101 protein-coding genes and 1 pseudogene (2 of these 102 running past the window's edge) are annotated in these 115,343 nt (G+C 54.8%); 46 read left to right on the forward strand and 56 right to left on the reverse strand.

Features of this window, described 5'->3' with window-relative positions; genetic code table 11:
- Both Q334_RS0104850 and rmuC read right to left on the reverse strand, forming a co-directional pair.
- Positions 1-749, reverse strand: partial view of an NnrS family protein gene (locus Q334_RS0104850; protein WP_051527527.1) — the 5' portion only. 445 nt of this gene lie to the left of the window's left edge; only the first 749 of its 1,194 coding nucleotides appear in the window; the start codon lies at positions 747-749; its stop codon lies beyond the left edge, outside the window.
- 101 nt (positions 750-850) lie between these two features.
- Positions 851-2,353 carry a DNA recombination protein RmuC gene (gene rmuC / locus Q334_RS0104855; protein ID WP_035460817.1) on the reverse strand — a complete coding sequence of 501 codons (1,503 nt, stop codon included), beginning with the start codon at positions 2,351-2,353 and terminating at the stop codon, positions 851-853.
- Positions 2,354-2,571: 218 nt separating this feature from the next.
- On the opposite strand from rmuC, the gene Q334_RS0104860 reads away from it, so the two are divergent.
- The 5 genes from Q334_RS0104860 (at position 2,572) to Q334_RS0104880 (ending at position 8,291) form a co-directional block, all read left to right on the forward strand.
- On the forward strand, positions 2,572-4,161 hold the full coding sequence (locus Q334_RS0104860; protein ID WP_027312222.1) for an ABC transporter substrate-binding protein: 1,590 nt from the start codon (positions 2,572-2,574) through the stop codon (positions 4,159-4,161).
- Positions 4,162-4,352: 191 nt separating this feature from the next.
- The gene (locus Q334_RS0104865) at positions 4,353-5,363 is read left to right on the forward strand and encodes an ABC transporter permease subunit (protein WP_027312223.1); all 1,011 of its coding nucleotides are present in this window, start codon (positions 4,353-4,355) and stop codon (positions 5,361-5,363) included.
- Between the two features lie 58 nt (positions 5,364-5,421).
- Entirely contained in the window at positions 5,422-6,327 is a 906-nt protein-coding gene (gene dppC, locus Q334_RS0104870; RefSeq protein WP_027312224.1) for a dipeptide ABC transporter permease DppC, read from the forward strand.
- Between the two features lie 9 nt (positions 6,328-6,336).
- Positions 6,337-7,317, forward strand: coding sequence for a dipeptide ABC transporter ATP-binding protein (gene dppD, locus Q334_RS0104875; RefSeq protein ID WP_027312225.1), 981 nt, complete (start codon positions 6,337-6,339; stop codon positions 7,315-7,317).
- A complete protein-coding gene (locus Q334_RS0104880; RefSeq protein WP_027312226.1) occupies positions 7,314-8,291 on the forward strand; it encodes a peptide ABC transporter ATP-binding protein in 978 nt (325 codons plus the stop codon). The genes dppD and Q334_RS0104880 overlap by 4 nt, the downstream gene beginning before the upstream one ends.
- Before the next feature lie 95 nt (positions 8,292-8,386).
- Here Q334_RS0104880 and Q334_RS0104885 read toward each other — a convergent pair whose 3' ends face one another.
- Positions 8,387-9,223 carry an alpha/beta fold hydrolase gene (locus tag Q334_RS0104885; protein WP_027312227.1) on the reverse strand — a complete coding sequence of 279 codons (837 nt, stop codon included), beginning with the start codon at positions 9,221-9,223 and terminating at the stop codon, positions 8,387-8,389.
- A 364-nt stretch (positions 9,224-9,587) separates the two neighbouring features.
- Between Q334_RS0104885 and Q334_RS0104895 the strand changes: the two genes are divergently transcribed.
- The 10 genes from Q334_RS0104895 (at position 9,588) to Q334_RS19850 (ending at position 23,920) form a co-directional block, all read left to right on the forward strand.
- Positions 9,588-10,193 carry an FMN-dependent NADH-azoreductase gene (locus tag Q334_RS0104895; RefSeq protein ID WP_027312228.1) on the forward strand — a complete coding sequence of 202 codons (606 nt, stop codon included), beginning with the start codon at positions 9,588-9,590 and terminating at the stop codon, positions 10,191-10,193.
- A 159-nt stretch (positions 10,194-10,352) separates the two neighbouring features.
- On the forward strand, positions 10,353-11,285 hold the full coding sequence (locus Q334_RS0104900) for an AEC family transporter (protein WP_027312229.1): 933 nt from the start codon (positions 10,353-10,355) through the stop codon (positions 11,283-11,285).
- 170 nt (positions 11,286-11,455) lie between these two features.
- Positions 11,456-14,416, forward strand: coding sequence for an EAL domain-containing protein (locus Q334_RS19845; RefSeq protein ID WP_051527528.1), 2,961 nt, complete (start codon positions 11,456-11,458; stop codon positions 14,414-14,416).
- A 73-nt stretch (positions 14,417-14,489) separates the two neighbouring features.
- A complete protein-coding gene (locus tag Q334_RS0104910; protein ID WP_027312230.1) occupies positions 14,490-16,397 on the forward strand; it encodes a methyl-accepting chemotaxis protein in 1,908 nt (635 codons plus the stop codon).
- A gap of 198 nt (positions 16,398-16,595) precedes the next feature.
- Positions 16,596-17,552: an ABC transporter substrate-binding protein gene (locus Q334_RS0104915; protein ID WP_027312231.1), complete on the forward strand. Its 957-nt coding sequence runs from the start codon at positions 16,596-16,598 to the stop codon at positions 17,550-17,552.
- Positions 17,553-17,641: 89 nt separating this feature from the next.
- On the forward strand, positions 17,642-18,535 hold the full coding sequence (locus Q334_RS0104920; protein WP_027312232.1) for an ABC transporter permease: 894 nt from the start codon (positions 17,642-17,644) through the stop codon (positions 18,533-18,535).
- Positions 18,532-19,326: an ABC transporter ATP-binding protein gene (locus tag Q334_RS0104925; RefSeq protein WP_027312233.1), complete on the forward strand. Its 795-nt coding sequence runs from the start codon at positions 18,532-18,534 to the stop codon at positions 19,324-19,326. Before Q334_RS0104920 ends, Q334_RS0104925 begins: the two co-directional genes overlap by 4 nt.
- 445 nt (positions 19,327-19,771) lie before the next feature.
- Complete coding sequence (locus Q334_RS0104935; RefSeq protein ID WP_155888955.1) at positions 19,772-20,017, forward strand: hypothetical protein; 246 nt, start codon at positions 19,772-19,774, stop codon at positions 20,015-20,017.
- A 328-nt stretch (positions 20,018-20,345) separates the two neighbouring features.
- The gene (locus Q334_RS0104940; RefSeq protein WP_027312235.1) at positions 20,346-22,076 is read left to right on the forward strand and encodes a hypothetical protein; all 1,731 of its coding nucleotides are present in this window, start codon (positions 20,346-20,348) and stop codon (positions 22,074-22,076) included.
- Positions 22,025-23,920, forward strand: coding sequence for a response regulator (locus Q334_RS19850; RefSeq protein ID WP_051527529.1), 1,896 nt, complete (start codon positions 22,025-22,027; stop codon positions 23,918-23,920). The genes Q334_RS0104940 and Q334_RS19850 overlap by 52 nt, the downstream gene beginning before the upstream one ends.
- On the opposite strand, the gene Q334_RS18055 is transcribed toward Q334_RS19850, so the two are convergent.
- From Q334_RS18055 to Q334_RS0104985, 8 genes are all read right to left on the reverse strand, one after another.
- Entirely contained in the window at positions 23,888-26,491 is a 2,604-nt protein-coding gene (locus Q334_RS18055; RefSeq protein ID WP_342667437.1) for an AMP-binding protein, read from the reverse strand. The two genes, Q334_RS19850 and Q334_RS18055, sit on opposite strands and share 33 nt — an antisense overlap.
- Positions 26,492-26,724: 233 nt before the next feature.
- Complete coding sequence (gene etfB / locus Q334_RS0104955; protein ID WP_342667438.1) at positions 26,725-27,507, reverse strand: electron transfer flavoprotein subunit beta; 783 nt, start codon at positions 27,505-27,507, stop codon at positions 26,725-26,727.
- Complete coding sequence (gene etfA, locus Q334_RS0104960; RefSeq protein WP_027312238.1) at positions 27,494-28,729, reverse strand: electron transfer flavoprotein subunit alpha; 1,236 nt, start codon at positions 28,727-28,729, stop codon at positions 27,494-27,496. Before etfA ends, etfB begins: the two co-directional genes overlap by 14 nt.
- 1 nt (position 28,730) lies before the next feature.
- Positions 28,731-30,671 carry a (Fe-S)-binding protein gene (locus Q334_RS0104965; protein ID WP_027312239.1) on the reverse strand — a complete coding sequence of 647 codons (1,941 nt, stop codon included), beginning with the start codon at positions 30,669-30,671 and terminating at the stop codon, positions 28,731-28,733.
- A gap of 64 nt (positions 30,672-30,735) precedes the next feature.
- Entirely contained in the window at positions 30,736-32,799 is a 2,064-nt protein-coding gene (gene dgcA, locus Q334_RS0104970; protein WP_027312240.1) for a dimethylglycine demethylation protein DgcA, read from the reverse strand.
- Between the two features lie 14 nt (positions 32,800-32,813).
- Positions 32,814-33,347 carry a DUF5943 domain-containing protein gene (locus Q334_RS0104975; RefSeq protein WP_027312241.1) on the reverse strand — a complete coding sequence of 178 codons (534 nt, stop codon included), beginning with the start codon at positions 33,345-33,347 and terminating at the stop codon, positions 32,814-32,816.
- Positions 33,348-33,423: 76 nt separating this feature from the next.
- Entirely contained in the window at positions 33,424-34,401 is a 978-nt protein-coding gene (locus Q334_RS0104980; protein WP_027312242.1) for a dipeptidase, read from the reverse strand.
- A 301-nt stretch (positions 34,402-34,702) separates the two neighbouring features.
- On the reverse strand, positions 34,703-36,139 hold the full coding sequence (locus tag Q334_RS0104985) for an aminotransferase-like domain-containing protein (protein WP_027312243.1): 1,437 nt from the start codon (positions 36,137-36,139) through the stop codon (positions 34,703-34,705).
- A gap of 148 nt (positions 36,140-36,287) precedes the next feature.
- Between Q334_RS0104985 and Q334_RS0104990 the strand changes: the two genes are divergently transcribed.
- From Q334_RS0104990 to Q334_RS0105000, 3 genes are all read left to right on the forward strand, one after another.
- Positions 36,288-37,190 (forward strand): DMT family transporter, encoded by a 903-nt coding sequence (locus tag Q334_RS0104990; protein WP_035460819.1) that lies wholly within the window; start codon positions 36,288-36,290, stop codon positions 37,188-37,190.
- Between the two features lie 72 nt (positions 37,191-37,262).
- Positions 37,263-37,622: a MerR family transcriptional regulator gene (locus tag Q334_RS0104995; protein ID WP_027312245.1), complete on the forward strand. Its 360-nt coding sequence runs from the start codon at positions 37,263-37,265 to the stop codon at positions 37,620-37,622.
- Positions 37,623-37,789: 167 nt separating this feature from the next.
- Complete coding sequence (locus Q334_RS0105000; RefSeq protein WP_027312246.1) at positions 37,790-38,362, forward strand: NAD(P)H-dependent oxidoreductase; 573 nt, start codon at positions 37,790-37,792, stop codon at positions 38,360-38,362.
- A 69-nt stretch (positions 38,363-38,431) separates the two neighbouring features.
- On the opposite strand, the gene Q334_RS0105005 is transcribed toward Q334_RS0105000, so the two are convergent.
- The 13 genes from Q334_RS0105005 to Q334_RS0105065 all read right to left on the reverse strand — a co-directional run bounded on the left by Q334_RS0105005 (position 38,432) and on the right by Q334_RS0105065 (position 49,627).
- The gene (locus tag Q334_RS0105005) at positions 38,432-38,938 is read right to left on the reverse strand and encodes a DUF2867 domain-containing protein (protein ID WP_027312247.1); all 507 of its coding nucleotides are present in this window, start codon (positions 38,936-38,938) and stop codon (positions 38,432-38,434) included.
- Positions 38,939-39,106: 168 nt separating this feature from the next.
- Complete coding sequence (locus tag Q334_RS0105010) at positions 39,107-39,436, reverse strand: 50S ribosome-binding protein YggL (RefSeq protein WP_027312248.1); 330 nt, start codon at positions 39,434-39,436, stop codon at positions 39,107-39,109.
- A 409-nt stretch (positions 39,437-39,845) separates the two neighbouring features.
- Positions 39,846-40,496, reverse strand: coding sequence for a hypothetical protein (locus tag Q334_RS0105015; protein ID WP_155888956.1), 651 nt, complete (start codon positions 40,494-40,496; stop codon positions 39,846-39,848).
- A complete protein-coding gene (locus tag Q334_RS0105020) occupies positions 40,417-41,073 on the reverse strand; it encodes a DUF2971 domain-containing protein (protein WP_027312250.1) in 657 nt (218 codons plus the stop codon). Before Q334_RS0105020 ends, Q334_RS0105015 begins: the two co-directional genes overlap by 80 nt.
- An 89-nt stretch (positions 41,074-41,162) precedes the next feature.
- Positions 41,163-41,639, reverse strand: coding sequence for a GNAT family N-acetyltransferase (locus Q334_RS0105025; protein WP_027312251.1), 477 nt, complete (start codon positions 41,637-41,639; stop codon positions 41,163-41,165).
- Positions 41,640-41,697: 58 nt separating this feature from the next.
- Positions 41,698-41,976, reverse strand: a complete 279-nt coding sequence (locus Q334_RS0105030; protein ID WP_027312252.1) for a hypothetical protein — start codon at positions 41,974-41,976, stop codon at positions 41,698-41,700.
- Positions 41,977-42,294: 318 nt separating this feature from the next.
- The gene (locus Q334_RS0105035; protein ID WP_027312253.1) at positions 42,295-42,696 is read right to left on the reverse strand and encodes a hypothetical protein; all 402 of its coding nucleotides are present in this window, start codon (positions 42,694-42,696) and stop codon (positions 42,295-42,297) included.
- Positions 42,697-42,803: 107 nt separating this feature from the next.
- Positions 42,804-43,196, reverse strand: a complete 393-nt coding sequence (locus Q334_RS0105040; protein WP_027312254.1) for a VOC family protein — start codon at positions 43,194-43,196, stop codon at positions 42,804-42,806.
- 99 nt (positions 43,197-43,295) lie between these two features.
- Positions 43,296-43,793 (reverse strand): DUF2867 domain-containing protein, encoded by a 498-nt coding sequence (locus Q334_RS0105045; RefSeq protein WP_027312255.1) that lies wholly within the window; start codon positions 43,791-43,793, stop codon positions 43,296-43,298.
- Between the two features lie 109 nt (positions 43,794-43,902).
- Entirely contained in the window at positions 43,903-44,751 is an 849-nt protein-coding gene (locus Q334_RS0105050; RefSeq protein WP_027312256.1) for a hypothetical protein, read from the reverse strand.
- Positions 44,752-46,103: 1,352 nt separating this feature from the next.
- Positions 46,104-47,483, reverse strand: coding sequence for a YjiH family protein (locus Q334_RS0105055; RefSeq protein WP_027312257.1), 1,380 nt, complete (start codon positions 47,481-47,483; stop codon positions 46,104-46,106).
- Positions 47,484-47,634: 151 nt separating this feature from the next.
- The gene (locus Q334_RS0105060; RefSeq protein WP_027312258.1) at positions 47,635-48,453 is read right to left on the reverse strand and encodes a carbon-nitrogen hydrolase family protein; all 819 of its coding nucleotides are present in this window, start codon (positions 48,451-48,453) and stop codon (positions 47,635-47,637) included.
- 10 nt (positions 48,454-48,463) lie between these two features.
- Positions 48,464-49,627, reverse strand: a complete 1,164-nt coding sequence (locus tag Q334_RS0105065; protein WP_027312259.1) for a methionine aminotransferase — start codon at positions 49,625-49,627, stop codon at positions 48,464-48,466.
- A gap of 130 nt (positions 49,628-49,757) precedes the next feature.
- Between Q334_RS0105065 and Q334_RS0105070 the strand changes: the two genes are divergently transcribed.
- Positions 49,758-50,630 (forward strand): LysR substrate-binding domain-containing protein, encoded by an 873-nt coding sequence (locus Q334_RS0105070; protein ID WP_027312260.1) that lies wholly within the window; start codon positions 49,758-49,760, stop codon positions 50,628-50,630.
- A 225-nt stretch (positions 50,631-50,855) separates the two neighbouring features.
- Here the strand turns inward: Q334_RS0105070 and Q334_RS0105075 are convergent, their stop codons facing one another.
- Together Q334_RS0105075 and Q334_RS0105080 are read right to left on the reverse strand one after the other, a co-directional pair.
- Positions 50,856-51,452, reverse strand: a complete 597-nt coding sequence (locus Q334_RS0105075; protein WP_027312261.1) for a GNAT family N-acetyltransferase — start codon at positions 51,450-51,452, stop codon at positions 50,856-50,858.
- A gap of 149 nt (positions 51,453-51,601) precedes the next feature.
- The gene (locus Q334_RS0105080) at positions 51,602-52,000 is read right to left on the reverse strand and encodes a VOC family protein (protein ID WP_027312262.1); all 399 of its coding nucleotides are present in this window, start codon (positions 51,998-52,000) and stop codon (positions 51,602-51,604) included.
- A gap of 261 nt (positions 52,001-52,261) precedes the next feature.
- On the opposite strand from Q334_RS0105080, the gene Q334_RS18060 reads away from it, so the two are divergent.
- Positions 52,262-52,564, forward strand: a complete 303-nt coding sequence (locus tag Q334_RS18060; RefSeq protein ID WP_155888957.1) for a type II toxin-antitoxin system PemK/MazF family toxin — start codon at positions 52,262-52,264, stop codon at positions 52,562-52,564.
- 208 nt (positions 52,565-52,772) lie between these two features.
- Here the strand turns inward: Q334_RS18060 and Q334_RS0105090 are convergent, their stop codons facing one another.
- The 3 genes and pseudogenes from Q334_RS0105090 to Q334_RS18065 all read right to left on the reverse strand — a co-directional run bounded on the left by Q334_RS0105090 (position 52,773) and on the right by Q334_RS18065 (position 54,417).
- Positions 52,773-53,366, reverse strand: a complete 594-nt coding sequence (locus Q334_RS0105090) for a hypothetical protein (RefSeq protein ID WP_027312263.1) — start codon at positions 53,364-53,366, stop codon at positions 52,773-52,775.
- A gap of 154 nt (positions 53,367-53,520) precedes the next feature.
- A complete protein-coding gene (locus tag Q334_RS0105095) occupies positions 53,521-53,817 on the reverse strand; it encodes a hypothetical protein (RefSeq protein WP_027312264.1) in 297 nt (98 codons plus the stop codon).
- A gap of 117 nt (positions 53,818-53,934) precedes the next feature.
- Positions 53,935-54,417 (reverse strand): annotated as a pseudogene (locus Q334_RS18065) (HEPN family nuclease).
- Positions 54,418-55,536: 1,119 nt separating this feature from the next.
- Between Q334_RS18065 and Q334_RS0105105 the strand changes: the two are divergent.
- Positions 55,537-57,024 (forward strand): AMP nucleosidase, encoded by a 1,488-nt coding sequence (locus Q334_RS0105105; RefSeq protein WP_027312265.1) that lies wholly within the window; start codon positions 55,537-55,539, stop codon positions 57,022-57,024.
- 99 nt (positions 57,025-57,123) lie between these two features.
- On the opposite strand, the gene Q334_RS0105110 is transcribed toward Q334_RS0105105, so the two are convergent.
- The 8 genes from Q334_RS0105110 to ilvC form a co-directional block, all read right to left on the reverse strand.
- On the reverse strand, positions 57,124-57,501 hold the full coding sequence (locus Q334_RS0105110) for a hypothetical protein (protein ID WP_027312266.1): 378 nt from the start codon (positions 57,499-57,501) through the stop codon (positions 57,124-57,126).
- Positions 57,501-57,977 carry a DUF2489 domain-containing protein gene (locus Q334_RS18070; protein ID WP_051527531.1) on the reverse strand — a complete coding sequence of 159 codons (477 nt, stop codon included), beginning with the start codon at positions 57,975-57,977 and terminating at the stop codon, positions 57,501-57,503. The genes Q334_RS0105110 and Q334_RS18070 overlap by 1 nt, the downstream gene beginning before the upstream one ends.
- Positions 57,977-58,726 (reverse strand): tRNA-uridine aminocarboxypropyltransferase, encoded by a 750-nt coding sequence (locus tag Q334_RS18075; protein ID WP_051527532.1) that lies wholly within the window; start codon positions 58,724-58,726, stop codon positions 57,977-57,979. Before Q334_RS18075 ends, Q334_RS18070 begins: the two co-directional genes overlap by 1 nt.
- Positions 58,723-60,351 (reverse strand): NAD+ synthase, encoded by a 1,629-nt coding sequence (locus Q334_RS0105125; RefSeq protein ID WP_027312267.1) that lies wholly within the window; start codon positions 60,349-60,351, stop codon positions 58,723-58,725. Before Q334_RS0105125 ends, Q334_RS18075 begins: the two co-directional genes overlap by 4 nt.
- 36 nt (positions 60,352-60,387) lie before the next feature.
- Positions 60,388-61,011: a protein-methionine-sulfoxide reductase heme-binding subunit MsrQ gene (locus tag Q334_RS0105130; protein WP_035460825.1), complete on the reverse strand. Its 624-nt coding sequence runs from the start codon at positions 61,009-61,011 to the stop codon at positions 60,388-60,390.
- Positions 61,002-61,997 carry a protein-methionine-sulfoxide reductase catalytic subunit MsrP gene (gene msrP, locus Q334_RS0105135; RefSeq protein ID WP_027312269.1) on the reverse strand — a complete coding sequence of 332 codons (996 nt, stop codon included), beginning with the start codon at positions 61,995-61,997 and terminating at the stop codon, positions 61,002-61,004. Before msrP ends, Q334_RS0105130 begins: the two co-directional genes overlap by 10 nt.
- 144 nt (positions 61,998-62,141) lie before the next feature.
- Positions 62,142-62,966 (reverse strand): CDP-diacylglycerol--serine O-phosphatidyltransferase, encoded by an 825-nt coding sequence (gene pssA / locus Q334_RS0105140; RefSeq protein ID WP_027312270.1) that lies wholly within the window; start codon positions 62,964-62,966, stop codon positions 62,142-62,144.
- 126 nt (positions 62,967-63,092) lie between these two features.
- Positions 63,093-64,109, reverse strand: a complete 1,017-nt coding sequence (gene ilvC / locus Q334_RS0105145) for a ketol-acid reductoisomerase (protein WP_027312271.1) — start codon at positions 64,107-64,109, stop codon at positions 63,093-63,095.
- A 228-nt stretch (positions 64,110-64,337) separates the two neighbouring features.
- Here ilvC and ilvY point away from each other — a divergent pair, with 228 nt between their 5' ends.
- Together ilvY and Q334_RS0105160 are read left to right on the forward strand one after the other, a co-directional pair.
- Positions 64,338-65,234 carry an HTH-type transcriptional activator IlvY gene (gene ilvY, locus Q334_RS0105155; protein ID WP_027312272.1) on the forward strand — a complete coding sequence of 299 codons (897 nt, stop codon included), beginning with the start codon at positions 64,338-64,340 and terminating at the stop codon, positions 65,232-65,234.
- 85 nt (positions 65,235-65,319) lie between these two features.
- Positions 65,320-66,966, forward strand: a complete 1,647-nt coding sequence (locus tag Q334_RS0105160; RefSeq protein WP_027312273.1) for a DEAD/DEAH box helicase — start codon at positions 65,320-65,322, stop codon at positions 66,964-66,966.
- Here the strand turns inward: Q334_RS0105160 and Q334_RS0105165 are convergent.
- From Q334_RS0105165 to Q334_RS0105175, 3 genes are all read right to left on the reverse strand, one after another.
- Positions 66,941-67,480 (reverse strand): cupin domain-containing protein, encoded by a 540-nt coding sequence (locus Q334_RS0105165; protein WP_027312274.1) that lies wholly within the window; start codon positions 67,478-67,480, stop codon positions 66,941-66,943. The genes Q334_RS0105160 and Q334_RS0105165 overlap by 26 nt on opposite strands.
- Positions 67,481-67,565: 85 nt before the next feature.
- Entirely contained in the window at positions 67,566-68,843 is a 1,278-nt protein-coding gene (gabT, locus tag Q334_RS0105170; protein WP_027312275.1) for a 4-aminobutyrate--2-oxoglutarate transaminase, read from the reverse strand.
- Positions 68,844-68,903: 60 nt separating this feature from the next.
- Positions 68,904-70,352 carry an NAD-dependent succinate-semialdehyde dehydrogenase gene (locus Q334_RS0105175; RefSeq protein ID WP_027312276.1) on the reverse strand — a complete coding sequence of 483 codons (1,449 nt, stop codon included), beginning with the start codon at positions 70,350-70,352 and terminating at the stop codon, positions 68,904-68,906.
- A 356-nt stretch (positions 70,353-70,708) separates the two neighbouring features.
- Here Q334_RS0105175 and Q334_RS0105180 point away from each other — a divergent pair, with 356 nt between their 5' ends.
- From Q334_RS0105180 to Q334_RS0105195, 4 genes are all read left to right on the forward strand, one after another.
- Positions 70,709-71,812, forward strand: a complete 1,104-nt coding sequence (locus tag Q334_RS0105180; RefSeq protein WP_027312277.1) for an ABC transporter ATP-binding protein — start codon at positions 70,709-70,711, stop codon at positions 71,810-71,812.
- A 182-nt stretch (positions 71,813-71,994) separates the two neighbouring features.
- Positions 71,995-73,026 carry an ABC transporter substrate-binding protein gene (locus Q334_RS0105185; RefSeq protein ID WP_027312278.1) on the forward strand — a complete coding sequence of 344 codons (1,032 nt, stop codon included), beginning with the start codon at positions 71,995-71,997 and terminating at the stop codon, positions 73,024-73,026.
- Positions 73,027-73,079: 53 nt separating this feature from the next.
- Positions 73,080-74,354 carry an ABC transporter permease gene (locus Q334_RS0105190; RefSeq protein ID WP_027312279.1) on the forward strand — a complete coding sequence of 425 codons (1,275 nt, stop codon included), beginning with the start codon at positions 73,080-73,082 and terminating at the stop codon, positions 74,352-74,354.
- Between the two features lie 10 nt (positions 74,355-74,364).
- Positions 74,365-75,192 (forward strand): ABC transporter permease, encoded by an 828-nt coding sequence (locus tag Q334_RS0105195; protein ID WP_027312280.1) that lies wholly within the window; start codon positions 74,365-74,367, stop codon positions 75,190-75,192.
- A 146-nt stretch (positions 75,193-75,338) separates the two neighbouring features.
- Here Q334_RS0105195 and Q334_RS0105200 read toward each other — a convergent pair whose 3' ends face one another.
- Positions 75,339-76,226, reverse strand: coding sequence for a DUF6216 family protein (locus Q334_RS0105200; protein WP_027312281.1), 888 nt, complete (start codon positions 76,224-76,226; stop codon positions 75,339-75,341).
- Positions 76,227-76,372: 146 nt separating this feature from the next.
- On the opposite strand from Q334_RS0105200, the gene Q334_RS0105205 reads away from it, so the two are divergent.
- From Q334_RS0105205 to arsJ, 3 genes are read left to right on the forward strand one after another with little or no spacing between them, the layout of a single operon-like run.
- The gene (locus Q334_RS0105205; protein WP_027312282.1) at positions 76,373-76,717 is read left to right on the forward strand and encodes a metalloregulator ArsR/SmtB family transcription factor; all 345 of its coding nucleotides are present in this window, start codon (positions 76,373-76,375) and stop codon (positions 76,715-76,717) included.
- Positions 76,718-76,726: 9 nt separating this feature from the next.
- On the forward strand, positions 76,727-77,737 hold the full coding sequence (locus tag Q334_RS0105210; RefSeq protein ID WP_027312283.1) for an ArsJ-associated glyceraldehyde-3-phosphate dehydrogenase: 1,011 nt from the start codon (positions 76,727-76,729) through the stop codon (positions 77,735-77,737).
- A gap of 5 nt (positions 77,738-77,742) precedes the next feature.
- Positions 77,743-78,951: an organoarsenical effux MFS transporter ArsJ gene (arsJ, locus tag Q334_RS0105215; RefSeq protein ID WP_035460830.1), complete on the forward strand. Its 1,209-nt coding sequence runs from the start codon at positions 77,743-77,745 to the stop codon at positions 78,949-78,951.
- Positions 78,952-79,049: 98 nt separating this feature from the next.
- Here arsJ and Q334_RS0105220 read toward each other — a convergent pair whose 3' ends face one another.
- A complete protein-coding gene (locus Q334_RS0105220) occupies positions 79,050-79,406 on the reverse strand; it encodes a VOC family protein (RefSeq protein WP_027312285.1) in 357 nt (118 codons plus the stop codon).
- A 221-nt stretch (positions 79,407-79,627) separates the two neighbouring features.
- On the opposite strand from Q334_RS0105220, the gene Q334_RS0105225 reads away from it, so the two are divergent.
- From Q334_RS0105225 to Q334_RS18085, 7 genes are all read left to right on the forward strand, one after another.
- Positions 79,628-80,938, forward strand: a complete 1,311-nt coding sequence (locus tag Q334_RS0105225) for an ABC transporter substrate-binding protein (RefSeq protein WP_051527533.1) — start codon at positions 79,628-79,630, stop codon at positions 80,936-80,938.
- Positions 80,935-82,917 carry an ATP-binding protein gene (locus tag Q334_RS0105230; RefSeq protein ID WP_027312287.1) on the forward strand — a complete coding sequence of 661 codons (1,983 nt, stop codon included), beginning with the start codon at positions 80,935-80,937 and terminating at the stop codon, positions 82,915-82,917. The genes Q334_RS0105225 and Q334_RS0105230 overlap by 4 nt, the downstream gene beginning before the upstream one ends.
- Positions 82,914-84,251, forward strand: a complete 1,338-nt coding sequence (locus tag Q334_RS0105235) for a sigma-54-dependent transcriptional regulator (protein WP_027312288.1) — start codon at positions 82,914-82,916, stop codon at positions 84,249-84,251. The genes Q334_RS0105230 and Q334_RS0105235 overlap by 4 nt, the downstream gene beginning before the upstream one ends.
- Positions 84,252-84,472: 221 nt before the next feature.
- Positions 84,473-85,825, forward strand: coding sequence for an ABC transporter substrate-binding protein (locus Q334_RS0105240; RefSeq protein ID WP_027312289.1), 1,353 nt, complete (start codon positions 84,473-84,475; stop codon positions 85,823-85,825).
- Between the two features lie 85 nt (positions 85,826-85,910).
- On the forward strand, positions 85,911-87,638 hold the full coding sequence (locus Q334_RS18080) for an ABC transporter permease (protein WP_035460834.1): 1,728 nt from the start codon (positions 85,911-85,913) through the stop codon (positions 87,636-87,638).
- A complete protein-coding gene (locus Q334_RS0105250; RefSeq protein WP_081414344.1) occupies positions 87,638-88,765 on the forward strand; it encodes an ABC transporter ATP-binding protein in 1,128 nt (375 codons plus the stop codon). The genes Q334_RS18080 and Q334_RS0105250 overlap by 1 nt, the downstream gene beginning before the upstream one ends.
- A 93-nt stretch (positions 88,766-88,858) precedes the next feature.
- Positions 88,859-89,524 (forward strand): histidine phosphatase family protein, encoded by a 666-nt coding sequence (locus Q334_RS18085; protein WP_035460836.1) that lies wholly within the window; start codon positions 88,859-88,861, stop codon positions 89,522-89,524.
- Positions 89,525-89,593: 69 nt separating this feature from the next.
- Here Q334_RS18085 and ilvN read toward each other — a convergent pair whose 3' ends face one another.
- Positions 89,594-90,085: an acetolactate synthase small subunit gene (gene ilvN, locus Q334_RS0105260; protein WP_027312291.1), complete on the reverse strand. Its 492-nt coding sequence runs from the start codon at positions 90,083-90,085 to the stop codon at positions 89,594-89,596.
- 2 nt (positions 90,086-90,087) lie between these two features.
- On the reverse strand, positions 90,088-91,809 hold the full coding sequence (locus Q334_RS0105265) for an acetolactate synthase 3 large subunit (protein ID WP_027312292.1): 1,722 nt from the start codon (positions 91,807-91,809) through the stop codon (positions 90,088-90,090).
- Positions 91,810-92,240: 431 nt separating this feature from the next.
- On the opposite strand from Q334_RS0105265, the gene Q334_RS0105270 reads away from it, so the two are divergent.
- On the forward strand, positions 92,241-92,510 hold the full coding sequence (locus Q334_RS0105270) for a hypothetical protein (protein WP_027312293.1): 270 nt from the start codon (positions 92,241-92,243) through the stop codon (positions 92,508-92,510).
- 63 nt (positions 92,511-92,573) lie between these two features.
- On the opposite strand, the gene Q334_RS0105275 is transcribed toward Q334_RS0105270, so the two are convergent.
- Positions 92,574-92,906, reverse strand: coding sequence for a winged helix-turn-helix transcriptional regulator (locus Q334_RS0105275; protein WP_027312294.1), 333 nt, complete (start codon positions 92,904-92,906; stop codon positions 92,574-92,576).
- A gap of 128 nt (positions 92,907-93,034) precedes the next feature.
- Between Q334_RS0105275 and Q334_RS0105280 the strand changes: the two genes are divergently transcribed.
- Positions 93,035-93,271: a thioredoxin family protein gene (locus Q334_RS0105280; RefSeq protein ID WP_027312295.1), complete on the forward strand. Its 237-nt coding sequence runs from the start codon at positions 93,035-93,037 to the stop codon at positions 93,269-93,271.
- A 33-nt stretch (positions 93,272-93,304) separates the two neighbouring features.
- Here the strand turns inward: Q334_RS0105280 and Q334_RS0105285 are convergent, their stop codons facing one another.
- A complete protein-coding gene (locus Q334_RS0105285; protein ID WP_035460838.1) occupies positions 93,305-94,291 on the reverse strand; it encodes a Gfo/Idh/MocA family protein in 987 nt (328 codons plus the stop codon).
- 60 nt (positions 94,292-94,351) lie between these two features.
- The gene (locus Q334_RS0105290; RefSeq protein WP_027312297.1) at positions 94,352-95,638 is read right to left on the reverse strand and encodes a flavohemoglobin expression-modulating QEGLA motif protein; all 1,287 of its coding nucleotides are present in this window, start codon (positions 95,636-95,638) and stop codon (positions 94,352-94,354) included.
- Positions 95,639-95,749: 111 nt separating this feature from the next.
- Between Q334_RS0105290 and Q334_RS0105295 the strand changes: the two genes are divergently transcribed.
- Positions 95,750-96,736, forward strand: a complete 987-nt coding sequence (locus Q334_RS0105295) for an aldose epimerase family protein (RefSeq protein WP_027312298.1) — start codon at positions 95,750-95,752, stop codon at positions 96,734-96,736.
- A gap of 79 nt (positions 96,737-96,815) precedes the next feature.
- Here Q334_RS0105295 and Q334_RS0105300 read toward each other — a convergent pair whose 3' ends face one another.
- Entirely contained in the window at positions 96,816-97,886 is a 1,071-nt protein-coding gene (locus Q334_RS0105300) for an ABC transporter substrate-binding protein (RefSeq protein ID WP_027312299.1), read from the reverse strand.
- Between the two features lie 122 nt (positions 97,887-98,008).
- Positions 98,009-99,277, reverse strand: coding sequence for an NAD(P)/FAD-dependent oxidoreductase (locus Q334_RS0105305; protein ID WP_051527534.1), 1,269 nt, complete (start codon positions 99,275-99,277; stop codon positions 98,009-98,011).
- A 288-nt stretch (positions 99,278-99,565) separates the two neighbouring features.
- Between Q334_RS0105305 and Q334_RS0105310 the strand changes: the two genes are divergently transcribed.
- The 5 genes from Q334_RS0105310 (at position 99,566) to Q334_RS19855 (ending at position 107,849) form a co-directional block, all read left to right on the forward strand.
- Positions 99,566-100,567 carry a 4-hydroxyproline epimerase gene (locus Q334_RS0105310; RefSeq protein ID WP_027312301.1) on the forward strand — a complete coding sequence of 334 codons (1,002 nt, stop codon included), beginning with the start codon at positions 99,566-99,568 and terminating at the stop codon, positions 100,565-100,567.
- 9 nt (positions 100,568-100,576) lie between these two features.
- The gene (locus tag Q334_RS0105315) at positions 100,577-102,199 is read left to right on the forward strand and encodes an aldehyde dehydrogenase (NADP(+)) (RefSeq protein WP_051527535.1); all 1,623 of its coding nucleotides are present in this window, start codon (positions 100,577-100,579) and stop codon (positions 102,197-102,199) included.
- A gap of 210 nt (positions 102,200-102,409) precedes the next feature.
- Entirely contained in the window at positions 102,410-103,081 is a 672-nt protein-coding gene (locus Q334_RS0105320; protein ID WP_027312303.1) for a GntR family transcriptional regulator, read from the forward strand.
- A 174-nt stretch (positions 103,082-103,255) separates the two neighbouring features.
- Complete coding sequence (locus Q334_RS0105325; protein WP_027312304.1) at positions 103,256-106,072, forward strand: CheR family methyltransferase; 2,817 nt, start codon at positions 103,256-103,258, stop codon at positions 106,070-106,072.
- Positions 106,073-106,085: 13 nt separating this feature from the next.
- Positions 106,086-107,849 carry a putative bifunctional diguanylate cyclase/phosphodiesterase gene (locus Q334_RS19855; protein ID WP_027312305.1) on the forward strand — a complete coding sequence of 588 codons (1,764 nt, stop codon included), beginning with the start codon at positions 106,086-106,088 and terminating at the stop codon, positions 107,847-107,849.
- Here Q334_RS19855 and Q334_RS0105335 read toward each other — a convergent pair.
- From Q334_RS0105335 to Q334_RS0105355, 5 genes are all read right to left on the reverse strand, one after another.
- A complete protein-coding gene (locus Q334_RS0105335) occupies positions 107,846-109,177 on the reverse strand; it encodes a sensor domain-containing diguanylate cyclase (RefSeq protein ID WP_027312306.1) in 1,332 nt (443 codons plus the stop codon). The genes Q334_RS19855 and Q334_RS0105335 overlap by 4 nt on opposite strands.
- A gap of 108 nt (positions 109,178-109,285) precedes the next feature.
- Entirely contained in the window at positions 109,286-110,137 is an 852-nt protein-coding gene (locus Q334_RS0105340; RefSeq protein ID WP_027312307.1) for an ABC transporter permease, read from the reverse strand.
- A 4-nt stretch (positions 110,138-110,141) separates the two neighbouring features.
- Entirely contained in the window at positions 110,142-111,416 is a 1,275-nt protein-coding gene (locus tag Q334_RS0105345; RefSeq protein ID WP_027312308.1) for an ABC transporter permease, read from the reverse strand.
- The gene (locus Q334_RS0105350; protein ID WP_027312309.1) at positions 111,413-112,507 is read right to left on the reverse strand and encodes an ABC transporter ATP-binding protein; all 1,095 of its coding nucleotides are present in this window, start codon (positions 112,505-112,507) and stop codon (positions 111,413-111,415) included. The genes Q334_RS0105345 and Q334_RS0105350 overlap by 4 nt, the downstream gene beginning before the upstream one ends.
- 67 nt (positions 112,508-112,574) lie before the next feature.
- Complete coding sequence (locus Q334_RS0105355) at positions 112,575-113,489, reverse strand: dihydrodipicolinate synthase family protein (protein ID WP_027312310.1); 915 nt, start codon at positions 113,487-113,489, stop codon at positions 112,575-112,577.
- Positions 113,490-113,801: 312 nt separating this feature from the next.
- On the opposite strand from Q334_RS0105355, the gene Q334_RS0105360 reads away from it, so the two are divergent.
- Entirely contained in the window at positions 113,802-114,587 is a 786-nt protein-coding gene (locus tag Q334_RS0105360; RefSeq protein ID WP_027312311.1) for a substrate-binding periplasmic protein, read from the forward strand.
- Positions 114,588-114,628: 41 nt separating this feature from the next.
- Here the strand turns inward: Q334_RS0105360 and Q334_RS0105365 are convergent, their stop codons facing one another.
- Both Q334_RS0105365 and Q334_RS20410 read right to left on the reverse strand, forming a co-directional pair.
- The gene (locus Q334_RS0105365; RefSeq protein WP_027312312.1) at positions 114,629-115,198 is read right to left on the reverse strand and encodes a hypothetical protein; all 570 of its coding nucleotides are present in this window, start codon (positions 115,196-115,198) and stop codon (positions 114,629-114,631) included.
- A 117-nt stretch (positions 115,199-115,315) separates the two neighbouring features.
- On the reverse strand, positions 115,316-115,343 hold the end of the coding sequence (locus Q334_RS20410; RefSeq protein ID WP_155888958.1) for a hypothetical protein. The gene runs 164 nt beyond the window's last position; only the last 28 of its 192 coding nucleotides appear in the window; the start codon falls outside the window, past its right edge — the gene reads right to left on this strand; the stop codon is at positions 115,316-115,318.

A 115,343-nucleotide genomic window follows, 5' to 3' on the forward strand; every position in this document is an offset into this window, starting at 1 on the left:
ACCAGTAATCCCAGTCCCGCCAGTGTCACCAGCGCTGCGGTGATCGCCGCATAGGGGAACCAGGCCCATGCCAGGGTAGCGAGCATCATCAGCACCACAACACTCAGGTCAAAGCGATTGAAAGCGGGCGGATAGGGGCCATCCTGACGATTAAATTTCAACCAGTTTTGGGTAAACGCCGGAATGATGCGTCCACCAATCAGACTGATCATCAACACCACCAGGAAAGTAGCCATGCGGATGCTCTGCTCGGCAAAACCGAGCACAAATAACAGCTCCCCCATGCCAAATACAGCGAGTAGCAATACCACTTTAATATTGCGCTTATTATTGGCGGCCAGTAGCTCACGCCCCATGAGAAAGGCTAAACCCAGCCAAAAACTCACTAGCCCCAGTAGTAATAGCCAGGTCGGCACACTGGCGCTAAACGCCATCAGCAAGCGCCCTGCCAACCAGCTCAACACCAACAACTGCAAGGCCAGACCTTGCACCGGCTCGCGATTGGTCCATTTCGCCACCGCTGTCAGCAAAAAGCCGGCAATCGCAGCACCCGCCAGGCCGTACAGCATTTCATGGGCATGCCAATGGGTTGCAGGCATCGCCAATCCAGAGGATTGCACACCAGTGAAATACAGATGCAGCCAGCGCAACACTAAAATAATCGCCGCCAGGGTCATCAGGGCGAATAAAGGTCGAAATGCGTAACTGAATAGACGCTGAAACCAGCTTTCCGCCACAGGCTCAGTCATGGCTCCCTCTCCTCACGATCAAGACGGAGACAAAAACTAGCATTTTAAATACATATTTAAAATGCCCCCTTGGGGGTAGGCCGCGCGGGAGTCGCCATTGCCTATGATGACTGACTATCTACCTCTTCCTGTTCCAGCTGCCACTCCGATTCCGCTAGCAACTCGGCGGGTAGAGGCTTAGTGGGTCGCGCCCCCAACTCGACAAAGCGCTGAGCTCTCGCCACCAGATTGCCTCGTCCCCGACTAAAGCGATTCATCGCCCGTTCATAACTCTGCTGGCTTTGCTCCAGCTGCTGCCCCAAACGCTGCATATCCTCAGCAAAACCACGCAACTTGTCGTATAAGGCTGCGGCCTGCTGCGCAATCAATTGCGCATTCTGATTTTGCCGCTCGTATTGCCAGATATGGTTGATGGTCCTCAGCACCACCAGCAAATTGGCAGGGCTGACCAACAGAATGTTGTGCTCTAAGCCAAACTGAAACAGGCTGGGATCTTCCTCCATGGCCACCATAAAAGCCGCCTCTATCGGCACGAACATCAACACATAATCCAGGGTACGCAGCCCCTGTAACTGCTGATAGTCCTTTCCCCCCAAGGCACGAATATGGTTACGTAGCGCCTGCACATGCCGGCGTAATGCACTCTGACGCTCACTTTCATCATCACTGGAGTGATAACGTTCGTAATCCACCAGCGAGACTTTTGAGTCAATCACGATGTCTTTCTGATCAGGCAGATGCACCACAACATCGGGCTGATAATCCTTGCCCTCCGCATTCTTCAGCGCCACCTGAGTGTGATACTCATGACCTTGGCGCAATCCTGACTCTGCCAGCACCCGGGCCAAGACCATTTCCCCCCAGTTGCCCTGCAGTTTTTTATCCCCTTTCAGTGCTCGGGTGAGGTTGAGCGCTTCCTCGCTCATACGCTGGTTGAGGCTTTGCAGGGTCTGAATTTCCTGCTTCAGACTACGCCGCTCAAAGGCTTCTTTTTCATAACTGTTCTGCACCTGCTGACGAAAATCACCCAGCTGCTCCTTTAGCGGCTGCAGCAAGCTATCAAGCTGATCACGGTTTTGCTGGCTGAAACGCTCGGCCTTTTCCTGAAAAATGCGATTGGCCAGATTTTCAAAACGTTCGCTGAGTTGGCTTTCCGCCTGTTGTAGCAGCTGTAATTTCTCCTGAGCCTGGCGTTGCACCTCCTGATAGCGTACTTCCAATGCCGCATACTGACGCTGACTTTGATGCCAGTTTTTTTCCACTTCCTGCAGGCGTAGCTGCTCTTCCTGCCATTGCTGTTGCAACAATTCTAACTGGCGCTGTAATCCCTCTTTTTCCGCCATCAACGAGGCCATGCGTTCAGACTTGAGTAAGTATTCCGCGCGCAAATCTTCCAGCTGTTCTTGTAAGTGCTCACTCCGCCCAGAAAGCTGATTATAGTTAGCCTCAAGTTGCAGATAGCGCTCCTGTTCACGACTCTGCAACTGCTCAAATTGACTCAATAAACGCTGCCGCTCTGCCCGCTGTACCAGGCTTAACACTAGCCACATCACGGCAGCTGCCAGCAGGGCGGCCCACCACCAATCTATCACCCCAACTTGCATCTTCTTGCGTTCCCTTCTAAACCCCTTTGGGCCTAATGGTGTTTTGAGAAAATGTCATACCCCCCTCAAAAGCCGCACAAATACTCATGGCATTGAGGATTTACAGTTTCTCCTATGGCTGTCTAGTATCTTTCCAGCTGTTCTGCTAGGCCCCGGCCGCACCATACATCAATGGATTAACTGAAACAGCAGCGTTTCTAAACTTAGGAGCAATAATAATGAAAAAAGGTCTCGCCGTATTTGCTGCCACCGCTCTGGCAGCAGCCATGGCCTCCGCTGTGCAAGCAAAGACGCTAGTGTACTGCTCTGAAGGCAGCCCCGAAGGTTTCAACCCCTCCCTTTACACCGCTGGTACCACTTTTGACGCCAGCTCCCGTGCCGTGTTCAACCGTCTGGTTGAGTTTGAGCGTGGTACCACCAAGATTGCTCCCGCGTTGGCAGAAAAGTGGGAAGTCTCCGAAGACGGCCTGACTTACACCTTCTTCCTGCGTAAAGGGGTTAAGTTCCACGAGTCCAAAACCTTCAAACCCAGCCGTGACTTCAACGCCGATGACGTGATTTTTTCCTTTGAGCGTCAAGGCAAAAAAGATCACCCCTATCACGGCGTCTCCGGTGGCTCTTATGAGTACTTCACCGCAATGGAAATGGATTCCCTGATCGAATCCATTGAGAAGGTAGACGACTACACCGTTCGTTTTAAGCTGACCCGTCCTGAGGCCCCCTTTATCGCTAACGTTGCGATGGACTTCGCCTCCATCATGTCTGCCGAGTATGCAGAGCAGATGATGAAAGCAGGCAGCCCCGAGAAGTTTGACCTGGAACCCATTGGTACCGGCCCCTTCCAACTGGTGCAGTACCAAAAAGACTCCGTTATCCGTTACCTGGGTAACAAAGATTACTGGGCTGGCGCACCTGAAGTAGAAAAACTGGTGTTCTCCATCACCCCTGACGCTTCTGTACGCTACGCCAAACTGAAAGCGGGCGAGTGCCATGTGATGGCCTACCCCAACCCTGCTGATCTGGCGGAAATGGCCAAGGATGAAAACATCAAGCTGCTGGAGCAGGAAGGTCTGAACGTAGGTTATCTGGGCTATAACACCCAGAAAGAACCCTACACCAAGACTGAAGTACGTAAAGCGCTGAACATGGCCATCAACAAAGATGCCATTCTGGAAGCGGTATTCCAGGGCGCCGGTAAGGTCGCTAAAAACCCCATCCCCCCCACCATTTGGTCTTACAACGACGCTATTCAGGATGACCCCTATGATCCTGAAGCAGCCAAGAAGATGCTGGCAGAAGCTGGCTATGCCGATGGCTTCAAGACCAACATCTGGGCGATGCCAGTACAACGTCCCTACAACCCCAATGCTCGCCGTATGGCAGAGATGATCCAGGCTGACTGGGCCAAGGTCGGTGTTCAGGCTGAAATCGTCAGCTTCGAGTGGGGTGAGTATCTGAAGCGCTCCAAAGAAGGTGAGCATGATACCGTGCTGCTGGGCTGGACCGGTGACAATGGTGACCCCGATAACTTCCTCAACGTACTGCTGGGCTGTGCCGGGGTGAAAGGCTCCAACCGTGCCCAATGGTGTAACGAAGAGTTCGATGCACTGATCAAGGAAGCTAAGCAGGTAGCAGATGTTGAAAAACGTACTGCCCTTTACCAGCAGGCTCAGGAAGTATTCAAGCGTGAAGCGCCCTGGGCAACCATCGCTCACTCTGTTGTCTTCCAGCCTGTGCGCAAGGAAGTGAAGGACTATAAGATTGATCCCTTTGGTGGCCACATCTTCTACGGTGTAGGCCTGGAATAATCCGGGGATCCGGCAAAAAGGCATAGCCGGTGGCTATGCCTTTTTTCTTCTGGGTTCACCCCTCTCCCCGGTGATGCCGGTCGATGTTCCGCTCAGCCTAAACATCCCTATGTCGGACTGATGCAGATAACCGCACGCACGACCTGTCGCATCGAGCGGAGGGGACACCTCCTGATCAGGTAATACATTCTATGTTGCAATTCATTTTCCGGCGCCTGGCGCTGGTTATTCCCACCTTTATCGGCATTACCCTGCTGACTTTTGCTTTGATTCGCATGATTCCCGGTGACCCGGTCGAAATCATGGCCGGTGAGCGCGGTGTCGACCCTGAGCGTCACGCCAAAATCATGGCGGAAATGGGCTGGGATCAGCCATTACTGGTTCAGTACTACAACTATATTGGCGATGTACTCCAGGGCGACCTGGGTAAATCTTTGATTTCTAAAGAACCCGTCCTGCACGAGTTTCTGACGCTATTCCCGGCGACCGTTGAGCTCTCTCTGTGCGCGACCCTGTTTGCCATCTTCTTCGGTTTACCGGCGGGTATTATCGCAGCAGTGAAGCGCGGCTCGATTTTCGACCACAGTGTGATGACCGTCTCCCTCACCGGTTATTCCATGCCGATTTTCTGGTGGGCGCTGCTGTTGATGTTGGTGTTCTCCGTCAACCTGGGCTGGACACCGGTCTCAGGACGCCTGGATGTCACCTACTGGGTCGATGATGTCACCGGCTTTATGCTGATTGATGCCTGGCTGTCGGATGAACAGGGTGCCTTTACCTCGGCTCTCTCTCACCTGATTTTGCCCAGTATCGTCCTTGGCACCATTCCCCTGGCGGTGATTGCCCGTATGACCCGTTCGTCCATGCTCGAAGTACTGGGGGAAGACTATATCCGTACCGCCCGGGCCAAGGGTCTGGCACCGTTACGAGTGATAATGGTGCATGCCCTGCGTAATGCGCTGATTCCGGTGATTACCGTGATAGGTCTACAAGTCGGCACCCTGCTGGCGGGAGCCATTTTGACGGAAACGATCTTTGCCTGGCCTGGCATTGGCAAGTGGTTGATCGAATCGATCCACCGTCGCGATTACCCGGTGGTCCAGGGCGGTATTTTGATCGTCGCCACCCTGATTATCATTGTTAACCTGATTGTCGATATTTTGTACGGTGTGGTTAATCCGCGCATTCGCCATACCAAATAAGGCCTGCTCGCAGCGCCCATAACAACAACGACTATAAATACGCGGACTAAAAAGCATTATGAGTGACGCAACCCTGAATTCAGCGGCCCCCGGCTATACCCAGCCGCCCTCGCCGCTTAAAGAATTCTGGCTCTACTTCAGCAGCAACAAAGGTGCGCTGATAGGGCTGGCATACATCCTGTTTATTCTGTTTGTGGCGGTTTTTGCCGACTTTATCGCTCCCCATTCGCCAATCGAACAGTTCCGTGACGCCCTGCTACTGCCTCCAGCCTGGCAAGAAGGCGGACGCCTGACCTACCTACTCGGCACCGATGATGTGGGCCGCGACATTCTTTCCCGCCTGATTTACGGCGCCCGTCTGTCGCTGCTGATCGGCTGCATGGTGGTCACCCTTTCCCTCAGCATTGGTATTTTGCTGGGTCTGATTGCCGCCTACTGCCGTGGCGTGGTGGAAACCACCATCATGCGCCTAGTCGATATCATGCTGGCTCTACCCAGCCTACTGCTGGCGATTGCCATCGTCGCCATTTTGGGGCCAAGCATCTTTAACGCCTCCATTGCCATTGCCATCGTCTCCTTACCTCACTATGTCCGCCTGACCCGTGCTGCCGCCCTGGCGGAACTGGGTCGTGACTATGTCACCTCTGCACGGGTGGTGGGGGCTGGCCCACTGCGGATTATGTTTATCACCCTGCTGCCCAACTGCATGGCCCCGTTGATTGTGCAGGCCACCCTGGGCTTTTCCAGTGCAGTGTTAGACATGGCCGCGCTTGGCTTCCTCGGTCTGGGTGCCCAGCCACCGACTCCGGAATGGGGTTCAATGTTGGCGGACGCTTTGCAATTCGTGCAGCGGGCCTGGTGGGTGGTGACCTTCCCTGGTCTGATGATTCTGCTCACGGTATTGGCCTTTAACCTGATGGGTGATGGCCTGCGTGACGCCCTGGATCCCAAGCTGAAGCAGTAAGGAGCGGTCATGCCACTACTCGAAATTAAAAACCTGACCGTTACCTTCGGCCAGGGCGATGCGCCCTTCCGTGCCGTTGACCGGATCAGCTATAGCATTGAAGAAGGTGAAGTCTTAGGCATTGTCGGTGAGTCCGGCTCCGGCAAGAGCGTCAGCTCTCTGGCGGTGATGGGGCTGATCGACTTTCCCGGCAAGGTCAGTGCCGACACCCTCAACTTCGGCGGCAAGGACATGCTGGCGATGAGCGATAAGGCCCGCCGCAAGATCACCGGTGATGAAATTGCCATGATCTTCCAGGACCCGATGACCAGCCTCAATCCCTGCTTTACCGTGGGCGACCAAATCACCGAGGCGCTGAAGGTGCATGAGGGCGGCTCGAAAAAAGCACTCAAGGCACGGGCCATTGAGCTGCTGCGCCAAGTGGGGATTCCCGCAGCGGAAACCCGTTTTGATGCCTTTCCCCATCAGCTATCCGGCGGCATGAGCCAGCGGGTAATGATTGCCATGGCCATTGCCTGCAACCCGCGCCTGCTGATCGCCGATGAGCCCACCACCGCCCTGGATGTAACCATTCAGGCGCAGATTATTGACCTGCTGATTGACCTGCAGAAGCAGCGGGGCATGAGTCTGGTGCTGATCACCCATGATCTGGCCCTGGTGGCGGAAGTGGCTGATCGCATCGCGGTCATGTATGCCGGTCAGATTGTCGAAATCGCCAAAGCCGATGAGCTCTTTGCCAAGCCGCGTCATCCTTACACCCAAGCCTTGCTGCGTTCCCTACCCGAGCACGCCCAGGGCAAAGCACGTCTGCAAGCCCTGCCAGGGGTGGTGCCAGGTAAGCACGACCGCCCGCAAGGCTGCCTGCTTAATCCACGCTGCCCCTATGCGAGCGATGAATGTCGTCAGCAAGAGCCGACACTGCGCGCCCACGGTGAGCGCTTGGTGAAATGTTTTACCCCCCTGGATGATGAAGGGAGGCCCGCCGCATGAGCGCAGAAATTCTATTAGAAGCCAAAGAGCTGAAACGCCACTATCAGGTGAGCCGCGGCCTATTCCAACCCGAAGCCACGGTAAAAGCCCTGGATGGGGTGTCTTTCCAGGTTGTTCGAGGCAAAACCCTGGCGGTAGTGGGGGAGTCTGGCTGTGGTAAGTCCACCCTGGCCAAACTCCTGACCCTGATCGAACGCCCCAGTGCCGGCCAGCTACTGGTAAAGGGCAAGGATGTAAACCAGGCCCAGGGAGAGGAGCTGAAAAAACTGCGCCAGCAGATTCAAATCATCTTCCAGAACCCCTACGGCTCCCTTAACCCACGGCAGAAGATTGGCGCCATTCTGGAAGAGCCTTTGGTGATCAACACCAAGCTGAGCAAGAGTGAACGCAAAGACAAAGCCCTGGCGATCATGAAAAAGGTGGGGCTGAAGGAAGAGCACTACAACCGCTATCCGCACATGTTCTCAGGCGGCCAGCGTCAGCGTATCGCCATTGCCCGCGGCCTGATGCTCAACCCAAGCGTGGTGGTCGCGGATGAGCCGGTTTCGGCCCTGGATGTTTCCGTGCAGGCACAAGTGCTCAACCTGATGATGGATCTGCAGGACGAGTTGGGCTTGAGCTACATCTTTATCTCCCACGACCTGTCCGTGGTAGAGCACATTGCCGATGAGGTGATGGTGATGTACTTGGGCAAAGTGGTGGAACGGGGGAGCACCGAGCAAATCTTCAGCGACCCGCGTCACCCGTACACCCGCGCCCTGCTGTCGTCTACCCCGCGTCTCGACCCCAGCAAACGGATCGAGAAGGTACGTTTGAGCGGTGAGCTGCCCTCTCCCTTAAACCCACCGAGCGGCTGCGCCTTCCATGGTCGCTGCCAGTTTGCGCAAGAGCGCTGCAAACAGGATACCCCCCTGTTAGCCGAGCAACATCAGCGCCTGATTGCCTGCCATGAGGTGGAGGCTGGTCGGATCTAACGTGACTGGCGAGGCGATGAACAACGGGCTATCACCTGTTTCCTGGTGGTAGCCCGTTTTTTATGGCACTGGCTTGTTATGGCACTGAATGCTGCCTAATGCACCTCAGCCAGAAAGGCCTGTAGATCCTCCAAGAAGGCATCTGTCGCGGTCAATTGCGGGGAGTGATCTGCTTCGGGATAAATCACTAGTTCTGCCTGGGGAATTTGCTCCATCAGCCACTCTGTCACCCCTAACGGATAAAACTGACTGCGAGCACCGTACTGCAATAACACCGGGACCTGAATCTGACTTTGAATATCGCGGAAGTCCGAGCTGACCACATCCTGCCATAGCCGAATCAGCCCCGGCGCGTAAAGCTGACGCAAATATTTGCGCAAATCCTGGATGCGGCTGCTGTTATGCTCGTAGGCCTGCCGAATTTTGCTGTTCAGCCCCCGTGCGGCCAAACGCAGCACCGCCTCCGGGAAGTCCTCCTGCAACTCGTGCAAAAAACTGTCGCTACGTGCCTTAGGAAAGTCGCCATAGATGCCATAGGGCCAATACAAATCCGTAATCAACTTGGGAGACTGGTCCACAATCACCAGCGCCCTCAAATCCGCATCACCATAGGTTTGAATGTACCGCCACGCCAATAACGCCCCCATGGAATGCCCCACCAGCACGGGCCGGGCCAACCCCAGGGTATGGATTAAAAAATGCAGATCCTTCACCAACTGCCCCAGGCTGACAGGGGTTTCCGTATGCAATGGGCGATGATGATGCCCCCGCGCCGTCCAGCACACACAGAGGTGATCATCACTGATAGGTTCCAGAAAGGGTTTCCAGATGTGCGGACCTGACGTCCAGCCATGGAGGAAAATCACTGGCCGTCCCTGCCCCAGCACCTGCAAATCGAGGGGTTCACCATCGGGCATAATCAGTTGTGACATCGCGCGAGTCCTTACGGCTGAACCTTGAGTTCACATGCGAGTTCGTTGCAGCACCACCGTCAGCGGATCAGCCGGGAGCCAACTTGTGCACCGCAACATAAAAAACACAACCTATATCAAACGCTTATCCTTCACAACTTCTTAACTATGGCCTGTATCGGATTCAAGTAAGCTTGCTGCCAAGCCCTCACCCTATCCTTCCAAGTATCTTTAGCGGTGACCTCCTCCCCCTTCTGCTCCAAACATCTTCAAAAAAATCGAACTTTTAATGCAAATAATGTCGCTTTTTTCGACCCTGTAGATTCCTACAATGGACTCATCCGCTTCCACCTCGTCAGCAGCGGCCATAATCGAGGAGATCAACATGAGCAACAATGTATTAGCCATCTACAACAGCCTGATGGGCGAAAATGGCAACTCCACCGCCCTGGTGAAGCAGTTCGTACAGGACTGGCAGCACAAGCACCCCAACAGCGAAGTCACCAGCCGTGACCTGGTACAAAATGCCCTGCCTCACCTTAGCCTAGCGGAAATGGGGGCCTGGATGACTCCCGCCGAGCAACGCAATGAAGAGCAGCAACAGCTGGCAGCCTTATCAGACAATCTGATTAAAGAATTGCTGGCCCATGATGTCATCGTCATCGGTATGCCACTGTACAACTTTGGCATCTCCTCCCAGTTCAAAGCCTGGCTGGATCGCATTGCCCGCGCCGGTGTCACTTTCAAGTACACAGAAACCGGCCCCGTTGGCTTGGTGAGCGGCAAAAAAGTCTATGTATTGGCTGCCCGCGGTGGCCTCTATCAGGGCACTGACAAGGATACCCAAACCAAGTACCTGCAGGACTTCTTCAACTTTATCGGCATTAGCGAGATTGAATTTGTCTATGCCGAAGCCCTGGCCATGGGCGATGACAGCAAACAACAGGCGCTGGCCGCCGCCAAACAGCAGATTCAACAGAAGATTGCCTGAGGCTAACCCCTCTCTCCCCTCGGTTAAGGAACCCCAGTCTCCCGTTTATTGCTTGTCAATTAAGGTGGCGGAGCTGGGGTTCCTCCTCCGACCCTGGCCAAGTTGACCCAAGGGTCAAACAATGGAACACTGCCTCGGTTTTCCTGTCCGAGCACCCGCATGAGCCTGTTCCACACCCTACTTAACTCGCTGTTACCCATTTTTGCCTTGATTGGTCTGGGCTGGTGGGCCAGGCGCAGCCAATTGCTATCTGAACAGGCACTGGCCAGCTTTAACCCCTTTATTCTCTACATCTGCTTACCCGCTTTGATGTTCTGGTCTACCGCTCGGGTACCTGTTAGCGATTTTGCCCAACCCGCCTTTGTCGCCGCCTTTATGTTGGCATCCTTAGGAGTGGGCGCCCTGGCCGCATGGTTAGGTTGGCGTTACTGGCAACTCAAGGGAGCCGACGGCTTATTAGCCAGCTTGAATGCCCTGTTTGGCAATAGCGTCTATATGGGCATTCCCCTTTACACCCTGAGCTATGGCCTAGAAGGGGTAAACCTGATCATTATTGCCACCCTGCTCGCCAATGTGGTGTTCATGGGGATTGCCATTTCCTGGCTTAGCTGGCTGTGTCAGCCAGGCAAACTCAATTGGCGCGCCCTATTCAGCCGACTGCTGCTGAAAAACCCACTGCTATTGCCGCCCTTGCTGGGCATGCTCTGCTCCTGGCAAAACATCAGTCTGCCGGATGCACTGATCAGTCTGTTTGAGCTACTCAGCCAAGCCACCGCGCCTGTGGCACTGTTTGCCATGGGGCTCAGTCTCTATGGGCAACGCTTGAGAGGCAGCCTGAGCGCCATTGCCAGCCTGAGTGCACTCAAATTACTGCTCCACCCTGCTTTAGCCTGGGGATTGGGGATCGCCTTTGGCCTGAGCGGCCTGGATTTAACCGCGTTGGTGCTGATGTGCGCCCTGCCAACAGGCGCCCTCGTCAGCCTGTTAGCCATTCAATATCAACGCCTTATTCCGATTAGTAGCTCAGTGATGGTGTTCTCCACCCTGCTCTCTTTACTCAGCCTGCCGCTGTGGATGGCGCTCCTGCCTTAACTTGAACTTTGCGCAAAACAACACTACAAAACCTAGGTGATTTTCAGATTAAGGCGTCTTAGTGTTAGTGGCTCCTTAATGATGTATTTGTCTGATAGGCATGAGGCTTGAGGTGACACTCTCAGCATCTGGCAAGACACGGATCTGACCAAAAAGGGGTAACAACACGCATGCGCCGACTGCTATGCCTGGGTTTGCTGTGGTTATGGACCGGCCCGCCCCATGCGGTAGCCGATATTATCGTGGGTGGCGATCGTGACTTTCCCCCTTTTGAGTATCTGAATGAGCAAGGCCAACCTGAAGGTTTCAATATTGACCTGATTCAAGCGATTGCAGAGCTGAGTCAGCAGCCCATGCGCACCCAGCTAGGCCGTTGGGACGATATTTTTCAGGCGTTTGAGCGGGGCGAAATTCAGATTGCAGGGGTGTATTACAACCAAGAACGGGCACAGAAATTTCTGTTATCAGACCCCATCACCATCACCTCCTATAGTTTCTTCAAACACAAAGACGCCCCCTCCATTCAATCGCCAACCGACCTCGTTGACAGTCGCATTCTGGTGCAAACCAATACCTATGGGGAAAAACACATTCAGGCCCTATTGCCCAATGCCGAGCTGGTTCGTGTTGATTCTGAACTGGAAGCACTGAAACAACTTAATACCGGCAGCTATCAATATGCCTACGTTACCTTTCAGACGGCGCGCTACATGATTAACCGAGCCGATCTGCGTAACGTACTCCCCACCGGGGCGGAAACCAGCGCCCACCATTATGTATTTGCCGTCCACAAGGACTACCCCGAATTACTGCAAGTCATCAATCAAGGGATGAGCAGCCTCAAAGGCTCTGGAGAGTTTGAGCGGCTCTATAACAAATGGATGGGCACGACCCGCGCCGAGGTCTTAGAAAAGTTTCGCTGGGGGTTGATCGCCCTGGGTCTCGGCTCCTTTTTGCTCCTGAGCTGGGTCGGCATGCTGCGGATTCAGGTCAAACGCGCCAAAATCAAACTGGCAGCAGAGCTCAATGCCCGAGGCCGCGCCGAACAAGACATTATGCAGCTGGCCAAAACCCAGCAATGGGTATCTGAAACCAGCCAACTTGGCATCTGGACCTATAACTTCGAAGAGCGCACTTTCGCCCCTAATACTTGGTTTTGCACCCTGTTTGACCTGACAGGGCCCATGCTGAAGGTCAGCCTCGGTAGCGTCATGCAACCACTCGCGGCCGAGGATCGTAATGCCCTCGACCACTTCATTCTGCTGCTTAAACAACAACCGCAACAACCACAGCAGGTACAACTGCACCTAGGTGAGCGCGTACTACGCCTGCAGGGTCAATACGCCCAGGAAAATGGTGGAAAAGCACGGGGCATTGTCCAAGACATCACCCAGGAATACAGCATCAGCCATGAACTAAACCGTCAGCAACGCTCGATGGAAGCCTTGGTCGCTAATATTCCTGGGGCGGTATACCGTGCCAGCCTGGAACCTGAGCTGCCACTGATTTTTTTATCGGAAGGCATTGAGCATATCCTTGGCCAGGGGGCACAGCCTGAGAGTGTTCCCTCCCTTAAATCCCTGGTCTTAACCGAAGACTGGAGCACCTTTAATCAGAGCCTGCTACGCGCCTTACCTGAGCAAGCGCACTTTTCCTTGTCCCATCGGGTGCTGGATAACCAAGGCAAGGTCCGCTGGGTACTCAACCAGGGCCAACCCTGCGAAGATGATGAAGGCAATATTTGGATTGAAGGCGTGTGCTTCGATGAAACCGAGCAAATACTGCATGCCCAGCATTTAGACTACCTTGCCCATCGCGATGTGCTGACCGGATTAGGTAATCGCTACTCCTTTCATGAGTACACCCAAACCGCCCTGCAACTATCAAAAAACCAAGATCGTATGCTGGCGCTGATCTTGCTTGATCTGGATAACTTTAAAACCATTAACGACACCCAAGGCCACGACTTTGGCGATCGTGTATTGCAAGAGCTGGCTCTGCGCCTGCAACAGGGGCTCACTAATCAAGAGAGCTTGTTCCGCCTGGGGGGGGACGAGTTTGTTGTGGTACTCGCCAATCTGCACAGCATAGAAGAACTAACCCAGGAACTGCGCCACCTGCGGCAAAACCTCCATGCGCCATTACAGGTCGATGGACAAACACTGGTACTGACCGCCAGCCTCGGCATTAGTCTGTTTCCAGACGATGGCGACAGCGTCAAAAGCCTGATGGGCAATGCCGATACTGCACTTTATAAAGCCAAAGCTCAGGGTAAAAACACCTTTGCTTTCTATACCGCCAGCATGGGGGAAAACGCCAGACGGCGTTATTGGCTAGAGCAGGAATTACGCCAGGCCCTGCAAGACAAAAAAATTCAGGTGTTCTACCAACCCCAGTTCCGTGTCAGTGATCAACATACCGTGTTGGTAGGGGCAGAAGCATTAGCCCGTTGGCAACACCCGCAGCAGGGAGCTATCACCCCAGCGGAGTTTATTCCTGTGGCAGAGCTGGCGGGGCTCATCGGCCCTCTCGGCCAACAGGTGCTGGAGCAAAGTTGCCAGCAACTCGCATTATGGCGCGAACAGGGCTTCCATGACTTTGTCATGTCCGTGAATGCCTCGGCACAGGAGCTTCTTGATCCTGGCTATCTGCTTCGTTTACAGCGCCTACTTGCCGAGTACCGCTTACCGGCCAGCAGCCTGATGCTGGAGATTACCGAAAGCACCTTCATTGAAGACACTCCTCAACTGCGCGAGCAATTGGATGCGTTGAACCTTTTAGGCATACAGCTGTCCATTGATGACTTCGGGGTGGGTTACTCGTCGCTTTCTTACCTACAGCGTTTTCGCGTCAATACCTTGAAGATCGATCGCAGCTTTATTCAAAATATTGAGCAGCCCGAAACCCAAACACTGGTCGGCGCCATCATGGCGCTAGGGCGTGGACTCAATATTGAAGTCATTGCCGAAGGTTGCGAGCAACAACAACAATTACAGCTACTTTGCCAGCAGGGCCCGGTGCTGGTGCAGGGCTATTTGCTCGGACGCCCGGTGCCAGCCCAGCAGTTTGCCCAACAGCACCTGCTCAGCGCCGAGGCGCAACCCAAGCGCAATGGTGTAAAAAAGCCATGAAGTTGTGAAGCAGCCCTGTTATCTTGACTGCTTGGTAAGAAAACTGTTCCAGACGTAGTAGGAACCCATTGCAATGATGCGAAACCTCAGTATCCAAGGCCGGTTGCGACTGGCCTTCATCATTTTGGTGCTCGCCACCCTCTGCTTAGGCGGTTTTTCCTGGTGGAGCCTGCAGACCCTCCAGCACAATCTCAGCAGTGACCGTGCTGCCGATATGATTAATAGCGATATTCTGCATATTCGCTCGCTAGAGCGGCAGCTATTCGAACAGCCCCAGGAAGATACCGAGCAACGCCTAACCGAGCAGTTGGCGCAATTGGAACAGCGCCTGCAGCAAGACACTAACCTACTGCCGTTGGTCGGCGAATATCGCAGTGCGCTGGATACACTCAATAGCTCCATTAATATCCAAAGCCGTAACGAAACCTTGATGGTTAGCGCTGCGCAGGAGGTCAAACAAAATGGCCTGGATCTGATTATCGAGCTTCAGATGGAGTATCAATTCCTGCAGTCCTCGAATGCCAATCGGCAGGAGCTGGCGGATATTCTCAAGTTGATCGAAGACACCAACACCCTGATCACGCTGATTCATGAAGCACGTATTGCTGAAAAAGACTACTTACTAGGTCACGCAGAAGCACGTCAGCTGGTTGAGGCTAATACCGCCCATATGATGGAACTGGGCAACAAGCTCAAACGCGATATCAGTGATGGCGACACCCAAAAAATTGCCACAGCCATTGTCGAAAGCGTGCAGCTATATCGCGACGCTTTTCAGTCCTTTACCGAAGCCTTAGCCCAGCGCCAACAGGCTAAACAGGGGTTGGAGGGAGCCGCCACAACACTGGTCAACAGCACCAATGAGGCGAAGCTGAACCGGCAAATGGCCACCGAAAAAATGCTCAGCACTAGCCAAACCACGACCATTACCCTGCTCTTGGCACTGGTTATTTTCAGCATTATTTTTAGCAACCTGATTTCCCGCTCCATCGTGCTACCGCTCAAGGCGATTTCCAGCCTACTGGCTAATATTGCCGAAGGTGATGGCGACCTGCGTCAACGCCTCCCGGTAGAAGGCAAAGACGAACTGACCGAGCTGTCATCCTCCTTCAATCGTTTCGTCGAGAAGTTACAGCAGAGTATTCAGCGCCTTGCGAAGGTTGCCGATAGTCTCTCACATGCCTCTGCGCGTCTGACCTCTACCACTGACCACACCCGTAGTCAGGTCGAGTCGCAACGTCGGGAAACTGAGCAAATTGCCACAGCCGTGGAGGAAATGGCGCAAACCATCCAAAACGTTGCCGCCAATGCCGAGCAAGCCTCCACGCAAACCCACGAAGCCAATGGCCGCAGCAGCCAAGGCCGCAAGAGCATGCGCAGTATGCGGGAACAACTGCAAGCGCTGAACCAGGATATCAATCAGACCAGCGCTTCGGTGCAACAGCTGGAGCAACAAAGCCAAGCGATTGGCTCTATCGTGGACGTTATCAAGGGTATTTCCGAGCAAACCAACCTACTTGCCCTCAACGCAGCGATAGAAGCCGCACGAGCTGGTGAGCAAGGCCGTGGCTTTGCCGTAGTGGCCGATGAGGTACGTGCCCTGGCCCAACGCACCAAAGTTTCTACTGATGAAATTCAGCAGATGATTGCCAACCTGCAAAATGTCTCTAACCAGACCCGCACGGTGATGGCCACCAGCCTACAACGTCTGGAGGCCAGCCTGAGCACCTCCGACACCACTAACCAACACTTGCATGACATTGCCGAAAACATGGAGCAAATCAGCTCCATGAATACCCAAATCGCCAGCGCCGCCGAGCAGCAAGCCGTGGTGGCGGGCCAGGTAGCCGGCAGCATCCAACGAGTGGCGCAATTGGCTGAACAAAGTGCCGATGCCTCATCCCAATCTGCCGCTGCCAGCCATGAGGTCAATCAACAAGCCCAGGCGATTGCCAGCGAAGTCGGTCAGTTCAAATACTGAGCCCCACTGACCGGGCGCCTCCACAGGTGCTCGGTCACCACCCCCTCGGTCCCCCGTAGCGGCAACACTCTGCAGGTGGCAAATCACAAGGAAGCTTGCGCTTGTTTGTCGATCTGCTAACGTCTTGATCGATAACAAAAAGGCAGTCAGGAATATTCGACTGCCCCTGTGAAGCAACCGTCTTGCAAGGACCCCGCTATGAAACTGATTAAAACCCTGGGATTAGCAGCCCTGGCTACCTTCTCCCTGTCTGCTGTGGCGAAAGATGTTCATGTCGCCATCACCCAGATCGTTGAACATCCGGCCCTCGACTCTGTGCGCCAGGGCGTGCAGGACGAGCTAGCCGAGCGAGGCTACAAAGAAGGGGAAAACTTAAAGTGGAGCTACGAAAGCGCCCAGGGTGCCCCAGCCACCGCCGCCCAGATCGCCAAAAAGTTTGCCGGTGACCGTCCTGATGTCATCGTGGCCATTACCACTCCTTCCGCACAAACCATGGTGGCCTCTGCCCGTGATATCCCCGTGGTCTTCTCTGCAGTAACCGATCCGGTGGGCGCCAAGCTGGTCGAAGCTCTGGATAAACCCAGCGCCTACGTGACCGGCACCACCGATATGTCACCGATTGATAAGCACATGGAGCTGATCAAACAGATCGCCCCGAATGCCACCAACCTCGGCATTATCTATAACCCGGGTGAGGCCAATGCAGCCTCCTTAGCCGCCATCATCAAGCAGGAGGCTCCCAAGCAAGGCCTGACCGTGGTTGAAGCGGCCGCCCCCAAGTCTGCCGATGTGCAAACCGCTGCCCGCTCGCTGGTTGGTAAAGTCGATGTGATTTACGTACCCACCGACAATACCGTTGTTTCCGCTCTGGAAGGGGTGATCAAGGTCGCTGAACAAGCCGACATTCCGCTGATCAGTGGCGATACTGACTCGGTCAAACGCGGTACTGCGGCCTCCCTGGGCTTTAACTACTACGACCTGGGTCGTCAGACCGGCGTGATGGTAGCCCGCATTCTTGAAGGTGCCAAAGCCAGCGATCTGCCGGTTGAAACCGCCAGCAAAACAGAACTGGTGGTGAACCCTGCCGCCGCCGAGCGGATGGGCTTTACCCTGCCCCAGGCATTGATTGATTCGGCAAAAGAAGTGGTGCAATAAACACCGAGCTGAGTAGCACCTGCTAGGCGCAACCCCGGCAGGTGCTAAGTTTTTCGCTGCATAACGCACGCGTCTAGTGGAGTCTCGCTTTGAGTCTGATTGCTTTTATGGGAGCGCTGGAATCCGGCCTCCTTTATGCTTTGGTCGCCTTTGGCGTGCTGATTTCGTTCCGGGTACTGGAGTTTCCCGACCTGACTGTCGATGGTAGTTTTCCCCTTGGTGCTGCGGTGGCCGCTACCCTGATCGTCAGTGGCTTTAATCCCTGGTTTGCCACCCTGAGTGCTATCTTCGCCGGTGCAGTAGCAGGCCTGGTAACGGCCTGGATGTATGTTCGCCTGGGAATCCTTAATCTGCTCGCCAGTATCCTCAGCATGATTGCGCTCTACTCGGTCAACCTGAGAATTATGGGCAAACCTAATGTCGCCTTACTCGGTGAATCGACCCTGCTCACTCCCCTCGACTCTTTGCCCATTCCTTACTACATCAGCTACCCCATTGCCTTTGCCCTCGTGGTATTGGTGCTGATGAGTCTGTTTATTTGGTTCCTCAAATCCGAAATCGGCCTGGCCATGCGTGCCACCGGAGCTAATCCCCGTATGGCCCGCGCCAATGGCATTAACACCAGCCGCCTGATTCTAGTCGGCATGGCCTTATCCAACGCCTTTGTCGCGCTGGCCGGTGCCCTCTTTGCGCAAAGCCAGGGCAGTGCCGATGTCACCATGGGGGTCGGCGTGATTGTCATTGGTTTGGCGGCAGTGATTGGCGGTGAGGCCGTTATCACCCCGAAAACCATCGTCCGCGCTGTTCTCGCCTGCCTGGTCGGGGCGCTGCTCTATCGCCTGGCGGTCGCTGCTGCGCTCAATGCTGACTTCCTCGGCCTACAGGCACAGGATCTTAATCTGATCACCGCTGTTCTGGTTGCCTTTGCCATTGTGCTGCCCAAATTGCGCCAGCGCGCCAAACTCAAAGGGGGCAAAGCATGATCGAAGTAAAGGATCTGCAGGTTATTTTTAACCCAGGCACCGTGCTTGAAAACCACGCCATGAAAGGCCTCTCCCTGAACATCAAGCAGGGTGAGTTCGTGACCGTGATTGGCAGTAATGGCGCCGGAAAATCCACCCTGCTGAACGCCCTGTCCGGTGAAATCCAAGCCAGCTCAGGCCAGATTCTGATTGATAATCAGGATGTCACAGCACTCCCCACCCATGCCCGCAGCCACTGGGTAGCGCGGGTGTTTCAAGACCCTCTGGCCGGTACCTGTGGCGACCTCACCGTCGAAGAAAACCTGGCCCTGGCCGCGCGACGGGGCGAAGGACGACGCCTGGGGCTGGCCTTACGCCCAGGGGACAAAGCCCGCTTCCAGCAACAGCTGGCACGTCTTGGTCTGGGGCTGGAAAAACGCCTACAAGACAAAATGGGATTGCTATCCGGTGGCCAGCGTCAAGCAGTCAGCCTGTTAATGGCAGCACTGCAGCCGATGAAAATTCTGTTGTTGGATGAGCACACTGCGGCGCTGGATCCGAAAACCGCCGACTTTGTCCTGCAACTCACCCAGGACATTATTCGCGAACATCAGCTCACCGCCCTGATGGTCACCCACAGTATGCGTCAGGCCCTTTCCGTAGGTACCCGCACAATCATGCTGCACGGTGGCAAGCTGGCACTGGATGTCCATGGCGAGCAACGCCAAGGCATGACGGTGAATGACCTACTGGCCCAGTTCTCACGCCAGCAGGGTGAAGAAATCAGCGATGATAGCCTGCTGCTAGGCTAACACTTTCGCCTCTTCGACTTTTCTCTCTGCCCATGGCAAATGCTATGGGCGCCTTCTCCCCTACCTGCACATGCGATGTGATTGTCTCGATATAACTCATCGAACTAAAAAAAATGCAGAGAATGTCCGTTCAATACTTTTTTCGAATAAGGCAATTATTTTTAAATCTAAGCATTGACTTAAAAAGCGAATACGCCTTCAATAACCGGGCACTTTAATGCAATTAATCCTTTTAAGGGGTGCAATAAATGGTAATTAACTCAACCGCCAATAAACCTAATATGCAGACCAGCTGCCGACATGGCCTGGACCTGCATCCGCGCGCCTTGAGTTAATTTACTAATCTCACTGCCGCGGTCTTTCTCGCGGCATCTTTGAATTCTTTCTTTCCCTGAATTCTCCAGCTAGCGCAGAAAGCCCCGGCTCCGAAATATTTTGGAGACTAATGATGACTTTCATGGGCTTTGTTTACACCGCATTCAAAAAACTGCAAAAGAAAGCTGATCAGGACTTACTGGAAAACCAGGTCAGTCACTTAAACACTCACTTGCTTAAGGATATTGGCCTGTACAAGGATGGCAGCCGTATCCGCAGCCTGAACGAGCAACACAACACTCATCAGGCCGAAGCACAGCCCAAGCGCGCTGGCGATATTCCGGCCCATATGAGACTGCAAGTACACAGAAGATAAGCATGCCGCGGTAGCATGGAGGTTACCGCGGCAACCTCGTCAGGCGATGCAGGAGCAAAGCCCAAACGAGACTGGGGGGTGCTCTCACCCCCTTCGCTCACTTTTTGTTACATTGCTGCTTTACATAGATATGCAATTTTATTCAGGCACTTTTGTCCATCATCGCCTATAAAGAAATAATGCAGTCGTCTTATTTTTGATCTCATTCATCTCGATTAAGCAGGAGCATGAATTAATCGGTTGTTAGCAACCACCACATAAACCGTAACGCCAAAAATCGCCAATAATCAAAGCCTACAGCCCTGAAACACGAGGGGTGACGTGCATCATGACGATACCCTCTGGCAACTCTAAACTTGCCAGTCTGCACTGGCTGCAGTCCTGGCCACGCAAACAACTCTTTTTAGTCACACTCGGCTGGCTACTATGCTGGAGTGGCGCCGTTATCTTAGAGCAGTGGATTGCTCCCCACACCTTTCCGGTAAGTGTTCCGCTCCTGAGTTTGCTTGCCATTGTACAATCCCGGCTACTTTCGCCCTGGCTAGGATTATCAGGCTTTGCCATCAGCGCTACTGCCCTGTTCGCTTTTGACTGGCTGCCACTGCACTGGCTCAGTCTCGCACTGACCCTCACTGCCATTTACCTGATTACGCTGAGTGGCCAAAGTCGAGTATCACCACTCCAACGCCTTGCCCTCTTTAGTAATGCGCTGCTACTGCAGTGGCTGGTCAGTGCCTCCTTCGCCCTGCCTACCTTGCTGATGCTCAGCCTGTTTAATCTGGCCTGCCTCAGCCTGGCGCTGGTCTGTCAGCAGGCAGGGTTCATTAACCGCCCTATGCCATTGCAGCAACCTTCAATGTTATGGCCTGGTATGGTCGCTGCCCTGAGCTGGACAGTGATTGGCATACAACAGGATGCGCCTACCTGGTTGCTGAGCCTTGGCTGGTTGACGACACTGGCACTTTGGCTCCCCCATCCGTCCATTGCTCCCCCTCAAGTCAGCGCCATTAATGAACAACAACTCCTGCTGAGTAACAGAAGTCTTTACACCCCTCTTGGTGCCCTCCTAGGGTTAATCCGCCTGACTCTGAATACCCCGCTAACCCGCCAGCAGCGGGCCTATCTTGATAAAGCTAGAGAAACCAACGAGCACCTGCTCTATCAGCTTGGTCAGGTACAGGACAATCTGCTGCTGGCGCGCGGGCAGTTTAGCCTTCAACTACAAGCCTTTTGTCTGGATGAGCTACTGGAGCGCCTGCTCCACAAGCTCTCCCATAGCGCCAGTGAAAAAGACTTGGAGCTGTTACTGGACATCCAACCGGGGGCAGGACATCAACTTGAGGCCGACAGCAACCGACTGGAGCAATTGGTGTTTAGCCTACTCCATCTGTCGATTTGTCACTGTGAACAAGGGGCATTGACCCTGCGGGTATACCAGACTCCCAATCTGGGTGCCCCTGGTCTCGCTCCTGTCAGTGAACCCTTGCCCTGCCAGCTGCATATTCATATCCAGGGGCCTGAACATACGCCACTATTGGTTGCCGACCCGCTCCAAGGCAATGATGATCAGCACCAATTGGAACGTTGTTTTAGCCTGGCGGCGGCAATGCAGGGAGACCTCAGCATCCAGCCAAGCCAAGCGGGCCAACTGCACTTACACCTGCGCTTACCGGTCACCTTATTGCCTCTTGCCCCCAGCCAACAGCAGCGGGAACCGCCCCAATTGATTGGGAAGCATGTGCTGATTCTGCATGCCAAGAGTGATGTACAAAAAGTACTCAGTCAGATGCTGCATCGTTTCTCGATCAACAGTGAAAGCTACGATGATTTCGATGCCATGTTGCAACGCTTGCTGTCTCCCTCAGCACAACCGATAGATGCGGTATTAGTCGATGCGCATGTATACGAGCATTCCGGTCTGGATGTGCTCAATACCCTCAGCCAGACTCCTCAACTGCAGCATATTGGCCGCATCTTGATTGTCAGTGAGCATGAAAAGAACAGTGGATGCTGGAAGCGCTGCGCATTGGGGTACAGAGTCTGGTCGTTAAACCCTTAAACGCCTCCGCATTACTGGATGCCTTATTGGATGCCTGCGGCCAGCGTATGGGGATTCGTAGCCTCCCGGGTCTTCCACTGCCCATCCAGCCTCTCAGTGGGGCCCATATCCTGTTAGTAGAAGATCATCCGATTAACCGCCAAATTGCCTTGGACTTATTAGAAGATGCCGGTGCCAAGGTCTCGACGGCAGTAAATGGGCAGGATGCCGTGCAGAAAGCACTTGAGCACGTTTTTGACCTGATCTTGATGGATATCCATATGCCGGTGCTGGATGGGCTCAGCGCTACCCGCATTCTGCGTGAACATGCCAAGCTCGCCAAAACCCCCATTATTGCCATGACTGCCCAGGGTCTAGAGAGTGATCAACAGCGCTGCCTGGATGCAGGCATGAATGCTTATTTAAGTAAGCCCCTTGATCCTGACACCCTATTTAAACACCTGAGCCAGTGGTTCCAACTGGATGAACAAGCCTGGCGCCAACGTCGCTACCAGCAACAACAGCAGAACCTCGCCGCCTTACAGGCAGAACTGCCCCACTTACGCGATCTGGATTTAGCGCTCGGCCTCAAACGCGTCGGTTACAAGCCTGCACTCTATCTCCTGGTGCTGCGCAGTTTGGTGCAGGATTGCCAAAGCCTGCCCAAAGACTTACCTGTCTGGCTGCAACAGCAACAAATCCCGACCTTACAGCAACACCTGCACAGTTTAAAAAATCAACTGCGTTACCTCGGTGCGGATGACCTCGCCCAACAGTGCCAACACCTGGAGCAAAAGTTACTCATTGAACACCCGGATACCCTCGCCAGCTTACTGCAAGGTTTTTGCCAGCAACTGCAACAGCTATTTGATCAACTACAGCAACTGCCACAGGTTAGTGATAGCCCAATACAGCAAACACGCTACCTGGATGAAAAACCCAAAATTCTGGTAGTGGATGATGAGCGCATTCATCGCCAGGTATTACTCAATCTACTTGAAGAGCACTACCAGGTTTACCAAGCGGCCAGCGGCAAAGAGGCACTTGAGCTCTTAGCCAGCCTGCAACCTACCCTGATTCTGCTGGATGTGATGATGGAGGACATGGATGGCTTCCAGCTACTGCAGGAAATTCGTCAGCAGGGCCTGGCCATTAATGCTGAAATTGTGTTCGTTAGCGGTCAGGATGATGAAGAGTCAGAAGAACGTGGCCTACTGCTAGGCGCCTGTGACTTTATTATCAAACCCTTCAACCCCGCCATTGTCGAAGCCCGTATTCGCACCCTGGTACGGATGGTGCAACAGCGTCATATTCTGGAAAACCTTGCCCATATCGACAGCCTCACCGAGCTGCATAACCGCCGCAAACTGGAAGAAGTACTCAAACAGGAATTTCAGCGCTGCGCCCGCCAGGGCCAACCTCTGTCGGTGGCCATTATTGATGTTGACCACTTCAAGGCATACAACGACCGCTATGGCCACGCCTGTGGAGACGAAGTGCTGCGCCAGGTCGCTCGTGTGTTAAAAGAGAATCTGCATCGCCCTGGTGACTTTGTCGCCCGCTATGGCGGCGAAGAGTTTATGTTAGTGCTCTCCGCCACCGACAGTCAGGGGGCGCGCCAGCTGGCCGAACGCCTTCGTGAGCAGATCAGCCATGCCAGCCTGAAGCTGCCACAGGCTAACCAGGGCATCACCGTCAGTATTGGCGGTTGCTCCCTGGTACCTTCGTTGCTCATTACCACCGATGAAATGGTGGAGTATGCCGATCGCATGCTCTACCAAGCCAAGCACCTGGGGCGCAACTGTGTGCACTGGTATGAGCCGGAAGACAGCCTAAATCTGCTTACTCAACCGCGTAGTGAATAAGCCTGAAGGGGCTGACTGACGATACTCAGCCCAATAGTGCAGCACAGAGCGCTGCACGCTGGCGGCGCATAAGCCCAGGCCAATTCCCCCCACAATCGCCAGGGTATCCAGCCAGGGGCCACGCCCTTCCCAGCCCAGCAGGGGCATAATCCCCTCCGGCACTAGCCGATGCAGCAAATAAATCGGGAAGGCCGCCTGCGCCAGCCGCATCAAAGGACGCACAGACCAGCCTGGCACCCGTAGCTGCGGCCGCCAGCACAGCAACATCACCAGTGCCAACAAGCTCATATACTTGATCCACCCCCCATACCAGTTACCCCCCAAATAAGCGGCTAAGGGCATCATCACGCAGGCTAACGCCACCACCCAGCCGCGCTGGCGCGCTGTCTGGGCCGCACTGATCAGCCAGCCCAAGGCAAACAGATAGAACACCCAAGGCAGGGTAAAGAGTGCCAAGCCTTTCAAGGGCCAGATCAGCGGCAAGGTCAGACGTAGCAGTACCGCCAGCGCAAACAGCCAAAGCCCATACTGAAAGCAACGGTTAATCTGTTCACGGCGGCTATTCAGCCAACGCCGCAGCGGCGCCCAGCAAAAAGGTAAGGCCACCAGCAAAGTCATCTGTACATAGGCTTCAATAAACCAATACAGATAAGGCAGCATCAGCTGGGTATCCGGCACGGTTAGGGCAAAGTTGCCCAGCAGCGCCACCGACACCCAGGGCACCTTGCCCCATACCAGGGCAAAGCCTGCTAATACCAAATAATAGGGAACCAGTACCCCCAACAGCGGCCGCAAGTAACTGCGCCAGTTCCCCTCCAGCAACGCCTCCCAACGAAAGGCCGCCACACTCATCCCCATCAGAATAACCATTGCCGCCGCACCGCCATAAACCGGCCAAAAAGTCTGGTGCGCTACCACCACAGCAATGATTGCCACCACCCTGGCTAACAGTTCGGTGGGCAGGTGATGGCCGCTGGGTATTTCAGCCTTTTCCAACTCGGCAATACTCAGGCGCTCCCAACCCACTGGCAGTCCACCCAAACGCTCCTCCAGGGCCAGAGTTAACTCCACATGGCTTAGGGAATCTCCCCTCAGGCTGGCGAAGCTGTCACTCGGCTTCACCTCTCGCCCGGCAAAGGTGGCACGAAATGCCGCCAACACGCTTTGCCCAACAGGGCGCGCCGGGGCCACAGCCTTTAACGCCGGATAATCGATCTTGCCATTGGCGCGGCGCGGTAAACTCGGCAACCGCTGCACACGGAAGTGCTGACGCCCCACCTTACTCAAGCGTGCCGCCTGCTCCAGCAGCGCCTGCTCACTCTGCTGTAAACCCACCATCACCAGGGTGATCTGGCGATCATCGCCCCATACGGCTACCTCCTCGGCCCAGGTAGCCAGGGCGCGTTCCAGCGCATCGTGACCTATCCTCACACCGGCAATTTTCGACATCCGCGATAAACGCCCTGTGATGCGATAAATCCCCGCCTTATCCCGATAGGCCAGATCCCCCGTCGCCAATTCCTGCAGCTCCGCCCCCCGGCTTAAATCCTGGGCGGACTCGGCATAGCCCATCATCACATTGGCGCCACGGTACACCAGCTCCCCTTCTACCTCATTGCCCTGTAAAACCTGGCCCTGTTCATCACGTAGCAGCAGTTCACCACCGGGAATGGCTATCCCCACCGCCTGCGGCTGCTGTTGCGCCAGCTCCGGCGGTAACCAGGCAATACGGGCAGTGGCTTCGGTTTGCCCATACATAACAAAGAACTGGCCAGCATGAGCCTCCAACCGCTCGGCCCACTGGCGCACCTTGGCAGCCTCCATCGCCCCGCCCGCCACCGTCATAAAGCGCAGACTGGCAGGCCAATGTTGGATCAGGCCAGTGCCCTCTAACAAATTAAAGTGATGGGGCACCCCAGCCAGATTAGTGGCACCACTGGCCGCCAGCTCGGTGGCAAATTGGGGATGTAACAGCGACTGGGGATGCAGCCACAGGCTGGCGCCAACCTGCAGATGGGAGTGCAGTACCGATAAGCCATAGGAGTAATGCAAGGGCAGCACCAAGGCAGCACGATCCGCCTCGGTTAACCCTAAGTACTGCACAATCGACTCGGCATTGGCTTGCAATGCCTGATAGCTCAAGCGCACGCCTCGCCCCTGGCCGGTGCTGCCAGAGGTTTGTAACAGCAGGGCCAAATCTGCATGAGGGGTAGCATGAGGAGTAGCATGCGGCCAATCATGCTGCAGCCATTGCCACTGCCCTTGTAAGCGAACAAAACTGGCGCTAGCCGCAAAACGTTGCGCTAAGGAGGCGGCAGCCTGAGGATCAGCCGCAGGCAGGGGCATCACCGCCTGCCCTGCCGCCAGCGCGGCTAAGTAGACGCTGATCGACTCTGGATCACTGCAAGCCTCCACCGCCACTAACGACCTGGGCTGACCAGCAAAGCGGGCCATCTGCCTTTCAACCCTCTGGGCCAGCTCGGCATAACGGATTACCTGACCTTCCCTGGTCAACAAACAGGGGCGTGATCCCCATGCCCTTAAGGAAGCCAAATCAAAAAACATTCGCATTTCCACTCTTAGAGCGAGAATTATTCACAACAAGTAAACAAAGCGGGCTATTGTAATGCGCTTATCGGCAAGCTTCAGCTCTCTTTTGGGGGTATAAACTCAAACAGGCGCCACTCGCTGCCCTTCGGCAGCCGGGTCACCCTGATAACGAAAAAACGGCTGCCTCCCAACGGAAGACAGCCGCAAAATAAGAGGGGATAAGTTTTGTCAGAAGGCGAAATCTCCAGACAGGCTTAGCGCAATACCCCCTCCTCCCTTAACAGTTTCAGGATCGCCGCGGCACCTTCTTCCGCGGTTTTCGGTACCAGCACCTGACCACCTTCACTGGCGGCTTTGGCGGTGGCAGCCTTAAAGCGCTCGGCGGCGGTTTTGGCCTTCACCATCTTCAGGCGCTTGGGCCGCTTACGGGCGGGCTGTACCTGCCAGTCCTGCTGCGCGACTGGTGTGGCACTGTCGGGCACCAACACCTGAATCTGGCCACGTTGAGCCGGGCCAAAGGCACTCTGGCGCGGAGTGGGGGCAGCACTATCAATGCTCAGTACACAGGGCAAGGTGACCTGTACTGCACGGCGTTGGCCGCGGGGCAGGGCCTGCAATACCTTGAGCTTGCCTGAACTGCAGGACTCAATCGCCGCCACCCTGGGTACAAACGCCCAACCCAGCTGCTCTGCCAATAAATAGGGGGTCAGTCCTGAGCTTTCACCGCTTTCTGCCTGTACCCCGGTCAAGACCAGGTCAGCACCGCTTTGTTTCAGTTCCCGTACCAGCGCTGGCACCACATCGGCCCCCTCAGGCAAGGCCAACACATCCAGACAGGCCAAGCCCATCCCCAGGTATTGACGCAGGGCAGGCTCATCGGCCTGACCGGCATGGAGTACCTGCAATTGGCTTTGCTCCAGTTGCAGCGCCATTTCCACCGCCCTGGCATCCTGGTCAGCACGACGGCTACGACCGGTTTTGGGGTGACTGCCTACCGACACCAGCACACTGATATTAAGTTGCTCAGGCCGCATCATCGTTCACCTCCTCCGTCGCCGGTTGTTGCGCCAGCTGATGCAGCGCACGCAGGATCGCTGTAGACTCCCCAATCACCGACAGGTCAGCACGCTTGATCATGTCGCAACCCGGATCGGTATTGATCGCCACCACCTTGTCACACTGACCAATCCCCTGCAGATGCTGGATCGCCCCGGAAATCCCCACGGCGATATAGACCCGTGCGGTGACCCAGGTACCGGTTGCCCCCACCTGACGGTGGCGCGGCATATGGCCATTATCCACCGCCACCCGGGAGGCGCCCTCAGTGGCCCCCAGGATGCGCGCGGTGTCATGGAACAGCGTCCAGTCGGTAATGCCGTTACCCGCCGAGAGAATAAACTCTGCCTCGGCCAGGGGAATGGCGCTGGGGTCTACCGCTACCTGGCCCAGATCTTCCAGGCGGGTAATGGCACTGGCGGACTTCACCTCGGCATCAAAGGGCAGAGCCTCACAGCGGTATTCACTCACCGGCTCGGCACACTCTTCCGCTAGCAACAATACCGGCACCAGTGGACGGCTGATGTCGTGACGGCCACCGCCGCCGCGACAGGTAATCTGTTGTTCCTGGCATTGCCATACCTGGGTTGCCACCGGCAACTGCAGACGCGCCGCCAGACGGCGACCTAGCTCACCGCCACCATTGACCGAATCCGGCAGCAGCCAGTGATGCACCTGGATGCTCGCTGCCAGCCCCTGTAACAGCGCCAGACGCTGTTCCGGTGCATAACCCTGATAACGTGGTGCCTCGGCCACCAGCAGACGATCCACCCCTGCCTCGGCAAAGCCAGACTCTTTATGCTCACCAAATACCAGGGCCAACACCGCGGTATCGGCATGGCGGCGGGCCAGCTGCTGGGCCAGCCCCAACACATCTTTGTCATGGGAGGACAAGCGCCCTCCCACCAGATCCGGCACCACCACAATGTAGGCTTGTGGGTTCTGTACCTGATGCAGCGGCAACTGCACCTGTGTCTGCTGCCCTTTGGCCTTCTGCCCACTGCCCTGGCTGGCACCGCTGCGGTCAATCCGCTTGATGCCATTGGGGCCGATAAAACCCAGGCCATGGGGATTACGCCGCCACAGGCCATTGGGGCCTAACCACTTCGGCGACTGGGCCGCGGTAATACTGGCATGCAGAGGATGCAGGCGATTACGGGCAATCCATTCTGCGCGGGGGTCACGACGTGGAATATCACTCATCTCACACCTCCGCCATCTGTACAGCGGCTTGCGCCGCCGGCTTGTCGGCCTGGGGCTCTTGCAGCGCATCCGCCAACAGCTCCACCAGGTCCTTCACCGCCGGGCGAGGTTCGACTACCCCTTCCAGCATCGCCGTACACTGGGGACAACCGACCGCCACGATCGCCGCACCGCTGCCACGGGCATCGTCCATGCGCATATCGGGAATCCGCTGTTTACCGGGAATATCGGTGATGGGAGCACCGCCACCGCCACCGCAGCAACGGGAGCGGAAACCAGAGCGTTCCATCTCCTGCACTTCAATCCCCAACGCTTTCAGCAACTGGCGCGGCGCTTCGTATTCACCGTTATAACGGCCCAGGTAGCAGGGGTCGTGATAGGTCACGCTACCGCCCTTGTGCTGCCCCAGCGCCAAGCGGCCTTGCTGCACCAACTCATTCAAGTAGGTGGAGTGATGCTGCACCTGATAACGCCCACCCAAGGCCGGGTACTCGTTTTTCAGCACATGGAAGCTGTGCGGATCACAGGTCAGGATCAGTTTGAACTGATACTGATTCAGGGTGGCGATATTGAGCTTGGCCAGATGCTGGAAGGTTGCCTCATCCCCCAGACGACGTGCCACGTCACCGGAGTCACGCTCCTCCTGGGCCAGCACAGCAAAGTCGACCTTGGCCGCTTTCAGTACCTTCACCAGTGAGCGCAGGGTGCGCTGGTTGCGCATATCAAAGCCGCCATCACCGATCCACAGCAATACATCAGCCTTCTTCACCTCGGCCATCACTTGCAGGTTCTGATCCGCCGCCCAGTGCATACGGGCGCCAGGCTCAAAGCCGCCGGGATTATCCGTGGCAATCAGATTTTCCAGCACCTCGGCACCCTTGTTGGGGGTGGCGCCCTTTTCCAGGGTGAGGAAGCGGCGCATATCGACGATGGCATCGACGTGCTCAATCATCATCGGGCACTCTTCCACACAGGCACGGCAGGTGGTGCAGGACCACAGGGTTTCCGCTTCCACCAATCCCTTAACGATGGGCTGATGTGCCGAACCCCCATGTTGACCGACTTCAATCCCAGGATAGGGGCTACCGGCATACTGGGCATCGGTGCCACCAGCCAGACCTACCACCATATCCTGAATCAGCTTTTTCGGGTTCAGCGGCTGGCCGGCGGCAAAGGCCGGGCACACCGCCTCACAGCGACCACACTGCACACAGGCATCAAAGCCAAGCAGCTGGTTCCATTTAAAATCCGCCGGTTTTTCCACCCCCAGACGGGCGGCGCTTAAATCCAGCGGCAGCAGGCCAGTGGAGCGGCCACCGCCAAAACGCTCAGGACGACGGTGAAAAGCCAGGTGCAGGGCACCGGCAAAGGCGTGCTTCATCGGCCCGCCCCAGGTCATGCCGAAGAACAACTCCCCCATGCCCCAGATCACCCCGGCCAACAACACAATGGCCAACACCCAGCCACCAAAGTCTTGTGGCAACACCCCCGCCACCGGCAGGGTCAGCAGGAAGAAGCTGCCAGCAAAGCTGAGCAGACTCTTGGGCAGACGCATCCAGGGGCCTTTAGACAGGCGCGCCGGTGGTTGCTTGCGGCGTTTATACACAAAGCAGGCACCAACAAACATCAGCGCCAAAGAAGCCAGCAGGGCAGCCGCCAGAATGCGACTCTCCAAGCCAAACAGATGAACCAGAATGATCAGCAGCGCCGAGGCAACAAAACCCCCAGCGGTAGCCACGTGGGTGTGGGACATGTATTTATCCCGCTCCACCACATGGTGCAGATCTTTCAGATAGCGTGTAGGCATCGCCTTCAAGCCGCCCCAGAAATCCACCGGAGCCGCCTGACCCTGACGCCACAGGCTAATGCGCCGGGCCGCGCCAATCAGCGCCAGGCCCAGAGCCATTGCAATTAATACGGGAAGTAACCAATCAAGGAGCATAGCGCACCCCCACAACAAGACTTGGCTGACCGGATGCACCGGTCAGCACAGGCTGGAGCCGACGTTAGAAATCCTTACAGAGGCGCAGGGCATCGTAGATGGCAGCATGGGTGTTACGCTGGGACACGCAATCCCCCAGGCGGAACAACAGGTAGCCATCGCCCTTGTCGCTCAGGCAAGGCTGAGGCTGACCGGCAAAGAGGGCATCAATGTCGATCTGGCCACGGTTACGGGAGGCATCCTTGAGCTGGTAATACAGCTCCTCATTGGGACGAATGCCGTTTTCCACGATGACCTGGTCCACTACCCGCTCTTCCTGCTGGCCGGTGTACTCGTTCTCCAGTACCGCCACCAGCTTGCTGCCCTCACGGTAGACCTTATGCAGGGCCATATCCGAGGTCATGATCACTTCTTTCTCGTACAGGGTACGGTAGTAAGTGGGGAAGGTCGTACCGCCCACCGCTGCACCGGGCTTGATATCGTCAGTCACCAGCTCCACCAGGCTGCCTTTCTCAGCCAGGTAGTCCGCCACCGACATACCGGAGAACTCGCAGATGGTGTCATAGATCAGCGCATTCTTGCCGGGCTCCACCTTGCCGCTGAGCACATCCCAACTGCTGACGACCAGACCTTCCGCCGCACCCCACTCCGGATGTTGCTCCAGGAAGGGACGGCCACCGGTAGCGAGGATCACCACATCGGGCTTGAACTCGGCAATCAGTTCGGCATCCGCCGCGGTACCCAGGCGTAAATCCACCCCCAGGCGCGCCAGCTCCAACTGGAACCAACGGGTAATACCGGCAATCTGGTCACGGCGCGGGGCCTTGGCGGCAATGGTAATTTGCCCGCCCAGCTCCTCGGCCTTTTCAATCAGCACCACCTGATGGCCACGCTCGGCGCAGACCCGCGCCGCTTCCATGCCACCGGGGCCACCGCCAACCACCACCACCTTACGCTGGGGGCCGCTGGTTTTTTCGATGATATGGGGCATGCCCATATGCTCGCGGGAGGTCGCCGCGTTCTGGATGCAAAGTACATCCAAGCCCTGATACTGACGGTCGATGCAGTAGTTTGCCCCTACGCACTGACGAATCTGATCGATCTGCCCCATCTTGATCTTGGCGATCAGGTGCGGATCGGCGATATGGGCACGGGTCATCCCCACCAGGTCGACATAACCGGCTTCCAGAATACGCTGGGCCTGGTTCGGGTCCTTGATGTTCTGGGCATGGATCACCGGCACGCTGACCACTTCTTTAATCCCCGCCGCCAGGTGCAGGAAAGGCTCCGGCGGATAGGACATATTGGGAATCACGTTAGCCAGGGTGTTGTGGGTGTCGCAGCCGGAGCCAACCACACCAAAAAAGTCCACCATGCCGGTATCGTTGTAATACTTGGCGATCTGCTTCATATCATCGTGGGAGAGACCATCGGGGTGGAACTCATCGCCACAAATACGCATCCCCACCACAAAGTCCGGGCCGACTTCTGCCCGTACCGCCTTCAAGACTTCCAGACCAAAACGCATGCGATTCTCGAAGCTGCCGCCCCATTCATCGGTACGCTTGTTTACCCGTGGTGACCAGAACTGGTCGATCAGGTGCTGGTGCACCGCCGACAGCTCCACCCCATCCAGGCCACCCTCTTTGGCACGGCGTGCCGCCTGGGCGTAATCCTTGATGATGCGCTCGATCTCTTCGATCTCGATGGTCTTACAGGTGGCGCGGTGTACCGGTTCACGAATCCCAGAGGGACTGACCAGATTGGGCCAGTGGCCACCGTCCCAACGGGAGCGACGCCCCATGTGGGTAATCTGGATCATGATGCGGCCACCGTGCTTGTGCACGGCATCGGCCAAATTCTGGAAGTGCGGAATAATCCGGTCGGTTGACAGGTTGACCGAACTCCACCAGTGCTGGGGGCTGTCGATCGAAACGATGGAAGAACCACCGCAGATACAGAGACCTACCCCGCCTTTGGATTTCTCTTCGTAGTACTTCACGTAGCGGTCAGTGGTCATACCGCCGTCTGTGGCATACACCTCGGCGTGGGCCGTACTGACCACCCGGTTGCGGATGGTCAGCTTACCGATTTGAATCGGCTGAAAAATGGCGTCGTACTGGCTCATGGCAACACCTCAACTCAAGACAGCGGACGGGTGATAAAGAGGCCGACCTCGCAGCCTTCTTCAGCGCCACTCTGGATTTGTTCGGCCTGGGTGCGCAGGCTGGAGCCACTGGCCGCCAGAATCTGATCCATCGCGCCGGCAAACCAACCGGTGAACATATACTCAATCTTGCGACCGACCTTGCCATACTCGTAGACAAAGGCGGAGTGCTCTAAACGCACGCGGCAGGTACCGGCGGCCACATCGATCTCTTCAATCTTGAACAGCCCCCAGCCACGCTGGGACAGACGGTTCATGTAGTGCTCAAACACCGCCACGCCGGATAAACCATGGCACTCGGCCTCTTTTTCACACCAGTGCCAGGCGGACTTGTAACCGGCCTTGTAGAGGATCTCGGCGTAGGCATCGGCCCCCAGGGCTTCTTCAATCGCCTTGTGGTTGTTAATAAAAAAGTGACGTGGGACGTACAGCATCGGCAGGGCGTCGGTGGTCCATACGCCGGTTTCGCTATCCACTTGAATCGGCAGGGCTGGGGCTTGTGCGCTCATCGAACTAACCTCGGTATCGACCGGGGGCAACCCCCGGTATCTCATTATTGTTGGCGGACTGTTGGCGAATGCGGGCTTATTCGCCCCAGACATCAGCAAGGATGCGAACCCAGTTCTCACCCATAATCTTGCGTACCTGACGCTCGGAGAAACCGCGCTTCAGCAGGGCTTCGGTCAGGTTGGGGAATTCACCCAGGGTGCGAATACCCAGGGGGTTAACGATCTTGCCAAAGCGGGTCAGGCGGCGGGCATAGCCCTTGTCGTGGGTCAGCCACTCGAAGAAATCCTGGCCGTGGCCCTGGGTAAAGTCGGTGCCGATACCAACCGCATCTTCCCCGGCGATATTGACCACATACTCGATCGCTTCGACGTAATCCTCGATGGTGGAATCAATGCCATTCTTGAGGAAGGGGGCAAACATGGTGACGCCGATAAAGCCGCCGTGATCGGCGATAAACTTCAGCTCTTCATCGGACTTGTTACGGGGGTGCTCCTTCAGCCCGGAAGGCAGGCAGTGGGAATAGCACACCGGTTTTTTCGACTCCAGAATCACCTCTTCCGAGGTTTTGGAACCGACGTGGGACAGGTCACACATCACCCCTACCCGGTTCATCTCGGCCACGATCTCACGGCCAAAGCCGGACAGGCCACCATCGCGCTCATAGCAGCCGGTACCCACCAGGTTCTGGGTGTTGTAGCACATCTGCACAATGCCCACCCCCAACTGCTTGAAGATCTCCACATAACCGATCTGGTCTTCAAAAGCATGGGCATTCTGGAAACCGAAGATAATGCCGGTTTTGCCTTCTTCCTTGGCACGACGAATATCACTGGTATGACGCACCGGGCGCACTAAATCGGCGTTTTCAGTCATCAACTGATTGAAGGCGGCGATATTATTGACCGTCGCCTGGAAGCCCTCCCACACCGACACGGTGCAGTTGGCCGCGGTGAGGCCGCCACGGCGCATATCCTCGAACAATTCCCGGTTCCACTTAGCGATAACCAGGCCATCGATGACGATGGAATCTTGATGTAATTCGGCAGCGTTCATGGCTCCCACCTTCAACGTCGGGTGTCAGTTCAGGACCCTGGCATGCAGGTATCCTCTGTCTTGATGTTGGCAGTCTATCCCTGCCACCTGGGCCCAGAGTCGTCGAAAACGACAGCAGAGTTGCCAATTACGTCATGGCTACGACGTGCAGAGATGCAAAAACACCAGAGACGACCTGATCCTGCCTTAAGCGGGCCCAAACGAGGTCAAATAAGAAACACTGAGGGAGGACGATGGGGACGACAGTGGCTAAAAAGCACCCCGCCGCCCCAGCCAATGACGGCGGCAAAATAGCCAGGGCTCAGCGCGCTTTGAGCTGCTGCGCAAGCCAACGGAAAAACTCGGGACGCTGACAATAGCTGGCATTCAAACGTAAATACTCCTCACTACCAGGCTGCTGGCTGAACACCTCCCCGCTGGCCAGGAAGATGCTATCCCGCTGCGCCTGCTCAATCAGCCCAGGCACGGATACCCCAGCAGGCACCCGCGCCCAGATAAACAAGCCCTCTCGCTGATCCTGCTCGAAGCGGAAGCCTAAGCGCTGCAAGCCAGTCATGCTCTTGCTGCGGGCCTCCATGACCCGCTCCTGCAGACGCTCCACATGGCGCTGGAAGCGTCCGGCCTCCAACACGTACTGCACCAGGGTTTCATCCATTAACGAACAGGCCATCACACTGGCGACCTTGTGTTCAAGCAGCGGTTGCATCCAGCGCGCAGGGGTCAGAATCAAGCCGATCCGCAATGCCGGGCTCAGCACCTTGCTAAAACTGCTGAGGTAGAACACCCGCTCATTCATCCCCCCAGTAGCCGGATTATGCTGCTGCGGCTGGGCCAGCTGGGCCAAATAAAAGCGCTCGCTACTGGCCAAATCGCCAAAGATGTCGTCCTCCGCCACATAGAAACCATACTGCTCCGCCAGCATCAGCAAACGGTGCGCCACCGCCATCGAGGTATGGCCACCAATCGGATTATGGGCCAGGGTTTGGGTCAATAACAGCTTGGGCCGGTATTGCTGACACAGCTGAGCCAACACCTGCAAATCCGGGCCATCCGCCCGCCGCGGCACCCGTAACACCCGCCCCGCCAGGGGGCTGTTGCTCTGCTTGAGCTGCAGCAGAAAATAGCTGGGGTCTTCCACCACCACATAGTCATCCGGCGCCAGCAACGCCTGACAGAGTAAAAAGAAACCGTGGGTCACCCCATTGGTCAGCAGGATGCGTCCGGCATCGGCCCCCAGGCCTTTTTCCCGCAAGCGAAAAGCCAGGCGCTCACGCAGGCCATCACTCCCCGCAATCGGCGCGGGGGCTCCCTGTAACAGCGCGGTGCGCATCAGCCGTCCGGTGACACTGGGGCTCACCGCATCCTCCAGCCAGGCGGGGGGCAAAAAGCCGCAACTCACCGGCAAGCGATAATGCTGGGTGTTGAGGGAGCGGCGCAAAAACGCCACCCCAGGATGACTGGCAGGCAGGGGAGCCAACTCCACCGGTTGTGCCGGTACCGTCTGCGGTGGTGCCACAAAGTAACCACTGCCACGGCGCGCCTGGACTACCCCCAACCCCGTCAGACGATCATAGGCGCTGGCCACGGTGAAGCTGCTCACCCCCAAGCGCTCTGCCAGCTGGCGCACTGAAGGCAAGCGACTGCCCGGCTGCCATTGCTGGAGCTCAATCAGCCCCACCACCCCATCACAGATTTGGTTGACCAGTGGCGTACTGGCCTGACGATCCAGGTTAAACATGCACTCTCCGGCAACTGTATTGGCCCAAGGTCATAACAGTTTGCTACCAAGCCCGCCAACTGTCTAGGTACTTTGACCTAACACTTTTCTAGCATGGCAAACAGCTATCCCCTTAACCACGACATGAGCCTGCCATGTGGAGTTACCTATGAGCCTTGCCACTCCCGCCCTTCATCCCGGCCTGCAGCAACCCAGCCAAAGCGCCGCCTATATGCTCGCCTTGCTGGCGGTTGCCGGCTTTGCCATGACCCTCCCGGCCACCAAAGTACTCACTGAGATGCTGTCGGCGCAGCAGATTGGCCTATACCGCGCGGTCATTGCCGCAGCCGCCGCCTTGCCATTACTGTGGCTGGCGCGCGCCCCCTGGCCCAAGCGCCAGCAACTGACGGGCTTAGCCGTGGTGGCCGCCGGCAATATCTTTGGCTTTCCGCTGCTCACCTCCGTCGGCATGCAATACGTGCCCGTCAGCCACGGCGCCGTCATTATTGCCGCCATGCCCCTTGCCACCGCACTAGCCTCTGCCCTGCTCAGTGGCATCCGCCCGGCACCGCGCTTCTGGCTCTATGCCAGTAGCGGAGCCGTTTTAGTGCTGGGATATAGCATCTGGCAAAGCGGGGCCAGCGGCCTGTATTGGGGGGATCTAGCCCTGGTAGGAGCCGTACTGCTCGGTGCCATCGGCTATGCCAAGGGGGCCGAACTCTCCCAGCAAATGCCCGGCTGGCAGGTGATTTGCTGGGTCGTGGTGCTGAGCCTACCTCTCAGCCTGCCCTGGTCACTGCTGGTCTATACCCCAGGCAGCTTAAGCCAACTGCCCGAGCTGGGCTGGGCCGCGCTGTTATATATCGGTCTGGTTAGCTCGTTGTTTGGTTTTTTCGCCTGGAACAAGGCCCTGGCCACAGGCGGAGTGGCCCGCATCAGTCAGGTGCAGTTACTCCAACCCTTTCTGACCTATGCCTACTCCATCGTGCTGCTGGGAGAAAGCTGGAACAGCCTGACCGCCGGGGTCTGCGCCCTGGTGATCGGACTGGTGTGGTTATCTAAACGCCACTGATACCCTACTAGGCTTGTTTCGCTGGGCTGGATGGGGTTAGCTGGCAACCCTGTCCCGCTTGCTGGAGTCTTTATGTATATCGGTGAAGTCGCCAAACGTACCGGCCTATCCATTAAAGCCATCCGCTTCTATGAGGCCAAAGGGCTGATCCCACCGCCCTTACGCCAGGGCAATTACCGTCTCTACCGTGACAGCGACCTGGAACTACTCAGCCTGCTGGCGGAAGCCAGACAACTGGGCATTCCCCTGGCACGGCTACAGGGGGCGATTCGTTACCGCGACGGCCAGGTTGACTGGCAACGTATTCAGCAGTTTCTGCTGGAGGTCAAACAGCAATTCATCACCGAGCAACAGCGTCTGGCGGAGCAAATCAGCCGCCTCGAACGTTGCCTGTCCGCCCTGGATGGCTGTCCGCTTAATCACACCAGCTAATCTCACTTACGATAACAGCCTTGACTCTCCCCTTAAGGGGAGGGCTTAGGCTGGCGCTGTTTCGACGGCATGTCGCTGCGACCTATGGCTATGACTATCCCTACGGCCTATGCCACGACCTATAGCTACGACCTGCCCCATCAATCAGCCTTATAGCGAGTGACCAGATGAAGAAAATCCTCCTTCTAAACGGCAACCCGAAAAGCGCCAGCTTCGCCAGCCTGCTTAGTGATACCTACCATATTGAGGCCAGAGAACAGGCCGAGGTACGCCGCTTTAATCTAACCGAGATGGACTTTAACCCCAGCCTGGAGCAAGGCTATGACGCCATCCAACCGCTGGAACCCTGTCTGCTGCAATGGCAGCAAGCCCTGCAATGGGCCGACCACCTGGTCATCATCACCCCGATTTGGTGGGGCGGCCTGCCCGCTAAGCTCAAAGGCCTGCTGGATCGCACCTTACTGCCCGGCTTTGCCTTTCAATACGATGGCAACAGCGCCGTGCCTACCCCGCTCCTAGTTGGCAAGAGTGCCCGCCTGCTACTGACCATGGACGCCCCCGCCGACTATGCCGCCGAACAAGCCGCCCCGGTACTGGCGCAATTAGATCGCTTTAGTTTGCAGTTTTGTGGCATTGGCCCCGCCGAGGTCAACCTGTTTGGCTCCGTGATCCTCTCCGATGAAACCCAGCGGCAACAATGGCTGGCGGAAGTACAGGCACTGGGACGCGCCGGGGCTTAAAGATGGCGGATGGCGGCTAACCACTGCGATCAGCCGATCACAAACACAGCAGCCATCCGTTTTGATCACTCAGCCGCGTGCAGGCTTGCGCAACTGTTTTAATGAACTCGGCACAATCAGCTTATGTACCGGCCCAACAAAGAACATATAAAGCTTGCCGAAACCGTTATGCACATGCACCACCGTGGTGGCATGCAGGCGCTGCACCCCCGCCTCGTTTTGCAGATAAAACGAGACTTTCACATCCAGATGCTTATCCCGATCCTCCAGAATCACCTCCTCCGGACGATTAAGCACCACCTTAAAAATACCCAGGGAGTCTCCGGGCTGATACGCCTCACTCGGCTTCGCCGCATCATAATCCGCCATCCGGCCAAGATGCTTCAGCCCCAACTTACTCACAATCCAATTACGCAACGCCATCAACTGATTAACCCAACGGGGCATGCGCTCCACCAGAGTTAAATACACATCCAGCGCACTTTGCTGCTCCGCCTGCACCTCGGTGACAAAGTGATCGTGAAAATACGCCCCTTCAACAAAATCCTGAATTTTGCCATATGACTGGGTGGTCATTTTATCTCCCTATAAAGTTTGTTATGCGGTTAGGTATGATAATCCAGCTAACACTTTAAAAGCGGCAATATCTTTAAAACAAAAGTCTATGATATTGCATCCTTACTGCATTTTTCGGATAAGTGACACCGCTTTTTATATTCCCTATTGGTTGTCTGTCATAGGTTGTTATACACCATAATTTGCATCAACCAACTCACCAATGTGCACATTCGTTATTCCCGCCTGGGCTTCCAGCCATGCTTTCACTGTCACCCGGTCTTCATTTGTCGGCGAACCGTAACGAAACTCGCTGCACAAAAAGCCAGAAAATGTGTCAGGCGAAAAGCCAACTGCACAAATAAGATGTAGGGAGTCAGTAAACTCAAGAAACACATCTAAAAAGCTATCGTCTTCGTCACGACTCACAGTGGATTGACAAGTAAACTCAAATCCAAAGATTGCAAACTCCTCTAAATAGAGCTTCTTTCTCAATCTTCTTTTTCGTTTCGTTGGCATAAGCCTCTCCAAACATAACGCCCCACAAGAGGCAAACAAATAAGCGCGCGTTTTGGCTGCCCCAGCACCAACGGGAGCAATTGCTGCGACTTGATAGGCGTTTTTCTACTTACTTTCGAGTTTTTCGTTGATTGCATTGAACAACAATACTCCAAAAAGAACTACACAAGCTGTAGCCACAGTTTTCCACGCCACATCAGGATCAATATACTCCCAAATAGCTAACACGCAAATTAGTACAGATATTGATATACATGCAGTACTTATAGTGAAAATAATCTTTTTCACAATCCATCTCTCCCTAGTTTGCCATCCACCCAGGAGTCGGGCACATAACGTTTGGTTAAGAAGCAGCCCAAAGTGCAGTTTTTGGACGTCCCAGCGAGCGATTTGAACCAATTATTATGTTTTACCAGCGCATCCCGGCACCAATAATGTGGCACTCATCTGGTTTTTTGTCATTGATCGACTTTATGTACTCGTTCCACTGCTCTTTGTTCATATCCTTATCGTTTTGATCGACTTCGCTCTGTAGTTTGGCGCAGGCTTTTTTGCTGCTTTCGATGGCTGCTAGGCGTTCGGAAAGATAATTAGCATCAACCCTTGATCCATTTATTGGACCAAAATAAAGAGTATTTCCGTCCTCCGATAACTTCAGCGGCATGTTGTTGTAGGATAAGCCGTCAGCTGTCTCTGTTAGGGCGATAGCATTACTTTTGCGAATAGCATCCTCGACAAAGAGATATGCATCACCATCTTTTTTGATTTCTGAAATTTTCTCAGTACCTGATAGGTTATGCTTGTATTTATAAAATCCGATAGCCTTTTCATTGCTGTCGCCACAGGCCGTGATGAAAAATGTGAGTGCAATTGTGATTAGTGGCTTGGTTTTCATGTTTACCTCATGTAGTGAATGAAGCATAGCGCTCGTAACACTTGACCGAAAAAGTGCAGTTTTTGGAGTCAAATGCTTACGCTTGTTAGGACCATAGTTTTGGGTTTCTTTGAGGAACAACTGCAAACGATTTAAAAGCCAGTCGCGCCTTAATTTTTTCGACATGCTGTAGCTCCTTGCCTAACTCTTTGGAAAGACGAGCCTTGGTAATATCTGATTCAGCGCCTACAATGACTTGCTTTAGGATCAAATGATCAGAAAAATTTGCGAAATAAAGACCCGTAGCGCCATCCGCTTCGTCGAGTGTTACAAATGCTCTATATTCGTTTTCATATTTCCAATGCGTGTACTTCGTAAACATAATTTTTCTAACATACTCTGCAGATAGCTCACGAGGTGTTTTCAACTGATCAAGCTCAACGGCTAGGCGCTTCCCAGAGTATGAGACTGGACCTACGGAAGCATCGGCAACATCGAAACCTAAACAAAGCCCCTTGTGCCTATCGGCATAGTGGCTCCACATCACAGGGTTACTCCATTTAGTGCTAAAACAAAGCAAACCTCTCTCTTGAGAAATTTGTCTTTTCATTTTCTGAAAAGCTGCTCGGAGTTTTTCATCTTTAAAATTTACACCGGCGAATTCAAATGGGTCGTTTAGCTCATCAATTCGTGCAATTTTCAACCTTCGATTTCGAATGCCTTCTAGGCCATATTTTTCATTGATAAAATGGTAAAGTCTCATCACAAGTCCTAACGATTAAGCTAATGGGCGGTCAAAAGCGCAGCTTTTGGACGTCCAGCGAACGAAGTGAGCGACGGTTGAGCGCATTGTTAGCTGATGGCCCGGAAGAAGTGCTGCACTTTAAAAGGAAGAGCAAATTTTGCCTGGAAGCCTAGCTTCCTTAAGAGATCTTTCATTGCTCTTGATTTTCTTTTTACTCTTGATGTTGCAGTGCTGCCTTTTTCTAGAGTTGACAGCGTGTTGTTTATCAGGCTCTCAGCATAGCCCTTTCGTCTGTGTTCAGGAGCTATAGCCATGATGTAAATTTCAGCCACACCTTCACTCCTATGTAGAAGCCATAGAAAGCCGACGCTGCGCTCTTCAATTACTAATACATGAATACTTGAAGGATACACTCCGTCAGGCATTGGGCATGCGCCAGCGTTAATGGTTCTCTGCATCTGCTCGATCAGAGGCTTCTGGTACTCAGGAATGACCCAGATTGGACTGAAGTGATCTTTAGAATTTCTTACTATCAGCTCAAGGATAAATTGCCCATCATTGTTTGAGGCTTTTCGGATTTTCATGTCTATTTTCAGCTCACATCTTAATACTGAGCATGCTTATTTTCTCTCTCAAGAAAAATTAGCAAAATCCATGCTGAGCATTTGAAATTAAAATATAAAAGTCGACTTCAGAACTGACTTTCTCCGTTAAAAACGCGCATGCGCGTTTTTCTGCAAAGCATTGCGCGTTATCTTGCAGCGTGCTTTCCCTAACAGGTTGATACTCGTTCAATTTTTCAAGAAAGGCTAGAGCAAAACAAGCAAACATGGGTAGAAAAACACGCACACTGACAATCCACCAAAAAATATACTGTTTGAATAACCAACCAAACAGCAATAACGTGGCGCCATCCGACATAAGGGCCCCCTGTTGGAAGGCGCCTGCGGCTTTTCCAATCTACAGCCAAGATGACAGGCAACGAGCCGCCCCAGGAGCCAGCGACTTGTGGAGGAGCAGGATGGAATAATATCGTTACCGCATTGTTGGCCAATTTCGCTATAAGTGCGGGTTCCGGTGAGTTATCTGGTACCCGTATGCGTTCCCACGTACAACGTGGGAACGAGAAAAAATATAACGCCCGCTTATGTGGATGAAAAAGACTTAACTAAAACTAGCGACAATGAAACGCAAGCCAAGCCTTTTTCTTTCTACCATGAAGCGCTTGTTATATTTTTATTAATTATTATCTACTCTTTGAGAGTGCCAAGTACCACTGCAATTATATAAATCTTTCCATGTACCATTAGCCTTGCCCCCATCCTCAGAGATTACGCCATCATACTCAACCGCCGTAATCTTCGTAATGGCAAAGCCGCCAGATATATGATTATCAGCATCAATTGTTCCAGACACTTTATAATCACGACCAAAAGTATCGCGAGCCGATCCTACAATTTTATTATGCAAAATTTCAAAAACGCCAGTAGCATCAGCACACGCTCCTCCATTCTTATCGAATTCAGTATTTGCTACAGCAACAACTTTGTGTAAGTTCTTTGGACTATCATCAACATTGTTCTCCACAGAAGAACATCCAGATATAAGTAGCAAAGACAAACTTAAAGAAGCCAATTTCATAAACATACTCCTTGTTGGATAAAATATAGCGATTAAGCTAATGGGCGGCAAAAAAGCGTAGTTTTTGGGCGTCCCGAGTGAGCGAAGCGAGCGACTTGAACCAGTAGTTAGAATTCACTGACCCTAACTTGAAATATATTGCCTTCTGGGTCGGCAGCATCACACACTTTGCTTCCTTGAAATAGCCACTCACGTTCGGGATCATTTAATTTTCCACCAAGCTGTACTGCTATTTTTCGAGCAACAACAAGGCTCATAACGGGAAAGCAAAGCTTTATTGCGGTATTTTCTCTGCGCTCTGGCGGTGATGAGATTGTAATTTTATCTGCAATCGTTGGTGCGGCAGCCACCACCGTTAATTGAAAATTCGGAGATTCAAGCACAACATAATCAGGTTCTTGATGAGTAATTGGCAGTTCTGCCAGCTCACAATAAAACTGGCTTACGCGCTGAATGTCTTTTGCGTAGATGACTGCTCCCGCGAGAAATTTTCCGTTCATACAATCTTCCTTGAGGCTGCTGGGGCGCATAAAAGCTTAGCTAAAACTAGTAACGAAGGAGCGCAGCCAAGCTTTTTGCGTCCTTCCATGATGGCATTGTTATATACGACCTGCTTTGAGCGCTTGCTTAATACAATATTTAGCAACCAATTTATGAAATGGCTTTATAAACGCCATATACACCTTACCAGCTTTAGTTTTTAAATTTACTAAAGTGGAAACAGCAAACTCTTGCTCTGATAATTTTAAAACTGATAACCACATATCCATATTAGACTCATAAGCACCACAAATAACTTCATCAGGTTCGACAGACTCAATAATAAGAAAACCAGCTTTTTTACCTACTTCTATATCTTCTAGAGGCAAGCTCATTTCAGTATTACTAGCAGAAAACCCAATGTGTTTAACAATTGAATTGCGTAAAGATAAGGCTAGCTGTACTGGTTTTGGCAAATACCCAAATATGCTGTGATATACATTTTTCGCTTCTAGGTCAGCTTTATTAACCTGCACTTTAAATGAATCTCGGTAATATGAGTTTAATTCCTTACCATTAATCTTTGTTTCTACTGGAAAATCTATTTCTGAAACCATGATTAACTTCCTTGGAGCATATAACGCCCAGCTCACCGGATTGGTGAAGCTGGCGACTTTTTTGGAACAAAAAAGGTGATAGCTTTGCCAAGTCCGGTGCAGCTGTTTGTTATGCCTGAATGCTCAAAGCCCACTGAACCCCCGTTATTTCTCGGAACACCTTCATTGTCAAAAATGCATAGATTAAAGAATATTCTTTGTATTCCTTATATTCGGCCATAAGTTCACGGAATACTTTTGAAGACTCCATATTATTCGTAATTACTTGGCTTGTATGGGTAATGAACTGTTTGTTTTTCATATCATGTGTTGCTTCGATACGCCGCAACTCTGATACCAAATCTATATTTTCAAGCATCTCCGGTTTACTACAGGCAATGGAGTGAGTTCCTGCCTGAGTATAAGTATTTTTTGAATGATTATTCAGCTTTGACGATTTTTGAAAGTTAGAATTATTAATAATTTCCCTATTCTTCTTGAGACTTACAAGCTCAGACATACTTTTTATTGCCGGAGATGCATATAAGACTAAAGCTTTATCCCCAAATGATTGGTCGATTTTTGAAAGTATCTGATGTTGTGAAGTGTATATATGATATCGAAAGTATTCTGCTTGCCAGTGATGCCACTCTTTTCCATTTGAGGTTGTTATATATTCCGGCCTTTTATATTGCAGAAATATATTTGCTTTTATATTAGGAATTTTATCAATAAAGTGATCCAGCTCTTGCTCTAATTCATGGGCTATATCTAATAGACTTACACCAGCAAAATGGGGAAAGAACCAAAATGGATAGCCCAACTTACGCCAAAGGTCTCTGTTATTAGAATTAGATGCGGCGTCAAAACCTAGCAGCCCTTCCAATACTTGTCCTGGCGGGAAGTATACAGATGACTTTGAGTCTAGTTCATTGTTGAAGTAGCTTTCATAAGTCTTTTCTTCGAAATCAACCTTCATTATTTATTAGATTCCTTCCTGATACATGCAGAGGCATAACATTTAAATACTGCGCATGCTCATTTTCTCTCTCAAGAAAAATCAGCAAGAGTCATGCTAAGCATTTGAAATTAAAATATAAAAGTCGACTTCAGAACTGACTTTCTCCGTTAAAAACGCGCATGCGCGTTTTTCTGCAAAGCATTGCGCATTATCTTGCAGCGTGCTTTCCCTAACAGGTTGATATTCGTTCATTTTTTCAAGAAAGGCTAGAGCAAAACAGGCAAACTTGGGTAGAAAAACACGCACACTTATACCTCACTACAAAATATACTGCTTAAATTACCAGCCAAACAACAAGGTGCGTCATCCGATATAAGGGCACCCTGTTGGAAGGCGCCTGCGGCTTTTCCAACCTACAACCAAGATGACAGGCAACGAACCGCCCCAGGAGTCAGCGTCTTGTGGACTCGCAGGGTGACTGCGGGGGCGAGCAGGACGCGAGCCCAGCTTAGCGCGCCTGGATGGCGCATCTAAGCGTCCGCACCAAGACCAAGCGGGAGCAAGTTGCGCTGACGCGGGGCAGTCTTTTTGGTGACTTTTTTGACGCTTGAAAAAAGTCACTCGCCCGTAGGGTGAAACCCTTTAGCGTTTCCACGCAGGTGTATGGGCAGAAACCTAAGAGCTGTCACGTAGGTCGGATAAGCCACCCCGTGGCGCCATCCGACATAAGGGCTCCCTGTTGGAAGGCGCCTGCGGCTTTTCCAACCTACAACCAAGATGGCAGGCAACGAACCGCCCCAGGAGTCAGCGCCTTGTGGACGCGCAGGGTGACTGCGGGGGCGAGCAGGACGCAAGCCCAGCTTAGCGCGCCTGGATGGCGCATCTAAGCGTCCGCACCAAGACCAAGCGGGAGCAAGTTGCGCTGACGCGGGGCAGTCTTTTTGGTGACTTTTTTGACGCTTGAAAAAAGTCACTCGCCCGTAGGGTGAAACCCTTTAGCGTTTCCACGCAGGTGTATGGGCAGAAACCTAAGAGCTGTCACGTAGGTCGGATAAGCCACCCCGTGGCGCCATCCGACATTGAGGCCCCCTGTTGGAAGGCGCCTGCGGCTTTTCCAACCTACAACCCAAATAGCAGGCGATGAAGGGTCTATATCCAGGCCTAATGAAAGCAAGTTGGGCTGATGTATAGCAGCCTTTGCCGCAGGTAAAGTGTGATACCCGCACTATCACTGCCCCACAGCAGATAACCTCGGGCGTATCCCCTGCGCGGTAGCAACCGAACCCGGCAAACGCTCCCTGGCGATGCAAAAACAGCCGCCCTCATTCCGAGTGGCGGCTGCTTCTCCCGTGGCAGGGCTTTATACCCGTTTAACCCACAATTATGTGCCCAGCCAATGCCAGTAATGGCAGGCTAATAAGTGTACGCAACAGGAAAATAGCCAATAGCTGACGCACATTTAAGGGGATATTGGACTTTAAAATCAGCACGCCGATTTCTGACATATAAATCAATTGGGAGACTGACATGCCAGCAATCACAAAACGGGTTAGTTCAGACTCAATGCCTTTACCAATAACCGCAGGCAAAAACATATCGGCAAAGCCAACAATCATGGCCGGGGCGGCTGCCTGCGCTTCTGGCAAGCGCAGTAATTCCAATAGGGGCACAAACGGATAGGAGAGATATTGGAAGATAGGCGTGTATTCATTCAGGATTAACGCCACCGTCCCTATTGCCATAACCGCCGGGAATAAACCCATCCAGATATCAACAATATTTAAGGCGGAGTGTTTCGCTTGCTTACCGATCGGGTCAGCCTGGGCGGCCCGCTGACAAGCCCGTTGCAGCGCCAAGGGGAGACCCGTCAGGGTTTCATGCTCAGCGTTCTCAGCCAGTTGGCGCCCCGCAAAGTACGTTTGGGGTAAACGTGACAGAGGCGGTAAGCGGGGCACGATGATGGCGGTAATAATACCGACCACGCAGACGCTCAGGTAATAGGGCACAAACAGGTGATCAATATTGACAAAGCGGGCAATCACTAAACAAAAGGCCACTGAAACAATGGAGAAGTTGGTGGCAATCACTGCGGCTTCCCGTTGTGAATAAAACCCCTTGTCATACTGTTGAGCGGTAATCAGCACCCCTACGGTGCCCGCTCCCATCCAGGAGGCCAGCACATCAATGGCTGAGCGCCCCGGTAAGCGAAAGACCTTCTGAAAAATGCGCTGTAAAAAGGTGCCAACAAATTCCATTAGGCCGTAGTCCGTTAACACCGGTAGTAATACCACCGCTACCGCCAGATAGATAAAGATGGTCGGTGCTAGTTCATGCAGGATCGTGCCGCCAGTGTAACCATTGTAAACTGGCTCCAAGCCGACTTTGTGGTAGGTCATCACCGCAAAGATGCCACCGGCAAAGCGAATCAGGGTCCAGGTCCAGCTCACGTCAAATAACCGCAACAAGGCGGTGGCTTTACCATCCTCCGCCAAGGTAGGGCGCCACAGACGCATCATCAGTGATACTACCCCCGCCACCAGGGTCAGGTAGGCGATAAAGGTCACCAGGTAGGCATCCGCCAAGCTCTTTAGCCAATCAGCCAAGACTCCCATGCCAATGGTGACCTTGCCATCTACCGTAAAGGGCACCAAAAACATCAGCACCCCGAGCAGAGAGGGCAGCAGAAAACGCGCAAGCGATGCCCCCTCTTTCTGTTTTGTCGAGTCCAGCACCTGACTTGATTCAGTCATAGATAATCCCTCTTACTTTATTTCGTTGTTATTAAAAGAAGGTAAAAACGGCCACGCCGTTTTCGCATACTCACTCGGCACCGTTGCTCCATGCAGGCGAACAGCTAGCAAAGCACAGCGCACTATCCGCACCGACACGGTTGGCGGGCCCCTAGCTACCGAATAACGCCCTCCTATGCTTGAGTGCAGGCAATTGCTGGCGCACTTGCTCCAGTCGAGCAGCATCCAGCTGGGCAACCGCAATACCTGGCTGATCCCCTTCTACCCTGGCGAGTACCTCTCCCCAGGGGTCCAGAATCACACTGTGGCCAAAGGTTCGCTTACCGTTGGCATGCAACCCCACCTGCCCCGCTGCCAACACGAAGGCCTGGTTTTCAATTGCCCTGGCTTTTAGCAGCGCTAACCAATGCGCAGCGCCGGTGGTGGCGGTAAAAGCGGCTGGCACGCTAATCAGATCTGCAGCGGGGGCCGCACGGTAAAATTCGGGAAAGCGCAGGTCATAGCAGATGCTAGGGCGCAGGATGCCCCAGGGCAGTTCGACGCTCTGCTGTTGCTGCCCTGGGGTTTGGGTGTCGGATTCGCGATAGGCTTCTTCGCCATTATCAAAATCAAACAGGTGGCACTTGTCATAGCGCATCACCACCTCACCCTCGGGGTTAAACAGCAGGCTGGCGTTATAGAATTTGTCCGTATCCGCTGCGGCTAACGGCAGGGTGCCCGCCAGCAACCACAGGCCATGCTGCCTGGCCTGCTGCTGACAAAAACGCTGTAGCCTGCCCGTAGCCCAAGGCTCCGCCAGCGCCACCCTGTCGCTATCCTGGTGGGCCATGCAGTAAAAGTATTCCGGGAGCAGTACCAGTTCAGCCCCTGCAGCAGCGGCACGGGCAATAAGTTCCGCGGCGGCAATAAGATTGTCTTCAACCTGGGCTTGGCTATTCATTTGCACGACGGCAGCCATCACAGACTTCATCACCCGACTCCTACAGCTGACAGAGCGCGGCGGCAGCTTGTTGCAGCAGCTCATCACCACGGGCAAAAGATAAGCGGATCATTTTGTGATCGTTTTGCGGATTGGCACCGTCACGGTAGAAGGCCGAAAGCGGTAAGGCCGCCACCCTGTGCTGCTCAATCAAACGTTGAACGAAGTGGGCTTCCGGCTCATCGCTAATCGCGGAGTAGTCCGCCAGGATAAAGAAGGATCCCCGACTGGGTAGCAGGGAGAGCCTTGATGACGCCAGACATGAAACCAGCCTGTCCCTTTTGCGCTGGTAAAACTGGCTTAGACCCAGATAGGGCTCAGGGTCCAGCAAGTAGCTGGCTAAGGCATGCTGCATCGGGGTATCCGCAGAGAACATCATAAACTGATGCACTTTGCGCACCTCCGCCATGATCGCCTGCGGCGCCAAGCAGTAGCCAATCCGCCACCCTGTCACATGAAAGGTCTTGCCAAAGGAGGAGACAATCACACTGCGCTCTGCTAAGTCGGGGTAACGTGCCATGCTGTGATGCAGTGCGCCATCAAAGACGACGTGTTCATAAACCTCGTCGGAGAGAATGACAATCTTGCTGTGCTTAACCAACCGCTGCAGCTCGCTGATGTCCTCCTCGCTCAACGTCTGCCCCGTCGGATTGTGAGGCGAGTTGAGAATAATCATCCGCGTTGCCGGGGTAATTGCCGCACTTACCCGCTGCCAGTCAATCTTGAACTGTGGCGCCTGCATGGGGATGCCAATTGCCTTGCCACCTTGCAGCTCGACAATGGGGGCATAGCTATCAAAGGCGGGCTCAAAGAAGATCACCTCATCCCCCGGATGCACCAAAGCGCTGATGCTAGCGTACAGCGCCTCGCTGGCACTGGCGGTAATGGTGACCTCTGTCTCTTCCTGATAGCGCCTGCCATATAAACGCCAAACCTTCTCGGCCACCTGCTGGCGCAGTGCGCGCACCCCGGCCATCGGCGCATACTGGTTATGACCAGCCTGCATCGCCTGAGTGACTAAATTCACCAGAGTGGGATCACAAGGAAAATCAGGTGCCCCCTGGGCAAGATTGAGTGCCGAATGCCGCTCAATCTGCTCTGCAATCACACTGAAAATGGTTGTGCCGACATGCGGCAGCTTGCTGTTTACTGTCAGAGGAAGCACGGAATACGCTCCTGGATACGGCTTATTTGAATCAGGCCATTTCAAACCAGCCGCAGGCCCAGGAGTAGAGAAATGTTCGCATAGGACCTATGATGTTTTCGCATAGCTCGAACACTGCATGAGAGACAGGATGAAGCGCCTTCCCCCTTTTAACGCCTTGCATTCTTTTATGGTGACAGCCGAGCAACCCAGCTTTACCCATGCAGCTGAGGCGCTTCACCTGACCCAGGGTGCGGTCAGTCGACAAATTGCTGCGCTGGAGGAGTACCTCGGTTTTCCGCTGTTTCATCGCCATGCCCGCGGCCTTAAGCTGACGGAGAAAGGGCAACAGCTCCTGCCTAAAGTCGCCAAGCTGTTTAGCGACCTGGAAGCCACCCTCGATGAGATCGGTAGCCTGCAACCCACCCTGAAAATGAAGGTTCCCACCTGCGCGATGCGTTGGTTCTTTGCCTTGCTAAACACCTTTCAACAGCAGCACCCCAACCACCTGATTGAAGTCACCACCACCTTTGACCACAACGCTGACTTCAGCCGCGATGACTATCAGGCCGCCGTGGCCTATGGCCCCCAATCTGACCAGCTACACCAATATCCTTTATTCGATGAGCAACTGGTGCCGGTCTGCTCCCCCCAAATGCGCCATCTCCCCCTTGTTTGGGAAAGCCTCGACCAACTCAGCCAATTCACCTGGTTACACCCGAGCGCAGATCAAAGCGACTGGGCCCTGTGGTTAAAGCACAACCATGCCAGCCACCTGCACGCCAGCCGTAATCAGCATTTTGAAACCATGGATCTGGCGATTCAGGCAGCCCAGCAAGGCTACGGCATTGCCATGGCGGACCGCATCTTGGTGAAAGAGGATGTCAGTATGGGGCGCTTGCTGATTCCCTTTGATTTGCCGGTGAAAACCGGCAAATGCTATTGCCTGGCCTACCCAACCACTAGCAAAGAGCAACCAGACTTACGGGCCTTATTAAACTGGCTAAAAACCATCAGCATTTAACGCTGCCTTGCTTTGCTTAGCCGGTGGATATGGGACGCGTCGGGTGAAATAACGCCGTGACTTTATTGGTAGCTTATGTCGCTGTAAGTGCAGGTTTCGGTGAATTATCTGGCACCGTATGCATTGCCACCTAGAACCTAGGAACAAGAAACACAACAACCAAAAGCACCGCGGTTCATTGGAACTGCAAACGCCACGGGTTGACAGTCCCTCTTGAACTGTCTGTTAGGAAACCTTTTTTAAGTCTAGTTTCATTGTTGTTGCACCTGAAAAACCCACTAGCCATTTTAAATAAGGAAAGCTCTCACTCTTTAGTGCGACAAACCCTTTTGACTCATACAGCTTTCTCGCTCTCGGATTACTGTCGATAACGTCTAACCTTATTGATTCAAAGTTATTTTCTTTCGCATAGGTAATAATCTGATCTAGTAATAAAGAACCAATACCTTGCCCACGAAACTCACTATCAACAGCGATACCATCCATAACCAACTCCCGCTCTTCCGGCTCACGCTCAAATAAGCTGAAAACAAAGCATGCCCATAGCCCTCCGAGAAAACCAAGTTGTTCGATTAAACCAGTAGCTCCAATTCCTCCTGTCAGAGAGCCTGACGCAACTTTAAAGCCTGCCAAGCCAACCAACTTTTTATCGGAGAACGCAGCAAACGAGTAGTCAGGAACAAAACTTTTTGACAGAAAATTAAGACGTTTATTTTTATCCGGTATGGCTCGACAGAACTTCAAACCAAATGCTTCTTCATATAGCTCAGCCACCAAAAGCGAACTGGATAAATCCCAACCTCTTGCAACATGAATTGCCATCTTATGAATCCTTTTATTTGCCTAACACCACGCTAAGGGGTGAATGCCATATAAACCATCCTTCTACAGACCACTTTAACCACTAAAATCACCATAAACTAAAAATTCCACGCGAGATGATTCATGCCTGAATACCTTGCTGTGTTGTTTTAAGCACCCGCCCAGAAAAATTCCACCCTAATACCGCTTGGGTCGTAACACATCAAATGCTTTGCTGGCCCTGATTTTACAAGCTCTGGACCAAATTCAATTTCGATGCCTGAGCTAACAAACTGGTCATGCAATTGATTTAGTTGTACTTCTTTTTCTACGAGCAAAGCCAAGTGATGCAAACCAACATTTGCTTTTCTGTCAAAGGGTATTGCACTTTCTGTCTTAGACGCCCATAGAGTAAGCATGACATGTCCATCACTGACAAATATTGCTGGGTAATCCGGATTCCTTTTTACTTCACTCCAACCTAGTTGTTCAGTGAAAAATTTCGCACTTGCTTCAAGATTAGATACTGTTAATCCTACGTGGTGTATCCCTTTTGTTAACGCCTTCACTTTTATCACCTTATTCAATCAATTTGTCATAATAAAAACGATGTACAGGATGGAAAATGTTATCGATGCTACCGACCCAAGCTCTCCTAAAGTGAAGCTCCCCTTTAGCGAAGCCTTTTTGTAGCAGGGCTTAGATAGCCATAGCGCGCACTCTGATGAGGTTGCACGACCTATCAAAGCTGAACTGGGAGCTTAATGCAAAACTATCTCCCAGATCGCACCACATTATTTTTTAAACTTTGAGCCCTTTAAGGTAAAGAAATTGGTAAGTGTCGTCTTGCTCTAGTGCTGCCCCCCCCCCCCCCCAAACAGTACAACAAGCAAACCGATCTGTTGATCTGTTACCCCATCAGCACCAGCATTCGTGGTCATGCAACCGAAGTACCTGTTAGTAACTTTGAGCAACCTTCAGTGGTCGCCACTAGCCTGATCCAAACCCTGTCATGGCAAGAGCGCAAAGCTAAATTCGTCTGCAAAGCAGAAAACAGCGTATTCGATAAAGCGCTCGTGCGTATTATCCCTTTGATTGGGCTGACCGAGTCAAAAGCTGACTTATCGCATTGAGATTAAACAAGCCAACCCTTTTCTTTTACGAGGACTTCTAATACTCGACTTCCTATTTCAGTCTCTATGCTAGTGATTTTCATCTTTTCCGTTCACATAACGCCTAGTTCAGCGGCACCGGTCATGTAGTAGCTTTTTGGACAAAGATGCCGAAGGCATGCTCAAAACGCCGCGGAGTGTTCGGGTTCCGCTGGAACTACTTGTTCATTCACGTCCGTTTCTGAAAAAGATTAGTGAGTACCTTGCTTGATGGTTGAACGTTCCAGCGCCAAACATTAGGTTCGCAATACAAAGCATACTGCTCAAACCACCAAGCAAGATGCTTCGTTGGCGTTCTTCGCTGATCGAGCAACACCAACAGCTCCGATAGCTGAGGCTGCCGCCGCACTAAGGCTTCAATTCTGTATGCGTTAAAACGATAAATGACCGCCTTTTTCCCAGACTTCAGATAATTCTCCAGATTATCTTCCCCTTTTCCCGCCCTCATCTCCGCATGATGAAAATTTTTCCCATTAAGACCATCTCCGCGGAACATCCGGTCTTGCGTCTGCGCTCCAATATATAGGCGATCTTGAGCTGAAAGCTGACTGAGTTCCGCCCCCAAAGGAACAGCAACGTACAACCAAGACTCTCCGCTGCCACACTTTCTTGCGTGAAGGATGCTGTCAATTATCGGTAATCCACGAAATTTTCTTGTTTTCGTTACATAATCATAAGTTTTCGATGGGTTGATACCGTTCAGCGTCACATATTTCTGCGCTAATGAAGAAATCTCTGGAATCAGATCCAATCTGGTAGTCACAACCTTTCCTTTTCTTAAACCTAACGCCTTGCTCACCGGAAAATTGCGAGCGCAGCGAGTAATATATAAGAGGTTTGAGCATAAGAACATCACGCGCTAACACCCAAAACACCGCGCGAGCGTAGCGAGTTCGGTACCTTTGCTTGTTATGTTTTTATTTCTTATTTTCTGTCCCAAAGCCAAATAAGTATCCTGCGATTGCGCCAAGTATTCCAATAGCAGCCGCTTCGGAAGTTAGATTTAGAACGGCCAACATACTGGCAAAATTAGCAACTATAACTATTCCAGCGATACGAACATTAAATACGCCAAAACCGTCTTTCATATGGGCAAAAACTTTGATGACTGAAAATATGCCAAAACCAATAACCGCCAAAATAGCAATACCTCTATTTATATCTATTTCTACAACACCTTCAAAAACGTTTCCACAATTTCCTCCTAAAAACACAACGCCGCGTTAAGTAGTGAGCAACGCTAACACCTAACCTAAACAATTGCCCCGTAAACACAAAACTAAATTTGAACTGAGAATGCCAAGCATTGCGAATCTGTCTTTAACGCTTTGTTATGCCTGTTCTCGATGACGTTGTTGACGCCGCACGCTATCCACCAATAGTTGAGCATAGCCTCGTAGAAATGGAAAAATTTCTTCGGCATGGAAGCGCGCATAAATTTGACCATTATCCGTATCTTTGAAGTTAACAAAATTTACCAAATGGTGTTGGTCGATTGATTCAACTTCAATACCAAAGTGGGCAATAGAATTCCTCATTTTAACAATTAGCTGGCGCAATGTATTTTGTGAATCTGGCAAGTCAGAATGAATAATGCCCATATATTGCTTAAACCGCATTGTTAAACGCTCATCTGGAATTGCATTAAGCACTCACTCTTTAGGCATCACAATTAACCCCAATAGGCAATTAAGCGTCAACGTATAGTTAAACTGTCTCTCAAATGATTCATCAACGATCAGCTGATTATATTGTTCAATTAATTCAACAGTACGAGCCACAAAGTCTTGCTCGAAGTTTCTATAATTTCCCATGTGTACCCTTACTCAATGAATAGGCATAACATTTAAATACTGCCATGCTCATTTTCTCTCTCAAGAAGAATCAGCAAGAGTCATGCTAAGCATTTGAAATTAAAATATAAAAGTCGACTTCAGAACTGACTTTCTCCGTCAAAAACGCGCATGCGCGTTTTTCTGCAAAGCATTGCGCGTTATCTTGCAGCGTGCTTTCCCTACCAGGTTGATATTCGTTCAATTTTTCAAGAAAGGCTAGAGTAAAACAAGCAAACTTGGGTAGAAAAACACGCACACTTATACTCCACCACAAAATATACTGCTTAAATTACCAGCCAAACAACAACGTGCGTCATCCAATATAAGGGCATCCTGTTGGAAGGCGCCTGCGGCTTTTCCAACCTACAACCAAGATGACAGGCAACGAACCGCCCCAGGTGTCAGCGCCTTGTGGACGCGCTAGATGAAATAATGCCGTTGCCTCATTGGTGGCCGATTTCGCTATAAGTGCGGGTTCCGGTGAGTTATCCGGCCCCGTATGCGTTCCCACGTAGAACGTGGGAACGAGAATAGCAGGCAACGAACCGCCCCAGGAGTCAGCGCCTTGTGGACGCACAGGGTGAAATAATGCCGTTGCCTCATTGGTGGCCGATTTCGCTATAAGTGCGGGTTCCGATGAGTTATCTGGCACCCGTATGCATTCCCACATAGAACGTGGGAACGAGAATAGCAGGCAACGAACCGCCCCAGGTGTCAGCGCCTTATGGACGCGCTGGATGAAATAACGCCGCGACTTCATTAATGGCAGCTTTGGCTGTGCGTGCGGGTTCCGGTGAGTTATCTGGCACCCGTATGCATTCCCACGTAGAACGTGGGAACGAGAAGAAAGGCCCAATACGTAGGTCGGATAAGCCACCCCGTGGCGCCATCCGACATAAGGGCATCCGCCTGGACTATTGCAAGCGATGCCTGACCACTGCAGCTAATCCCCTCTACCACCAATCACCCCGTCACCATACATTTAACGATCACTCCCTAACCCTTCCTTGTCATCTTTATCCTGCACGCTAGCCATAGCCAAATCCTGTATGACAGGCCACACTGAGCCTAACCACCGCAGACAGCCAAGGAGCGAATATGGCAGACATCTTCCCCAGTATCGAAAGCCCCGAGGCGATCGGCTTTGAGTCCTTCCGGGATGCCGCCAGTGCCGTGGCCCGCCTGGAGCATATCTATGCACGCAATACCGCCTGGCTGCGCCAACGCTTTGCTGCGGTGCTGCAGGGGGATATTCCCGAGGGGCGGGTGCGGGCCTGTTATCCGATGATCCGCTTTGTCAGCACCAGCCACAGCGCCATCGACTCGCGTCTGGCCTATGGCTATGTGCCCGGCCCTGGCGTTTATACCACCACGGTTTCCCGTCCATCGTTGTATCGCAATTATTTACAGGAGCAGTTGGCGCTGTTGATCCATAACCATGATAGCGAGGTGGAGATCGGCGAAAGCGATGTGCCCATTGCCCTGCATTTCTCCTTCGATGAGACCGCCCATATTGATGGCGAAGCAGTGGAGAATCTGCCCAAGGCCTTGCGTGATATGTTCGATGTGCCGGATTTGGCCATTATGGACGATGCCATCGTTAACGGTACGGTGGAGCTGCAGCCAGGGGCACCGATGCCGCTGGCCCCCTTTACCGGGCCGAGGGTGGACTATTCCCTCTATCGCTTACAACACTATACCGCTACCCGTCCGCAGCATTTTCAGAACTATGTGCTGTTCACCAACTATGCCTTCTATATTGATGAATTTGCCGCCAAAGCGCGGCAGATGATGGCGGAGGGTAACAGTGACTACGAGGCTTTTATCGAGCCGGGCAACCTGATTACCCGCTCTGGCGAAACCAGCCCCAGTGAAGGCCAGGCACCGGCCCGGCAACCACAGATGCCGGCTTACCACCTGGTGCGCAAGGATAATTCCGGTATCACCCTAGTCAATATTGGTGTCGGCCCGTCCAACGCCAAAACCATTACTGATCATATTGCCGTACTGCGCCCCCACGCCTGGCTGATGCTCGGCCACTGCGCCGGGCTACGCAATACCCAGCGCCTGGGGGACTATGTGCTGGCCCACGGTTATGTGCGGGAGGATCACGTGCTGGATGCCGATCTGCCAAGCTGGGTGCCGATTCCCCCTCTGGCGGAGGTGCAGGTAGCGCTGGAGCAGGCGGTGGAGGATATCACCGGGCTGGATGAGTGGGAGTTGAAGAAGATTATGCGCACCGGCACGGTGGCCACCATTGATAACCGCAATTGGGAATTACGTGATCACCGCGAGCCGGTGGAGCGTTTCTCCCAATCTCGCGCAGTCGCGCTGGATATGGAATCCGCCACCATTGCCGCCAATGGTTTTCGCTTCCGCGTGCCTTACGGCACCCTGCTGTGTGTGTCGGACAAACCCCTGCACGGCGAATTAAAGCTGCCTGGGATGGCCAGTGATTTTTATCGTCGCCAGGTCAGTCAACACCTGGAAATCGGTATGCTAGCGATGGAGAAACTGCGCGCCATGCCGCCGGAGCGCCTGCACTCACGCAAGCTGCGCAGCTTTGTTGAGACCGCCTTCCAGTAGTTTGCTCGCCACCTTGGATGCCTCCACCAAGCAGGTGGAGGCCATTTCACTTCTTAGCCCCTCTGGCCGCCTTATTCGACAGGGCTGAGCAGTATCAGGCTAAAAATCCCGCCCGTAGGGCTCATTGGCTTTAAGCTTTTTCACCTCTTGCAGGATCAGCTTGGCGGCCTCCCGTCCGGCACGGTTGTAGAGGTAGCCATTAATCCCATGGGGATAGGGTGGATGCTGATCATCCCCCTCTTCCAGCGCCACACAACGCACGCGGATGGCCTCCAGCTCAGGGTCATGCTGGATCGGCATGCCGATAAACAGCTCCCACTCTTCTCGGCTGGTGTAGCCATCAATCAGGCCTTGCAGCAGCTCTTCCACCTTGCTGCGGCTGGGGCGATAGCTGGGCACTCCCATGCGGCTAAAGCCCCACCAGGTAAAGAGGATGACCACCAGGGTCAGCAGGAAGGAGACCAGCAACGTCAGCATCAGTGTCCGGCCCAGTTGATGCCACGCAGATAACGCACAGCCGCACGGATGGGGGCTTCCAGCTCCTGCTCCAGCTGCTCAATTTCTTTATGGAAGGCGTGACGCTGATTGATCTTGAGCTCGCGGAATTTTTCTTTACGGGGAATATGCTCGGTACGCTGCCATACCTGCTCCAACACCTGCAGTTCAGGCTGAGCGAGCAAGCCCGGGCGGAAGTTATCCAGCAGGCCCTTTAAGCGAATGCAGCCCTCGGTCAGCTCGCACTGGTTATCCTCCATGGCGGCGCTAATCACCTGGATACTCTCGATGATGTAATCACGCCGCTCCTGCGCCTTGGCGGCCAGCTCCGCCTCCTGTGCAGCCAACTCTGCCTTGCGCGTTTGTTCGGCTTGCCACAGGCGACGAATCATCAGACTCAGAAAAATAATCAGCCCACTGCCGAGGGCAATCAGTAGCCATTGACTGGCTGTACTCATCACACTTGCTCCTGTGTCATCTGCACGACTTGGCCACTCTGTTGGCGGCGGTAATCAGCCAGCCAGGCCCGCGCGGCGGCGGCAGGTTCCAGGCTCTGCCCCAGGCGACCTGCCACATAGTGTACGTTGAATACCTGGAAGTAGTTCTGCAGTACCTCGGCCGCTGGCTCCTGTGCCAGGCGCAGCAATTCGATTCCCACTTCTGCGGTACAGAGGTGATTTTCCTCCAACGCCTTGCGCAGCCCGTAACCAGAGCCTGCCTGGGGCTGAAAGCTAATCAAAGGCAGCTGTTGTAACCAGGGGCTTAAACGGAACATTCTGCGCGCCTGACGCCAGGTGCCATCAAGCAGAATAAAGACCGGGGTCTTGCCGAGCTGACGGGCAAAGGGCTGCAGGCGTTGCTGATCCCTCTCCTCATCGGCGGGAAACACCAGCCAGGGCTGATAGCGTGAATCCTGCAGCAGGGCCAACAGGCTGGCCGGTGGCTCGGTGCGGTGCCACTCGAATAAACGACTATTGGGCAACACGTCTTTAATCAAGCGGCCCGTATTGGTGGGTTTGTACTGCTCTTTTTTATGCAGAATAAGCCAAAACTCCACCTCAGCCTGGGCCTGTACCTGATAGTCACAAATACAGGTACTGTCCGGCAGGCCACAGCCCTGACAACGCTCAATCCGTGAACCCCGGGCATTAAACGGCTTGCGATAGGGCGCCAGATCAGTGCGCCCGACTTCTAACTCCAGTCTCATTCACCGATACGCCAGCCAGAGGTAATGGGGTAGCGACGGTCACGGCCAAAGGCGCGTGCCGTTAAGCGAGGGCCAATCGCCGCCTGCCGGCGCTTGTATTCGTTCAGGTCAACCAAACGCAATACCCGCAGCACATCCGCCTCGGCAAAACCCTGCTCGATGATGGCATGGGCGCTGTAGTCTTTCTCAACGTACAGTTCCAGGATGCGGTCCAACACCGGGTAGGGCGGCAGCGAGTCTTCATCCACCTGCCCTGGTGCCAGTTCGGCAGAGGGCGGACGGGTAATGACCCGCTCAGGAATTACCTGCCCTAGGCTGTTGCGGTAACGGGCCAGCTCAAATACCAGGGTCTTGGGCACATCCTTGAGCACATCGAAGCCGCCAGCCATATCGCCATAAAGGGTGGCATAGCCCACCGCCATTTCACTCTTGTTGCCGGTGGTCAGTACCAGGTAACCCAGCTTGTTCGACAGAGCCATCAACAGCACTCCACGGCAACGGGATTGCAGGTTTTCTTCGGTTTTATCCGCGCCGGTGCCGCTAAAGGAGTCCGCCAGGGTCGCCATAAAGCTCTCGTACATCGGCTCGATGGACATAACCTGGTAGTTCACCCCCATGTCGGTGGCTTGCTTGGCGGCATCTTCCAGACTCATATCAGAGGTATAGCGGAAGGGCATCATCACCGCTGCCACCCGCTCTTTACCCAGCGCATCGGCAGCCACTGCCAGGGTCAGGGCCGAATCTATCCCTCCGGATAAGCCCAGCACCACCCCCTTAAAACCATTCTTGTTGACGTAATCCCGCACCCCCATCACCAGTGCCTGATAGGCAGACTCCAGCTTGCCCGGTGCAGCTCGCAGGGGTTGGGGCACAGGTTTGATTTGCCCTTCCAGACAGAAATCGACCGGATACAGCGCCTCGGTAAAACAGGGAACCGATACGGCCAAGTCGCCTTCGGCATCCATCACCATTGAGCCACCGTCAAAGATCAGCTCATCCTGGCCACCAACCTGATTGACATAGAGGATCGGGCAACCGGCCTGACGGGCACGCTCCACCAGCAGCTTACGGCGCTCTTCCCACTTACCGAGATGGAAGGGTGAAGCATTGAGGTTAATCACCAGCTCAGCGCCCGCTTCACGAGCCTGCAACACAGGCTGGGGCAGCCACATATCTTCGCAGATGGTGATCGCCACCGGACGCCCTTTGATATCCACCACGCAGGGGGAGTGCCCCGCGACAAAGTAGCGTTTCTCATCAAACACCTGATAGTTCGGCAGGTTCTGTTTGCGATACACCGCCTGGATGGCGCCATCGGCAATCACTGCAGCCTGGTTGTACAGCCCCTCCGGCTCGCGCCAGGGATAGCCCAGCACCAGGGTGATGCCCTCAACCTCCGCACACACCTGCTCCAGCGCACGGCTCACCCGCAGTTGCAGGCTGGGGCGCAGCAGCAGATCTTCAGGGGGATAACCGGTCAGGGTTAGCTCGGGGAACACGATCACATCGGCCTGATGCTGGTCGCGCGCCTGCTTGGCGGCGTTGATTACCTTGGCGGCGTTACCGGGGATATCCCCCACCAGCATATCCAGTTGTGCCATTACCACGCGCAATGTGGCTGTCATTGCCCTGGGCTCCTCAATGCGAATTTGGAAGGGGCGTTATTTTCCGGCAAAGCGCGGCGTTTGGCAAAGCTTACGGCGTTGCCGATGCAGCCGATAACCCAGTAAAAACAGCACCAACACCGCGTAAACTGTGGCTTCCAGGTAACTTGAACGCACCTGTAAGAAAAGATGTAACCAGCCTAATAACAGGGCCGCATAGACGCTACGGTGCAGCGGTTGCCAGTAGCGTCCCAATCGCCGTACCAGGGGTTTGTAGGACGTCACCCCCAGCACCAGCAAAATCAGCAGGGCCGGCATCCCTAATAAAATGTAGGGACGCTTCAGGGTTTCCCGCGCCAGTTCAGCCAGGTCGCCACCCAGGATGAACCAGTAAAAGCACAGCAGGTGCAGCAGCCCATAGGCCAATGACCACAGCCCCAGCATGCGCCGATGGCGGCCCAAGGCGTGCCAACCCAGCAACTGACGCGCAGGTGTCACGCTAAGGGTGAGCACGAGCAGATTGAGGGTCCACTCACCAGTAAACCACACCAGGGTTTTGGCTGGATCGGCACCCAGTTGCTGGTTAAGCAAACCCCAGCCTAACCACAGCAAAGGCATCGCCGCCAATAACCAGAGCAGCCAGCCGGCCCAGGGTTTGGCCAACAGACGATTTAGTACCATTGGCGCAAATCCATGCCGCTGTACAGGCTGGCCACCTCTGCGCCATAGCCGTTAAACGGCAGTGTTTCGATGATATTGGGACTGAGCAAACCACTGGGCAGACGTCGCTCCTTCGCCTGGCTCCAACGCGGATGATCCACCGCCGGGTTCACATTAGCGTAAAAACCATATTCCCGTGGTGCACTGAGGTTCCAGGTAGTGGGAGGCTGCTGTTCGGTCAGCTCAATCTTGACAATGGATTTGATGCTCTTAAAGCCATACTTCCAGGGCACCACCAAGCGCAGTGGGGCGCCATTCTGGTTCGGCAGAATACGGCCATACAAACCAACCGCCAGAATCGTCAGCGGGTGCATGGCCTCATCCAGCCGTAAGCCTTCCACATAGGGCCAGTCCAGGCTGGAAAACAGGCTCGACTGCGCCGGCATTTGTTCCGGATCATGCAGGGTGGTAAAGGCCACATACTTGGCACTGCCCTGAGGCTCAAAGCGCTGTAACAGGCTAGCCAGCGGAAAGCCAATCCAGGGAATCACCATCGACCAGGCCTCGACACAACGCAGGCGGTAGATGCGTTCTTCCAGCGCCATCCCCTTGAGCAGATCCTCCAGATGATAGGTACCGGGTTTGTTGACTAATCCTGTTACCTCCACCTGCCAGGGATCGGGCTTCAGGCTATGGGCTTTGGCGACCGGATCATCCTTATCGAAGCCAAATTCATAGAAGTTGTTGTAATGGGTGCAGTGGTAATAGGGAGTCAGCTTTTCTGCAGGGGGCACATCGGCTTTGGCCGCAGCAATTTGCTGTGCGAGCCACTCTGGCCCCGCTACGACCTCGTCATGCAATTGACTCGGTGCTGCCTGACTGGCGCCCGGCCAAGCGGCCCAAGCGGCTCCAGCGGCGAGTCCCTGGATAAAGCGACGGCGATTGAGATAGGCCGACTCAGGGGTAATCTGTGAGCCGAGAATAGTGGGCGATTTTTTTATCAGCATAGAGACTCCTTAGGCGCCTGACACCCTGCCCTCTGGTAGGGTCAGTAGTGCTTGGACAGAGCCTCAAGGCAAAAGTGCCCGAGAAACAGCGACCGAAAAAGTAGCAGAAACCAACACCCCGGCCTGGGCCGGGGTGGGTTAAACTCAGAATTTGCGCTTCAGTTTGCGCAGATAAAGCGCCGGGCCAGACAGGCCATAGAGCAGGAACAGCCCCCAGAGCACGATAGCAGGATCATAGGACACCACAGCAAGTACCAGCGCTGCCGCCATCAGTGCCATTAACGGCACCCGCCCTTTCAGATCGACTTCCTTAAAGGAGTAGTAGCTCACATTACTCACCATCAGGATACCCGCAGCGGCCACTAACAAAGCCGCCCAATAGGACAGGCCGGTGCTGAGCACATGGTTCTCCGCTCCTACCCAGACCATCCCCGTAACCAGGGCAGCCGCAGCAGGACTGGGCAAACCGATAAAGTAGCGCTTATCCACCGCACCGATCTGCACATTAAAGCGTGCCAGGCGCAGGGCAGCTCCGGCCACATAGATAAAGGCGGCAATCCAACCGAGCTTGCCCAGGTTATCCAGCGTCCAGGTGAACGCCACCAACGCCGGTGCCACCCCGAAGGACACCATGTCCGCCAGGCTGTCGTATTCGGCGCCAAAGGCACTCTGGGTATTGGTCAGGCGGGCCACGCGCCCATCCAGACTATCGAGCACCATCGAGATAAAGATCGCCACACAGGCCTGGACAAAGTGACCATTCATCGCCGCCACGATGGCGTAAAAGCCAGAGAACAGCGCGGCAGTGGTAAAGAGGTTAGGTAACAGGTAAATGCTGCGATTGGGCTTTTGCTTAGGCTCTTCCACCTTGGACTCCTGTTGGGCTGGAGGCTGCTGCTCTGGACGCAAGGGCGTAACCGTCGTGGTGGGTGTCTTGTTTTCGTGATCATTGGGCTGGTTTACGGCCACAACATTCCCCTCAAAATAAACTCAGTGGCCTAATAATACGTTGCCCGCCTGAAAAAACAAAAGCGCAACCCGAAGGCTGCGCTTGTGCTACTAGGTTGTTGCGTACCGCTTTACCGCAACACTCGCTTAGTTGCGGGTCTTGTCGACCAGCTTGTTCGCGGAAATCCAGGGCATCATGCCACGCAGCTTCTCGCCTACCTGCTCGATGGGGTGAGCAGCGTTGTTACGACGACGGGCCGTCATGGAAGGATAGTTAGTCTGACCTTCGGCAATGAACATCTTGGCGTATTCACCGTTCTGGATACGCTTCAGGGCATTACGCATGGCTTCACGAGACTGCTCGTTGATTACCTCGGGGCCAGTCACGTACTCACCGTACTCCGCATTGTTGGAGATGGAGTAGTTCATGTTGGCGATGCCGCCTTCGTACATCAGGTCAACGATCAACTTCAGCTCGTGCAAGCACTCGAAGTAAGCCATCTCAGGGGCATAACCGGCTTCAACCAGGGTCTCAAAGCCCATCTTAACCAGCTCAACCGCGCCACCGCAGAGTACCGCCTGCTCACCGAACAGGTCAGTTTCAGTTTCGTCTTTGAAGGTAGTCTCGATGATACCGGTACGGCCACCGCCTACGCCGCAAGCGTAAGACAGGGCTACGTTTTTCGCCTGACCAGAAGCGTCCTGGAATACCGCGATCAAATCGGGGATACCACCACCCTTCACAAACTCAGAGCGCACAGTGTGACCAGGTGCCTTGGGAGCGATCATGATCACGTCCAGATCTTTACGCGGCTCGATCTGGTTGTAATGGATAGAGAAACCGTGAGCGAACGCCAGGGTAGCACCCTGCTTGATGTTGGGCTCGATTTCGTTCTTGTACAGCTGGCCCTGGAACTCGTCAGGAGTCAGGATCATCACCAGGTCAGCCGCAGCAACGGCAACAGCCACGTCAGCCACTTTCAGGCCAGCGCCTTCGGCTTTGGCACGGGAAGAAGAACCAGCACGCAGACCTACGGTCACGTCTACGCCAGAGTCTTTCAGGTTGCAGGCATGAGCATGGCCCTGAGAACCGTAACCGATGATGGCTACTTTCTTGCTCTGGATGATGGAAAGATCACAATCTTTATCGTAGTAAACTTGCATGGTCGTCTTCCTGAAAAGGGTGCTAAAAAGGAGGCGCCTTATCCTGGCTCGTTACTGACAAGCTGTTCATTGACGGCTTGTTCTGGCTGGATAACCTGGCTGCCTGGCAGCAGCGCCTGTAAGTCTTCAAAGGTTTGGGTGTTTGTTGGAAGCAACACTAAGGTAGTTTTTTCATTGCGTAAAATGATATAAACGCAACACTATATGCCGAATTAAGCAACACACCCTATGGATACCCGCCTGCTCAAGCATTTTCTCAGCCTGGCTGACCTGCTCCACTTTGGCCGCGCTGCCGAGGCATGCCACCTTAGCCCTTCCGCCCTGTCACGCAGCATTAAACAGCTGGAAGATGAACTCGGTGTGACGCTGTTTGAGCGGGATAACCGCAGCGTCAGCCTCACCCATGAGGGGCAGTTGTTTATTAACTATGCCCGCGACACCCTGCTGCAGTGGGATGAGATTCGCCACAGCCTGCAACAGGAAGCGCAGGAACTGCACGGCGAAGTCAGCATGTATTGCTCCGTCACCGCCAGCTACAGCTTTCTATACGAGTTGCTCAGCGAGTTTCGCCGCACCTATCCCAAGGTCGAGATCAAAGTCCATACCGGTGACCCGGACCTGGCCATCAACCGGGTACTGAGCGGCGCAGAAGACATCGCCATTGCCGCCTATCCACAAAGCCTGCCGGGAGAGCTGGCCTTCAAGCCCATTGCCCGCTCCCCGCTGCTGTTTATCGGCCCTCGCCAGCACCACGACTGGCAACAATTGGCGGAGGCCCCGGCCAGTGCCGAGAACTGGCAACATCTGCCGATGATCATTCCCGAGGTGGGGCTTGGCCGGGAATGGATTAACGCCTGGTTCTATCAACTGGGTTGCAGCCCCAACATCTATGCCCAGGTGGCCGGTAACGAGGCCATCGTCAGCATGGTCAGCCTGGGCTTTGGCATCGGCGTGGTGCCGCGCATCGTGCTGGACAACAGCCCCCTGCAGGAGGAGGTGCGTATTCTGGCGGTCGAGCCCGCCCTGCCCGCCTATGATGTCGGCCTGTTCACCCTCAACAAAAAACTGAAAAATCCACTAATCAACGCCTTTTGGCAGCAAATTAGCGCCCGTTTCCCGCAATAGTGCTGGCTTCTCAGGCTGCCCTTGGGTAAGCTGCGGACCCGGTCAACCCTTGTTGGCCGTTGTCCTCCATTATGTAGAAGAGTCTATGAGTTTCGCCTCCCTGGGCCTGTCCTCCCCCCTGTTACAAGCCATTGCCAAACAAGGTTATGAACAACCTTCCCCGATCCAGCTAGAAGCCATCCCCGCTGTACTGCAAGGGGGAGATCTGATGGCCGCGGCCCAGACCGGCACCGGCAAGACCGCCGCCTTTACCCTGCCGCTGTTACAGCGCCTGGATGGCGGCCCACAAGTTAAAGCCAACCAGATTCGCGCCCTGGTATTGACCCCCACCCGCGAACTGGCCGCCCAGGTGCATGAAAGTGTGCAGACCTATGGCCAGCACCTGTCTCTGCGCAGCGCCGTGGTCTTTGGCGGGGTGAAGATTAACCCGCAGATGATACAACTGCGCCGTGGTGTCGACATTCTGGTGGCCACCCCGGGTCGCTTGCTTGATCTCTACCAGCAAAACGCCGTGCGCTTTAACCAGCTGGAAATCCTGGTATTGGATGAAGCCGACCGCATGCTGGATCTTGGCTTTATTCACGATATCCGCAAAATTCTGGCGCTGTTGCCCGCCAAGCGGCAGAACCTGTTGTTCTCCGCCACCTTCTCCGCCGAGATTCGCCAACTGGCCAAGGGTCTGTTGCAGCAACCGCTGGAGGTATCCGTCACTCCAGCCAACTCCACCACCACTCAGGTGGAACAATGGCTGTATCCGGTGGCAAAAAAACACAAAGCTGCCCTGCTTCATCAATTGATTCAACAGCAGCAGTGGCATCAATTACTGGTCTTTACCAAAACCAAGCATGGTGCCAATCGCTTAAGTCAGTTCCTGGAGAAGCAAGGTCTGAAGGCCGCAGCCATTCACGGCAACAAGAGCCAAGGTGCCCGTACCAAGGCACTGGCCGGTTTTAAACAGGGATCGATCCAGATTCTGGTGGCAACCGATATCGCCGCCCGCGGCCTGGATATCGAGCAACTGCCCTTAGTGGTCAACTATGAACTGCCCACCGTACCGGCGGACTATGTTCATCGTATTGGTCGTACCGGTCGTGCCGGCGCAACCGGCCAGGCTATTTCCCTGGTGGAAACGGAAGAAGCCAAACAACTGAAGGACATTGAACGCCTGATTGGCCAGCACCTTGAGCGTCGCCAACTACCCGGCTTTGCCCTTACCGAAGAGCTGCCGCAGACCGACCTGAGCCGTGGCCCGAAGAAGCCGAAAAAAGCCAAGCCCAGTGCAGAGGCCAGCAACGAAAAAGCAGGGGAATCACGCCCTGCTGCCAGCCAACCTCGTAAGCCTCGCCCAGCCAAACCCGCAGGTGAGCGCAGCGGTGACGGCCAGGCTCCGGCCAAGTCCAAGCGCCCGCAGCAGCCGAAGCCGCATTCGTCTAAGCCGCACGCATCTAAGCAACAGTCGTCTCAACAGCAGGCGCCTAAAGCAGCGCGCCGCTCAGAGTCAGAACAGGTTGCAGGGGATCGTCAGCCCAGGGGCCGCAAGCCTAACGCTGAGCAAGCAACTCGCCAGCGCTCCAGCCAGCAGCGCACGGACAACCGCCATGCGTCACGTTCTGCTCAAGGCTATGGGCAAACGCAAGGGCAGGCTAAACAGCAGGCAGGTCAGCAGGAACAGGGCAACGAAACGCGCCCCTCACGCCGTCCACGGGCTAGGTCGGCGGCGTCTGGGCACTGACAATCACGCAGGGCTGATCAAAGATATTGCGGAAACGATGGGGATGGTTGCTTTTAAAGTAGTAGCTGTCCCCAGCGCTCAAAATGGAGACCTGTAAGCCGACGGTCAGCTCGATTTGTCCACTGACCACTACCCCACCCTCTTCACCGGCATGGTTCAGCATCTCTTCACCGGTATCCGCCCCGGGGGGATAGACCTCATGCAGAATATCCATCGCCCGGTTTTTCAGCGGCGCACCCACCAGTTTCAGCATGACCTCACGGCTACCGATATCCGGCATCTGCTCAGCGGTAAAAACGCTTTGCTCGCTCGGTTCTAAATCCAGGGTAAAAAAATCACCGATCGACATGGGAATGCCCGCCAGTACCTTTTTCAAGGAACTGACAGAGGGGCTCACACCGTTCTTCTCGATCATCGACACAGTGCTATTGGTGACGCCGGCCCGCTTGGCCAGCTCGCGCTGAGAAAGCCCCGCCATTTGACGGATCAACCTTAACCTTTCACCTACATCCACTGCCTCACTCCTGCCAGGGCCAAACCTTCGGCATTCTATGCGGAAAGGGAGCAGTGAGCCACACTGCCCCCACTAATCACCTGCTTTAACAGGCAAACAACTCAGCTAAACTCTCGCCGATGATACCCATGCCCTGCTGAATCTGCTGATCCGTCGCCGTCAGCGGCACCAGTACCCGAATGGTGTTGGCATACACCCCACAGGACAATAGCAGCAGCCCCTTGCTGGCGGCCTTTTGCGTTAAATCCTTGGCCAGGGCGGCATCCGGCCGTCCTTCAGCATCCAACAGTTCCATGGCCGCCATGGCGCCCAAGCGACGGATATGGCTGATTGCGGCAAAGTCCTTAGCCAGGGTGGTAAAGCCACTTTCGATCAACTCCCCCACCTGCTCCGCACGTTCCAACAAGTGCTCTTCTTCAATCACATCCAGTACCGCCAAGGCGGCCGCACAGGATAGCGGGTTACCGCCATAGGTACTGCCCAGCGCGCCTGGCTCCGGCACGTTCATCAAGCTGGCTTTGCCGATCACCCCCGCCAAGGGCATGCCACCCGCCAGAGATTTCGCCACCGTCATCAAGTCCGGCTCAATACCAGCATGTTCAATCGCAAACAGCTTGCCGGTGCGGGCAAAACCAGACTGCACCTCATCCACAATCAGCAAAATGCCGTGCTGATCACAGAGCTGCCGCAGGCTTTGCATAAAACTGGGAGTCGCTGCATAAAAGCCGCCTTCACCCTGCACCGGTTCAATAATCAGGGCCGCTACCCGCTTGGGGTCAATATCCATTTTGAACAGGGTATGCAGTGCGGTCAGTGAATCTTCTTCACTACAACCATGGTAAGGATTGGGATAGGGCACCCGGTACACTTCCGCCGGGAAGGGGCCAAACCCCTGCTTGTAGGGGGCCATCTTGCCGGTCAACGCCATCCCCATCAGAGTACGGCCATGGAAGGCGCCACTGAAGGCCACCACACCAGAGCGTCCGGTAGCGGCACGGGCAATTTTGATCGCGTTTTCTACCGCTTCCGCCCCGGTATTAACCAGCAACGTCTGCTTAAGAGAAGGGCCAGGGGCGGCTTCACTCAGACGCTTGGCCAGCTCAACATAGGGAGCATAGGGCATCACATGGAAGCAGGTATGCATCAGTTTATCGAGTTGCTGCTGCACCGCTGCCACCACCTTGGGATGGCGATGCCCCACATTAAGCACGCCGATACCGCCAGCAAAATCCAGGTAGGCATTGCCCTCCACATCCCAGATCTGCGCATTCTCAGCACGCTCAGCATAGGCCTGTAGCATATTGCCGACACCCTTGGGTACGTAGCGCTCCCGCAGGGCTTGCCAATGAGTATTGGTTGTCATCTTTCACTCCAATCCATCAAGGCGCACCCTGCGGGTAGACCCACTACCCTGGGGCGCCGGTTACAATCCGCCTAAGCAGAGATATTTAATCTCCAGGTAGTCATCAATCCCGTACTTGGAGCCTTCACGGCCCAGGCCCGACTCTTTGACCCCACCAAAGGGCGCCACTTCGGTGGATAGAATGCCTTCGTTAATCGCCACCATGCCGTACTCCAGCGCTTCAGCCACGCGGAATACCCGGCCCACATCGCGGGTATAGAAATACGCCGCCAGGCCAAACTCGGTATCGTTGGCCATCGCCACCGCTTCCTCTTCACTGTGGAAACGGAACACCGGTGCCAGGGGGCCAAAGGTTTCTTCTTTCGCGACCTTCATCGCCGGAGTGACGTTGGCAATGATGGTCGGCTCAAAGAAGGTGCCGCCCAGGGCATGAGGCTTGCCGCCACAAACCAGGCTGCCGCCCTTGGCCAGCGCATCCTCAATATGATCCTGCACCTTGGCTACCGCCTCGGCATTAATCAGCGGGCCCTGATCGACCTCACCTTCTAAAGCAGGGCCGACCTTGAACTGCCCCACTGCTTCGGCCAGCCGCGCGACAAAACGATCATAGATACCGTCCTGCACCAACAAACGGTTGGCACAGACACAGGTTTGCCCGGCGTTGCGATACTTGGAGGCCAGCGCCCCCTGAATGGCTGCATCAATATCGGCATCATCAAAGACGATAAAGGGCGCATTGCCCCCCAGCTCCAGCGAGACTTTTTTCACCGTATCGGCACACTGGCGCAGCAAAATCTTGCCCACCTGAGTCGAGCCGGTGAAAGAGAGCTTGCGCACCACCGGGCTATCGCACATCACCTTGCCCACTTCCACCGGACGGGCAGTGGTGATGACGTTAAAGACACCGGCAGGAATACCCGCCCGATGGGCCAATTCGGCCAGGGCCAGGGCTGACAACGGGGTGTCTTCCGCGGGCTTGAGAATGATCGGGCAACCCGCTGCCAAAGCCGGACCGGCTTTACGGGTGATCATGGCATTGGGGAAGTTCCAGGGAGTGATGGCGGCCACCACACCGATGGACTCTTTCATCACCAACACTCGTTTATCCTTGGCAAAGGTCGGCACCACCTCACCGTAGGCACGCTTACCCTCTTCGGCAAACCATTCGATAAAGGAGGCGCCATAGGCCACCTCACCACGTGACTCTTTCAGCGGCTTGCCTTGCTCTGCGCTCATCAGCTGGGCCAGATCTTCCTGGTTTTCCATAATCAACTGATACCAGCGTTTTAACAGCTGGGCACGCTCTTTGGCGGTTTTACTCCGCCAGGCTGGCCAGGCGGCATTCGCCGCAGCAATGGCCTGTTCTGTTTCTGCTGCCCCTAAATCCGGCACCGTGGCTAGCTGCTCACCGTTGGCGGGGTTATACACCGCGAGGCGGGCGGCAGCATCCACCCACTCACCGTTAATGTAGGCTTGCTGGCGCAGCAAAGTTGTATCGGCCAATTTCATCACTCGTACCTCATTAGATGCCAAATCGCAGACCCCTGAGTGTAGCCAGCCGTGCTGTTTTATGCACGCCACTGTGCATGATCAAGCACAAAAATGATTTACGGCAGCCTACACCATTTTTAAATGTTCGCAATATCGAACACCCAGAGAATCATCCCCACTCCATCCATTACAAAAAATGACAAAATATATTTTCTTTAAAATCAATAATTTATAAAAATCAATACCAAAGTATTAAGGACTTACCCCTGTACATTTACTCGCCACAAAATTAGCTTGCCGTATCAGATAAAGAACACCCAAGCTGCCCAGCGCCAAAACCAGGCGTAGCAGAAAAACAACAAAAGGAGCTGAGGATGGGTCACGCTGAAGCCATAGTCCGTTTTTGCAACGTGCAAAAAACCTACGACGGCGAAACCCAGGTGGTGAAAAACCTCAACCTGGATATTGCCCGCGGCGAATTCCTCACCCTGCTGGGCCCTTCGGGCTCAGGAAAAAGCACTTGTCTGATGATGCTGGCGGGCTTCGAATCCCCCACCCACGGCGACATCTGGCTGGATGGACAACGTCTGAATGCCATCCCACCCTACAAGCGCAATATCGGCATGATTTTTCAGAATTATGCTCTCTTCCCACATATGACCGTGGCGGAAAACCTGGCCTTCCCATTAAGCATTCGCAAGCTGGGCAAGGCGGAGATAAGCAGCAAGGTCAAGCGTGCCCTGGACATGGTGCAACTAAGCCACCTGGCCAACCGCTACCCCAACCAACTCTCGGGTGGGCAACAGCAACGGGTAGCCTGTGCCCGCGCCCTGGTGTTTGAGCCTCAGCTGGTTCTGCTCGACGAACCTCTGGGAGCGTTGGATAAAAACCTGCGGGAAAGCATGCAGCTGGAGATCAAACACATTCACGAGAATCTGGGAGTCACCATGGTGTTCGTCACCCATGATCAAAGTGAAGCCCTGACCATGAGCGATCGTATTGCCGTATTTAATGACGGAGTGATTCAACAGCTTGATAGCCCTGACCGCCTGTATGACCACCCTGCCAACGAATTTGTGGCGCGCTTTATTGGGGAGACCAATCTGCTTCAGGCACAGCTCCATCATCATCAGGGGCACTGGTGCGAAGCCGATCTGGGTAATGGCCAAAGTCTGATGACCCGTGCCCAGCCTGGCTTAAAACCGGGCTCCAGTGTGGCCCTATCAATACGTCCGGAACGTATTCTGCTCAACCATCAATCGGCTGACCTTCAGCACCAGGAAAGCGGCTGGAACCGACTCAGCGGCACCTTAAAAGAGAGTATTTACCTGGGTGATCACCTGCGCCTCACCCTCGATTTGGGTGCAGAGCTTGAGCTGATGGTCAAGGTAGCAGCCCGCCCTGGGGAACGCTTAAACCTTGGCAGCCAGCTCAGCCTGGCCTTTCATGCCGAGGACTGCCGCGCCCTGCCCCATTAAGGCAAACCGACATGTGATAAGGCCCTGCAGGAGCAACGGGCCTTGGCGGGCAGCAGGCATACCTGACGCCCAGGGAACCTGGTGGAAACCATGATTGCCCCCTTAACGCCCTCCGGTGGTTCATGCAGTCAGCCGGATTCATCGCTCAGCCAATAATAAGCCAATCTCTGAGGACACCCCCGATGCGCAAACCCTCCTTATTACTGCTCGCCATCAGTGCCAGCCTGACCCTCACCGCCGAAGCTCGCCCCTTGACCGTCGTGGGCTGGGGTGGCGCGGCTCAACAAGTGCAAGATCAGGTCTACTTCCAGCCCTGGCAGCAGGCCAGCAAGCAAGAACTGCTGCAAGACAGCTACTCCGGCGGTCTGGCCAAAGTGAAAGCCATGGTCGATACCCAAACCGTTACCTGGGATGTCATCACCGTCGAAGACCCCGAACTACAACAAGGGTGTGAAACCGGCCTGTTTGAAGCCATCGACTGGAGCAAAGTGGGAGAGCCAAGCAACTTTGTCGAGGGTGCCACCAGTGAATGTGGCGTGGGCAGCTATGTCTGGTCTAACGTGCTGGCCTATAACACCGACCAACTCAAGGACGGCCCGCAAAACTGGGCGGATTTTTGGAACGTAGAAAAATACCCCGGCAAACGTGGCCTACGTAAAGGTGCCAAGGCGAATCTGGAATTCGCCCTGATGGCGGATGGCGTAGCCCCGAATGACGTTTATGGGCTGCTGCGCACTGAGGCCGGGGTGGATCGCGCCTTCGCCAAACTGGCCCAACTCAAGCCCCATATCCAATGGTGGGAAGCTGGCGCCCAACCCCCTGAGTGGCTGGCCTCCGGCGATGTGGTGATGACCTCTGCCTACAATGGCCGTATCACCGCAGCCAACAAAGAAGGCAAGGCGTTCAAAGTGGTGTGGACTGGTCAGGTTTACTCGGTGGACTCCTTTGCCGTACTAAAAGGCTCAGAGAACAAGGCGGCCGCCATGGACTTTATCGCCTTTGCCAGTCAGCCCGCTAACCAGGAAAAGTATCCCCTGCTGATTCCTTACGGCCCCACCAACAAGGAAGCCATTGCCAAGCTGGCGCCAGAGGTAGCCGAAACCCTGCCTACCCATACCCCCAACCTGGCTCAAGCCCTGCGTGAAGACACCGAGTTCTGGCTGGACTACCAGGATGAGCTGAACGAGCGTTTTAACGCCTGGGTAGCCCAGTAAGGCTCAAGGGGCAGCCTGGCTGCCCCGTTTTTCGCACGCATAAGGAGAACCCGATGGATACCAGCCTGACGCTTGCCGAGAGCCCGGCGGAAGAGAAAGCGGCCCAGCGCCAACAACTTAAACAGCGCTTAAAACGTAGCCAACGCCGCCAGCAACTGAAAGCCCTGGCCCTGGTGGCTCCCTTATTTCTGTTTACCCTGCTGGTGTTTCTCCTCCCCATTGCCCTGCTGCTGCAAAAAGCGGTAGAGAATCCGGAACTCCAGCGCGCCTGGCCACAGGTTAGCGCAACAATCAGCGATTGGGATGGCCAGCGCCTGCCAGAAGCCAGCCTTTTCCTGCTGCTGGAGCAGGACATTCGCCGTAGCTACAACGATAAAAGCCTGTCCGAGGCCGCCAAACGACTCAACACCCTGGATGCTGGCCTACGCTCAATGATCATGCGCACTGGCCGTCAGTTTAATCGCCTTGCTCCAGCCAGCTCCGCCGAACAAGCCAAGCAGCGTCTGCTCGATCAAGATCAACGCTGGGGCGAACTCAGTACCTGGCAGGCCATTGCCGAAGCCAGCTCCCCCTATACCAGCCAATACCTGCTGGCGGCACTGGACTTACAACAAAATAGCCAAGGAGAAATTGTCGCCGCCAGCGCCGATCAAGCGATCTATCTGAATATTTATGCCCGCACCCTGTGGATGGCCTTTATCGTCACCCTGATCAGCCTGTTGCTGGGCTTTCCGTTGGCCTACTGGCTAGCCACCAGCCCCGCCAAACAAGCCAACCTGTTGATGATTGGGGTGTTGCTGCCCTTCTGGACTTCGCTGCTGGTGCGTACCAGCGCCTGGGTGGTGTTACTGCAAAAAGAAGGGTTGCTTAACTCGCTATTGCTCAGCCTGGGCTGGGTCAACGAACCCCTGACCCTGCTGTTTAACCGCCCTGGCGTCTACCTGGCGTTAGTGCACATTTTGCTGCCCTTTATGGTGCTGTCTCTCTATTCAGTGATGAAGGCCATCCCCCCTTATTACATGCGGGCCGCCCTGAGTCTTGGTGCCCGCCCCAGTATTGCCTTTATCCGCGTATATCTGCCGCAAACCTTGCCCGGCGTGGCCTCCGGCTTCCTGCTGTGCTTCATCATGGCGGTGGGTTACTACATCACCCCGGCGCTGATTGGCTCACCCCAGGATCAGATGATTTCCTACTTTATCGCCTACTACACCAACCAAACCATTAACTGGGGCATGGCCTCCGCACTCGGCGTCTTCCTGTTACTGGCCAGTGTATTGCTGTTTGTACTCTATAGCCGTCTTGCCGCTCCCCAGCGGCAATTGGGATAAGGAGCAGAGGATGGACTTTCAACCCTATCACCGCTGGGGCGATCGCCTCGCCCACTATGCTTTTGTTGCGCTCTGCAGCGGGGTGCTGCTGTTTTTACTGCTGCCGATTCTGGTGGTGATTCCCCTGTCATTCAGCAGTGACTCCTTTCTCAGCTACCCGATTCCCGGTTGGTCACTGCGCTGGTATGCAGAGGTACTGAACTCCAGCCTGTGGCAGGCCGCCCTGAAAAACTCGCTGATTATCGGCGCCGCCGCCACCTTGCTGGCCACCCTGCTCGGCACCCTGGCCGCCCTGGGGATGCAATATGCCCGTTTTCCCGGCCAGCAACTGATGCTGAGCCTGATGATTTCACCGATGGTGGTACCCTTGGTGATTGCCGCCCTGGGCCTGTATTTCTTCTTCGCTGAATACGGCCTGAATGCCAGCTACACCGGCCTGATTCTGGCCCACACCCTGCTCGGCGCACCCTTTGTGCTCATTACCGTCAATGCCACCCTGCAGGGCTTTGACCGCAACCTGATGCGTGCCGCAGCAAGCCTTGGCGCTAACCCACTACGAACCTTCTTTAAAGTCGTACTGCCGTTGATTCTACCGGGGGTGATTTCCGGCGCACTCTTTGCCTTTGCCACCTCCTTTGATGAGGTCATCGTCGCCCTCTTTACCGCTGGCCCCGAGCAACGCACCCTGCCCCGGCAAATGTTTGACGGTATTCGTGAAAACATCACCCCCGCCATTACCGCGGTAGCCACCCTGCTCACCCTTTTTGCTCTGCTGCTATTGAGTGCATTAGAGGCCCTGCGCCGCCGGGGAGAAAAGCTGCAAAGTCGGCACAGTTAAGCCTAGGCAGGCAGATAGCAGATTTTTTGCCTGTCCCCACGGGCAATCAGCTTTCCCCGGAATCCTGACATCTTCCGGGGAGATAGCGCCCATGCTTCGGCATGTTTGGCCATCCGCTGTGATTACTCATGGCCGATGGCCTTTTTTTATCGCTGCTTCCAGAGCGCCGCCTGACGCTGCTGACGATAAGCGCGGATGCCAGCCAGCAATTGCCCACGGCTACGCCAAGCCAGAATAGCCCCTTGGAGAAAGCGTAACGACAGCCAAAGCGGTAGCAGTAACAACAATGCCAGCCAAACCAGGCTTTGTTGCTGGGCCAATAGCTGCCCTAGCTGTTCATGGGCAGTCTCACTGGCAAAAAACTGGCAAAGGCTGTTCAGGGTGGCAGGTTGGATTGCCAAGGTGGCGGCCAGAGTGTTGGCATCGAAATCCGCCGCCGTACACTGCCCGCGCTCAAGCACCCAATCACTGCCTTTGCTCCGTAGCGGGTGATAGCTAAAGCTCATGGCTTCCTGATGATTCAGCCACAGCAGCCGCTCCTCTCCCTTGAGTTTAACCAGCGCACTGTCAGCAAACACCGTCACCAAACAAGCAATCAACAGCCCATAAGAGCACAGCAATATCAGCAGCCCAGGCAGCACTTTGTGCCAAGTGGGTTTGGCAATTTTGCGCGTGTCAAAGTCAAACCAGATATGTAAACGCGCCAATTGATGTAGGCACAGGTCATACTGCGCCACCCAGTGGGTAAATGCCTGAATCTGCGCCAGATTACGGGCCCGAAAGTTAAAGAGTGCATTAAAGCGTTCAATATCCTGACGCTCCTGCCAGAACTGCAGCAAAGAAGGCTGATTAAAATCCGCCCCACCAATCAACAACGCATACAGACGATTCGTCACCCCATAGGATGATCCCATCCGCCAGCGGAAAAAGAGAAACAACAGCAGCAACCCCAGTACGCCGCCCACACCACTGATCAACCCTGAGCCTAACCAGCTCGGCATATCCAACACCGCTTTCAGTGCTGCTTCGTCCATCTTTACACCCTGCTCACTCGCTGTTCATTCAGGAGAACACTGTAGCCCAGTCAGCCACTTCTGCCCGAGAGTAGATAAATATTCGATATTCCATATATTCGATTTCCCATATATTATTCCGCCGTTCTACCTGATTGATGCGCACCATGAACCCTGTTGCCCTGTTTAAAGCCCTGGCGGACGAGACTCGCCTAAGCACCCTGTTACTGATCCTAATGGAGCAGGAACTCTGCGTTTGTGAGCTGATGGCCGCCCTGGGTGAGAGCCAACCGAAAATTTCCCGCCATTTGGCCCAGTTACGCCAGGCCGAGTTGGTGTTAGACCGTCGCCAGGGCCAGTGGGTGTTTTACCGCCTCAATCCGGCCCTGCCGGACTGGGTGCAACAACTGCTGCACACCACTCTGACGGCTAATCACGCCTGGCTGGCGGATGCCGGCCTGCAACTGCAACAGATGGGCGAGCGCCCGCAACGAATCAAGCAATGCTGCTGAGGAATCACCATGACTATTAGAGTAGGGATTAACGGCTTTGGCCGCATGGGCCGCCTGGCACTGCGTGCCGCCTTCGATTGGCCGGAGCTGGAGTTTGTCCAGATCAACGACCCCGCCGGCGATGCCATCACCCTGGCGCACTTGCTCAATTTCGACTCCGTGCAGGGCCGTTGGCAACATGAAGCCCAGGCCGACGGCGAGTGGATGCTGATCAACGGCAAACGCCTGCGTTGCAGCCAGAATAAACAGATCAGCGAGACGGACTGGTCCGGCTGTGATCTGGTGATCGAAGCCTCCGGCAAAATGAAAACAACCGCTCTGCTGCAAGCCTACCTGCAACAGGGGGTGAAGCGCGTGGTAGTGACTGCACCGGTGAAGGAAGACGGCGTGCTCAATGTAGTGATGGGAGTTAACCATCAGCAATATGATCCGGCCCTGCACCCGATCGTTACCGCTGCCTCCTGTACCACCAACTGCCTCGCCCCCATCGTCAAGGTGATCCACGAGAAGCTCGGCATCGTCCACGGCAGCATGACCACCATCCATGATCTGACCAACACCCAGACCATTCTGGACGCCCCCCATAAAGACCTGCGCCGGGCACGGGCCTGTGGCATGAGCCTGATCCCCACCACCACCGGCTCGGCCACCGCCATCACCCATATTTTCCCGGAGCTGCAGGGCAAGCTGAACGGCCATGCGGTGCGCGTGCCCCTGGCCAATGCCTCCCTGACGGACTGCGTGTTTGAAGTCAGCCGCGCCACCAGCGCCGAAGAAGTCAACCAACTGCTACGCCAAGCCGCCGAGGGTGAACTGGCGGGTATTCTCGGTTATGACGAGCGCCCCCTGGTGTCCATCGATTACAAAGGCGACCCGCGCTCCAGCATTGTCGATGCCCTCTCGACCCTGGTGATCAACGGCACCCAGGTGAAAATCTATGCCTGGTACGACAACGAGTGGGGCTATGCCAACCGCACCGTTGAGCTGGCTCGTCTGGTCGGACTGCAAGATCAGGCCTGATCACCATGCTCAGCCAACTCTCCCCGGCCCTGCGCCAGTATTTACTGGTGACCGGCAATTACTGGGCATTTACCCTTACCGATGGCGCCCTGCGCATGCTGGTGGTGCTGCACTTTCATGCCCTGGGCTACAGCCCCCTGCAAATCGCCCTGCTGTTTCTGTTCTATGAAATCTTTGGGGTAGTCACCAACCTGCTCGGTGGCTGGTTAGGGGCGCGGCTGGGGTTGAACCGCACCATGAATATCGGCCTGGCCTTACAGGTCGTGGCCTTGGCCATGTTGCTGGTGCCCGCCAGTGCCCTGAGCGTGCCCTGGGTGATGGCGGCCCAGGCCCTCTCCGGCATCGCCAAAGACCTGAATAAAATGAGCGCCAAAAGCAGCATCAAGCTGCTGGTGCCCGCCCAGGCCCAGGGCCAGCTTTACCGGTGGATCGCACTGCTGACCGGCTCCAAGAATGCCCTCAAGGGGGCAGGTTTCTTCCTCGGTGGGCTACTGTTGGCACTGCTCGGTTTTCAGGGGGCGATCCTCAGCATGGCGCTGGCCTTAACCGGGGTGTGGCTGCTAAGCCTGTGCCTGCTTAAACAGGATCTTGGCAAGGCCAAACACAAGCCGAAATTCCGCGATCTGCTTTCCAAAAGCGCTGCCATCAACACCCTGGCTGCGGCACGGCTCTGCCTGTTTGCCGCCCGGGATGTCTGGTTTGTGGTGGCCCTACCAGTCTATTTGGCAACGGAGTTTGGCTGGAATCACAGCTGGGTGGGGGGCTTTTTAGCCCTGTGGATTATTGGCTATGGCATTGTGCAGAGTCAGGCTCCACGGTTGACCGGTAAACAGGTGCCCGCAGGGCGCACCGCCTTTATCTGGGCCCTGCCCTTGGCGTTGCTGCCAGCCTTGATTGCCCTGGCATTGGCCGCAGGCTTAGCACCCTGGCCCAGTTTGCTCGGCGGCTTAATGGCCTTTGCCCTGGTGTTTGCGGTGAACTCCTCCCTGCACTCCTACCTGATTGTCAGCTATGCCAAGGCGGATGGCGTCTCCCTGGATGTCGGCTTTTATTACATGGCCAATGCCCTGGGCCGCCTGCTCGGCACCCTGCTTTCCGGATGGGTTTTCCAGGCCTATGGGCTCTTGCCCTGCCTGTGGTTATCCAGCGCCCTGCTCACCCTGGCGGCGTTGATCTCCTGGCGCTTGCCACGGGTCACCACCCCGGCCAGCTAAGTCGGAAAGCATTCGTGCCTTCCGCCCCATTTATCCCTGCTACGCCGCTGCAGGATAACGCCTGCAGCAGGCTGCCCTGACTTTCGGTCAGCGGCAGCTCAATCCGACAGGCAGATCTTATTGCGATCCAAATCCCGCACATAAGCAGAAAAACGCGGCCCTCTCTGCCCTGGTGCGCCCTCACAACGACCACCCAACGCCAAGGCCTTATGATACAAGCGCGTGACCTCTTCGGCACTGCCGACGCTAAAACCGACCATCGTGCCATTCCCCGCTGTGGCGGCCTCGCCATCAAAGGGAATCGCCAGCGCAAAGGCAAAATCCTCCCCCAGCCAGTAGGTCATCCTCGCCGCAGGGGTCATTTTTACCAATCCGGCTTGGGCAAAAAGCTCATCATAGAACTGCGTCGCGGCTTCCATCTGGTTAGTGCCAACGACAAAGTAATTCATTTTCATCCTAGCGTGCCTTTAGCTGAGTGAAGCCTCAGCGTAACCCGCCCCTCCTGACAAGGGGTGTCAGTAGCCTGCTCTCACATCTGCCGCCAGCGGCTGATCATGCTTTCCCTAGACTGCCCACCCGGTCTTTCCCTTCCCAATTCTTGTCAGGGGTTTGACCTGCCCGCCAAGATCTGCAGTAATCCAACACTGACTTCACAATAACCATAAGAGAAGCTCCCGTGCCTGCCCTGCTGCTGTTACTGATGCTCGTTGCTTCACTCCTCTCCCCTGGCCGGGTCTTGGCACAGGAGTGTCAGCTCACCCTGCTAACCTCCTACCCGGAGAGTTTTTATGCTCCTCTGGTGGCGCGCTTTCGCACCAGCCAGCCCAGCGCTCCCCTGATCTGTGTGCTGAATAAAAACAGTTTGGCCTTGATTACCCATGTGCAGGAGCAGCGTCGTCCCTATGCGGATTTAGTCTGGGCCAGTTCGCCGGTACCCTTTGAACTACTGGATCAGCAGGGCCTGTTAGCCCGCTTAACCAAGCGGGTACGTAGCGCCAGTCAGTTTCAAGGCATTGCCGTGGATGCCCCTAACGGTTCACGCTTTGGCTTTGCCCTCTCCCAAATCGGCATTATGTGGCATCCCGACAGCCCGCTGCCGCCCCCCAACCAACTGGCAGAGCTGACCTTACCGCTTTATCGCAGCCAATTAGGCATGACATCCGCCGCCCGCAGCGGCACAACCCATCTCTTTGTCGAGATGCTGCTACAACACCATGGCTGGCAACAGGGCTGGCAGCTGCTATCCCAGCTGGGTGGCAATCTGGCGACGGTAACGGCCCGCAGTTTTGGCGTGCGGGATGGCATCCTCCACCGCCGTTTCCAGATGGGGATAGGGATCGATTTCCTGGCTAAAAATGCAGATCAAAGCTCAGCGTCCCTGGCATTTCAGGCCTTGCCTCCCGCCTGGGTGCTACCCGCCAGCATTGCCGTCACCCATCGTGCAGCCGATAACCCGTTGGCATTGGCGTTTATCGACTTTTTACGCGCCCCCGACACCCAGGCTTATTTGCTCAATCCCAGCATTAGTCGTATTCCGATTGAACCCAGCCTCTGGCCCCAGGCCGGTTTCCAGCCCCCCGCCACCCCGCAACACTTCGATCTGGCCCTGGCGGCACGCCGCATGCAGGTCGTCACGGCACTCTTTGATCAATTGATCAGCTATCGCCATCAGGAACTCGCGCAACTGTGGGGGGCCATACAACAACTCCAGCAACAACCGGTTATTCAGCAGTCTGACTCGATGCGGCCACTGCTGGTCAGTGCCCAACGTTTACTCAGTGAGGTGCCGGTGGCTGAGTTTATGGCGGACATGCAATTGCAACCGGACCCCACCCTGACAGGCAGCAGTGAAGCGCCGGTACAAGGCCGCATGCGTATCCAGGATAGTTGGGCGCGTGATTTCAGCGAGCGCTTTGCCCGGGCCCGGGAGCTCATTGCCCGTATGCAGGCCTTCAGTCAGCTTAACCCGCCTCAGGTCAAACCATGAATCCACGCACCAGCCTCAAGCGTAAGCTGACCCTGGCCCTGGCCCTGGTCGCACTGTTAAGTCTCTGTGCGCCGCTGGTTACCCAGTGGCTGATGGCCAGCCTCAGCGCCACAGTGGCGCGACTGGCCCATGAAAACCTCAGCACCGCCGCCGCCAGCGCCCGTTTTGCCCAACTGGGTCAGGCCATTCGCCTGGAAACGCCTAACCTCAGTAATGCCAGTACTCAGTTTGAGCGGGAGCAGGCCCTCAACCTGCTACAGCAGCACCTGCGTGATCTGCGCCAACTGCTGGCGGAAACCGCTGCCCAGGGGCTGCACTTTCAGGGAGTCGCTGACATTCTACTGGGCCTGGATAACATTCGTGACGAACTGGTGACCAATGTCAGTCGACGCTTTGTACTCAATAGCGAGCTACAACGGCAGGTGGATCGTATCAATCGTCTGCATGGGGACTTTTTATTTGAAATCGAGCCACTGCTGGCGGAGGCAAAATTCAATGTCCGCCAGGCTCTGCAACAACCGACCCTGACTGCCCCCACCTCAGCCTTGGCCGCCGAGATCGAATTTGCCGAAGCCCTGAGTCAGCTCCATGCCCAGGCTAACCTCAGCATTGGCCTGATGTTACGGGGTGCCAATGAGCCGGAACTGGCCAGCCTGGAGCAACTGCAGCTGCAGGTAGCGGACAGCCTGGCGGAAGCCGCCGATAACGCCCACCTGTTGGCCAACAATGCCAGCACCATTACCCTACGCCAGCTCTGGCAGGAAATCGCCCGCTATGGCACTGGCCCCACGCCCTTGCTTGGCCTCAAATTGCAGGAGCTGGCGTTATTGCGGGAAAAAGCCCGTCTGCAACACAGCCATGATGCCCTGCTCGACCAATTGGCTGACAGTGTCAGTGATGCCGTCAGTGCCAGCGGTCAGCGTTCCAGTCAGGTCGCCAGTCAGATAGAGCAGCGGGTACGCCAGGGGCAAACCTTCAGCCTGCTGTCCACCTTACTGATACTGGCCCTGCTGTTGTCTCTGTTGGTGTTGGTGGTGCGCGGCCCCTTGCTGCGCCTGCTGCGCATACTGACGGCGATGCGTGAAATCGCCTCCGGCGAGATGAAAACCCGTATCCAGGTACAAGGACAGGATGAAATTGGCCAACTGGCCGATGCCGTGCGCCTGTTCCGTCGCCGCTCCTTAGCTTTGGAGCAACGGGCAGCGGAGCTGGACCGCAGCAACCAGCATCTCAATGCCGAGATTGAACGCCGCCATGCCGCCGAAGCAGACCTGCGTGAAACCCAGGCCGAGCTGGTACAGGCCGCCAAGATGGCCGCCCTGGGCCAGCTTTCCGCCAGTATCGCCCATGAGTTCAATCAGCCACTGGCGGCGATGCACTCCTATACCCATAACGCGCTACGCTACCTGCAACGGGGTGACAACGATAAATGTCAGGAGAAATTGGAAGACATCGAGCGTTTGATCAAGCGCCTCTCCACCACCTCCAATCACCTCAAAACCTTTGCCCGCCGCCCCCAGGATGCCCTCAGCCCACAAAGCCTGAATCAACTGGCAGAAAATGCGCTCTCCCTGTTCCAGGAACGCCTGCGCCAACAGCAGGTCAGAGTGCGTTGGCAGTGTCCATCGGAACCCATTCAGGTGGTGACCGAACCCAGCCAGCTGGAGCAGGTGATCGTCAATCTTATCAGTAATGCCCTGGATGCCATGCAAGGCTGCGAGGCCCCCGAGTTATTGATTCAACTGAAGCAAAGTGAGCGTTTAGCCAGCCTGCACTTAAGTGACAACGGCATGGGCTTAAGTGAAAGTGCTCGCCAGAAACTGTTCGAGCCCTTCTTCACCACTAAACCACCAGGACAGGGGTTGGGGCTGGGGTTATCGATTTCCTATAACATTATTCGTGACCTGGGGGGGCGCTTACTCATCACCCCCCGCCCGGAAGGCGGCGTTTGCGCCAGCGTGGAGCTATTTAAAACATGAGTCGTTGCCCTGTCATTCTGATTGATGATGAAGCCGATATTCGCCAGGCCTGGAGCGAAACCCTCAGCCTGGAAGGCTACCACCCCTCCCCCTATGCCGATGGACAAAGCGTCCTGGCGACCCTGAACAACGACTGGCCGGGAGTAATCATCACTGACCTGCGCATGGCTGAAATGGATGGCTTTGCCGTACTTGCCCAGGTGCAGCAAATCGATGCCAAGTTACCGGTGATCATGGTCAGCGGCCATGGCGATATTCCCCTGGCGATTGAGGCGATTCGCCAGGGTGCCTTCGATTTCCTGGAAAAACCGGTAGACCCTGACCTGCTCCTGGCCGCCGTCGCACGCGCCCAGCAACTGCGCCAACTGACCCTGGAAAACCGCCGCCTGCAGCAACAGAGCGGTTACCAGCTGGAACGGCATCTGCTTGGTAATAGCGAAGCCATGCGCCAACTGCGTCAAGGTATCCAGACCCTGGCCAGTGCCGATGTGAACACCCTGATTTATGGCGAGACCGGCACAGGCAAAGAGCTGGTCGCCCGTGCCCTGCATGAACTGAGCCCCCGCCGTCAGGGCCCCTTTGTTGCCCTGAACTGTGGCGCCCTGCCGGAAAGCCTGATTGCCAGTGAACTCTTTGGCCATGAAGCCGGCGCCTTTACCGGGGCGGATCGGCGCCGTATTGGTCGTCTGGAGCAGGCCAGTGGCGGCACCCTGTTTCTTGATGAAATTGAGAGCATGCCCCTCAACCACCAAACTCAATTACTGCGCGCCCTGCAGATGCAGCGCCTGGAGCGGCTGGGCAGCGGCAAAGAAATCCCCATCGATATCCGTGTGGTGGCCGCCGCCAAAGTCGACTTGGAGGAAGCCTCCGCCGCTGGCGAGTTTCGTGCCGATCTGTACTACCGTATTGCCGTAGCCAGCCTCAGCATCCCCCCTCTGCGTCAACGCAGCGAGGATATTCCCCTACTGGTCAGCCACTATGTCAGCCGCTGCTGTGAGCGTCATGGCTTACCGCTGCGCGAGCCCAGTGCTGCACTGTTCCAGCAGCTGCAACAGCGCCCTTGGAAAGGTAACGTGCGGGAATTAGTCAACTTCAGCGAACGCTTTGCCCTGGGTTTGGATACTGAGGCCAAGCCCTTTAGCCCCACCAGCCAGGCGCTTGGCAACGCCAGCCTGCCGGAGCGTCTGGATGCCTTTGAACGTCAACTATTAAGTGACGCCCTGCGCCAACACCAGGGACGCATTCAGCAAGCCGCCGATGCACTGGGGATTCCCCGGAAAAAACTCTATCTGCGCATGCAACGCTATGGTTTGGAGCGGGAAGACTTCATCTAATTTATCCCTCTGCGGTAGTAGAGGTCGTGTCAAATTTGACTCATCCGGCACACCCATGACGAGTCAAATTTGACCCATTCATATTCCATCACTCGATAGAAAATCAAACAAAATCAAATAGTTATAACAAATAATCACTCTGGCACAGGCCTTGCTCTATGACGGAGGCGGACACACAACCCTCGTCCGCCACTGTCATAACAACAACAAGCGAGAGTGCTATGTCTAAATACCGTCCTACCCTGTCTTTACTTACCGCGAGCCTTGCCGCGGCGACCCTCACCTGCAGCCTCGCGGTGCAGGCAGCAGATGATAAGCTGGTGATTGTGACCTCCTTCCCTTCCGACTTAACCGATGTCTACAAGGCCGCATTTATGCAGGCCTACCCCTCGATTACGGTGGAGGTGGTGAATAAAAGTACCTCATCAGGGGTGAAGTACCTGGCCGAAACCGCCAGCAATAACCAATCAGACATCTTCTGGGCATCCGCGCCTGATGCTTTTGAGGTGCTGAAAGAGCAGCAACTGCTGGCCAAGTACAGCAAGAGCGTGGATGGCATTCCCGCCAGCTTCAACGGCTACCCGATTAATGATCCAGAGGGGCATTACCTCGGCTTTGCCCTTTCCGGTTACGGCTTTATGTGGAATACCCGCTACATGGACGCCATGCAGTTGCCGATTCCCAAACAGTGGAGTGATCTGCAAAAAGCCGAATACTTTGGCCATATTGGCACCTCCTCCCCATCCCGCTCCGGCACCACTCACCTGACCATCGAAACCATTCTGCAGGGTGAGGGCTGGGAAAAAGGCTGGGAAACCGTCAAAGCCATTTCCGGCAATGCCAAAACCATCACCGAGCGTAGCTTTGGCGTACCCGATGGGGTCAACAGTGGTTCCTTTGGGATTGGGGTGGTGATCGACTTCTTTGGTTTCTCCTCCAAGGCCTCCGGCTTCCCGGTGGAGTTCCACTACCCGGATGTCACCGCACTGGTACCGGCTAATATCGGTATTGTCAGCAACGCCCCTAACCAGGGCCCTGCCGAAAAGTTTATTGACTTCCTGCTCTCCGAAACCGGTCAAACCCTGTTGTTTGATCCCAAAATCATGCGTTTACCGGTTAACCAGCACGCCTATAAGCAGGCCCCTGCCGGACTGCCCAATCCCTTTGATGGCAGCATCAAGACCGAAGTGAACTTCGACAGCGCCCTGTCTGAACAACGCTACAACGTGGTGAATGCCCTCTTTGATGTGATGATCACCTACCGCCTGGAGGATCTGCGTGCCGCCACCGAGGCAATCCATGCAGCGGAAGCCGCACTGCAACAGGCGGGTAACAACCACGCTGAGGCGGCCCAGCTGATCGCTCAGGCTAAGGCCCTGGTTAGCGCCATGCCGGTTGACGCCAAGCAGGCGCTGGACCCTGACTTCAATGCCATCTTCAAGGTCAAGCGCAAGAGCAAGGATGACAAGTCCGAAGGTCGCCAGGCGGAAGTGGAACAACAGTGGGATGCCCAGATCGTGGCGAACTACAACCAGGCCGCTCAGTTAGCCAAACAAGCGCAAGATCTGCTCTAACCCTGACTAGCACGCACGGCAGGGGCCTGCCCGCCCCTGCTCATTCTCCTGCGGTTAATTCACCTCAGCGTTTCGAGGTATGCACATGCTGTCTGTTGCCTTACCCCGGCCAGTCCGCTCAGCGGCGCTCGGCCCCTATCTGGTAGCCGGCCTGGTTTTGTTGTTCCTGGGGGCGTTTTTGATCGTCCCGGTGCTCAAAGTCATCCAGGTGGCCTTCCAAGACCCCGCCAGCGGTAGCTTTACCCTGGTGAACTTTCAGGACTTCTTTAACAGCGCGCTGTTCCGGCAGTCCTTTATCAACTCCTTTTATGTTGCCGCCATGTCGGTGGTGGTGGCCTCGGTATTCGCCTTACCTCTGGCCTATTTCACCACCCGCTTTAACTTCTCCGGCTCAGTCATCATCCAGACCCTGGCCTTTGTCCCCCTGATCATGCCGCCCTTTATCGGTGCCGTGGCCATGCAGCTGCTCTTTGGCAGCAACGGCAGTATCAACCTGCTGCTGCGCCAGTACTTTGGCTTCTCCATTCCCTTTATGGAGGGCTTGAACGGAGTAATCCTGGTACAGAGTATTCACTACTTCCCCTTTATCCTGATTAACCTCTGCGCCAGCCTGCAGAACATCGATCGCTCCATGGAAGAGGCCGCGCAGATGCTCGGCTCCAGCGGCATGCGCCTGTTCCGCCGGATCGTATTCCCGCTGGCGATGCCCGGCTACGTAGCGGGGGCCTCGCTGGTGTTTATCAAGGTATTTGATGATCTGGGCACACCACTGCTGCTTAACGTCAATACCATGCTGGCTCCCCAGGCCTACCTGCGCATTACCTCGGTGGGGATCTCCGACCCCATGGGCTATGTGATTTCCTGCATCCTGATTCTGTTCTCCATCTTTGCCATGTGGGTGTCGCTGCAGGGCATGCGCGGTAAAGATTACTCCACCAGCCAAAAAGGTGGTGGCGGCCTCTCCAAGCGTGACTTGCGCCGCCACGAGATGCTGCTGTGCTACCTGGTGATTCTGTTGATTTTGCTCACCGTGCTGGCCCCTCACCTGGGTCTGCTGCTGCTCTCCCTCGGTACGGTCTGGTCGTTTAGCGTCCTGCCCGATGCCATCACCCTGGCCCACTACGGCACAGCGCTCTCCTCCGCCTGGGTATTTATCAAAAATACCCTGATCTATGCCGGGATAGCGGGGGTGCTGGATATCCTGCTGGGTACAGCCATCGCCTATCTGGTGCTGCGCACCAATATCGCCGGACGTAAGTGGTTGGATTACATCGCCATGTCGGCTTTGGCTGTGCCCGGTGTGGTACTGGGGATTGGCTATCTGCGGGTGTTCTATGAGTTCAATCTACCGGTAACCAATCAGCCGCTAGCCACCTGGTGGGGGATTATCGTGATCGCCCTGGCGGTACGTCGCTTGCCCTATGCCCTGCGCTCCTGTACCGCTGCGTTGCAGCAGATTTCCCCCTCCCTGGAGGAAGCCTCCGAGAACCTCGGCGCCTCTAAACTGCGCACCATCAAACGGGTGGTGGCGCCACTGATGGTGAGCGGTTTGGTGGCGGGTTTTGTCACCAGTTTTTCAACCGCGGCGGTGGAGCTCTCCGCCACCATCATGCTGGTCTCCAGCGAAGCCGATGCGCCCCTGGCCTATGGTCTCTACCTGTTTATGCAGTCTGCCGCTGGCCGTGGCCCCGGCGCCGCCCTTGGCGTGCTGGCGGTGATTATCGTCGGCCTGGCCACTTATCTTTCTCATCGTCTGGTGGATAAAGCCCGCCAGGATCGTGCCTCTATTCAACAAGCTGGAGGGCAGCACTAATGAACGCCTCAACTTCTGTTGCTCAGGCAACAACGTCCCACAAGGAACAACCCATCCAAGGGGTACGCTCACAGCCGATCAGCATCGACATTCGCAACCTGTCCCTGTCCTTTGCCAGCACTGAGGTACTCAAGGGGATTAACCTGCGTATCGAACCGGGTGAGTTCTTTGCCTTCCTTGGCCCTTCCGGCTCAGGTAAATCCACCCTATTGCGAGCTATTGCCGGCTTTGGTCCCACGCCAAAAGGAGAAATTCTGCTCGGCGATGAAGACGTGGTGGGCAAGGTGCCCTGGCAACGCCATGTCGGCATGGTGTTCCAGAACTATGCGCTCTGGCCGCATATGAGCGTGGCGAAAAACGTCGCCTATGGTCTGGAGGAGCGTAAAACGCCCAAACATGAGATCGCCGCACGGGTAAAACGCGCCCTGGAACTGGTCGGCATGAGTCAATATGCCGATCGCTATCCCTCGCAACTGTCAGGCGGCCAACAACAGCGCGTCGCCTTGGCCCGTACCATTGTGGTGGAGCCTCGGGTATTGCTGCTGGATGAACCCCTCTCCAACCTGGATGCCAACCTGCGGGTGCAGATGCGCCAAGACCTGCTCAAGCTGCAGCGGCGCCTGGGCTTTACCACCATCTTCGTCACCCATGACCAGGAAGAGGCCAACACCATCTGCGATCGCATCGCAGTGATGGCAGATGGCGTGGTGCAACAGATTGGCCGTCCAGATGAGGTCTATGACAACCCCTGCAATGCCTTTGTTGCCAAGTTCCTCGGCACCGCCAACCTGATTGATGGCGAAATCAGCAGCCAACACGGCCAACTGTTTTTCCACTCACCCCAGGGATTACGCTTGCCAGTGGCCCAGCATGAAAAAACCGGCCCGGCCAAACTGGTGCTGCGTCCCCAGGGGCTGGAGTTTTGCAGCGCCACCCACAGCGGCATGTTGCAGGGCACGGTGGAGAGTACCGAGTTTTTGGGCGGCATGATTCGCCATCAGATACGGGTGGGGGATGAGCGCCTGATTGTCGATGAGCGCCATGTCCGTGGCACCGATCGACGCGAGCAGGGGGACACGGTGTTCCTACAGGTCGCGCCTGATCAGGCGGTGTTTATCCGCGCCTGATCCCTAGTGCCATTTCAGTTTGTTATGAGTTGTTGATGAATGGTTGAGTGCTTTCCGGCCCCGATGGGGCCGGCTTTTTCTGTGGAGTACAAGATGCAACAAAGTACAAATCCCCCTTCCTTACTGTTAATCCGCCATGGTGAAACTCAGTGGAATAAGGAAGGACGCCTACAGGGCCAGCAAGATACCCCCCTTAGCCTCACCGGTATTCGCCAATGTCAGGCGGTAGCCGACAATGTTAAAGGCATCCTGCAATCCTTCGAGCAGCATCACTACTGGATGAGCCCCCTGGCGCGCACCCAGCAAACCGCCTCTATTTGCGCCGCGGTATGGGGCGTACCCTTTCGCCGTTTTCAACGCGACCCGGCCTTAATGGAACGCCACTACGGTAAGTGGGAAGGCCACACCCTGAGTGAGGTGGCTGAACATATGACCGCTGAATACCTGGCCTTTCAAACCGATCGCTGGCATTACGCCAGCCCCGGTGGCGAAAGCCTGGCCCAGGTTTACCAACGGGCGCAGCAATGGCTCACCGTCCTGCCAAGCGACGGCCTGCATATCGTGGTTAGCCACAGTGGCTGCCTGGCGGCGTTACATAGTCTCTATTGCCAAACAGACAAGCAGCAGACCGCTAACCTGGAGATTGTGCAAACCTCCTCCATTCTGCTCCACCAAGGACGTGCCCAGGTGTTGGAGCTTTCCCCCACCCTGCTCGCCAATTACCAGTTACAGGACGGTGGCCGCCAGGTTCGGCTTTAACCTGCACCCCAAACAAAAACACCCAGCCATCATGACTGGGTGTTTTGCTAGGTCAGGTAGGTTAAAGGCTTACAGCCCCAATACCTTCTCACCACGGGCGATGCCGGATACCCCGGTGCGCACCACTTCCATGATGCAGGTGGCACCTACCGCCTTAATAAAGGCATCGAGCTTGTCACTGGCACCCGCCAGTTGCACGGTGTAGATGCTGGGGGTGACATCGACGATCTGGCCACGGAAGATATCCACCGTGCGCTTGATCTCTTCACGGTGACCGCCTGTAGCCTTGAGTTTGATCAGCATCAGCTCGCGCTCAATGTGATCGCCCTCGGTCAGGTCTACCACCTTCACCACCTCAATCAGCTTGTTCAGCTGCTTGGTGATTTGCTCCAGCACCCGGTCATTACCATTGGTAGTCAGGGTGAGGCGCGACAGGGTGGCATCCTCGGTGGGGGCCACGGTCAGACTTTCGATGTTGTAATTACGCTGAGAGAACAGCCCTACCACACGCGACAAGGCACCGGCTTCGTTTTCCAGCAGTACTGAGATGATGCGTCGCATGATCAGGTTCTCTCCGTCTTACTCAACCACATATCCTTCATGGAACCGCGCGGTACCTGCATGGGGTACACGTGCTCAAAGGGATCCACGTAGACATTGATAAACACCAGTTTGTCTTTCATGGCGAAAGCCTTTTCCAGACCGGGCATCAGCTCCTCAGGGGTGCGGATGGTGACGGCCTCGTGACCATAGGCCTTTAGCAGGGCCTCAAAGTCTGGCAATGACTTCATGTAAGACTGGGAATGGCGGGACTCGTAGTTCATGTCCTGCCACTGGCGCACCATGCCCAGCGACTGGTTGTTGAGACAGAGAATCTTCACCGGCAGATCATACTGGTTGGCGGTGGACAGTTCCTGGATGTTCATCTGGATACTGCCTTCGCCGGTGACGCAGATGACTTCGTCATCGGGGAAGTTGAGTTTGACCGCCAGGGCCGCGGGTAAACCAAAGCCCATGGTGCCCAGACCACCGGAGTTGATCCACTGGTTAGGGCGATCATATTTGTAGTATTGGGCAGCAAACATCTGGTGCTGGCCAACGTCGGAGGTCACATAGGCTTTACCTTCCGTGACTTTGTAGACGGCCTCAATAACCGCTTGCGGCTTGAGCAGCTCGGAGTCATCGGTGCGATAACGGCCACCGTGCACTCCACGCCAGTGTTCAATCTGCTGCCACCATTCATTGATGGCATCCTTATCCAGCTCCGCCAGACGGGGTTGCAGCAGCTCCAGCATTTCATCCAGTACCGGCTTCACATGGCCAACGATGGGCACATCTGCCGCAATGGTTTTGGAGATGGAGGCTGGGTCCACGTCGATATGGATGATTTTGGCAGTGGGGCAGAAGCGCTCGACCGCATTAGTTACCCGGTCATCGAAACGCGCGCCAATGGCGATAACCAGATCAGCATGGTGCATGCACATGTTGGCTTCATAGGAACCATGCATACCCAACATGCCAACAAATTGACGGTCACTACCAGGATAGGCACCCAGGCCCATCAGGGTATTGGTCACCGGGAAGTTTAGCGCCCGGGCCAGAGTACGCAGTTGTTCACTGGCTTGCCCCAACACCACACCGCCACCGCTATAGATAATCGGTCGGCGGGCGGTAAGCATCAAATCCAGCGCCTTCTTGATCTGGCCGGAGTGGCCACGATAGATGGGGCTGTAGGAACGCAGTTTGACGTTCTTGGGATACTCGTAGGGGAACTTCTCTGTGGGAGCCGTCATGTCCTTCGGAATATCGACCAATACTGGGCCTGGGCGGCCAGTTTCAGCGATATAGAAGGCCTTTTTAATGATTTCAGGAATATCCTGGGGACGCTTCACCGACAGGTTGTGTTTTACTACTGGGCGGGAGACCCCCAGCATGTCGGTTTCCTGGAAGGCATCATCGCCAATCAGGTAGCTCATTACCTGACCACAGAGCACCACCATTGGAATGGAGTCCATGTAAGCGGTAGCAATGCCGGTCACGGCATTGGTCGCACCAGGACCAGAAGTAACCAGTAGCACACCCGCCTTGCCCGTCGCCCGCGCATAAGCATCGGCCATATGGGAGGCAGCTTGCTCATGGCGGACAAGGATGTGCTTCACGGCTTCTTGCTGGAATAGTGCATCATAAATGTGCAGAACGGCCCCGCCTGGGTAACCGTAGACGTATTCCACACCCTCGTCTTGGAGAGCGCGAATCAGCATTTCAGCGCCGGAAAGTAATTCCACTTGTTCCACCCTCAAAAATAGGCATAACCTGCGTTCATACGCAGCATAAATAAAAGGAATTCATAGGGTTATGCGCACCTAAGCGTGCTCGACCTACTCTGACGGAGTACAGGATCGAATGCAAGGCAAAGGTGCGCGAATTCGCCATGGGTATAAGACGATTTGACCAGCAGCCGGCCTGCGCTTTCAGGGGTGGTGAAAGCAACCTGCTGCCTAAAAACGAGTCGGCGAGGATGATGCCGACACCCGGAGTGCAAGGGGTCACCTTGCCAAGAACAGGAAGCCGCATTTTGGCATGCTCCCCGGTTGCTGACAACCCTGTTGTGATCACAGTTTTTAGCGGCAAAAGCCACTGCGCAGGGCTATTTATCGAGCCCTTGGCTTTCGTGCTATAGTTGCCGGCAAAGGCTGTTCCTTACCGAGGATAACGTATGACTGCCAGCGCCGACATTCGTAAGCGTGACCGTATTATTGAAGAGCTACGCACCTTTATTAAAAAGGTATTAACCGAGCCGGAAATTGCCGCCAAATCCGTGGCCATTGCCCGTGAGCTGTTAAATGAAGAGAACGCCGATCGCAAGATTGCCGACCGCATCTCTGCCACCACCAGCATCAAGATCCCGGCGGAAATGAGCGATGCGGATCGCCTCTATCTGGAATTGCTGCGGGAAGTCGTACGGGACGAGAAGGCCCTGTACTAATCCGCTCCCCTGCCACCAAGGCTCATCTGTCTAACGGTGAGCCTGTCCTTCTCTACTGATTCTTTAAGCCTGCTGTTGCAAGCTGGCATCCAATGCATGGATTTGCGCAATAATCGCCAGCAAGCGTTGCCCGGCATCCGTCAGGGCATACTCAGTGCGCGGTGGCACCTCGGCGTAGGTATGCTTGTCCAACAGGCCATAGCTACTGAGCTTGCGTAATCGCTCCGACAGCATCTTGGTAGAGATACCCTCAATATGTCGCTCTAATGCTCCCGGCCGATTCACTCCCGCTGCCACGGCCATTAATACCGACACGGACCACTTGCAACCGACAACCTCTTCCAGGGTGCGGTATAACCGCGCCTGAGTGGAATTTTTTTTCTGCTTACTATTCATCAAGTTACCCAAAAAAGTGCCTACCCCACGAAAAAGTACCTGGTTTGCAGCTCTCCCTGAGCTGTCTAGGATAACCAGGGTGCGCACACCGATGTTTGTTATCATTTACCCTTACAAGGAGTCATACCATGACTAGTAAAGCGACCTTTTACCACGCTGGTTGCCCTGTGTGCGTTGCAGCAGAAGATAACCTGGCTAAAGCATTGGACTCCAGCCGTTATCAGGTAGAAATCATTCATCTTGGCCAGCAGCCCGATAAGCTGGCAGAAGCAGAAGCGGCGGGAGTCGAGTCGGTGCCCGCTCTGGTACTGGACGGCACGCCCTTCCATATTAACTTCGGTGCCAGTCTGGCTGACTTGAAGTAACCCGCTGGCGCCTGCCAACGCAGGCGCCTCACTTTAGATGTCCCGCAAGATGCGATCCATCACCCAACTGGTATGCAGGGCACTTTGCCCATTGGAAGGATGCGCCGTCCCCCCGGCCAGCTGGGTGGCCATCGCCTGGACATGGTACTGCTGTATATGGCGAGGATTGGCGATCTCAATATGCTGCACGCCCTGGCTGGTCTCCAGGCTGATCGGCGCTTCATCAAAGATAGAAAAACTCAGGTTGCCTGCACTGCCCTCGATCCATACCCGATCCTGCCGCCGGTAACTGGCAAAGTTCCAGCTGGCACTCCCCGTGACGCCGCCATAATGACGCCAACAGGCACTGACAGCATCCCAGGCACTGTACAGCCCCTGTTGATTGGCCACCACGCCCTGCACTTCGGCATAGTCTCCCAGCAGCCAGGCAAACAGGTCTAATCCATGGCTGGCGAGATCATCAAAATACCCCCCCGCGGCAATCTCCTTATCGGTACGCCAGTTATAGTCGCCTGATATATCCTGTTCGCTGGGTGGTTTACACAGTTGCCAATGCAGATGACGCGCCTGCCCGATCGCCCCTTGCTGCAGCAAGGCCCGGACTTTGGCAAAACGCGGTAAAGAGCGGCGGTAATAAGCCACAAACAAGGGCAACTTGGCCTGACTAAAGGCGCTGACAATCGCTTGGCTATCACGATAACTGGGTGCCAGCGGCTTTTCGATACAGCAGGGCTTACCTGCCTCTGCAACCCGCAGGGCATAGTCACGGTGACTATCCGGCGGGGTGGCGATATAGACCGCATCAATTTCCGGATGCTGAATCAGCTCATCCGCATCGGCAAAAAACAGCGGCACCTGATGACGTTGGGCGTAATCCTGCGCCAAGGCAAGGTTACGGCGCATCACCCCCTGCAGTGCAAACCCTGGTGTCTGTTGATACGCCGGGCCACTTTTCACCTCGGTGACATTACCGCAGCCGATTATTCCCCAACGCCAGCGTTTGTTTTGTTGCCCAACCATGATGACCTCACCTTATTTCATCCATGCAAAAGCCGCCCGCAGGCGGCTCTTTAAGTTGCCTCACAACAGGGTCGAATAATCGGATTCCACTCGATCCAAGCTGAGATGGTTAAGGAAGTTGGAAAAACACATCCACGCCGACAGCGCCCGCATATCGCGCATTTGCTCCGGCAAAAAGGTAGGAGGTTGTACCAGTCCCTCCTCCGCTAGCTGAGTTAGCACCTTGATGTCTTCCAGGTTGGTTTTGCCGCAAAACAGCATCTGGATCGATTCCAGCTTCCCTTCCCGCACCGCTAACTGTAGGAAGTTGTACAGCATGATAAAGCCCTTGGTATAGGACAGATCCTTGGTGAAAGGCTTACCGGTTGGCGTGCTGCCACGAAACACCCGGGTGGCATTGGTATAGCTGGTTTTTTCACCGAACCCCTGGTCATGGAAGAAGCGGTAAATATCGACAAAGGTGGCCCCCTGCTCGACTAACTGTACCGCTTGGATACGGTTAGCCAACTTACGCAAACGGGTGGGATAGGAAACAAAGGCAATGATCTCCATTAAGATCGCCAGTCCTTCCTGGGTAATGGTGGAGGAGGGTGGTCCCTTACTTAAGAAGGTACAGATCGACTGGCGCTGACCGTTTAACGTAGTGCCCAGGTGTACCATGCCCTCGTGCACATAGAGGATATCGATATCGCGCTGGTTAAACATCGCATCCCGACGGATTTTCAAATAGTCCGAACCCGCAGCCGCATCGGCCACGATATTGTCATCGACAATAACCCTTACCTGGGTGTCGCCAAAGGCGGCGTTCAAACGCTCATCCAGCTGTTTGGCCGCCACCTCGGCATCAATGCTTTTCTCTTCATCCTGGATCACATCGGAGTTGCTCAGCCGTTCCAGGGTATCGTCCATCATCGCCCCCAGGTCCCCCAGGGTCGGGTCGCCGGCATGGAAGACTTCTGAGGCGGTGCCATACAGCTCTTGCGAAATACGACCAAAATCGGAGCGGCCACGGTGCTCCAGCATGGTGGAAACCAGACGGTATTCGCGGCAGATGCGCTTCATAATCTTACCCAGGGGATTAAAGTGCCCCAGGGTGCGGGAAATATCCCGCTCTATTTCATAGAACTCATCGCGCTTGCTTTCAGGATCAAAACTCAGGGGACGGCCCGCATAGTAGGCGGCATCCACCGGTGGCTGCTTTTGGCACTTGCCGGCAAAGAAAGCTGCCTCGACCTTATCATCCCATTTGATCGCATCCAGAATGCGAATCGGCTCCTGGGCTTTGACGATACGGTCAGACAGCTGCCGCACCGTGTCATGGTAGGCTTTGCTACGTGTTTTTTTCATAGTCTTCACAGGAGGTAACCGGCCCGCTCCCGTAGCGGTCTTGCTGCGGTACCTAAGGCTGATTATTGTGGACGCCCTGGATAAATACAATTGCCGAGCGGGCCTGCCTCCATGCCAGATGATGCGTTACTGTTAGCCTCCCCCTCTTGCCGCCTCCGTGTCAGCCCCTGGGGGGCCGCCCTGACTGAACTGCAAATCCGTGATCAGCAGGGTAACTGGCAATCACTCTGCGTCAGTCTCCCCAGTCTTACTGACTATCAGCATAATGCCGCCCTGGTAGGCGCCGTTGCTGGCCCCTGGGCCAATCGCATCAGCCAGGGGCAGCTCACCCTGCCTGAGCAAGGGCCCTTACAGTTAGAGACCAATGCCGCTGGTCATCATTTACACGGTGCCAGTGCCGGCCTGCACCAACGCCTCTGGCGAGTACAGGAGCAGTGTGAAGACAGCCTGACGCTCAATACTCTGGTGCCCGCCGGGGCAGGCGGTTATCCCGCCAGCATTGCGGTGTATTGTCGCTATCACCTCAGTAGTGAGAGCCCGGAGGTACAGCGCCTGAGCATGACATTAGAGGCAGAGGTATCAGCGCCCTGCCCTATCAATCTCACCAGCCATAGCTACTTTAATCTGGCCGGAGCAGCCGCTGCTCTCCCCCAGCACCGTTTACTGGTTGAGGCGGATACCTTTCTGGCCCTGGATGATAGCGGCGTGGCCCAGCTTCCCCGCACCGTGCACAACAGTCCTTTTGATTTGCGCCAGGCGCCCCTACTGCAAGACTGTTTACAGCAACAGGAGGCCCAACTCACCCAGGCAGGAGGCTTCGATCATTGCTGGTTGATTGCCGGTGAGGGTCTACGGCGCCATGCCAGGCTCAGTCATCCGCCCACGGGCCGTTTTCTGGAGGTGTATAGCGATCAACCTGGATTACAGGTCTACACGGCGAACTTTTTAGCGCTACCAGACTGGGGACGTCACTCCAGTATCTGTCTAGAGCCTCAGCTCGCCCCTAATGCCCCCAATCATGCTCCTGCGCAGCAGTGGTTGGTGCGACCGGGGCAACGTTACCGCCACCAGCTTTATTATCGTTTTGGTCACCAGTAAGCCGAGATAAAAAAGCCCCGCACAGCCGCGGGGCAAAGCTCAGTCAACGAGATATCCCTTCACATTCCGCCAGTTCGTCTTAACGAGCCAGCCAGGTATTGAACTCTTCAGTCAGCTCATCGGCGTAGTCTGCCCACCACTCATCATCAAACATAAAGACGTTCTTCATATTATCCGGCGAGGTCGGCAGCACCCGGGCTAACTCCGGTGCTATCAGCGGGTTAGATGATTTACGGGTCGGCCCATAGGCTACGTATTTGGCCTGCTCGGCCAATGGCTGAGTCCCCGAGGAGAAGTGAATAAAGGCTTTAGCCTGCTCAAAGTTTTTGCTGCCCTTGGGAATAGCCCAACCATTGAAGTAACCAATCTGGTTGTCCCAAATCATCTCAAAGGGCTTACCTTCCTGGGTTTGCGCATTGTAGATGCGACCATTGAAAGCGGTGGTTAATACCACCTCACCATCGGCCAATAACTGTGGTGGCTGCGCCCCGGCAGTCCACCAAATGGTTTGATCCTTGATGCTATCGAGCTTCTTAAATGCACGCTCACGGCCTTCCAGCGTCTCCAACATGGGATAAACCTCGGCAGCCGCTACGCCATCTGCCAGCAGAGCCCATTCCAGGTTGCCCTGCGGCTGTTTCTGCAGCGCCCGCTTGCCAGGATATTTTTGCAGATCAAACATATCGGTCAGCTTGGAGGGGGGATTATCACTGAAACGGCTGCGGTCATAGGCCAATACGTTAGAGACCATGATGGTGGATACCGCGCACTTATGGATCGCACCGGGGATAAAGTCCTGATCGGCTGGCGTGCCATCGGCACCAGCGGGCAGCTCTGCCGCATTTAACGGCTCCAGCAGGCCTTCGGCACAACCACGGACGATGTCCGGTTTATCCAGGGAGACCAGATCCCAGGTGACGTTACCGGCTTCCACCTGGGCCTTAATTTCCGCCAAGCCACCGCTAAAGTCTTCTGACACTATCTCAACCCCGGTCTGGGCGCTAAAGGGCTTATGGTAGGCCTCAACCTGGCTTTTGGTAAAAGCACCACCCCAGGAGACGACGGTCAGCTTATCCGCCAGCGCCTGACTGGTCAGGGTCACACTGCATACCGCCAGGGCTAGAGTGGAAAGGCGTGTTCTTGTTTTCATGGGTTTTCCTTCCTGCTTCGGGTTAAGGCAGCCAAGACTGCCGGTGAACGTTTTTTAAGCTAGTTTAAATGGATATTTTATACAATATTCAATTTGAAATTTTTTAGGCGATCAGTCTCCACTCAGCCAAAACGCGCCAAGCGATAAGGGTTGAGATCCAGTGCAGGCTCCTGTCCCAATGCCAAATCTGTCAGCAACTGAGCACTGATGGCCGCCTGGGTTAAGCCCAGATGCTGGTGCCCCAGGGCCAGTAACAGCTTGCCCCCCGCAGCGGTGCGATCCAGGATCGGCAAGGAGTCCACCAGCGTCGGGCGGCAACCCATCCAACAACGGCCACTGCCCGCCAAAGGACGCCGCAGCAAGGGAGCGGCCAACCCTTCCAGCATCTGGGCACGGCGCATATCCGGCTGGCGCTGCAAGCCGGCAAACTCCACTGTGCCCGCCAGGCGCAGGCCAGACTGCATCGGCGTCATAATGAATTTGCGTTCCGCAGAGGTCACCGGTTGGCTCAGGAGTTGGCCATCCTCCGGCATCATCAGGTGATAACCCCGTTCAGCCTCAAGTGGAATACGCACCCCGGTAAGCTGCTGTACCCAGGGCGCAGACCAGGCACCACAGGCCAGCAACAGGGCTTCGCACTGGTGCTCACCATTGACCTTCCACCCCTGCTGACTGCTTTGCAGATGCTGTAGCTCCTGCTGCACGAAGGTGCCGCCCGCCGCGATAAACGCCTGATACAACGACTGATTCAACAAGGCCGGCTCAATGGTATGGCCCGTGTCCGGAAACCAGATCGCCCCGGCTAACCGATCATTCAATTCCGGCTCCTGTTCCTGCAACTGCTCAGGCAGCCACTGCTGCCAAGGCACACCATATTGCCGCTCAATTTGCTCCTGCTGCCTGGCCGCCGCCGACAGGGCTGCCTGGCTTTCAAACACCAGCAAAGATCCGCGTAAGCGTAACAAGCGCTGTGCCTCCGTCTGCCCTAATAACTGCTGCCAGGCCTCCAACGCCTGATCATTCAATGCCTTGATGGACAGTGCCGCGGCCCGGCTAGCCGTCCCTCGCGCCTGCCACAAGAAGCGAATAAACCAGGGCAAAATTTTGGGTAGATAGGCCGCCCGTAACGCCACCGGCCCCAGTGGATTCAGAACTAACTTGGGCAACTGCGGCAGCAACTGCGGTGTCGCCAAGGGCAATACCAACTCGGTGGCAAAGTGTCCGGCATTCCCGTAAGAGCAACCCTGTCCAGGCAAGCTTTTATCCCAGAGCGATACCTGTATACCGGTACGCTGCATCGCCAACGCCGTGGCCAGGCCCACCACTCCGGCACCGATGATAGTGATACTACTCAGTCGCTGCCCCTTAAGCGCTTGCTGGGATGCTCTCATCGCTTCTTTACTCCTCTTCGCGCGATAACACTACTTGGCCACGATGCTGCTGATGCCTACTGATGTGCTCGCTTTGCCGACGTTTTAGTCCTAGCCAAGGCAACTGACACAAGGCAACTGACACAAGGCAACTAACAGCGACTGCGGCAAGCACGATCAGGCTTGCAATTTTATATTGCATACAATATACAAATAGCAGTTAAACACAAGTGCGCTTCAGCAAGCCCCTGCCAAACTTGGCGCTGAACCTCCGCACCCATCCCTAACCTTTAGCCTGGAATAACAGCGATGCGCGAAGGCACCTTTTTCTGTATTGATGCCCACACCTGCGGCAACCCGGTGCGCTTGGTAGCAGGTGGCTACCCCGCCCTGGAAGGGCACACCATGAGTGAAAAGCGCCAGGACTTTCTGGCCAAACATGACTGGATTCGCCAGGCATTAATGTTCGAACCGCGCGGTCACGCCATGATGTCTGGCTCCATCGTCTACCCCCCCTGCAGTGCAGAGGCCGATGCCAGCATTCTCTTTATTGAGACCAGCGGCTGCCTGCCCATGTGTGGCCACGGCACCATTGGCACCGTCACCTCAGCGCTGGAGCATGGCCTGATTCAACCCCGTCAGCCAGGGCAGTTGATTCTGGATGTTCCCGCCGGCCAAATCCGCATCGAATACCAGCAGGAACAGGGCAAGGTCACCCAGGTGCGCATCTTTAACGTGGCCAGTTACCTGGCCTACAGCGAGGTCAAAGTGCACTGCCCTGGTTTAGGTGACTTGGTGGTGGATGTGTCTTACGGCGGTAACTACTACGCCATTGTTGATCCCCAGCCGAACTTCCCAGGAATGGAGCACTTTAGTGCCCAGCAACTGCTTAGCTTAAGTCCCCTGCTACGCCAGGCGGTACGTGAAGTGGTGGAGCCTGTGCACCCGCAGGATGCCACAGTACGGGGCGTCTCCCACGTACTCTGGACTGGCAAACCCACCCAAGCCGGAGCCCATGCCCGCAATGCAGTGTTTTATGGCGAAGGAGCGCTTGATCGTTCGCCCTGTGGCACCGGCACCAGTGCGCGCATGGCGCAATGGGCCGCCAAAGGCTTACTCAAAGCCGGTGATGAGTTTGTCCATGAGAGCATTATCGGCAGCCTCTTTATTGGCCGAGTGGAATCGTTCTGCGAAGTCGGTGGCCAACCCGCCATCATGCCCAGCATTGCCGGCTGGGCCAGGGTCACTGGCCACAACACCATCTGGGTCGATTCGGAAGACCCCTACGCCCACGGATTTGAAGTGAAATAAGGAGTTGCTATGCCTGCCTCAACCTCCGCTGCGATAAACGCAGAGGTGTCCCCCATCGCCACCGGCCAGCTCATCAATGGCCAGTGGCAACACCAGGGTGACCAGTATTTTCAGGCGGCTAACCCAGCCACCGATACCCTGTTGCCCGAACGTTTTTACAATGCCAGCCAGGCTGAGTTAGACCTGGCCGTCAGTGCCGCCCAGCAAGCCTTTGCCGATTTAGCCAAGCGGCCCGCCGCTTTCCGGGCAACCTTGCTAGCACGCATGGCACAGGAGCTCGAACAGGATAAGGCGCAGATTATTGAGCGTGCCGTAGCCGAGACTGCACTGGCACCAGCACGCATAGAAGGCGAACTAGGGCGCACCTGCGGCCAACTGCGCTTATTTGCCAATCTGCTTAACGATGGCAACTGGCAAGCCCCGGTGATTGACTCCGCCCTGCCGGAACGCCAGCCCCTACCACGGCCAGACTTACGCCTGAGCTATGTGGCACTTGGCCCGGTGGCGGTCTACAGCGCCAGTAACTTTCCCCTGGCCTTCTCAGTGGCAGGGGGGGATAGCGCCTCTGCCTTAGCTGCTGGCTGCCCGGTGATTGTCAAAGGCCATCCCGCCCACCCTGGCACCTCTGCGCTGGTGGCGGAATCTCTGCGCCGCGCACTCCAGGCCGAGGGCGCTCACCCCGGTTGCTTCGCCCTGCTACAGAGCAATGATCGCCACTTCTCCCATGCCCTGATCCGTCATCCCGGCATTGCTGCTGGCGGCTTTACTGGCTCGGTGGCTGCGGGACGGGATCTGTTTAACAGCGCCAGCCAACGCCCTCACCCCATTCCCTTTTATGGCGAACTGGGCAGCACCAACCCCGTGTTTATCCTGCCTGGTGCCCTACGCCAGGATGAAGCCAAACTGGCCCAAGGCCTGGCTGCCTCCATTACCCAGGGAGCAGGCCAGTTCTGTACCAACCCCGGGTTAGTGATCGCCCTGCGCTCCAAGGGGTTAGAGCGCCTGCTTAAGCACCTAAGTGAGGCTATCTCGCAACAGAGTGCGCAAACCATGCTGAGCAAACGGATTTGGCAAAGTTACCAAACCCGCTGTGAATGGCTGGCCCAGCGTCCCGGCTTACAGTTGCTTGCCCAAGGACAAAAAGGAGGGGTTAACCAGGCCCAGGCACAGCTATTTAAAGTCAGTGCCAGCCAGTGGTTAGCCCAACCGGATTTAGAGGAAGAAAACTTTGGCCCCTCCTCCCTGGTGATTGAGTGCGAATCTGAGACTGAATTACTCGCTGTCGCCGCCCGTCTACACGGCCATCTCACCGCCACCCTGCACTTGCAGGAGCATGATCACAGCCTGGCCGCGCGCCTTTGCCCGATTTTAGCCAACAAAGTCGGGCGCATTCTGGCCAATGGTTTCCCGACCGGGGTTGAGGTCTGCCATGCCATGCAACATGGCGGCCCCTATCCGGCCAGCTCCGACAGCCGCAGCACCTCGGTGGGCAGTCGCGCCATCCTGCGTTTTGTCCGCCCACTGTGCTGGCAAAATATGCCGGATGCGCTCTTGCCCGAGGCATTGCAGGCCGATAACCCGCAAGGGCTGGTACGCTTAATCGATGGACACTTAAGCGGCACCCAGGCTTAAACGCCCTACCCTGCCCGGTCGGCTGAGGCTGACCGGGCAAGGCTGGCGGGAATAGCCTTGCCCTTGTTACACTTAGGCGCGGTAACTTCCCTGCCCAACCGCAGGGGTCGACTCCGTTGATAACTTCTTTTATTCATCACAACGTCAGTCGATCAGATCACCGCTTTTTGATGACGAGGGGCCAGCCCCTGCAACCAGGACTTTCACTCCATGGCAAAACCCGCGCCTATTCATAAAACCCGTACTCAGATTGTCGCTGAAATCCTGCGTGACAAAATTCTCACGGGTGAAATCCAAGCGGGTACGCCGCTGCGCCAGGATGCGCTGGCCAAAGAGCTGAATGTCAGCCGCATTCCCGTGCGGGAAGCGCTGCTGCTGCTGGAGGCACAGGGCCTGGTGGAGTTTGAGCCACACAAAGGGGCGACCGCGACGGAGCTGTCGGTGGATACCATCCATGAACTCTTTGAACTACGCGCCCTGATTGAATGTGAAGTGCTGGCCCAGGCCATTCCCCATATGACCGAACTGGACTTCAAGCGGGCCGAAGACATCCTCACCGCCTTTGATCATGCGTTGGATACCGGCACCCGGGTAGAAAACTGGAGCGAGCTGAACCAACAACTGCATGCCGCCCTCTATCGCGCCGCCAACAAACCCTTGGCGATGGAACTGATCGATACCCTCAATACCCGTAGCGACCGCTATATCCGCATGCAATTATTGCTGACCAAAAAAGTGGAAAAGGCAGAGAAGGAACACCGCGAACTACTCGACCTGTGCAAAGCTAAAGACAGCAAAAAGGCGGTGACACTGCTGCGCAAACATATCCTCGAAGCCGGTCAGGCGATTGAAGAACTGCTACGCTCCCAGCAGGGTAACTAACTCTCCCTCTTGTAAAGCCCCCGTAGCGTAGCTAAGTAAGCATAGGCATGGTGACTCATGCCTTTAGACTATGGACAGCTGGGCAAGCACTGGTTTTCCCCCTATTCTTGCGGCTGAATTAATTTAGCAAATACTCGCTAGCCTACATGCTGGCGTCGAACAGGACTGGATTAAATGGATAAGTCGACCCCCCTTAGTGTGCCTAGCTACATTATTGCCCTAGGGGCATCGGCAGGGGGGCTTGAAGCACTTAGACCATTAATTGCAGATCTACGCAGTAACGGTAAAAACAGCTATATCGTTGCCCAGCATATGTCACCGCAACATACCAGCCTGTTAACAGACTTACTCTCACGCGATGCCCATATCCCGGTGACAACCGCAGAAGATGGTGAGCTGATTTTGGCTGACCACGTCTATGTCACCCCACCTAATCGTGACGTAACCGTCAAAAATGGCCATATTACGCTAGCAAAAACCACCAATGAAATTGGCCCCAAACCCTCTGTTGATCTGCTCCTTCATTCACTAGCTGCCCAATATAAAGATAACGCTGTGGCAGTTATCTTATCCGGCACCGGCAGTGATGGCGCCCATGGTTGCCGAGCGGTTAAAGCTGAAGGCGGTCTCGTCATTGTGCAGAAGCTAGACGAAGCCAAGCACGATGGTATGCCCTCGGCTGCAGTACGCTCCGGTTCGGTGGATCTTCAACTTACTATTCATGACATTGCGCATCATCTAAATACCCTGGGTGAAATCACCCCTGCTCGTATTATTCAGGACTCCGCCGAAGCCGAACCCAATACAGCCACCTTACGCGATATCCTGGATCAAGTGTTTAAAGTCACTCAAATTGACTTTACCCAATATAAAGAGGCCACCCTGACTCGCCAGCTTGAGCGCCGCATTGCCGCGTTGCGGTTAGACTCTCTCGATGAATATCTCAGTTTTGTAAAACAACACCCCAGTGAGCTCCATACACTACAAAAAAGCTTTCTGATTTCAGTCACCGCTTTTTTTCGCGACCCAGGCCCCTTTGAAGCCTTAGTCGGGGTAATCAATAACCTGGCACAGAATAAAAGCCCACGGGACAGTATCCGGGTATGGGTGCCAGGCTGCGCTACTGGTGAAGAAGCCTACTCCATCGCCATTTTGTTGGTTGATACCCTGGGCAGCCGGGTAAATGACTTTGATGTACGGGTGTTTGCCACCGACATCGACCTGGCAGCCACCGATGTCGCTCGTGCAGGACTTTATCCTGAGACTTCGCTAGAGGACATGCCGCCACATCTGCGTGACCGTTACTTCCATCAGGAAGGACGCTTCTATCGCATTAGTAAGATGATTCGCGAAATGTGTGTCTTTGCCCGCCAGGATGTGGTGCGCGATCCACCTTTTCTGCGCATGGATATCATCACTTGCCGTAACGTGATGATCTATTTCAAGCAGGGTCTGCAAGAAGATATCTTTAATAAATTTCACTATGCCCTTAATCCTGGCGGTTACCTGCTACTGGGCAAATCCGAATCCACCAGTGGTGCAACTAACCTTTTCTCTACCGTTGATGGTAAAAACAAGCTCTACCGCAAACGTGCCGTACAAACTCCACACCCTGTACGAATCGGTGGGCAATTCACCTTTGCCACTACCACCAATGGCCAAGTCGGTTTTCGCGGTAGTTTCTCCCAGCCCGCACGTCTGGATATTCTGCGAGAAATACTGTTAAGAGAGTATGCCCCTGCCAGCATCTTAGTCAGTCAGGCGTTTGAGCCTTTGCATTTCTTTGGTGATGCGCGACGTTTCTTAACCCTGCCCCAAGGGGCAGCGGACTTTTCCATTCTGTCCCTCTGTATTCCTGCTATTCGCACTGAACTGCGCACCCTGCTACATCGGATGGGCCAGCAGGGCCTGGCCGAAACCGTCGGCCACCCAATGGTGATTCAGCTGGAAGGCAAGCCGGTCCATCTACGTTTGGTACTACGTCAATTGTGGATAGAAGGCGGCACCAATGAACGCGGCATCCTAATCTGTTTTGAAGAGAACCAGGGCACTGATATCAATGAAATCAGTGCCGTTCTTGATGGCGCGGGCAACAACAGTGAGATGGCCCGCCACCTGCTCGAAGTACAACAAGAACTGGCGGGCACACGGGAGCACTTACAAGCGGTTATAGAAGAGCTAGAAACCTCTAACGAAGAACTGCAAAGCCTGAATGAAGAACTGCAAGCCAGCTCTGAAGAGCTGCAATCCTCCAATGAAGAGTTAGAAACCACCAACGAAGAGCTGCAGGCCACCAACGAAGAACTCACCACCCTGAACGATGAGTTACAGGCCAAATCTAATGAGCTCACCGAGTTAAACGACACCCTCTCCAATATTCAAAACTCGGTACAAATCGCCCTGGTGGTGGTCGATAAGCTGGGCCGTATCACCCGCTTTAATCCCTTAGCGGTACGTATTTTTGGCTTAATGCCCGATGATGTAGGGCAGCATCTGGTTGGCATTCCATGTAACTTACCCCTGCCTAACTTACGTAAACAGCTGCAACATACGTTAGAGAAAGGTGAAACCGTCATTGAGCGGGCAGCACGTAATGACACCCATTACGTGATGCAAATTTCTCCCTACAAAGACAGTAGCGGCCAGCGTACTGGCGCCGTTTTAAGTTTTACCAATGTCACCGAACTCCGCACAGAAGAAGTCCTCCGTCTGCAAACCGAAGAACGTCTACAGCTTGTCACCCAGTCCTTAAAAGAAGTGATATGGATGGCATCCCCTGACTTTAGCGAAATGCTCTATGTTAGCCCTAACTGCAAGGCCATTTGGGGCAGACCCAATACTGAGTTACAAGCCCATCCCGCCGCCTTACTTGAATGGATTCACCCTGACGACAGAGCCTTATTCCAACGCCATGTGATTGAACACCTGGAACCTACCTGGAACTTTGAATACCGCATCCGCTTACCCAAAGAGGGTGAGCGCTGGGTTTAAAGAAAGCGGACAGATGGTCAGTGACGAGAATGGCGCAGGAAAGTACTTAGTCAGCAGTACTTCAGATGTCACTGATCTCATCAAAGCTAAGCAAGCCGAGCAACGCACTGCTATTCGCTTCCAATCCATTTTTGCCAATACAGCAGTGGGGATGGTGCTAATCGACTTAACTGGCCATATTCGACAAACCAATCAGGCCTTTGCCAACATGCTGGAATATGAGCCAGAGCAGCTGATTGGTAAACACTTCCGCGATCTAACCCTAGAAGAAGACCGAGCAGTCGATAGCGCCCTCTTTACCGAACTGATCAAAGGTGAGCGAGACAGCTATCGTATCGAAAAACGTTATCTATCACGCACCGGTGAAATTTGCTGGGGCAGATTATCCGTCAGTCTGTCCCTTCACCCCGAGCATATTGAAGACTTGGTAGTCGCGGTGGTGCAGGATATTACCCAATCGAAACACCAAGAAGCGACCATCTTTAAACAGGCTAACTTTGATCCTTTAACAGCGTTACCCAATCGCAGCCTGACCCTGGATCGACTCCATGAGCAAATGCGCCTGAGTGATCGCAGCGGCCTACCCACCTATGTGCTCTTTATGGATTTAGATAATTTCAAACCCATAAACGATCTATTAGGACACCGTATTGGTGACCGAGTTCTCAAAGAAGTAGCGGCCCGCTTTACTAGCCTGGTGCGCTCCACCGATACGGTGGGACGCTTTGGCGGGGATGAGTTCGTTATTATTTTAAGCCAATTGGACGATGTGCTGACGCTAGAGCGTATTATTCATCAGTTATTGGATTCGACGCGTCTGCCCATGGCCGAGATTAAGCAAGGCCTGGAGCTATCCGCCAGTATCGGCATCGCCCACTACCCAGGTGATGGTGATACTCCGGAAGAGCTGATCCAACATGCCGATACCGCCATGTATTCAGCCAAAAAGGGTGGGCGCAATGGCTTTCGTTACTTTGCTTCTCATATGAATGAAGAAGCTGAACGCCGTAGCCAAGTTCGTCGCGAGCTAGCCTTGGCAATCGAGGAAGAGCAGTTTGAACTTTATCTGCAACCCATTTGGGCGCCAACTAGTGAGCGTACCACCTCAGCAGAAGCCCTAATCCGTTGGAATCACCCCCGCCGAGGCATAGTCGGGCCGCTGGAGTTTATTCCCCTGGCGGAAGAAACCGGGCAAATTCTGGAAATTGGCCACTGGGTCTTCAATCGCGCAGCTGTACTGGTCAATCAATGGAAAGAACAGTGGGGCGAAGATTTCCGCCTGGCCATTAATATTTCTGCCCAACAATTCGCCACACGCACCCTATATGAGCAGATTAAAGCGCAAAAAGAAGCCATGCCCTTCTTAACCCTGGAAATTACCGAGTCTGTTCTGCTGGAAAATGCTCCTATCGTGCATGAAACCCTGAAGCTAGCGCGCTCCCTCGGCGCCAAAGTCGCCCTGGATGATTTTGGTACCGGCTACTCCAGCTTGGCCTACTTAGAACGTTATCCAGTAGACGTACTCAAAATTGATAAGAGCTTTGTCGATGGCATTCTTAATCATGCCAAGGGTAAAGAGGTCGTGCAGGCCATTATCGGTATTGCTGATGCCATCGATGCCGACGTAGTCGCAGAAGGTGTTGAACTGGCCACTCAAGCCCGATTTTTAACCACCAAGCCCAAGGTATGCTTACAGGGTTGGTATATTGCTCGGCCTATGCCAGTTGGCCAATTCGAAGCCTGGATGCAACAACCAAATACAGCGATCGCAACCTAACCCGCTCGCTGATACTGCGCCTGACAAACCTGATTGCGCCCCTGCCGCTTAGCTTGGTAGAGGGCGTCATCCGCCTGTTTCAATAACACCTCCAGCGCCTCTTTACTGCTATGGCTGGTGCTTAAACCTATGCTGAGGGTAATGGTGCGCAGTGGCCAGACCTCGCCTTCCACCACCTGGCGCAGCTTTTCCGCTACCTGAAAAGCAGCAGAGGCGTCGGCCCCCGGTAACAGACAAACAAACTCCTCTCCACCATAGCGGGCCACCATATCACTTTGACGCACATGCCCTGCCAGCAGCTCGGCCACCCGGGCCAGGGCTTCATCGCCGGCCAAATGGCCAAAGTCGTCGTTGTAGTGCTTAAAGTGATCAATATCGAGAATTAACACCGAAAACGGCTGACCAAAGTGACGGCAACGACGACTCTCCGCCACCATCATCGACATCGCTGCACGCCGGTTGGGCAAGCGGGTGAGTTCATCATGCATTGCCTGATGACGCAGTTCGTCATTCTTTTCACGCAATGCCTGCTGCTGGCGGGCGATTTGATCTTCCAGCTCTTGCCGTTCAGTCAGATCGCGAATCGCCGTAATACGGATGCGATCCCCCTGCTCCCTGGCATGGCGGGCACAAACCTCAACCTGCATCACTTGGCCATCTTTACGTAACAAATCGGCCTTATAGAGTTGCTCTGAACCACTCTTAATCCGCTGCCCCACTTCATTACGCAACTGCTCGGACACCAGATGCAAAGGGCTCATGCCGAGCAGCTCCGCACGGTTATAACCACTCATTTGCAGCATTTTATCGTTGCAGTCAGAAATGACGCCGTTGCGGGTAATCATAATGCCTTCAAAGGCGGCATCAGCCAGGCGCTTAAAACGATCTTCACTTTCCTGGAAGAATGAGCGCAGTTGCTGCAGCTCACGCAAATCCTTTGCCACCCCCAAAAAACCCTGTGGTTGACCCTGCTCATCACAAAGCTGGCTAACGGAGAGCAAAACTGGGATGCGCTCCCCGCTTTTGCTGATATAAGTCCAACGCTGCTCAACCACTTCACCACGGCGACTCTTGGCAACAAAGGCGTCAAAACCGCCGACCGGATAACCAAGTTCCAGGCTTAACTCAGCCGCGCGGGCCTCGACCTCGGCCAGGTCATGGATCAGCACAGGGGTGGTCTTATGCACCAGCTCATCCCACTGGTAACCCAGTAAGTTGAGCGCGTATTTGTTGCAGTAGTGAATAGTGCCCTGTAAATCCGTGGCAATCACCGAAAACTGTGCACTGTCGAAGATGGCGTGATAGAGCCCTTCGGTGGAGGAAAACATAGCGACTCCAAGCTGCTAGTTTTTATCGCGGATAAAGACGTTCTACCCGCCCACTAGATACTAGCTCACTTGCTAGCTCGCTGAATATCCCACCGAAGGCTTGGCAGCTTAATGGCTACTTATGCCACGAAGACGCTGGTTACGCCGACGTAACAGCTCCAACGTCACTAATAGCAGTACCGAGACCAAAATCAGGATGGTGGCCACCGCCAAAATAGTTGGGCTGATTTGTTCACGCATACCCGACCACATTTGCCGTGGCACCGTGCGTTGCTCGGGCCCGGCCAAAAACAGCACCACCACCACCTCGTCAAAGGAGGTGATAAAGGCAAACAGGCCGCCGGAGATCACCCCTGGGCGGATCAGCGGCAACATCACCTCACGAAAGCTCTGCCAGGGCCCTGCCCCCAGTGACGCCGCAGCACGGCTTAGGCTGCTATCAAAGCCACTCAAGGTGGCTGTCACCGTAATCACCACAAAGGGCGTGCCAAGCACCGCATGGGCCAGCACCACCCCAGTAGTGGTTTGTCCCAACCCCAGCCAGGTGAAGAAGAAGTACATCCCGGCGGCGGCAATAATCACCGGCACAATCATCGGCGCGATCAGGATCGCCATGATGGTGTTGCGCCAGGGCATCTGCGCGCGGGACAAGCCAATTGCTGCCAGGGTGCCCAAGACGGTGGCGACCAGGGTGGCCAGGCAGGCGATCCACAACGAATTCCAGAGTGCCTGCTGCCACTGGGGGTTATCCAGCATGGCCTGGTACCAGCGCAGAGAGTAAGCCTCTGGCTCCAGCGCCAGCATCCCCTCGGTAAAGGTGAAGTAAGGCTCGGCATTGAACGACAGGGGCACAATGATCAGGATAGGTGTAATCAAAAACAGCAGCACCAGGGCACTAAAGCAACGATTGCCGTAGTAAGCCAGGCGCTCTGCCCAGCTGGCATAGACAGGTAAAGACATAAACTTACCCCACTTTCAGGTTCTGAATGCCCACCAGGCGGTTGTAAAGGGCATAGAGCATTAACACCAGCGCCAGTAGCAGGCCACCCAGGGCCGCCGCCAGCCCCCAGTTAAGGGAGGTTTGCATGTGATAGGCGATAAAGTTAGAGATCATTTGCCCGCTGCGGCCACCGACCAGCGCGGGGGTGATGTAAAAGCCCACCGACAGAATAAACACCAGCAGGCCACCCGCTCCGATGCCGGGCAAGGTCTGCGGCAGATACACCTTGATAAAGGCATAGGCCGGCTTGGCCCCCAGTGAGCGGGCGGCACGCAAATACACCGGGGAGATGCTCTTCATCACCGAATACAGCGGCAACACCATAAAGGGCAACAGAATATGGGTCATCGCCACCAGGGTACCGATATGGTTGTGCATCATTTCCAGGCGCTGTTCGATCAGCCCCAGCCATAGCAGCAAATCATTCAGTACCCCCTGACTTTGCAGCAACACTATCCAGGCACTGGTGCGCACCAGCAGGGATGTCCAAAACGGCAGCAATACCAGAATCAACAGCAGGTTGGCGGTTTTCTCCGGCAGGTTGGCCAGCAAATAAGCCAAGGGGAAGCCGAGCAACAGGCAGAGTCCGGTAATCGCCAGGGTCAGCCCCAGGGTGCGCAAAAACAGGCTCTGATAAATCTGCCGACTCTCCGGCTGCGCCTGCACACTGCCATCGGCGCCATAGGTGTAATCCAGCGCAGCCAGATAATTACTGAGGTTATAGGGTTCCCCCAGCACTTTGATTGCCGCCCAGGGGCCAGGCTCGCCCCAGCGTTTATCCAGACTTTGCAACAGGGCACTGTACTGGCTGGCACTGCTGGCACGACTGAGTTCCCGTGCCGTAGCGGTCATTAACGAGCGCATACCGGAGTATTCGTTATTCAAACGACTGGCGATCTTGCCCAGATCATTACTCTGGCGCAGGCTGATTAACTCCTGTGCCAGGGCCGCGTATGCCTGCTCATCCGGCAGTCCGGCAAACTGCCACTGGGATAAGGCGGCAACCGTCTGTGGCAAAGACTCCGCCACCAGTGGGTTATGCACACTGCGATACAGCATGGAGGCCAACGGCAGCAGAAAGGTCACCAGCACAAAGATCAGCAACGGCGCCACCAGGGCCAAGGCGCGCCAGCGGTTGCGCCGCTCCGCCTGGGCCAAGCGCGCTTTCAGGTTAGCCTGGGGCTCAGTGCCCTGCTCCTGCATTCTTAACATCGCCGCCGCCAAGGTTTGCTCGCTCATGCCCCACCTCCCGCATCCAGGGCACGGCAGTCACGGCTGTGCCAGCCTACTTGCAGGTGCTGCCCCGGCACCAGACTCGGTGCGGTACTGCCATTAGGCACCTTGGCGATAAAGTCATCCTGACCCAGCAGCTGCATACGCAAGCGCAGGTGATCACCGTGGTAGATCCACTCCAGCAGCTTGGCCTCAAACTGGTTATCACAGCCATCCTGCTCAGGTTGCAGGCTAACCCGCTCCGGACGAATCGACACCTCCGTCGCCTGCCCAGGCTGATCCACACACACCGGCAGGGCCTGCACCTGGCCATTACCCAACTCAACCAGGCAGGTTTGTCCCGCCACGACTTGACTCACCCGTCCCTTGAGACGGTTATTTTCGCCAATAAACTGGGCAACAAAGGCATTACTGGGGGCTTCATAGAGTTCGGTTGGGCTGGCAAGTTGCTGCACCTCACCATAGTTAAAGACCGCTATCCGGTCGGACATGGTTAAGGCTTCAGTTTGATCATGGGTGACGTAGAGCACGGTGATGCCCAAACGCTCATGCAGGTGCTTGATCTCATACTGCATCTGTTCCCGCAACTGCTTGTCTAACGCCCCCAGGGGTTCATCCATCAGTACCAGTTGTGGCTCAAACACCAGTGCCCGGGCCAAAGCCACCCGCTGTTGTTGGCCACCGGATAACTGCGCCGGTCGGCGATTAGCCACCTGGGGCAGCTCGATCATCTCCAGTGCACGCTTAACCCGTTGCTCGATCTCTGCCTGAGGCAACTTGCGGACCCGCAATGGAAAGGCCAGGTTCTCCGCCACCGTCATATGAGGAAAGAGGGCGTAATTTTGAAACACCATGCCGATATCCCGCTTATGCGGGGAAAGATGGTTCACCGGCGTCTGATTGATATAGATTTCACCCTGGGTGGCGGTTTCAAACCCGGCCAGCATCATCAGGCAGGTGGTTTTGCCCGAGCCTGATGGCCCCAGCATGGTGACAAACTCTCCCTTGGCGATATCCAGATTGAAGTTTTTCACTACCAGATGCTCACCGTCGTAACTCTTTTGCACCTGATCAAAACGAACATAGGGGTGGGTCATAAGGCCTCCTTATTGTTATCTGGCCAACGGCAATGGGGAGACGGGGGAGTGTTCTCCCCCGTGCGGCTTAGCAGCCGTACTTGGCAAGATCAGGGCGAGTGGCCAGGGACTGCTCAACCAGGCTGATTACCCGGCTACGCTCGCTGCCAGAAAGCGGCAGACGGGGGGCACGGGTCACTTCAGAACCACGGCCGCATACCTGCTCGGCCAGCTTGATGCACTGCACCAGGGTGGGGATGGTGTCCAGACGCAGCAACGGCAGGAACCAACGGTAGATCTCCCGCGCTTCTTCATAGCGGCCTTCTTTGGCCAGCTTGAACAGCGCCACAGACTCACGGGGGAAGGCGTTGGTCAGACCGGAGATCCAGCCAGTCGCACCCAGCATGATGGACTCCAGAGCGATGTCATCCACGCCACAGAAAACGGTGAAACGATCATCAAAACGGTTATAGAGTTCAGTAATACGGCGGGTGTCAGTGGTGGACTCTTTGATCGCCACCACGTTGGCCAGCTCGGCCAGCGTCGCCATCATCTCCAGGTTGACATCCACTCCGTAGGTCACGGGGTTGTTGTAAATCATGATGGCGGTATCGGGGTTATTTCGAGCGATGGTACTGAAGTGATAGAGCGCTTCTTCATTGTTCGAGCGATACACCATACCGGGCAATACCATGCAGCCATTGGCGCCAATTTTGGTGACATCTTCAACGTACTGCACTGCTTGACGGGTGGTGCATTCTGCTGTTCCAGCAATCAGGGGGACACGACCATTGATCACCTCATGAGCGGCACTCATCACCTCACGCTTTTCTGCGGCGCTCAGTGAACAATTCTCCCCCACGGTGCCCAGGCAGATGATGCCATCCACACCATCCTTGATCAGATTATCGATCACCTCCTGGGTTTTGTTCAGGTTCAGGCTCTCGTCCTGGTTGAGCTGGGTGGTCACAGCGGGGAATACCCCTTGCCAATTGATCTTCATAACGACTCCTAAGGGTTGGGCATGTTCAAGTAAGGGATGCCAGGTCTCGGTTAATGCTGTGGGGTATCGCCCCAACATTGCATGCAATATCCAATCTTCACGCTTTGGATTTTTGTATATTGTATGCAATTTTGCAAGTAGCAATTTTCCCTCTCTTCACATTGCCAACCAGGAAGCGTTAGCCACTAAGTACAGCCAAGAGAAAACACTATCTCGCCAAATATGACGATCCAGCCTCCATACCAGCTGAAAGTCTCAGCGATAAACACTAAGGTAAGTTCATAAACATTGGTGTCTTAAACAGTGATCCCTATGGTAACAACTACCTCATTACCCTTGCTGCTCCGTATCCTCCTAGTGGGTTTACTGACAGTTGCAGCCCCTGCCAGCCAGGCCGACGCATTGCAACGCATCACCTTGGTAACAGAAGCCTGGCCTGGATACACCAATGAGGATGGTACGGGGCTCTACTGGGAGATTTTGCGGGAAATCTATGAGTCAGCCGGTATTACCGTGCAGTGGCGCACCACTCCTTGGAAACGAGCGCAACAGGAACTGATGAGCCAGCAAGCCGATGGCCTGGTCGGCGAGTATATGACCGATCAACAGATGGGCTATCTATACCCTCAATGGCATCTCAGTATTGAGGAACCACCCGTCGCTCTGTATCTGAGTGAGCTGGAGGAGGCCATCAAAACACAGCAACGCCAAGCTTTAGCCGGTAAGCGTGTCAGCTGGGTGCGAGGTTACCAGTATGATCAACACCTCTTGCAGGGTATTCCCGTCGACAAGCATCTCATCCCCCGCGTTGAGTTGGGTATCAGTATGGTACTTAACCGCCGGATAGATGCTTTGCTTGATTATCGTTCCCACATCCTGCCACTACTTGCCGATCTCAATGCTGAGCAACTGGCCAGTTTACGTCTCAGTGAAATTTCCTCTGGGCAAAAACTCTATGTGGTCTTTGCCAATAACGAACGAGGGCGCTATTTCCGCCAAATATTTGATCACGGGATGGAGCGGCTGCAGCAACAACCGCAACGCTTGCAGGCTATTTATGCGAAGTGGGGAATTATATTTACCGAAAAGGGAAAATAGAGGATTCTTCATCACAACCCTCTATTTTTTAACTAATATTACTATTTAAATTTGCACTCTTTTAATACAAATCTATCCGGCGTCCCTAACTCGTAATGTGACACTACGCCTTCCAGTTTAGCCCAATCATACCCTTGCAACTTCAATGCGCGTCCACTCTCTCCGGCATTCATCTGACAGACAATTGTCGCCCAATAGACAGAGTTCTGATCCTCGATAGAGTTTAAAAATCCAGGTTCTTTATAAGTCCGATACCAAATATCCACTCGACTGCCTTGATCCAGTGGCTCATATATTTGCCCATCAACAACATACCTTTGGCCAACAAACCTTGCACTTATTGCATCTGCTCCAGATTGGTCGCCACCAACTCGTTTCTTGAGCCTAAATAAGTCTCTAGCCAAATCAATCGCTGACATTTCAGTAGCCGCATTTGAAGGCTTCTGCAACAGCTGTTTTTTAGCAATACTTTCACCTTCCGCTCCTGACAGAACCCGGTCAAGCATGCCACACATATTTCTGCGCATATCCTCCCTTTTAGCAATTACCCCACGATGCAACCGAGTTGATATAGAGACGCTGGTATAAGCACCACTTTTCTTCGCTTCCATGTAGATCAAGAAAGGGCGAGACACTCCTTTTTCTTGTTGAATCGTTAACTTTCCTACCATTTCATTAGAATCAACATTTAAAACCTTAAACCCATCTTTAATCGATATAGCACTCAGCTAACCAATTACACCAGACACACTAATA

Origin of the sequence: Balneatrix alpica DSM 16621 (assembly GCF_000619885.1) — a bacterium.
Classification (GTDB): domain Bacteria; phylum Pseudomonadota; class Gammaproteobacteria; order Pseudomonadales; family Balneatricaceae; genus Balneatrix; species Balneatrix alpica.

Excerpts from the sequence above, each read along its gene's own strand:
- rmuC (WP_035460817.1), bottom strand. The coding sequence starts at position 2,353 with ATGCAAGTTGGGGTGATAGATTGGTGGTGGGCCGCCCTGCTGGCAGCT.
- Q334_RS0104860 (WP_027312222.1), top strand. The coding sequence starts at position 2,572 with ATGAAAAAAGGTCTCGCCGTATTTGCTGCCACCGCTCTGGCAGCAGCC.
- Q334_RS0104865 (WP_027312223.1), top strand. The coding sequence starts at position 4,353 with ATGTTGCAATTCATTTTCCGGCGCCTGGCGCTGGTTATTCCCACCTTT.
- dppC (WP_027312224.1), top strand. The coding sequence starts at position 5,422 with ATGAGTGACGCAACCCTGAATTCAGCGGCCCCCGGCTATACCCAGCCG.
- dppD (WP_027312225.1), top strand. The coding sequence starts at position 6,337 with ATGCCACTACTCGAAATTAAAAACCTGACCGTTACCTTCGGCCAGGGC.
- Q334_RS0104880 (WP_027312226.1), top strand. The coding sequence starts at position 7,314 with ATGAGCGCAGAAATTCTATTAGAAGCCAAAGAGCTGAAACGCCACTAT.
- Q334_RS0104885 (WP_027312227.1), bottom strand. The coding sequence starts at position 9,223 with ATGTCACAACTGATTATGCCCGATGGTGAACCCCTCGATTTGCAGGTG.
- Q334_RS0104895 (WP_027312228.1), top strand. The coding sequence starts at position 9,588 with ATGAGCAACAATGTATTAGCCATCTACAACAGCCTGATGGGCGAAAAT.
- Q334_RS0104900 (WP_027312229.1), top strand. The coding sequence starts at position 10,353 with ATGAGCCTGTTCCACACCCTACTTAACTCGCTGTTACCCATTTTTGCC.
- Q334_RS19845 (WP_051527528.1), top strand. The coding sequence starts at position 11,456 with ATGCGCCGACTGCTATGCCTGGGTTTGCTGTGGTTATGGACCGGCCCG.
- Q334_RS0104910 (WP_027312230.1), top strand. The coding sequence starts at position 14,490 with ATGATGCGAAACCTCAGTATCCAAGGCCGGTTGCGACTGGCCTTCATC.
- Q334_RS0104915 (WP_027312231.1), top strand. The coding sequence starts at position 16,596 with ATGAAACTGATTAAAACCCTGGGATTAGCAGCCCTGGCTACCTTCTCC.
- Q334_RS0104925 (WP_027312233.1), top strand. The coding sequence starts at position 18,532 with ATGATCGAAGTAAAGGATCTGCAGGTTATTTTTAACCCAGGCACCGTG.
- Q334_RS0104935 (WP_155888955.1), top strand. The coding sequence starts at position 19,772 with ATGATGACTTTCATGGGCTTTGTTTACACCGCATTCAAAAAACTGCAA.
- Q334_RS0104940 (WP_027312235.1), top strand. The coding sequence starts at position 20,346 with ATGACGATACCCTCTGGCAACTCTAAACTTGCCAGTCTGCACTGGCTG.
- Q334_RS19850 (WP_051527529.1), top strand. The coding sequence starts at position 22,025 with ATGCTGGAAGCGCTGCGCATTGGGGTACAGAGTCTGGTCGTTAAACCC.
- Q334_RS18055 (WP_342667437.1), bottom strand. The coding sequence starts at position 26,491 with ATGCGAATGTTTTTTGATTTGGCTTCCTTAAGGGCATGGGGATCACGC.
- etfB (WP_342667438.1), bottom strand. The coding sequence starts at position 27,507 with ATGATGCGGCCTGAGCAACTTAATATCAGTGTGCTGGTGTCGGTAGGC.
- etfA (WP_027312238.1), bottom strand. The coding sequence starts at position 28,729 with ATGAGTGATATTCCACGTCGTGACCCCCGCGCAGAATGGATTGCCCGT.
- Q334_RS0104965 (WP_027312239.1), bottom strand. The coding sequence starts at position 30,671 with ATGCTCCTTGATTGGTTACTTCCCGTATTAATTGCAATGGCTCTGGGC.
- dgcA (WP_027312240.1), bottom strand. The coding sequence starts at position 32,799 with ATGAGCCAGTACGACGCCATTTTTCAGCCGATTCAAATCGGTAAGCTG.
- Q334_RS0104975 (WP_027312241.1), bottom strand. The coding sequence starts at position 33,347 with ATGAGCGCACAAGCCCCAGCCCTGCCGATTCAAGTGGATAGCGAAACC.
- Q334_RS0104980 (WP_027312242.1), bottom strand. The coding sequence starts at position 34,401 with ATGAACGCTGCCGAATTACATCAAGATTCCATCGTCATCGATGGCCTG.
- Q334_RS0104985 (WP_027312243.1), bottom strand. The coding sequence starts at position 36,139 with ATGTTTAACCTGGATCGTCAGGCCAGTACGCCACTGGTCAACCAAATC.
- Q334_RS0104990 (WP_035460819.1), top strand. The coding sequence starts at position 36,288 with ATGAGCCTTGCCACTCCCGCCCTTCATCCCGGCCTGCAGCAACCCAGC.
- Q334_RS0104995 (WP_027312245.1), top strand. The coding sequence starts at position 37,263 with ATGTATATCGGTGAAGTCGCCAAACGTACCGGCCTATCCATTAAAGCC.
- Q334_RS0105000 (WP_027312246.1), top strand. The coding sequence starts at position 37,790 with ATGAAGAAAATCCTCCTTCTAAACGGCAACCCGAAAAGCGCCAGCTTC.
- Q334_RS0105005 (WP_027312247.1), bottom strand. The coding sequence starts at position 38,938 with ATGACCACCCAGTCATATGGCAAAATTCAGGATTTTGTTGAAGGGGCG.
- Q334_RS0105010 (WP_027312248.1), bottom strand. The coding sequence starts at position 39,436 with ATGCCAACGAAACGAAAAAGAAGATTGAGAAAGAAGCTCTATTTAGAG.
- Q334_RS0105015 (WP_155888956.1), bottom strand. The coding sequence starts at position 40,496 with ATGTCGAAAAAATTAAGGCGCGACTGGCTTTTAAATCGTTTGCAGTTG.
- Q334_RS0105020 (WP_027312250.1), bottom strand. The coding sequence starts at position 41,073 with ATGAGACTTTACCATTTTATCAATGAAAAATATGGCCTAGAAGGCATT.
- Q334_RS0105025 (WP_027312251.1), bottom strand. The coding sequence starts at position 41,639 with ATGAAAATCCGAAAAGCCTCAAACAATGATGGGCAATTTATCCTTGAG.
- Q334_RS0105030 (WP_027312252.1), bottom strand. The coding sequence starts at position 41,976 with ATGTCGGATGGCGCCACGTTATTGCTGTTTGGTTGGTTATTCAAACAG.
- Q334_RS0105035 (WP_027312253.1), bottom strand. The coding sequence starts at position 42,696 with ATGAAATTGGCTTCTTTAAGTTTGTCTTTGCTACTTATATCTGGATGT.
- Q334_RS0105040 (WP_027312254.1), bottom strand. The coding sequence starts at position 43,196 with ATGAACGGAAAATTTCTCGCGGGAGCAGTCATCTACGCAAAAGACATT.
- Q334_RS0105045 (WP_027312255.1), bottom strand. The coding sequence starts at position 43,793 with ATGGTTTCAGAAATAGATTTTCCAGTAGAAACAAAGATTAATGGTAAG.
- Q334_RS0105050 (WP_027312256.1), bottom strand. The coding sequence starts at position 44,751 with ATGAAGGTTGATTTCGAAGAAAAGACTTATGAAAGCTACTTCAACAAT.
- Q334_RS0105055 (WP_027312257.1), bottom strand. The coding sequence starts at position 47,483 with ATGACTGAATCAAGTCAGGTGCTGGACTCGACAAAACAGAAAGAGGGG.
- Q334_RS0105060 (WP_027312258.1), bottom strand. The coding sequence starts at position 48,453 with ATGAAGTCTGTGATGGCTGCCGTCGTGCAAATGAATAGCCAAGCCCAG.
- Q334_RS0105070 (WP_027312260.1), top strand. The coding sequence starts at position 49,758 with ATGAAGCGCCTTCCCCCTTTTAACGCCTTGCATTCTTTTATGGTGACA.
- Q334_RS0105075 (WP_027312261.1), bottom strand. The coding sequence starts at position 51,452 with ATGGCAATTCATGTTGCAAGAGGTTGGGATTTATCCAGTTCGCTTTTG.
- Q334_RS0105105 (WP_027312265.1), top strand. The coding sequence starts at position 55,537 with ATGGCAGACATCTTCCCCAGTATCGAAAGCCCCGAGGCGATCGGCTTT.
- Q334_RS0105110 (WP_027312266.1), bottom strand. The coding sequence starts at position 57,501 with ATGCTGACGTTGCTGGTCTCCTTCCTGCTGACCCTGGTGGTCATCCTC.
- Q334_RS18070 (WP_051527531.1), bottom strand. The coding sequence starts at position 57,977 with ATGAGTACAGCCAGTCAATGGCTACTGATTGCCCTCGGCAGTGGGCTG.
- Q334_RS18075 (WP_051527532.1), bottom strand. The coding sequence starts at position 58,726 with ATGAGACTGGAGTTAGAAGTCGGGCGCACTGATCTGGCGCCCTATCGC.
- Q334_RS0105125 (WP_027312267.1), bottom strand. The coding sequence starts at position 60,351 with ATGACAGCCACATTGCGCGTGGTAATGGCACAACTGGATATGCTGGTG.
- Q334_RS0105130 (WP_035460825.1), bottom strand. The coding sequence starts at position 61,011 with ATGGTACTAAATCGTCTGTTGGCCAAACCCTGGGCCGGCTGGCTGCTC.
- msrP (WP_027312269.1), bottom strand. The coding sequence starts at position 61,997 with ATGCTGATAAAAAAATCGCCCACTATTCTCGGCTCACAGATTACCCCT.
- ilvC (WP_027312271.1), bottom strand. The coding sequence starts at position 64,109 with ATGCAAGTTTACTACGATAAAGATTGTGATCTTTCCATCATCCAGAGC.
- ilvY (WP_027312272.1), top strand. The coding sequence starts at position 64,338 with ATGGATACCCGCCTGCTCAAGCATTTTCTCAGCCTGGCTGACCTGCTC.
- Q334_RS0105160 (WP_027312273.1), top strand. The coding sequence starts at position 65,320 with ATGAGTTTCGCCTCCCTGGGCCTGTCCTCCCCCCTGTTACAAGCCATT.
- gabT (WP_027312275.1), bottom strand. The coding sequence starts at position 68,843 with ATGACAACCAATACTCATTGGCAAGCCCTGCGGGAGCGCTACGTACCC.
- Q334_RS0105175 (WP_027312276.1), bottom strand. The coding sequence starts at position 70,352 with ATGAAATTGGCCGATACAACTTTGCTGCGCCAGCAAGCCTACATTAAC.
- Q334_RS0105180 (WP_027312277.1), top strand. The coding sequence starts at position 70,709 with ATGGGTCACGCTGAAGCCATAGTCCGTTTTTGCAACGTGCAAAAAACC.
- Q334_RS0105185 (WP_027312278.1), top strand. The coding sequence starts at position 71,995 with ATGCGCAAACCCTCCTTATTACTGCTCGCCATCAGTGCCAGCCTGACC.
- Q334_RS0105190 (WP_027312279.1), top strand. The coding sequence starts at position 73,080 with ATGGATACCAGCCTGACGCTTGCCGAGAGCCCGGCGGAAGAGAAAGCG.
- Q334_RS0105195 (WP_027312280.1), top strand. The coding sequence starts at position 74,365 with ATGGACTTTCAACCCTATCACCGCTGGGGCGATCGCCTCGCCCACTAT.
- Q334_RS0105200 (WP_027312281.1), bottom strand. The coding sequence starts at position 76,226 with ATGGACGAAGCAGCACTGAAAGCGGTGTTGGATATGCCGAGCTGGTTA.
- Q334_RS0105205 (WP_027312282.1), top strand. The coding sequence starts at position 76,373 with ATGAACCCTGTTGCCCTGTTTAAAGCCCTGGCGGACGAGACTCGCCTA.
- Q334_RS0105210 (WP_027312283.1), top strand. The coding sequence starts at position 76,727 with ATGACTATTAGAGTAGGGATTAACGGCTTTGGCCGCATGGGCCGCCTG.
- arsJ (WP_035460830.1), top strand. The coding sequence starts at position 77,743 with ATGCTCAGCCAACTCTCCCCGGCCCTGCGCCAGTATTTACTGGTGACC.
- Q334_RS0105220 (WP_027312285.1), bottom strand. The coding sequence starts at position 79,406 with ATGAAAATGAATTACTTTGTCGTTGGCACTAACCAGATGGAAGCCGCG.
- Q334_RS0105230 (WP_027312287.1), top strand. The coding sequence starts at position 80,935 with ATGAATCCACGCACCAGCCTCAAGCGTAAGCTGACCCTGGCCCTGGCC.
- Q334_RS0105235 (WP_027312288.1), top strand. The coding sequence starts at position 82,914 with ATGAGTCGTTGCCCTGTCATTCTGATTGATGATGAAGCCGATATTCGC.
- Q334_RS0105240 (WP_027312289.1), top strand. The coding sequence starts at position 84,473 with ATGTCTAAATACCGTCCTACCCTGTCTTTACTTACCGCGAGCCTTGCC.
- Q334_RS18080 (WP_035460834.1), top strand. The coding sequence starts at position 85,911 with ATGCTGTCTGTTGCCTTACCCCGGCCAGTCCGCTCAGCGGCGCTCGGC.
- Q334_RS0105250 (WP_081414344.1), top strand. The coding sequence starts at position 87,638 with ATGAACGCCTCAACTTCTGTTGCTCAGGCAACAACGTCCCACAAGGAA.
- Q334_RS18085 (WP_035460836.1), top strand. The coding sequence starts at position 88,859 with ATGCAACAAAGTACAAATCCCCCTTCCTTACTGTTAATCCGCCATGGT.
- ilvN (WP_027312291.1), bottom strand. The coding sequence starts at position 90,085 with ATGCGACGCATCATCTCAGTACTGCTGGAAAACGAAGCCGGTGCCTTG.
- Q334_RS0105270 (WP_027312293.1), top strand. The coding sequence starts at position 92,241 with ATGACTGCCAGCGCCGACATTCGTAAGCGTGACCGTATTATTGAAGAG.
- Q334_RS0105275 (WP_027312294.1), bottom strand. The coding sequence starts at position 92,906 with ATGAATAGTAAGCAGAAAAAAAATTCCACTCAGGCGCGGTTATACCGC.
- Q334_RS0105280 (WP_027312295.1), top strand. The coding sequence starts at position 93,035 with ATGACTAGTAAAGCGACCTTTTACCACGCTGGTTGCCCTGTGTGCGTT.
- Q334_RS0105285 (WP_035460838.1), bottom strand. The coding sequence starts at position 94,291 with ATGGTTGGGCAACAAAACAAACGCTGGCGTTGGGGAATAATCGGCTGC.
- Q334_RS0105290 (WP_027312297.1), bottom strand. The coding sequence starts at position 95,638 with ATGAAAAAAACACGTAGCAAAGCCTACCATGACACGGTGCGGCAGCTG.
- Q334_RS0105295 (WP_027312298.1), top strand. The coding sequence starts at position 95,750 with ATGCCAGATGATGCGTTACTGTTAGCCTCCCCCTCTTGCCGCCTCCGT.
- Q334_RS0105300 (WP_027312299.1), bottom strand. The coding sequence starts at position 97,886 with ATGAAAACAAGAACACGCCTTTCCACTCTAGCCCTGGCGGTATGCAGT.
- Q334_RS0105305 (WP_051527534.1), bottom strand. The coding sequence starts at position 99,277 with ATGAGAGCATCCCAGCAAGCGCTTAAGGGGCAGCGACTGAGTAGTATC.
- Q334_RS0105310 (WP_027312301.1), top strand. The coding sequence starts at position 99,566 with ATGCGCGAAGGCACCTTTTTCTGTATTGATGCCCACACCTGCGGCAAC.
- Q334_RS0105315 (WP_051527535.1), top strand. The coding sequence starts at position 100,577 with ATGCCTGCCTCAACCTCCGCTGCGATAAACGCAGAGGTGTCCCCCATC.
- Q334_RS0105320 (WP_027312303.1), top strand. The coding sequence starts at position 102,410 with ATGGCAAAACCCGCGCCTATTCATAAAACCCGTACTCAGATTGTCGCT.
- Q334_RS0105325 (WP_027312304.1), top strand. The coding sequence starts at position 103,256 with ATGGATAAGTCGACCCCCCTTAGTGTGCCTAGCTACATTATTGCCCTA.
- Q334_RS19855 (WP_027312305.1), top strand. The coding sequence starts at position 106,086 with ATGGTCAGTGACGAGAATGGCGCAGGAAAGTACTTAGTCAGCAGTACT.
- Q334_RS0105335 (WP_027312306.1), bottom strand. The coding sequence starts at position 109,177 with ATGTTTTCCTCCACCGAAGGGCTCTATCACGCCATCTTCGACAGTGCA.
- Q334_RS0105340 (WP_027312307.1), bottom strand. The coding sequence starts at position 110,137 with ATGTCTTTACCTGTCTATGCCAGCTGGGCAGAGCGCCTGGCTTACTAC.
- Q334_RS0105345 (WP_027312308.1), bottom strand. The coding sequence starts at position 111,416 with ATGAGCGAGCAAACCTTGGCGGCGGCGATGTTAAGAATGCAGGAGCAG.
- Q334_RS0105350 (WP_027312309.1), bottom strand. The coding sequence starts at position 112,507 with ATGACCCACCCCTATGTTCGTTTTGATCAGGTGCAAAAGAGTTACGAC.
- Q334_RS0105355 (WP_027312310.1), bottom strand. The coding sequence starts at position 113,489 with ATGAAGATCAATTGGCAAGGGGTATTCCCCGCTGTGACCACCCAGCTC.
- Q334_RS0105360 (WP_027312311.1), top strand. The coding sequence starts at position 113,802 with ATGGTAACAACTACCTCATTACCCTTGCTGCTCCGTATCCTCCTAGTG.
- Q334_RS0105365 (WP_027312312.1), bottom strand. The coding sequence starts at position 115,198 with ATGGAAGCGAAGAAAAGTGGTGCTTATACCAGCGTCTCTATATCAACT.